The following is a 113,894-nucleotide window of genomic DNA, read 5'->3' as shown; positions in this document are numbered from 1 at the left end:
CGTGCCCTCCGCAGCCGTGACGACGAACGTGGCGTGGCGCTCGCCGCGGTCATCGGCCTCGGCGCGGTGCTCATGATCGTGCTCTCGCTGGTGGTCGCGACCGCGACGAGCGGCGCGACGAAGGCGTCGAACGACGACGACTACAACAAGGCGATGGCTGCGGCGTACGCCGGCCTGTCGGACTACCAGGGACGTCTCGCGGCGGACAACGCGTACGTGAGGTACGGGGTGCGGACCCCGTTCTCGGGCGAGAGCACGTACTCCACGGACACCGTGAACAAGGCCTTCGGAACGACCGTGGGCGGGACCTGGGCGCCGGTCGTGGGGAGCACCGATCAGTTCTACCGGTACGAGGTCGACAACTCCGCCTACGCGAACACCGGCAAGGTCCGTCTCCGTGTCACCGGCAAGGCGGGCGACGCGACCCGGACGCTCGTCGTCGACCTGCGCGGTGACGGCTTCGTGAACTACCTCTGGTTCACGAACTACGAGTCGCAGGACCCCGCCCTCACCGGTGAGACCACCACGACGGCGACTGGCGCTGCGACGACGACGCGGTGTACCTCCGCGCACCGCAACGACAGAAACTGGAACTACTACACCAGCTGCGACGCGGTGCAGTTCGGAGCGGGTGACACGCTCGACGGCCCCGTCCGGACGAACGACGTCATCACCGCCTGCGGTGCGACGTTCAACCAGGCCGTGTACGACACCGGAGCAGACGACTTCTTCTACACGAGCAAGGAGACGAAGGTCGACTCGTCGTGCCGGACCTCGACGAAGTTCAACGGCGGTCGGATTAAGAACAGGGGCACCCTCCCGATGCCGAGCACGAACGCAAACATGAAGCAGGAGGCACGGACGGACATCTCCGACAAGGTCGCGAAGCCCGGCTGCATCTACACCGGGCCGACGTCGATCACCTTCCTGTCCGGTGGCAAGATGCGCGTCGTCTCACCGTGGACGAAGAAGACACAGCTCTCCGGGGCCGCGAACGGCACGATCACCAGCGGCAGCACGAACGACGCACTCTGCGGATCGGTCTCGGCGCTGACCGGTGCGGGAGCGGTCATCCCGACCCTGCCGTCGAACCTGGTCTTCGTGCAGACGGTCCCGAGCGCAAGCGGAGACCCCAACTACTGGGCGCCCAACACGACACCGCCCCCGGGCGGAACCGTGAACGGGACCGTGAACGCCGGTTCGCCGGTCTACTGCCAGCAGAACGTGAAGGACGCCAGCGGCAAGACCACCTCTGACTACGGGAACGGACTCGGCTACCCGAAGAGCAACGAGTTCACCGGCAGCCTCGGTGACTCCGGGTACTACGGATGCCGGAACGGCGACGCCTTCGTGTCGGGTTCGTTCGGAGGGCAGATGACCCTGGCCGCTGAGAATTTCGTCTACGTGACCGGGAGCATCGTCTACCAGAACGGGCGTAGCTCGGACGACATGCTCGGCCTCGTGGGGCAGCGAGCAGTGTCCGTCTACAACCCCATTTCGTGCTCCTCCGGGACGGGCAGCACGTGCTCCCCTTCGTCGGGTTCGTCCACCAACCTCGCCCCGACCCGGAACATCGAGATCGATGCCGCCATCGCGAGCAACCTCGGCACCTTCAACGTGCAGAACAGCGCGTTCGGGTCGAACCTCGGGGTCCTGACGATCTACGGTTCGATCGCGCAGCAGTTCCGTGGGTCGGTGCGGACCTCGTACGGTTCGTACCTCACCGGCTACGCGAAGGCGTACGCGTACGACACCAGGCTGAAGACCTCGGCCCCGCCGAAGTTCCTACAGCCCGTGTCGACGACGTACGGCGTGACGACCGAGACCGAGTCGGCCACGGCATTCCGCGCCGACGGCACCCCGACGGGGAAGTGACCGTGACTCCCTTCGCCGCTGTGGCGCCCCTCGTCGCCGTGCTGGTCGGTGTGCTCGGCCTCGCGATCGGGTCGTTCCTGAACGTCGTCGTCCACCGGGTGCCCGCGGGCATGTCCGTCGTCGTGCCGGCCAGCTCCTGCCCCGGGTGCGGCCACGAGATCCGTCGCCGCGACAACGTGCCCGTGGTCTCCTGGCTCGTCCTGCGTGCACGGTGTCGCGACTGTGGGGCGCCCATCTCGGTCCGGTACCCGCTCGTCGAAGCCGCCACGGGCCTCCTCTTCGTCGCGGTGACCCTGCTCTCGGTACTCGCATCGTGGTCGACGCTGGCTGCACCGGACGGCGTCCCCGGAACAATCCGCGCTGCGATCCTGCTCGTCGCACTCCTGTACCTGATGGCGATCAGCATCTCGTTGACGCTCATCGACCTCGACACCCACACGTTGCCGAACCGGATCGTGCTGCCGGCCTACATCGTGTTGCCCGTGCTCCTGCTGGCGGCGTCGGCGGTGTCCGGCGACTGGGGTGCCGCGCTCCGGGGGCTCATCGGCCTGGTCGTCCTCGGTGGCACCTACCTCGCGCTCGCGCTGGCCGTGCCCGGCGGGATGGGGCTCGGGGACGTCAAGCTCGCCGCCGTGCTCGGCCTCGTGCTCGCGTACCTCGGATGGGGACCCCTCGCAGTGGGTTCTTTCGCGGCGTTCCTGCTCGGAGGTACCTTCGCAGTCGTCCTCCTGGTCGTGCGCCGGGCGGGCCGTCGCAGCGGGATCCCGTTCGGCCCCTGGATGCTCGCAGGTGCCTGGCTCGGCATCGCCGTCGGTGCCCCCGCCTGGGACGGCTACCTGCGCCTCCTCGGACTCGCCTGACGCCTCGTCGCGCGCTGACCCACCAGACCGACCCGAAGACGGTCACGGAAGGACCACCCATGTCGAAGAGCATCGTGGGCGTCGACATCGGCGCCGCCGCGATCCGTGCTGTCGAGGTCCAGGACGCCGACAAGCCGAGGCCGACGATCCTGCGGTTCGCGGAGGTCCCCGTGCCCCCGGGCGCGACGAAGCAGGGGGAGGTGCTCGAGCCGAACACCGTCGCGGGTGCGCTCCGACAGCTCTGGTCGCTCGGGCGCTTCCGTTCGAAGGACGTCGTGCTCGGCATGGGCAACCAGCGGGTGCTGTCGCGCGACCTCACGGTCCCGAAGGCCCCCATCGCGCAGATCCGCGAATCGTTGCCCTTCCAGGTGCAGGACATGCTCCCGGTGCCCGTGGGCGACGCCATCCTCGACTTCTACCCGACGAGTGAGGAGACGGGGGAGAACGGCCCCACCGTGAGCGGTCTCCTCGTCGCCGCGGTGAAGGACGCCGTGCTCGCCAACATCCGTGCGGTGCAGAACGCGGGCCTCAAGCCGGTCGGCGTCGACCTCATCCCGTTCGCCCTGGCACGCGTGCTGGCACCGGCGAACCGGTCTGGCACGGTCGCCATCGTCGAGTGCGGCGGCAACACGACGACCGTCGTCATCGTCACCGACGGCGTCCCGAAGTTCGTCCGCATCGTGCCGACCGGCGGTGACGACATCACGCGACTCCTCGCCGGCCGGCTGACGATCGACGAGGGAGCGGCCGAAGCTGTCAAACGCCACCTCGGCATGGATCCGGAGCGGGCTCGGACGGGCGACGACGCGCTCGCGGTGGCGGCGGTCCGCGAGACGATGGGCGAACTGCTCTCCAGCCTCCGCAACACCGTCAACTACTTCGTCAACACACACCCCGCCGAACCCGTCGGCGAGATCCTGCTCTGCGGTGGTGCAGCTGCGTTGCCCGGCTTCGCCGCAGCGCTCTCGGAGTTCACCCGGACGCCCGTCCGGTTCGGGGCACCGTTCGCCAACGTCGCGCTCGCGAAGTCCATCCGGGTCGAAGACCTGCACGCACACGGGGCTTCCATCGCGGTCGCATGGGGACTCGCCGCGGGAGGGAAGGCAGCATGAGCCAGACGACCAGGTCGAAGCCCTCGCGTGCTGGACGGAGTCGCCGCCGAGGAGCGGCGCCCGACCCCGCCCTGCGTGTCGCCGCCGAGACTGCCGAGCGCGTCAAGCGCCAGCGTCGCACCGCCCCCAACGAGATCGTCGTCGGCGGCCGCCCCAGCGTCGACCTCCTGCCCACCGAGGTCCTCGCCGACCGACGCAGTCGCCGTGTCGTCCGTCGGATGTGGGCCGGCGTCGTCCTCGTGGCGATCGTGGTCGGGATCGCGACCGCCGGCGCCAGCCTCCTGTCCAGCCAGGCCCACGACGACCTGACCCACGCGCAGGAGGAGACCCTGTCGCTCCTGCAGCAGCAGGCGAACTACCGCGAGGTCCGGGACACGGAGGCCGGTACCGCGCTGCGAGAAGCCGCGCAGTCGGTCGGTGGGGCCACGGAGATCGCCTGGCAGCCGTACCTCGCTTCGCTGAAGGCGTCGCTCCCCGCGGGCGTCGAGATCACCGGCGTCGCGATCGACTCCGCCACGCCGCTGGAGACCTACGCGCAGGCCGACACCCCGCTCCAGGGGCAGCGTGTCGCGACCCTGACCATTGACGCGCAGAGTCCGACGCTGCCGTCCGTTCCGTCGTGGCTCGATGCCGTCAAGGGGCTCAAGGGCTTCGTCGACGCGACCGCGAACTCGGTCACGCTCGACCCGACGACCGGTACCTACACCGTGAACATGACGATCCACGTCGACCAGGCCGCCTTCGACGGCAAGTACCAGGACAAGGGCGAGTGAGATGACCCGCAACCGACTCAACATGCTCCTCGCCGTCGTGGCGATGGTCGTGGTGGCGCTCGCGGGGTTCTTCCTCGGTGTGCAGCCACATCTCGCACAGGCCGCGAGTGACCGCACCGACCAGGTGACGGTGGACGCGACGAACCGGACGACGGCGGAGGAGCTCGCACGGCTCAAGGACCGGGCGGAGTCCCTCCCGAAGCTCAAGGCGGAGCTCGCCGCACTCACCGCCTCGGTGCCCTCGAGCGCGAGCATGTCGTCGTTCTACGGCGCGGTCGACAGCGTGGCCGCGAAGGCTGGCGTGAAGGTGTCGGCGATCACGACCTCGGACGCCGTTGCCTACACCGCGCCCGCCGCCGCGACCGACGCGGCGGCCGAAGCCACCGATGGCGCGACCGCCGAACCGACCACCGGTGCGGCCGACGGAGCGACGGCACCGCTGACGGATCCCGCGATCTCGGCCGCCAACTTCTCGGCCATCCCCGTCTCGGTGTCGGTCGACGGGTCGTTCGACCAGGCCCTGTCCTTCGTCGGGGGCATGCAGGACGGCGCTCGGCTCTTCCTCGTCACCACGGTGTCCTCCTCCGTCTCGCAGGACTCCACCGACCCTGCCGCGGCGGCTGCGACGACGTGGACGTTCGGTGGCTACGTGTACGTCCTTACCGCCGGGTCGGACACCGCCGCGAAGGGTTGAACCCGCCCCCACTGACCGGGGCCGGCCACGCCACGCCGACCCCACTTCCGCGACACCCGTCGTTGTGATTACGATGCACCAGACGCCGTGATCGCGGCTGCTCATCCCCTCTCGAACGGTCGGCTCGAATCGGCCGTTCCTCGTCGTGCCCGGAGTCGCGCGTGTTGGTCGGAATCGTGGAATTCCTCGGTTGGTTCGGTGCCGTAACCGTTCTAGCGGGTTACATCTTGTTCTCCACCGGCAAGATCCCGAACGGTCCGCTCTACCAGCTGCTCAACTTGGTCGGCGGCCTCGCGGTAGCGATCAACGTCGCCGCGCACCACGCCGTCCCCTCGACGATCGTCAACGGGATCTGGGCGATCGTCGCCGTCGTCGTCCTGGTGAGGATGGGCCGAGCGCGTCGCGCGGCGAAGCGCGACGGATCCGTGTCCTCCGAGCCGGCGGTCCTGCACGCTGAGCCGGCCGCGACCACCGGGGTCCTGCCGGTGATCGGCCCGGCGCTGCGCGACCACGAGCCGGAGGCCACCGCCGAGGCGGACGCCGCCACGGGCCTCCAGTCCGACGACCCGACGGACGCGACGGACGAGACGGACGCGACGATGCCGGATGCGGCACCCGCCGCGGTGCCGGAGGCGCCCGCCCCCATGACCGAGACCGTCCCGATCATCACGGCGACGATCGCGCTCGCCCTGGTCGCCGCCGCGCACGAGCAGTCCGACCGGGCGGGCCGTCGCGAGCACGCGGACGACACTGGCCACGCCGAACCCGCTCGCTGACCAGCCGGTCGGCGATACGATCGGCGCATGTCCCGGTGGTTGATCGCGACGATGACGTCCGTCCTCTTCATCGCGCTCGTGATCGCCGTCACGGGCTTCGAAGCCCTGCTCGCCGACGTCGAGGTCATCTCGCAGCCCGACGCCACCCCGTACCTCGGGCCCGCGATGGTGGTCGGCGCCGCGGTGGTGGTCTTCCTCGCGACCGCGGCGGGTGCGCGTGACGGCAACCCCGGCGTGACGGCCCTGGTGGCCGCAGCGACGGTCTACCTGGTCATGCTCGGCGTCGGAGCCGTGGGCTACGCGCTCGTCCGCTCGGACGCGACGGAGCTCCTCGTCTTCCCCGCGGGGTACGCCCTCGGGCCGTTCGTGGTCGGGTCCGTCGTGGTGGCGCTCCTGTCGGTGCTCGGCGGGATCTCGATGGCCCGGCACCAGGCGCGGACCGGCACCGCGACCGACGGGGCTGGCACCCGGACGGAGTCCACCGTCGCGGGCGAGGACCACTCGGCGCGGTAGTCTCGCGGGGTACGCGGACACGCAACGGGGGAACGATGAGCGACGAGCAGACGGCGGATCCGGACCAGCACGGCTGGGGCTCGGTGCCGCCCGTCGCCACGATCCGCGGGACGCAGGACGCGCCGCTCGGCACCCCGCTGGACCCGCGGGGCGGCGCGCAGTTCGGCGCGCGGCGGGCGCGCCCTCGTCGGAAGCTCCGCCGTGGACAAGTCGCCGGGATCGTCGCCGGCGTCGTGGTGCTCTCGCTGCTCCTGGTCGGCGGCATCGCCGGCTCCCTGATCGGCTCGTCCACGCATTCCGCTGACCGCCCGGTGCGGGCGTTCCTCGACGACCTGACGGCCGGACGCGTGGCCGACGCCCTCGACGACGCGGGCATCGATCGCGAGAAGACCGACGTGCTCCTCGGCGAAGCCGCCTACGCGAAGGCATCGGACAAGGTCACCGGCTACCGGGTCGCCGCGACGCGGACGGAGGGCGACACCGCCACGGTCCGCGCGTACCTGCGCCAGGGCGGGCAGGACGTCGCCGCGACCTTCACGCTCGACAAGACCGGGACGGACTGGGGCGTGTTCCCGATCTGGGAGCTGCAGGCCCCCGAACTCGGCACGGTCGACGTCGCGGTGCGAGGGCCGTCCGGTGCTGCGGTCACCGTCGCCGGCAGCAACGTGAAGACCGCGAAGGACGGCACGGTGAGCCTCCGCGCGCTGCCCGGGACCTACGACGTCGCCTTCGACGGCGACGAGTGGACCACGGCCAGTGGGGGATCGGCCAGCGTCAGCGGGTTCGGGCGGTCGACCTCGAGCCCGGTGCAGATGACCACGACCCTGACCACCGCGGGGCAGCAGGCCGCCGAGCGAGCGGTGGACGACTGGGTGGACGGCTGCATCGCCTCCACCGACGCCGCCCCCGCCGGCTGCAGCTTCTACGCGTACGGGCAGAACCCGGCGTACACGTACTCGAACCAGAAGTGGACACTCGAGACGCGGCCGACGGTCCGGGTCGGCAACTGGACGACGAACGGCTGGTTGATCACGACGACGACGTTCGGACGGGCGAAGTACACGGCCGACATCTCGGGTGCGGCCGGCACCGGAACGGCGTCCGCGGGGCCGCTCAACGTGAACGCGAGCGGGTACGTCACCGGCTTCTCGAGCGACGGTGCCACGTTCCGCTCGGCGGTGGGCAACGGGTCCTCCGACACCGGCTCATGACGGTGTCGGTTCCCGGGGTGACCCGGATTGATTTCGTCCCGTTACGCGGGTAGTCTCTACCGGGTGTGCGCCCTCGGGCGCGCCCGAAAAGTCCGGCGAGCGGGATCGCCCAGCCGGACCACTCCGTCCCCCACTCGAACACCCGCCGTCCGGCGGTGATCAGCGTGGGACGAGGAAGCCGGCGGAACGCGCCGGCCAGAGAGCACGAGCGAAGAACCAGGAGAACAGTTGCCTACTATTCAGCAGCTGGTTCGCAAGGGTCGTACGCCGAAGGTCACCAAGACCAAGGCGCCCGCCCTGAAGGCGAACCCCCAGCAGCGTGGTGTGTGCACCCGCGTCTACACCACCACCCCCAAGAAGCCGAACTCGGCACTGCGCAAGGTCGCTCGTGTCAAGCTCTCGAACGGCACCGAGGTCACGGCCTACATCCCCGGTGAGGGCCACAACCTCCAGGAGCACTCGATGGTGCTCGTCCGTGGCGGTCGTGTGAAGGACCTCCCGGGTGTGCGGTACAAGATCATCCGTGGCGCCCTGGACACCCAGGCAGTCAAGAACCGTAAGCAGGCTCGTAGCCGCTACGGCGCGAAGAAGGGTTGAGTTAGATGCCTCGTAAGGGTCCCGCCCCCAAGCGTCCCGTCGTCGCCGACCCGGTCTACGGTGCGCCGATCGTCAGCCAGCTCGTCAACAAGATCCTGCTCGACGGCAAGAAGGGCCTCGCCGAGCGCATCGTCTACGGTGCACTCGAGGGCGTTTCCGCCAAGAACCAGCAGGACGCCGTCGTGACGCTGAAGAAGGCGCTCGACAACGTCCGTCCGACCCTCGAGGTCCGCAGCCGCCGCGTCGGTGGCTCGACCTACCAGGTCCCGGTCGAGGTCAAGCCGCACCGCGCGAACACCCTCGCGCTCCGTTGGCTCACCTCGTACGCCAAGGCCCGTCGCGAGAAGACGATGACCGAGCGTCTCATGAACGAGATCCTCGACGCGTCGAACGGTCTCGGTGCCGCGGTCAAGCGCCGCGAGGACACGCACAAGATGGCCGAGTCGAACAAGGCCTTCGCCCACTACCGCTGGTAGTCCCGGCTCTGCTGGCTGATCGGTCCGGGCGCCGACGGGCAAAACCCCCGGCGCCCGGCCGACCACCAATCTCCTACAACTCTTCCGGAGGAACCCTGTGGCACAGGACGTGCTCACCGACCTGAACAAGGTCCGCAACATCGGCATCATGGCGCACATCGATGCCGGCAAGACCACGACGACCGAGCGCATCCTGTTCTACACGGGCATCACGCACAAGATCGGTGAGGTCCACGACGGCGCTGCCACGATGGACTGGATGGCGCAGGAGCAGGAGCGCGGCATCACGATCACGTCGGCCGCGACGACCTGCTTCTGGGACAACAACCAGATCAACATCATCGACACCCCCGGTCACGTGGACTTCACGGTCGAGGTGGAGCGCTCGCTCCGCGTCCTCGACGGTGCGGTCGCCGTCTTCGACGGCAAGGAGGGCGTCGAGCCCCAGTCCGAGACCGTCTGGCGTCAGGCCGACAAGTACGACGTCCCGCGCATCTGCTTCGTCAACAAGATGGACAAGCTGGGCGCCGACTTCTACTACACCGTCGACACCATCGTGAACCGCCTCGGCGCGGAGCCCCTCGTGCTCCAGCTGCCGATCGGTTCCGAGAGCTCGTTCGAAGGTGTCGTCGACCTCGTCCAGATGCGTGCACTCACCTGGCGCGGCGACGCCAAGGGTGACGTCGCGATGGGCGCGAAGTACGAGATCGAAGAGATCCCGGCCGACCTGCAGGACCGTGCCGCCGAGTACCGCGAGAAGCTCATCGAGCGCGTGGCCGAGGCGGACGACGTCCTCATGGAGCGCTACCTCGAGGGCGACACCGACTTCTCGGTCGCCGAGATCAAGGCAGCCATCCGTGCCCTCACGGTGAGCAGCACGCTCTACCCGGTCCTCTGCGGTTCCGCGTTCAAGAACCGTGGTGTCCAGCCGATGCTCGACGCCGTCATCGACTACCTCCCGTCCCCGCTCGACGTGCCGCCGATGATCGGCCACGACGTCAAGGACGAGGAGAAGGAGATCATCCGCAAGCCCGACGCGTCCGAGCCGTTCTCGGCCCTCGCGTTCAAGGTCGCGGTGCACCCGTTCTTCGGTCGTCTGACCTACGTGCGCGTCTACTCCGGCTCGATCGAGTCCGGTGCCCAGGTCGTCAACTCGACCAAGGGCAAGAAGGAGCGCATCGGCAAGATCTTCCAGATGCACTCCAACAAGGAGAACCCGGTCGCCAACGTGACCGCTGGCCACATCTACGCGGTCATCGGCCTCAAGGACACCACCACCGGTGACACCCTGTGCGACCCGACCAACCAGGTCGTCCTCGAGTCGATGACGTTCCCGGAGCCGGTCATCGAGGTCGCCATCGAGCCGAACACGAAGGCTGACCAGGAGAAGCTCTCCACGGCCATCCAGAAGCTCGCCGAAGAGGACCCGACGTTCCGCGTCGAGCTCAACGCCGAGACCGGTCAGACGACGATCAAGGGCATGGGCGAGCTCCACCTCGACATCCTCGTCGACCGCATGAAGCGTGAGTTCCACGTCGAGGCGAGCGTCGGCAAGCCCCAGGTGGCCTACCGCGAGACGCTCACCAAGATCGTCGAGCGCTACGACTACACCCACAAGAAGCAGACCGGTGGTTCCGGCCAGTTCGCGAAGGTGCAGATCGCGCTCGAGCCGATGGAGGTCACGAGCGAGAAGGTCTACGAGTTCGTCAACGCGACCTCCGGTGGCCGTGTCCCGCGCGAGTACATCCCGTCGGTCGACGCCGGTATCCAGGACGCCATGCAGGTCGGCATCCTCGCGGGCTACCCGACGGTCGGCGTGAAGGCCATCCTCAAGGACGGCGCGGCGCACGACGTCGACTCGTCCGAGATGGCGTTCAAGATCGCCGGCTCGATCGCCTACAAGGAAGCGGCTCGCAAGGCCGGTCCGGCGATCCTCGAGCCGATCATGGCCGTCGAGGTCCGTACTCCTGAGGAGTACATGGGCGACGTCATCGGTGACCTGAACTCCCGTCGTGGCCAGATCGCCTCGATGGAGGACGCCTCGGGCGTCAAGGTGGTCCGCGCGAGCGTGCCGCTGTCCGAGATGTTCGGCTACGTCGGCGACCTGCGGTCGAAGACCTCTGGTCGTGCGGTCTACTCGATGACCTTCGAGACCTACAGCCAGGTCCCGGCCAAGGTCGCCGAGGAGATCATCGCGAAGAACGCGGGGGAGTAGCGCTCAGCGCTTCTCCACAGGCGGGGGCGCCCGGCGACGGGCCCCTCGCCACCAAGTAAAGTACAGACACACACCGCGCACCAACGGTTCCGAGCCCATCCAGGGCCGGCCGGGGGTGACGCTTCCGAGTCCTGAGGAGGACCCACAGTGGCCAAGGCCAAGTTCGAGCGCACCAAGCCGCACGTCAACATCGGAACCATCGGTCACGTCGACCACGGCAAGACCACGCTCACGGCGGCGATCACCAAGGTTCTGCACGACCAGTACCCGGACCTCAACGAGGCCCGCGACTTCGCGCAGATCGACAACGCTCCCGAGGAGCGCCAGCGCGGCATCACGATCAACATCTCGCACGTCGAGTACCAGACCGAGAAGCGTCACTACGCGCACGTCGACGCCCCCGGTCACGCCGACTACGTGAAGAACATGATCACGGGTGCGGCACAGATGGACGGCGCGATCCTCGTGGTCGCCGCCACCGACGGCCCGATGCCCCAGACGCGTGAGCACGTGCTGCTCGCCCGTCAGGTCGGCGTCCCCTACATCGTCGTCGCACTGAACAAGTCCGACATGGTGGACGACGAGGAGATCCTGGAGCTCGTCGAGCTCGAGGTCCGCGAGCTCCTCGGCTCGCAGCAGTTCGACGAGGACGCCCCCGTCGTGCAGGTCTCGGCGCTCAAGGCGCTCGAGGGCGACGAGAAGTGGGTCAAGTCGGTCCAGGACCTCATGGCCCAGGTCGACGAGCACGTGCCGGACCCGGTGCGCGCCACCGACCAGCCGTTCCTGATGCCGATCGAGGACGTCTTCACGATCACCGGTCGTGGCACGGTCGTCACCGGTCGCGTCGAGCGTGGCACGCTCAACCTGAACGAGGAGGTCGAGATCGTCGGCATCCGCGCGACGCAGAAGACCACCGTCACGGGCATCGAGATGTTCCGCAAGCTGCTCGACCAGGCGGTCGCCGGTGACAACACCGGTCTGCTCATCCGTGGCCTCAAGCGCGAGGACGTGGAGCGCGGCCAGGTCGTCGTGAAGCCGGGTTCGGTCACGCCGCACACCGAGTTCCAGGCGAACGCGTACATCCTGACCAAGGACGAGGGTGGGCGTCACAACCCGTTCTACGCGAACTACCGCCCGCAGTTCTACTTCCGCACCACGGACGTCACCGGCGTCATCACGCTGCCCGAGGGCACCGAGATGGTCATGCCCGGTGACACCGTCGCCATGACCGTCGAGCTGATCCAGCCGATCGCCATGGAAGAGGGCCTCCGTTTCGCCATCCGTGAGGGTGGTCGTACGGTCGGTGCCGGTACGGTCGAGAAGATCATCAAGTAACTCCGGTTCCTTGCGACAGCGGGGTCGGGCCTTCAGGGCCCGGCCCCGCTTCGTCGTCCCCGGCCGCTGACGGGCCGTACAGGGCGCCGGAGCGGAGGCCCGGGGCCGGGCCGGTGCCGCGCCTCCTGTCCGCCCCGTGACCCGTCACAGGCGTCACGGAGTTGGCTCGGCGTCGTGACACGCCTCCGCAGATCCGCGACCTCCGGTCGCGGCTACCACCGCGTCCGATCCGGGAGCGGCTTCTCGTACCGTGATCCCCAGGGCAACACGGTGACCGATCCGGACGAGCGCCGTCGGCTCGAGGAGTTCGTGATCCCGCCGGCGTGGGACGACGTCTGGATCTCGCCGTACCCCAACGGACACATCCTCGCCACCGGGACGGACGGCGCCGGTCGGCGGCAGTACATGTACCACCCGTCCTGGCGGGAGCGGATGGACCGCATCAAGTACGACCGCGCGCTGGCACTCGCCGAATCGCTGCCGGTGGCCCGCCGTGGCGTCACGCAGGACCTCCGTCGCCCCGAGCCGGACCGTCGCCGGGCACTGGCCGCAGCGTTCCGCATGCTCGACCAGGGGTCGCTCCGGGTGGGGTCCGAGCGGTACGCCACCGAGCACGGGAGCCGTGGTCTGTCGACGCTGCTCTGCGCGCACGCCCACGTCTCCGGCGACGACATCGAGCTCGACTTCCCCGGCAAGAGCGGGCAGGAGTGGTCGTCGTCGATCCACGACCACGACCTCGCGCGGGTCATCGCGGGCATGAAGCGGCGCGGACCGAACGCGCGGCTGCTGTCGTTCCGCGAGCGTCGCGGGGCGGAGTGGGAGCCGCTCTCCGCCGAGGACATCAACGCCTACGTCAAGGAACGTGCTGGCGACGAGTTCACCGCGAAGGACTTCCGGACCCTGCACGGCACGGTCGCGGCTGCGGTGGACCTGGCGAAGACCGGCCCGCAGTCGTCGCAGGCCAAGCGGAAGAAGGCCGTCTCGCACGCGGTCAAGGCCGCCAGCGAGGAGCTCGGCAACACCCCGACGGTGTGCCGACAGAGCTACATCGACCCCCGGTTGCTCGACGCGTACGACCACGGGGAGACCATCGATCCGAACCGCCTGGCGTCCGCCGAGGCCGAGGTCCGGGCGCTGCTCTACCGACAATGACCCGGGGGCCGTCCGGATGACGTAGCGTTGGTCGACGTGCCGGACCACCCCCAGACGGCACGGAAGGACCCACAACAGTCGTGACCGACGAGTGCATCCACGGTTTCCCCACCGAGCTCTGCGACATCTGCGCACCCCGGCAGCGCGAAGCGTCGGAGACCCCAGCCACCCCGGCACCACGCCGGACCCGCATCACCACCAACCTGCGCGTCGACCCGCCGGCCTCCGGGCCCGGGACGTCGCTGCGGTCGCCGACGTCGCTCCGTTCGTCGTCCGCCGACCTGCCCGAGGCGCGTGAGTTCGCAGCGCTCCGCGCCCACCACGTCACCCACATCGACAACCTCGACGGCATCGTCGGCGCCGGTGCGATCCTGGCGTCCGACCAGGCGGAGCCCGTCGTCGACGTGAGCTCTGCCGACACCCGCGCCGCCCGCGCCGAGGCCGAGGCACCAGACGGCTCCTCGATCGCCGGCCACGTGCCGTTCACGCTGTCCCCCGACGCCACCCGCTGGGACGAACTCCGGACGGGCGCCGAGGGCGAGCGCTGGTCCGATGCCGCCCGTCGCACCCGGGCGATCGACTACGTCGTGCTCGTCGTGCCGGTCTCGGCGTTCGGGGCATCCGTGATCGTCGCCGACCAGGACGCCGACGCCGACGACGTCCGGTTCGCCGTCGGGCCCGACGCCGCCACGAACCTGATCCGTCGCACCGACTTCACGGACCCGGAGATGCACGGCCTCGAGCTGCTCGCCGGTCCGAGCGTGCCGTTCACGTCGGTCGCGGTCATCGGCGTGCCCAACGACAAGGCCCGGCAGACGGTCCGCGCCGTGCTCGCCGACCACGGTGGACACGCTCCGCGAGTGGCCGTCTTCCCGCCGTGGTTCGTGCCCCCGGTGACCGCTGAGTGACGGTCTCCTGACCCGTTTCGAGGCACCCTCCGGACCACGTCCGGAGGGTGCTCCGCGTTGCGGGGCCGAGCCGCGCCTCCAGGCCGTCCGATCCGCGTGGATCCGGGCAAGCGAGCCCGCGGGACACGCCCGGCGATTCGCGACACGCCCGGGTTGCACGTGGGCCGGGGCTATGCGAGACTTGTCCGGTTCCGAATTCCCCGTGGGTGCATGCCCACAGGATCACTGCTCTGGCAGTGCACAACCCCCTTGTTCAGCAGGGCTGGGTTGGGCCGCAGGCAGCAGAACACGACTCCCCGAGATGTGACGGACGCGGTGCACCACTGCTGCGCCCGGATCACGAGGCAGTCGATTGCCCACGCTGGACGGCCACGGTCGCCCGCGAGGTTGACAGGTGAACAGCGGTCATCCCCAGTGGATGCGGCCGGTTGGTTCAGGAAAACAGCACGGTCCGCAGGAATGCGGAACCGAGCGGCGTCAGGCGGCCAGAGGGTGCGCGGCGCAGAGAGGACAAGAGACACATGGCGGGACAGAAGATCCGCATCCGGCTCAAGTCGTATGACCACGAGGTCATCGACACGTCGGCCCGGAAGATCGTCGACACGGTGACCCGTGCCGGTGCAACCGTGGTCGGCCCGGTGCCGCTCCCCACCGAGAAGAACGTGATCGCAGTGATCCGTTCCCCTCACAAGTACAAGGACTCGCGCGAGCACTTCGAGAAGCGCACGCACAAGCGGGTCATCGACATCGTCGACCCGACGCCGAAGGCCGTGGACTCGCTCATGCGACTCGACCTGCCGGCAGACGTCAACATCGAGATCAAGCTGTAAGGGGGCTGACCAATGGCGAACTCAACCAAGACCGTCAAGGGCCTCCTCGGCAAGAAGCTCGGCATGACGCAGGTGTGGGACGAGAACAACAAGTTCATCCCCGTCACCGTGATCGAGGTCGGCCCGAACGTGGTCACCCAGATCCGCAACGCTGAGCGCGACGGCTACGAGGCGATCCAGATCGCCGCCGGCGCCATCGACCCGCGCAAGGTCAACAAGCCGGCCGCTGGCCACTTCGAGGCCGCTGGCGTGACCCCGCGTCGCACCCTCACCGAGATCCGTACCAACGACTCCGCTGAGTACACGCTCGGCCAGGAGCTCACCGTGGACGGCACGTTCACGGCGGGCCAGAAGGTCGACGTCGTCGGTACCTCCAAGGGCAAGGGCTTCGCCGGTGTCATGAAGCGCCACGGCTTCCACGGCGTCGGTGCCTCGCACGGTGCGCACCGCAACCACCGCAAGCCCGGCTCGATCGGTGCTTCCTCGACCCCGTCGCGCGTCTTCAAGGGCATGCGCATGGCCGGTCGTATGGGTGGCGACCGCGTGACCGTCCTCAACCTCACGGTGCACGCCGTCGACGCCGAGAAGGGTCTGCTGCTCGTCAAGGGCGCCGTCCCCGGTGCTCGTGGCCGCTCCGTCTTCGTCCGCACCGCCGTGAAGGGTAAGTGATCATGGCCACCACGACCGCAACCACGATCGACGTCCTCGACGCATCGGGTGCCAAGTCCGGCACCGTCGAGCTCCCCGCAGCTCTCTTCGACGTCGAGACCAACGTCCCGCTGATCCACCAGGTCGTCACCGCGCAGCTCGCAGCCGCGCGTCAGGGCACCCACAAGACCAAGAACCGCGGCGAAGTCCGCGGTGCCGGTCGCAAGCCGTTCAAGCAGAAGGGCACCGGCCGCGCCCGTCAGGGTTCCGTCCGTGCTCCGGAGCACACCGGCGGTGGCGTCGTCCACGGACCGACCCCGCGCGACTACTCGCAGCGCACCCCGAAGAAGATGATCGCCGCTGCTCTGCTCGGCTCGCTCTCGGACCGTGCACGCGGTGGCCGCATCTCCGCTGTGGAGGGCTTCGTCGCGGCTGAACTGCCGTCGACCAAGACCGCCCGCACGCTCCTCGAGAAGGTCGCGCCCGTCAAGAACGTGCTCGTCGTGCTCGAGACGGACGACGAGCTGACGCTCAAGTCGATCCGCAACCTGTCGAACGTCCACGCGCTCTCGTACGGCCAGCTCAACGCCTACGACGTGCTGCGTTCGGACGCCGTCGTCTTCAGCAAGAGCGCCCTCGACGCCTTCATCGCGTCGAAGACCGCGAAGGAGATCACCGCATGAGCGGCTTCAACAAGGACCCGCGCGACGTCATCATCTCGCCGGTCGTCTCGGAGAAGAGCTACGCGCTCATCGACCAGGGCAAGTACACGTTCATCGTGGACCCCCGCTCGAACAAGACCGAGATCAAGCTCGCCATCGAGAAGATCTTCGACGTCAAGGTCGCGAGCATCAACACGCTGAACCGCCCGGGCAAGACCCGTCGCACCAAGTTCGGTCTCGGCAAGCGCAAGGACACCAAGCGCGCCATCGTGACGCTCAAGTCCGGTTCGATCGACATCTTCACGGCTGTCGGCTGAGGACCAGAGGGATAAATCATGGCTATTCGTAACTACAAGCCGACGACCCCCGGTCGTCGCGGCTCGTCGGTCGCAGACTTCGCTGAGATCACCCGTTCGACTCCGGAGAAGTCCCTGCTTCGTCCGCTGCCGAAGACCGGTGGTCGCAACAGCTCCGGCCGCATCACCACGCGTCACATCGGTGGTGGCCACAAGCGCCAGTACCGCGTGATCGACTTCCGTCGCTCCGACAAGGACGGCGTCGACGCCAAGGTCGCTCACATCGAGTACGACCCCAACCGCACTGCGCGCATCGCGCTCCTGCACTACGTGGACGGCACGAAGCGGTACATCATCGCGCCGAACAAGCTCAAGCAGGGCGACGTCATCGAGCAGGGTCCCGGCGCCGACATCAAGCCCGGCAACAACCTGCCGCTGCGCAACATCCCCGTGGGTACGGTCGTGCACGCCATCGAGCTCCGCCCCGGTGGCGGCGCCAAGATGGCTCGCTCCGCCGGCGCCTCGGTGCGTCTCGTCGCCAAGGACGGCCCCTACGCGCAGCTCCGTCTGCCGTCGGGCGAGGTCCGCAACGTCGACGCACGCTGCCGCGCCACGATCGGCGAGGTCGGCAACGCCGAGCAGTCGAACATCAACTGGGGCAAGGCCGGCCGCATGCGCTGGAAGGGCGTCCGCCCGACCGTCCGTGGTGTCGCCATGAACCCGGTCGACCACCCGCACGGTGGTGGTGAGGGCAAGACCTCCGGTGGTCGTCACCCGGTCAGCCCCTGGGGTCAGTCCGAGGGCCGTACGCGCAAGCCGAACAAGCCGAGCGACAAGCTCATCGTCCGTCGCCGTAACGCCGGCAAGAAGCGCAAGTAGGAGTTCAGAAGATGCCACGCAGTCTGAAGAAGGGCCCCTTCGTCGACGAGCACCTGCTCCGCAAGGTCGTCACGCAGAACGAGGCCAACACCAAGAACGTGATCCGCACGTGGTCGCGTCGGTCGATGATCGTCCCGAACATGCTCGGGCACACCATCGCCGTCCACGACGGCCGCAAGCACATCCCGGTGTTCGTCACCGAGTCGATGGTCGGTCACAAGCTCGGCGAGTTCGCGCCGACCCGCACCTTCCGTGGTCACGTGAAGGACGACAAGAAGGGCCGTCGCCGCTGAGGCGGCGACGCAGAGGAGGAACGAAATGGTGGAGTCGATCGCACGCGTGCGACACATCCGCGTCACGCCTCAGAAGGCCCGTCGCGTCATCGAGCTGATCCGCGGCAAGCAGGCCCACGAGGCCCTCGCCATCCTGAAGTTCGCCCCCCAGGGCGCTTCGGAGCCCGTGTACAAGCTGGTCGCCTCGGCGATCGCGAACGCACGGGTCAAGGCGGACTCGACGAACAGCTTCCTCGACGAGCGCGACCTCTACGTGAGCCGCGTCTTCGTCGACGAGGGCACGACCCTGAAGCGGTTCCAGCCGCGCGCCCAGGGCCGCGCCTTCCGCATCAACAAGCGCACCAGCCACATCACGGTCGTCCTCGCGACGCCCGACGAGGCCGAGGTTGCCGCGACGAGCAAGAAGGCGAGCAAGTAATGGGCCAGAAGGTCAACCCGTACGGCTTCCGTCTCGGGATCACGACGGACCACGTCTCGCACTGGTTCACCGACAGCAAGAAGGCCGGTCAGCGCTACGCCGACTACGTGGCCGAGGACATCAAGGTGCGCGAGTACCTGAAGAAGACCCTCGACCGCGCCGGTGTCGCACGCATCGAGCTCGAGCGCACCCGTGACCGTGTCCGCGTGGACATCCACACGGCTCGTCCGGGCATCGTCATCGGCCGCCGCGGCGCCGAGGCGGAGCGCGTTCGCGGTGAGCTCGAGAAGCTCACCAAGAAGCAGATCCAGCTGAACATCCTCGAGGTCAAGAACCCCGAGACCGAGGCCCAGCTCGTCGCGCAGGGCATCGCCGAGCAGCTCTCCGCTCGTGTCGCGTTCCGTCGCGCCATGCGCAAGGGCCTGCAGGGTGCACAGCGCGCCGGCGCCAAGGGTGTCCGCATCCAGGTGTCGGGCCGTCTCGGCGGCGCCGAGATGTCGCGTTCGGAGTTCTACCGCGAAGGCCGTGTGCCGCTGCACACCCTCCGCGCGAACATCGACTACGGCTTCTACGAGGCCCGGACCACGTTCGGCCGCATCGGCGTGAAGGTCTGGATCTACAAGGGCGACATCACGAACAAGGAGCTCGCTCGCGAGCAGGCGAACCAGCGTTCGTCGCGCCCCGAGCGTCGTGGCGGCCCGCGCGGTGAGCGTGGCGACCGTGGCGGCGACCGTCGTGGCGGCGACCGCGGTGACCGTCGCCCGCAGCAGGCCCCGCAGGACGCGCCGGCCGGCGCAGGAGTTGAGGCGTAACCATGCTTATTCCCCGTCGAGTCAAGCACCGCAAGCAGCACCACCCGAAGCGTTCGGGTCAGGCCACCGGTGGTACCAAGGTCAGCTTCGGCGACTACGGCATCCAGGCCCTCACCCCGGCGTACGTGACCAACCGTCAGATCGAGTCCGCTCGTATCGCCATGACGCGTCACATCAAGCGTGGTGGCAAGGTCTGGATCAACATCTACCCGGACCGTCCGCTGACCAAGAAGCCCGCCGAGACCCGCATGGGTTCCGGTAAGGGTTCGCCCGAGTGGTGGGTCGCGAACGTGAAGCCGGGCCGGGTGCTCTTCGAGCTCTCCGGCGTCAGCGAGGAGATCGCCCGTGAGGCGTTGACTCGTGCAATCCACAAGCTGCCCCTCAAGGCACGCATCATCAAGCGCGAGGAGGGCGACGCATAATGGCGATCGGTTCCAAGGAGCTCCGTCCGACGGAGCTCGACACGTTCGAGAACGAGCGTCTCGCTGACGAGCTGAAGAAGGCCAAGGAGGAACTCTTCAACCTCCGCTTCCAGTCGGCCACCGGCCAGCTGGAGAGCCACGGTCGTCTCCGTGCCGTCAAGCGCGACATCGCCCGCATCTACACCGTCCTCCGCGAGCGCGAGCTCGGCATCCGTGCCACTCCCGCGCCCGTCGAGACCGCCCCCAAGGCCAAGAAGACGACGAAGAAGGCTGACAAGCCGGCCGAGTCGACCGAGGCCGAGACCGCCGAGGAGAAGTAATGGCGAACGAAGAGAAGAACTCCGCCGCCCTCACTCGCGGCTACCGCAAGACGCGTCGCGGCTACGTGACGAGCGACAAGATGGACAAGACCATCGTGGTCGAGGTCGAGGACCGCGTGAAGCACGCGCTCTACGGCAAGATCATCCGTCGCACGTCCAAGGTGAAGGCCCACGACGAGCTCGGCACCGCTGGTGTCGGCGACCTCGTCGTGATCAGCGAGACCCGTCCCCTCAGCGCGTCCAAGCGCTGGCGCCTGGTCGAGATCCTCGAGAAGGCCAAGTAGGCCTCGGCCTGCTTCGGAATAGGAGACAGCAGTGATTCAGCAGGAATCCCGCCTGAAGGTCGCCGACAACACGGGTGCCAAGGAGATCTTGACCATCCGCGTGCTCGGTGGCTCGGGTCGTCGCTACGCCGGCCTCGGTGACGTCATCGTCGCCACGGTGAAGGACGCCATCCCCGGCGGCAACGTGAAGAAGGGTGACGTCGTCAAGGCGGTCATCGTTCGCACCAAGAAGGAGACCCGTCGTCAGGACGGCTCCTACATCAAGTTCGACGAGAACGCGGCAGTGATCCTCAAGGCCGACGGCGACCCGCGCGGTACGCGCATCTTCGGTCCGGTCGGTCGCGAGCTCCGTGACAAGAAGTTCATGAAGATCATCTCGCTCGCGCCGGAGGTGCTGTAAGCCATGGCGAACATCAAGAAGGGTGACCTCGTCCAGGTCATCACGGGCGCGACGCAGGAGCGTGGCGGCGACCGTGGCAAGCAGGGCAAGGTCATCGAGGTCCTCAAGGACAAGAACCGCGTCGTCGTCGAGGGCGTGAACTTCGTCACGAAGCACGTCCGCGTCGGTCAGACGCAGCGCGGTTCGAAGACCGGTGGCATCGAGCAGCACGAAGCCTCGATCCACGTCTCGAACGTCGCACTCGTCGACCCGAAGACGAAGAAGCCGACGCGTGTCGGCTTCCGCACCGAAGAGGTGGAGAAGGACGGCGTCAAGAAGACCGTCCGTGTCCGCTACGCGAAGAAGTCTGGTGAGAAGCTCTGATGACTGACACGACTGCTGCGCCCGCTGGCAAGATCCAGCCGCGCCTCAAGCAGAAGTACCTGGCCGAGATCAAGTCGGCCCTCACCGAGCAGTTCGGTTACGCGAACGTCAACCAGGTCCCCGGCCTGGTCAAGGTCGTCGTGAACACCGGTGTCGGCGAGGCCGCTCGTGACTCCAAGATCATCGAGGGGGCCATCAAGGACCTCACGGCGATCACGGGTCAGAAGCCCCAGGTCAACATCGCCCGCAAGTCCATCGCACAGTTCAAGCTGCGCGAGGGTCAGGCCATCGGCGCGCACGTCACCCTCCGCGGTGACCGCGCGTGGGAGTTCCTCGACCGCCTGGTCACGCTCGCACTGCCCCGCATCCGCGACTTCCGCGGTCTCAGCGACAAGCAGTTCGACGGCAACGGCAACTACACGTTCGGTCTCACGGAGCAGTCCGTGTTCCACGAGATCGACCAGGACCGCATCGACCGTGTCCGCGGCTTCGACATCACTGTCGTGACCACCGCGAAGACGGACGACGAGGGACGCGCGCTGCTCCGCCAGCTCGGCTTCCCGTTCCGCTCCAACGAGCAGACGGTCTAAACTACTTCGGGCGGTGCGGGCCGGAGGATTCACGTCCTCCGGCCCGCACGCACGAACACACCGATCTCGGGGAACCGCCCCGGGATCACTCGATCGCTCAGGTCGGCATTCGTGGAACGGGTGTCGAAACCAGGCGAGAAATGGACGAACATCATGACGATGACCGATCCGGTCGCAGACATGCTGACCAGATTGCGGAACGCGAACTCCGCGCACCACGACGCAGTCGCGCTCCCGAGCTCCAAGCTCAAGAAGAACATCGCCGACATCCTCAAGCGTGAGGGCTACATCAGCGAGTGGAAGGTGGAGGACGCCCGAGTCGGGCAGACCCTCACCATCGACCTGAAGTACGGCCCCGAGCGCGAGCGTTCGATCGCCGGCATCAAGCGCGTCTCGAAGCCGGGCCTCCGGGTCTACGCGAAGTCGACGGAGATCCCCCAGGTCCTCGGTGGCCTCGGCGTGGCGATCCTCTCGACCTCCTCCGGCCTCCTGACCGACCGCGAAGCCGAGCAGAAGGGCGTGGGTGGGGAAGTCCTCGCCTACGTGTGGTGATCGACAATGTCACGAATCGGACGTCTCCCCATCGACATCCCCGCCGGCGTCACCGTCTCCGTTGACGGTCAGAACGTGGCGGTCAAGGGCCCGAAGGGCGAGCTCGCGCTCGTCATCGCCGAGCCCATCCAGGCCAAGGTCGAGGAGAACCAGGTCCTCGTCACCCGTCCGGACGACGAGCGCGAGTCGCGTTCGCTCCACGGACTGACCCGGACCCTCATCGCCAACAACATCATCGGCGTGACCCAGGGCTACACCAAGGGCCTCGAGGTCGTCGGCACCGGTTACCGTGTCGCGGCCAAGGGCTCGAACCTCGAGTTCGCGCTCGGGTACTCCCACTCGATCACGGTCGAGCCGCCGGCGGGCATCAGCTTCGCGGTGGAGGGCAACAACAAGGTCACCGTGGCCGGTATCGACAAGCAGGCTGTCGGCGAGGTCGCCGCGAACATCCGGAAGCTCCGGAAGCCCGAGCCCTACAAGGGCAAGGGTGTCCGTTACGCCGGCGAGAACGTGCGCCGCAAGGCCGGAAAGTCAGGTAAGTGATCATGGGACTCCTCAAGACACGAGGCAAGAGCAAGGCGGCCGCGAAGGCGCGTCGTCACAACCGTCTCCGCAAGAAGATCACTGGCACCGAGGCTCGTCCCCGTCTCGCCGTCACCCGCTCGTCGCGTCACGTGTTCGTGCAGGTCATCGACGACTCGAAGGGTCACACCCTCGCCAGCGCCTCGACGATGGAGGCAGACCTCCGCTCGTTCGACGGCGACAAGACCGCCAAGGCCCGTCGCGTCGGTGAGCTCCTCGCCGAGCGCGCGAAGTCGGCTGGCGTCGAGGCCGTGGTCTTCGACCGCGGTGGCAGCAAGTACGCCGGTCGCGTCGCCGCGATCGCCGATGGTGCCCGTGAAGGAGGGCTGAACCTGTGAGCGACAACGCGAACACCAACGAAGACGCCAAGACCGAGGCCGTCGAGGCCACGGAGACCACCGAGGCGAGCACGGAGGCCACGGCCACCGAGGCAACCGCCGAGGCGACCACCGAGGGCGCCAAGACCGGCAAGGAGGCGGAGGCACCTGCCGTCGCCGAGCGTCCGGTCGAGACCGCCGCGGGCTCCGCGTCCAACAACCGCGACTCCGCCGACAACCGTGGCCGTCGTGGTGGCGGTCGTGACCGTCAGCAGGGCCGCGACCGCAACAACCGCGGTGGCGACAGCCAGTTCCTCGAGCGCGTGGTGACCATCAACCGCGTCTCGAAGGTCGTCAAGGGTGGTCGTCGCTTCAGCTTCACGGCGCTCGTCGTCGTCGGTGACGGCAACGGCCTCGTGGGCGTCGGCTACGGCAAGGCCAAGGAGGTCCCCACGGCGATCTCCAAGGGTGTCGAAGAGGCGAAGAAGAACTTCTTCCGCGTCCCCCGCGTCGGCAACACGATCCCGCACCCGGTGCAGGGTGAAGCCGCCGCTGGCGTCGTCCTCCTGCGTCCGGCCGGCCCCGGTACCGGTGTCATCGCCGGTGGTCCGGTCCGCGCCGTGCTCGAGTGCGCCGGCATCCACGACGTCCTGAGCAAGTCGCTCGGCTCGTCGAACACCATCAACATCGTGCACGCGACCGTCGAGGCCCTGAAGCAGCTCGAGGAGCCCCGCGCCGTCGCGAGCCGTCGTGGCCTCGACGTCGAGCGGGTCGTCCCGGCCCGTCTGCTCCAGGCCGAGGCCGCAGCCCTGCGTGCCGCGACCGAGAAGGCAGGTGCGTGATGGCGATGCTGAAGATCACGCAGATCAAGTCCGTTATCAGCGAGAAGCAGTACCAGCGCGACACCCTGCGCAGCCTGGGCCTCAAGCGCATCGGCCGTTCGGTCGAGCGTGAGGACAACTCCCAGAACCGCGGGTACATCGCGACGGTGGCGCACCTCGTGAAGGTCGAGGAGGTCGACGCATGAGCGACGAGAAGAACGAGCGCGTGCAGGTGCTGAAGCTGCACCACCTCCGTCCCGCAGAGGGCGCCAAGAAGGACCGCACCCGTGTGGGTCGCGGTGAGGGCTCGAAGGGCAAGACCGCTGGGCGTGGTACCAAGGGCACGAAGGCCCGTTACCAGGTCCGGGTCGGCTTCGAGGGTGGGCAGATGCCGCTGCACATGCGCACCCCGAAGCTCCGCGGGTTCAAGAACCCGTTCCGGGTCGAGTACCAGGTCGTGAACCTGGACAAGATCTCGGAGCTCTACCCCGACGGTGGCGACGTCACCGTTGCGGGCCTGGTCGCCAAGGGCGCCGTCCGCAAGAACGAGAAGGTCAAGGTTCTCGGTCAGGGTGACATCACCGTGAAGATCACGGTCGCGGTCGACAAGGTCTCGGCGTCCGCCGCTGAGAAGATCGTGGCTGCTGGCGGCACCGTCTCCCAGTAACCCCCGTCGGCGGCCCGTGCGTTTGCGCACGGGCCGCCGTTACGGTTTCCTTGACAGTGGCCGGCATCCGCCAGCCGGGTCGGCCCTGCCGACCGAAACCGGTCCGGCCGCGATCGACGGCCCCGGTCCCACAAGTTCGGAGTCATCGTGTTCAGAGCGGTCGCGCGCATCATGCGCACCCCTGATCTTCGCAAGAAGATCGGCTTCACCCTCGCGATCATCGCGCTGTTCCGTCTCGGGTCGTACATCCCGGCACCGTTCGTCGACTACGCCGCCGTGCAGAGCTGTCTCGCCAGCGCGTCGTCCTCCGGCGGTCTCTACGACCTCATCAACCTCTTCTCCGGCGGCGCGCTGCTGAAGCTCTCGGTCTTCGCGCTCGGCATCATGCCGTACATCACGTCGTCGATCATCGTGCAGCTCCTGCGTGTGGTCATCCCGCACTTCGACACCCTCTACAAGGAGGGCCAGTCGGGCCAGGCGAAGCTGACGCAGTACACGCGCTACCTCACGATCGCGCTCGGTGTCCTGCAGTCCACGACGCTGATCACGGTCGCTCGCTCCGGCGCCCTGTTCGGCACGAACGCCTCCGCGTCCTGCACCTCGATCATCTCGAACGACAGCTGGTACGCCATCATGCTGATGGTCGTCACGCTGACCGCCGGCACCGGCCTCATCATGTGGATGGGCGAGCTCGTCACCGAGCGCGGCATCGGCAACGGCATGTCGCTCCTGATCTTCACGTCGATCGCGGCGCAGTTCCCGTCGGCGCTCTGGGCGATCGAGCAGTCGCAGTCGTTCGAGCTCTTCCTGTTCGTGATCCTGGTCGGACTCGTGATAATGATGGCCGTCGTGTTCGTCGAGCAGTCACAGCGGCGGATCCCCGTGCAGTACGCCAAGCGCATGGTCGGGCGGCGGACGTACGGCGGCAACAACACCTACATCCCGATCAAGGTGAACATGGCCGGCGTCGTGCCCGTCATCTTCGCCTCGTCGCTGCTGTACCTGCCGGCCCTGATCGCGCAGTTCAACCAGCCCTCGGACGGCTCCGAGCCGGCAGCCTGGGTGACCTGGATCCAGAACAACCTGACCTCGGGTGACAACTGGTTCTACATGGTCCTGTACTTCCTGCTCATCGTCGGGTTCACGTACTTCTACGTGGCGATCACCTTCAACCCCGAAGAGGTCGCCGACAACATGAAGAAGTACGGCGGGTTCATCCCCGGCATCCGTGCCGGTCGTCCGACCGCCGAGTACCTCGACTACGTCCTCACCCGGGTGACGCTGCCCGGCTCGCTCTACCTCGGTCTCATCGCGCTCATCCCGCTGGCAGCACTGGCGCTGTTCGGCGCGAACCAGAACTTCCCGTTCGGTGGCGCGAGCATCCTCATCATCGTGGGTGTCGGTCTCGAGACCGTGAAGCAGATCGACTCGCAGCTGCAGCAGCGTCACTACGAAGGGCTTCTCCGTTGAGCGCACGTCTCATCATCGTCGGACCTCCCGGAGCCGGGAAGGGCACCCAGGCCGGCCGCATCGCGGACTCCTTCGGGATCCCCGCGATCTCGACCGGGGACATCTTCCGCAAGAACGTGGCAGAGGGCACGCCCCTCGGCGTGCAGGCGAAGACGATCATGGACGCCGGCGACTACGTGCCGGACTCCCTGACGAACGAGCTCGTGAAGTCGCGCCTGCAGGAGCCCGACGCCGAGCACGGGTTCCTGCTGGACGGGTACCCGCGCACGGTCGGTCAGGTCGAGTACCTCGACGCGCTGCTCGCCGAGCAGGGCACCGCGATCGACGCCGTCGTGCAGCTCGTCGCCGACCAGGACGAGCTCGTCGGGCGCCTGCTCAAGCGTGCCGAGGACCAGGGTCGCAGCGACGACAACGAGGAGACGATCCGTCGTCGTCAGCAGGTGTACGCCGAGCAGACGGCGCCCATCGTGGCGGCGTACGGCGAGCGTGGCCTCGTGGTCGACGTCGACGGCCTCGGAGCGATCGACGAGGTCGGCGACCGCATCCAGACGGCACTGGCGGGCCGCGGGCTCTCCGCGACCGTCTGACCAGCGTGGTGCGGTTCAAGAAGCCCTCGATCTACAAGACCCCGGACGAGCTCCGGGCGATGGTCCGGCCGGGCCTGCTGACCGCCGAGGCGCTCGACGCCGTCCGGGCAGCGATCCGCCCGGGCATCACGACCGGCGAACTCGACGCGATCGCCGAGCGCACCATCCGTGACGGCGGTGGGATCCCGAACTTCCAGCTCGTGCCCGGCTACCGCCACACGCTGTGCGTGTCGGTGAACGACGAGATCGTGCACGGGATCCCCGGAGAGCGCGTGCTCGCGCCCGGCGACATCGTGTCGGTGGACGCCGGCGCCGAGGTCGACGGCTGGAACGGTGACAGCGCGTTCACGACCGTCGTGCCCGGTGGCGACGCCACGGTCACCGCGGCCCGGCAGACGCTCTGCGACACGACCGAGCGGTCGCTCTGGCACGGCATCGCCGCGCTCGCCCACGCGAAGAACCTGCACGAGGTCGGCTCCGCTGTGGAAGACGCGATCGACGAGACCGGCGCGTGGGGCATCGTCGAGGACTACACCGGTCACGGCATCGGCCGGTCGATGCACGAGGACCCGCCGGTCTTCAACTACCGCGTCCGTGGCGCCGGCCCTGCCGTCAAGCCGGGGCTGGTGGTCGCCATCGAGCCCATGGTCACGGCCGGCACGATCGACAGCTCGACGGACGACGACGACTGGACGGTCCGGACGCTCGACGGCTCCGACGCCGCGCACTGGGAGCACAGTGTCGCGGTGCACGCGGCTGGGATCTGGGTGCTCACGGCCGCCGACGGCGGCGCTCGGGGCCTGGCCCCGCTGGGTGTGACGCCCGTCCCGATCCCGTAGGACGGGCCTCCGGTCCGGATCCCGTGCCCACGCTCGGCGGATCTGCACGATGCGACGGCCGGGAGGCCCGGCTGGCGTCCGCCGTGTCGCCCACGTCGGGTGGACCCATCCGATCAGTGCCCGACGGACGCCGTGGCGTCGTGTCAGTTGCCGACGGAGCAGGTCTCCTCGGAGGCGCTCTGCCCGGTGATCGACGAGGGCAGCGGCGTCGCCGACGCGGTCGGCGTCCGAGTGGCGGTGGCGCTCGGCGCCGCCGATGGCACGTCGGCGGACGACGAAGTCCCTGACGAACCCGAGGTGCCGGACGGACCCGAGGTCCCGGACGACCCGGTGCTGCTCGACGTCCCGCCGCTGGACGGCGACTCCTCGGACGCGCGACCGGTGCTCGAGTCGCTCAGCGAGGACCGGACGTCGTTCTGCAGCGCCACGTTCAGGGTGTGGGCCGTCTCCTGGTCGACGATCACCCGGGCATCGTCGGCGGGGTCGTCGGCCACCGGGTACTGCACGAAGAGCATGTTGGCCGTGCTCATCCCGCGCAGCGCCGAGGCGAGCTTGACCAGGGTGCCGGTCTGGGCCAGGCCGTCGGACAGCGTCATGTTGGACAGGGCGGCGCCGGCCAGCTTGTAGAGCGTGATCGGGTTCGAGAGCGTGCCGTCCGAGGTGACCTTGCGGAGGAGCGCCGACAGGAACACCTGCTGCGAGCTGATGCGGGCGAGGTCGCTGCCGTCGCCGACCCCGTGGCGGGTGCGCAGGAAGGCGAGTGCGTCCGAGCCCTCGAGGGAGTGCGAGCCCGTCGTGAGGTGCAGGCCGGTGAAGGTGTCGTCGATCGGCTCGGCAACGCACACGTCCACGCCGCCGAGGGCGTTCGACATCTCGATCACGCCGTCGAAGGTGATGAGCCCGGCGTAGGGGATGCTCAGGCCGGTCAGGTTCTCGACCGTGTCCACGACGCAGGAGACACCGCCGTTGCCGAGCGCGGTGTTGAACATCGCCGAGGTGGACGCGGGGTAGGTCGTGCCGGTCGCGGGGTTGGTGCAGGCCGGGATCGGGACCATCAGGTCACGGGGGAAGCTGACCGCGGTGAGCTGCTGGTGGTCCGCCGAGATGTGGATGAGCATCGTGACGTCGTTGCGGGCGCCCTCGACGTCCTCGTCGGAGTCGAACTGGCCGACCCGCGTGTCGCTGCCGATGAGCAGGATGTTCGCTCCGCCCTTGATCGCCGAGATGTCCGCGGTCTTGGCGGTGTTCTGGTCGTCGGTGCTGAGTGCGACCGTCTGCGGCGCGGCGGCGAGCTGCGCGCCTGCGATCGCGGCGACGCTCGTGCCGCTGACGAGCAGGACGGCGACGGCGGCCGCGACGACGGTGACGAGCGTGCCCCAACCCCGACGACGGGCCTGCTTGCCGTGGCTGGCGAAGGGGCGTCGGGTGGCGTCGGGCACGTGTTCTCCGTTCGGTGGTCCGGCGCGAGCTGCTGGTGCGGCGGACGTGGCTGCGGAGCAAAACTACGGTTCGCGCGCAAGTGCGCGCCCGGAGCGCGCCGTCAAACCACTGTGGAACGCTCAGGCACGGCTCCGGAAGCCCCAGACGTGGGGTGTTCCGCGTCCCCACTTGGCAATTGCGGGTTTACCACATAAGATCGATCTTTGGTGTGTCATGCCCTCTCGGGTGTGGCGACCGACCCGCAGACCGGTTCGGGGATCACACCAGTTCCACAACCAAGCGACAGTGAGGCTATGGCCAAGAAAGACGGCGTCATCGAGATCGAAGGCTCGGTGCTCGAAGCTCTGCCCAACGCGATGTTCCGCGTTGAGCTGACGAACGGACACAAGGTCCTCGCGCACATCTCCGGGAAGATGCGCCAGCACTACATCCGCATCCTCCCCGAGGACCGCGTGATCGTGGAGCTGAGCCCGTACGACCTGACCCGCGGCCGGATCGTCTACCGCTACAAGTGATCCGCGAGCTGGAAAGGAACGGCACGGCAATCCTGCCGAGCACGAAGCCAGCGAGCACGAGGAAAGAACCATGAAGGTCAACCCCAGCGTCAAGCCCATCTGCGAACACTGCCGCGTGATTCGCCGCAAGGGCCGCGTCATGGTGATCTGCAAGAGCAACCCGCGTCACAAGCAGCGCCAGGGCTAGTCCCGGGCGCGTGACCGGCGCCGACGGTGTCCATCGGACACCAGGCTGCTCGAGCACGACCCACAACTGAAGATCGACAACGCAGTACCAGAACCCGGTCGCACGACGGCCGGGGGACACCTCGGGGCGGAGGCCCGAGCACCGGTACTGCGCCACACCTCCATCGACAACAGGAGCAGCCATCACATGGCACGTCTAGCAGGCGTCGACATCCCGCGCGAGAAGCGCGTGGAGATCGCACTCACGTACATCTACGGCGTCGGCCGTACCCGCGCCGTCCAGGCACTGACGGAGACCGGTATCTCCGGTGACATCCGCGTCAAGGACCTGACCGACGACCAGCTCGTCGCCCTCCGTGACTTCATCGAGGGCAACTTCAAGGTCGAGGGTGACCTCCGCCGTGAGGTCGCCGCCGACATCCGCCGCAAGGTCGAGATCGGCAGCTACGAGGGTCTCCGCCACCGTCGTGGTCTCCCGGTGCGCGGTCAGCGCACCAAGACCAACGCTCGTACCCGCAAGGGACCGAAGCGCACCGTGGCAGGCAAGAAGAAGGCTCGATAGGAGACCCCGATGGCTACCCCCAAGACTGCCGCGCGCAAGCCGCGCCGCAAGGAGAAGAAGAACGTCGCTGTGGGCCAGGCCCACATCAAGAGCACGTTCAACAACACGATCGTCAGCATCACCGACCCGTCGGGTGCCGTCCTCAGCTGGGCGTCCTCGGGTGCCGTGGGCTTCAAGGGTTCGCGCAAGTCGACGCCGTTCGCGGCGCAGCTCGCCGCCGAGTCCGCTGCGCGTCAGGCGCAGGAGCACGGCGTCAAGAAGGTCGACGTCTTCGTGAAGGGCCCGGGTTCGGGTCGCGAGACCGCGATCCGCTCGCTCCAGGCCGCTGGCCTCGAGGTCGGCTCGATCAACGACGTCACGCCGCAGGCGCACAACGGGTGCCGCCCGCCCAAGCGCCGTCGCGTCTGACGCGAGGAGCAACCGGCCGCGCCCTGCTCGTCCCCTGACCGGATCCGTTCCGGCGAGGGCGGGCAGGGCCCGCGGCCATTCCTGGTCGTTCGATCGCGCACGTGTGTGCGCGTGATCACAACTCAACAGACCCGTCGGGGCCCATGCGGCCCCGTCGTACCGCCAAGTGTCATATAGCGGACACTTCGCCGAAAGGAATCCCACAGTGCTCATTGCACAGCGCCCCACCCTGACCGAGGAGCCGATCTCCGAGCACCGCTCGCGCTTCGTCATCGAGCCGCTCGAGCCGGGCTTCGGTTACACCCTCGGCAACTCGCTGCGCCGCACGCTCCTCTCCTCGATCCCCGGCGCGGCTGTCACCAGCATCCGCATCGACGGCGTCCTCCACGAGTTCAGCACCGTTCCCGGTGTCAAGGAAGACGTCACCGAGATCATCCTCAACATCAAGAGCCTGGTCGTCTCCAGCGAGCACGACGAGCCCATCACGGCGTACCTGCGCAAGCAGGGTGCCGGTCAGGTCACCGCAGCGGACATCTCCGCTCCGGCCGGCGTCGAGATCCACAACCCGGAACTCGTCATCGCGACCCTGAACGACACCGCGCGCTTCGAGCTCGAGCTCACGATCGAGCGTGGCCGTGGCTACGTCTCGGCGACGCAGAACCGTTCCGAGTTCAGCGAAGCCGGTCAGATCCCGATCGACTCGATCTACTCGCCGGTCCTCAAGGTCACCTACCGCGTCGAGGCGACGCGTGCCGGTGAGCGCACGGACTTCGACCGCCTGGTCGTCGACGTCGAGGCGAAGCCGGCCATCACGCCGCGCGACGCCATCGCGTCGGCCGGCCGCACGCTGGTCGAGCTGTTCGGGCTCGCTCGCGAGCTCAACACGGCGGCCGAGGGCATCGAGATCGGCCCCGCGCCGGTCGACGCCGTGCTCTCGAACGAACTGCAGACCCCGATCGAGGACCTCGACCTGTCGGTCCGCAGCTACAACTGCCTGAAGCGGGAGGGCATCAACACGGTGTCCGAGCTCGTCGCCCTGTCGGAGACGCAGCTCATGAACATCCGCAACTTCGGTCAGAAGTCGGTGGACGAGGTCAAGGACAAGCTCACCGAGCTCGGCCTGTCCCTCAAGGACACCGTCCCCGGATTCGACGGCGCCCACTTCTACAGCGGGTACGACGAGGACGAGTCCAACAACTGACCTCGCGCTCACGCGCAAGCGCGCTGACACCGCGCGCACCACTTTCACCACTGGAGAACTGACATGCCGAAGCCCACCAAGGGCCCCCGCCTCGGTGGCGGTCCCGCCCACGAGCGCCTGCTCCTGAGCAACCTCGCCAACGCCCTCTTCACGCACGGTCGCATCACGACCACCGAGACGAAGGCCAAGCGCCTCCGCCCGGTCGCCGAGCGTCTCATCACGTTCGCGAAGCGGGGCGACCTGCACGCGCGTCGTCGTGTGATCAGCATCCTGCGCGACAAGTCCGTCGTGCACACGCTGTTCACCGAGATCGCCCCCCAGGTCGAGGACCGCCAGGGCGGTTACACCCGCATCACGAAGCTCGGCTTCCGCAAGGGCGACAACGCTCCGCTGGCGTCGATCGAGCTCGTCCTCGAGCCCGTCTCGAGCACGCCCGCTCCGGTCAAGCGCAACTCGGCTCCGGCCGCTGCTGCCGCCCCGGTCGACGAGCCCGCCGCTGACGAGACCGCCGAGGAGGCCCCGGTCGAGGAGACCGAGACCACCGAGGAGTCCGCCCCGGTCGAGACCGAGTCCGAGACCGAGGCTGCTGCCGAGGTCGAGGCCGACGCCGCCGAGAAGTCGGACGACGCCGACACCAAGTAGTCCGGTGCCCTCCGGGGCGCCGCACCACCACGAGGAAGCCCTCGCGACCCAGGTCGCGGGGGCTTCCTCGCGTGCACGGACTCCACGGCACGAGCGACGCGCCGCGTAGGGTGGCCGACCGGTACGACAGGGAAGGAAGTCATGGCGTTCCAGCACGTTGCGGGTCTGGGGACACGGGTCTGGCGGTGGAGCCGGACCTCGGGCACGCAGCCGCGCCTGCTGCACGCCGGCAAGGCCGCCGCCGCTGCGGTGATCGCCTGGCTCGTGGCGCAGCACATCCCGGGCGTCGCGGCCGAGTACCCGTACTACGCGCCACTCGGCGCCGTCGTCGCGATGCAGACCACGGTGTTCGCGGGCATCCGGAGCGGTGTGCAGACCCTGGTCGGGATCGCCCTCGGCATCCTCATCGCCGCGTTCACGATGTGGGTCGGCGATCCCGGCTTCCTCGCGATCGCGCTCGCGGTCGGCGTCGGGGTGCTGGTCGGCGGGTTCCGCGTGCTGGGGGAGGGGAGCTCGTGGGTGTCGACCGCGGCGCTCTTCGTGCTGCTCGTCGGCGGCGCGCACGCCGAGGGCTACTCGCTCGGGTACCTCGTGCAGATGGCCGTGGGTGTCGTCGTCGGGCTGCTGGTCAACTTCCTGGTGTTCCCGCCGCTGCACTTCTGGGACGCCGAACACCGCATCGACGCGGTGAACGGTGTGCTGGCGGACCACCTCGACGGGCTGGCAGCCGTGCTCGAGGAGGGCAAGCGCGACGAGAAGGCGTGGGACCACCAGCAGGACCGCCTGGACCGCGCGATCGCGGACGTCCGGTCGCGGGTGGCGATCGCGCACGAGAGCCGCCGGCTCAACCCCCGTGGGGCACTGCGTGGGTCGCGAGCGCGGCTCCAGAAGGACGGCGGACGCTTCCGGGCACTGGAGCGCGTCGCCTGGTACACGACCGACCTCACCGAGCTCGTGGCGCGCTCCGGTCCGGTCTCCGAGGGTGTCGGGCGTCCGGACCCCGCGTTCGCCACCCCCATCGCCGAAGCGCTGCGGAAGATCGCCAGCACGATCCGCGGTGACTCCCCGGAGGACCAGGCCGAAGCGGCCATCGCACGACTCGAGACCGCGCTCGACGAATCGCGTGAGAACCCCTCCCACGTCGCGGTCACCTCGGCCGCGCTCGTCGCCCTGCGCGGGATCGTCGAGTCCGAGCGGCGCGCCACCGACGACCTCGACACCCGGACCGGTCCGTCGGCGTTCGGCCGTCCGCGCGGCTGAAGGGGTGCGGGCGGTCGCCGTCCGGCGGACCGAGCGCGGGCCGGGAGGCACGGATCACCCCCGCTACGGTGGTCACGTGGACGAGACGGTCGGCTTCCAGGACCCCGACAGCACGGGTGACGTGCGGCTGCGACTGGACATCGCCTACGACGGGGCGGCGTTCTCCGGGTGGGCTCGGCAGCCCGGGCTCCGGACGGTGCAGGGCGCGCTCGAGAGCGCACTCGCCACCGTCTTCACCCGCTGGGGCGAACCGCCGTTGCTCACCGTCGCCGGACGCACCGACGCCGGGGTGCACGCCACGGGGCAGGTCGCACACCTGGACCTGTCGGCGGAGCAGTGGGCAGCGCTCACCGCCAAGCGCGGGACGGGTCGCTCACCGCTCGACGGGCTGGTCAAGCGGGTCAACGGCATCGCAGCACCCGAGGGGGACGTCGTCGTCACCGGTGCCTCGGTGGCGCCCGCCGGGTTCGACGCCCGGTTCTCCCCGCTCTGGCGCCGGTACGAGTACCGGATCGCGGACGCCGACGCCCCGCGCGATCCACGTCGGCGCGGGCACACGGTCTGGCACGCGGCGCGGCTCGACCCGGCAGCGATGGAGCGCGGTGCGCTGACGTTGCTCGGGCTGCACGACTTCGCGACGTTCTGCAAGCCGCGCGAGGGGGCGACGACCATCCGGACGTTGCAGCAGTTCCGCTGGGACCGCGAGCCGGACGGCGTGCTGGTGGCGCGCCTCCAGGCCGACGCCTTCTGCCACTCCATGGTCCGGGCGATGGTCGGCGCGACCATCGCCGTCGGCGAGGGCCGCTTCGGCCCGGACCGCCTCGAGGAACTCCGCGTCGCCGAGGAACGCACGAGCGCCTTCAAGACGGCGCCGGCGAAGGGACTGACCCTGACCGAGGTGGGGTACCCGGCGGACGCGGAGCTCGCGGAGCGGGCGGAGCAGACCCGGGCCCGACGGTCGGTGGACGGTAGCGTCGAGGGATGAGCCCGCGCGAACCCCGTTCCGTCGTGTCCGTCGCCCCCGGAGTCGTCTTCGTCGAGGGTCCGGTGTCCAACTGGGTGGTGCTGGCGGAGGAGGACGGCGTCGCGCTGATCGACGCCGGGTACCCGGCCGACACCGACCTCGTGCTCGACACCGTGCGCGCCGCCGGACACGACCCCGCCGATCTCCGTCGCGTCTACGTGACGCACGGACACGTCGACCACGTCGGCGGCATCCCCGGGATCCTCGAGCGGTACCCCGACGTCGAGGTGCTCGCCCACGCCGACGAGCTCGCCAACGTGCGCGGACCGGAGCGGCAGCAGGTCACCCCGGCGGAGATCGGCGGCCGGCTCGCCAGCCCCCGTGTGCTCGCCTGGCTGGTGCGGGCGATCCGATCCGACGCCCTGCGGCCCACCACCGTGCCGTCCGCTCGCGCGTTCACCGGTGCGGACTTCGCGGGTCGGGCGATCTCGCCGTTCCCGGCCGTCGGCCACACCGACGGCTCGACCGCCTACCTGCTGCCCGCGGCGGACGCGATCGTCACCGGCGACGCCGTCGTCAGTCGGCACGACACCCAGCCGGGGTCGTGGGCCCCGCGCCCGCGGATGATCACACCGTTCTTCACCGCCGACCAGGACCGCGCGCTCGAGTCCGCACGGGCGCTGCCGTTCCCGGCTCTCGTGCTGCCGGGACACGGACCGGCCGTCCGACGTGTGGGTGGGACGTGGCTGCCGTTCGGCTGATGCCGCGCGATCGGCTGTGCCGCAGAACGCGATCGGCTGATGCCGCGCGATCGGCTGATGTTGCCGAACGCAATCATTTACCTCGACGCAACCTGAATGTCCCCGCAGGTCGGTAGCGTGCGGTCATGGCCAACACCCTCGGGCGCACTCTGCTGTGCGCCACGGCGGCCGCGACGCTCCTCGCGGCTCCACTCGTCACCGTCACCGCAGCGACCGCGAACCCCGAGGGGACCGACCTCGTCATCGAGGAGGCCTACCTGAAGGCGGGGAGCAAGGGCGCGTTCTACAACGAGAAGTTCGTCGAGATCGGCAACCCGACCGACGCCGCCGTGTCGCTCGACGGGTGGTCGTTGCAGTACCGGTCGGCCACGGGCACCGGCACGTTCTCGGCCAGTGCGCTCCAGGGCACCGTGCCGGCGAAGGGCACCTTCCTGGTGTCGATGGCGGGCAACGGCGGGGCCACCCCCGCCGGCGAGGACCTGCCCGCCGCCGACGACACCGCGACGCTCAACCCATCGGGTACCACCGGCACGCTCGTGCTGTCCGACGCCACCGCACCCCTGGCACTCGCCGCCGGACCCGTCGCCACCGGCACCGACGGCGTGGTCGACCTGCTCGGCTACGGCGCCTCGAACACGTTCGAGTCGGCCGTGCGCACCGTGACCGGGGACAACTCCGTGCCGAACGGCCTGGTCCGCCAGGGCACCACGGACACCGACGTCAACGGTGCGGACTTCTCGGTGACGACGACGCTCACCCCGCGGAACGCCGCGGGCGAGACGACGGCACCGACCGAGCCCACGGAACCGACCGACCCGGGTGACGGCGGGACCCCGACGCCCGGCACCCCCGCCGAGACGGTGACCATCGCCCAGCTGCAGGGCACCACGGACACCTCGCCGTACGTCGGCAAGAACGTCACGACGGACGGCGTCGTCACCGCGGTCTACGGCACCGGCGGCTTCAACGGCTACACGATCCAGACCCCGGGCACCGGCGGCGCGATCGACCTCGCCGCCCACACCGCGTCCGACGCCGTGTTCGTCTTCTCGTCCGCCACCGCCGGGCTGGTGCACGAGGGCGACCACGTGCGAGTCACCGGCGCCGTCTCCGAGTACTTCGGCCTGACCGAGCTCACGGTGTCCGGGGCCTCGTCGGTGCAGCAGCTGACCGACCCCGTCGCGGCACCGCAGCCGGCCGCGGTCGCGTTCCCGTCGTCCGACGCCCAGCGCGAGTCGCTCGAGAGCATGCTCGTCGCTCCCCAGGGGGCGTACACCGTCGCGGACAACTACACGACGAACCAGTACGGCGAGGTCGTGCTCGCCAGCGGCACGAAGCGCCTGGTCCAGCCGACCGAGGTCGGCCGACCGGGCAGCGCCGAGGCGAAGGCCGTCGAGGCCGACAACGCCGCGCGCAAGGTCACGCTCGACGACGGTGCGAGCACCAACTTCCTGACCCAGGCGAACCAGGGCATCCCCGTGTCGTGGCTCACCCAGGGCCCGGTCACCGTCGGGGCCGCAGCCACCTTCACCGAGCCGGTCGTCCTCGACTACCGCAACAACGGGTGGAAGTTCCAGCCGACCGCGCCGATCACGGGTGCGACCCCGGCCGCCGAGCTGCCGGCGTCGTTCTCGAAGGTGCGCCAGCCGGCACCGCAGGACGTCGGTGGTGACCTGAAGCTCGCCGGCTTCAACGTGCTCAACTACTTCCCGACCACGGGCGACGAGCTCACCGGCTGCAAGTACTACACGGACCGTGCCGGAGACCCCGTCACGGTGAACTCGGGCTGCGATGCCCGCGGTGCCGCCGAGGAGGAGGACTTCCTGCGCCAGCAGGTCAAGATCGTCAAGGCGATCAACGGCCTGGACGCCGACGTCGTCTCGCTCGAGGAGATCGAGAACTCCGTCCGCTTCGGTCAGGACCGCGACGCCGCCGTGGCCACCCTGGTCGACGCGCTCAACGCCGCCACCGGCCAGGACACCTGGGCCTACGCGAAGTCCCCGGCCGTCGTGCCCGCGAGCGAAGACGTCATCCGCCTCGCCATCATCTACAAGAAGGACCGCGTCGAGCCCGTCGGCGAGTCGACGATCCTGCTCGATGATGCGTTCACGAACGCCCGCCAGCCCGTCGCGGATGCGTTCCGCCCGGTCGGCGGCACCGCGGACGACGACTTCCTGGTGATCGCGAACCACTTCAAGTCGAAGGGCTCCGGCACCGGCGAGAACGCCGACCAGGGCGACGGACAGGGGGCGTCGAACGCCGACCGCGTCGAGCAGGCAAAGGCCCTCGTGACGTTCTCCACTGACATGCAGGAGCAGTACGGCACCGACAAGGTGTTCATGCTCGGCGACTTCAACGCGTACAGCAAGGAGGACCCGGTGGTGGTCCTCGACGAGGCCGGTTACACCGACCTCGGCCCGGCGCTCGACAGCACCGAGTACTCGTACGTGTTCTCCGGCCTGAGCGGTTCGCTCGACCACGTGTTCGCGTCGAAGGCGGCGCTCGAGACGGTCACGGGCGTGGACATCTGGAACATCAACTCGGTCGAGTCGGTGGGCTTGGAGTACAGCCGCTACAACTACAACGCGACGAACCTGTACAACGACGACGTGTACCGGGCGAGCGACCACGACCCGATCCTGGTCGGGTTCGACCTGGACGCCGCAGGCACCGACCCGGGCACGGACCCGACGCCGGTTCCGACCCCGACGCCGGTTCCGAACCCAACCCCGACGCCGGCCCCGGTGCCGCCGGTCGACGGGAGCACGCCGCCGGCTGCCCCGGTTGCGCCGGTGGCGCCGTCGGAGTCGCTGTTGACGGAGGCGAGCCGTGGTGGGGTGTCGGCTCCGTCGTCGGCTCGTGCGGGGGAGACGATCACGGTGACGGTGGGCACCGCGTCGGCCGGTGACACGGTGAACGTGTGGCTGTTCTCGACCCCGACGCTGATCGGGAGCGCGGTGGTGGCTGCGGACGGGACGGTGCGGGTGACGATCCCGGCGGACACCGCGGCTGGGGTGCACCGGTTGGTGGTGACGGCTGCGGACGGGTCGTTGATCGGGTGGACCCCGATCACGATCACCACGGATGGGCAGCTCGCGTTCACGGGTGCTGTGGGCCTCGGTGCCGGTGCGTTGGTGGCGTTCCTGCTGCTCGCGGCGGGTGCGGGTGTGCTGGTCGTGCGTCGCCGACGTCGGACGGTGGCTGCGGAGTAGTCCCCACGCCCCAGGTCGGGGCGATGAGTGTGCAGAAGACGTCGGGTTCGCGGTGCGGGCCCCACGTCTTCTGCTCACCGGGCGCGGTGGGCGCGACCGTGCGGCGGCCTGGAGGCGCGGTGCGGGGCCGCTCCGCGCCTCCAGGCCGACAGCGGGGCGCGTTTGACCGACGTACCCCGCATCGGCTAGGCTCTCACCTTGGTCTGTGCGCCCCGCGCGCGGACAGTCAGATGAGCCCTCCAACCGAGGTGTTCCCCGTGCTTCTGCCCGTGGAACTCCCGACCGGAGTGGGATTCACGGACTCCTCACCTCGACACGAAAGCAGCACTCCTGTGACTCGCACGTTCTCACCGAAGCCGGCAGACGTCCAGCACGACTGGATCGTCATCGACGCCACCGACGTCGTCCTCGGTCGTCTCGCCACCCACGCCGCGGCGCTCCTGCGCGGCAAGCACAAGGCCACCTTCGCCCAGCACATGGACATGGGTGACTTCGTCATCATCGTGAACGCCGACAAGGTCGCCCTGACCGGTTCGAAGCTCGCGAAGAAGGTCTACTACCGTCACTCGGGCTACCCGGGCGGCCTGACGGCGACCTCCTACCCGGAGATGCTCGAGAAGCACCCCACCCGCGCCGTCGAGAAGGCGATCCGCGGCATGCTGCCGAAGAACACCCTCGGCCGCGAGCAGCTCAAGAAGCTGAAGGTCTACGCCGGCGCGGAGCACCCGCACGCCGCGCAGCAGCCCAAGCCGTACATCTTCGACCAGGTCGCACAGTAGTTCCGGCCACGACGACTTCAAGGACATAGAGAAACTCATGGCTCAGATCGCTGATTCCCTCGACCAGACCCCGGAGAGCTTCACCACGGAGAGCGCACCCGCCGCTGCCGAGGCCGCTCCCCGTCAGATCCTCAACGTCTCCGGCGGTGCCGTCGGGCGCCGCAAGGAGGCCATCGCGCGCGTCCGGCTCGTCCCGGGCTCCGGCACGTTCGTCGTGAACGGCCGCACGCTCGAGGACTACTTCCCGAACAAGCTGCACCAGCAGCTCATCAACGACCCCTTCAAGGTGCTCGAGCTCCTCGGCTCGTACGACGTCGTCGCCCGCATCACCGGTGGTGGCCCGTCGGGTCAGGCCGGCGCGCTCCGCCTCGCCATCGCCCGCACCCTGAACGAGATCGACCGCGAGAACAACCGCGCGACCCTCAAGAAGGCCGGCTTCCTCACCCGTGACGCCCGCGTCATCGAGCGCAAGAAGGCCGGTCTCAAGAAGGCCCGCAAGGCGTCGCAGTTCTCGAAGCGCTAGTCGTCACCGGCTGAAGATCGCCATGCCGCGTCTGTTCGGTACCGACGGGGTTCGTGGTCTCGCCAACGGCGAGCTGACGGCCGCGCTCGCACTGGGTCTTGCCCAGGCGAGCGCGGCCGTCCTCACACACGGACACCACGCCGACGCCCGCCGGGCGTCGGGTCGACCGCGCCCGCGCGCGGTCCTCGCGCGCGACCCGCGCGTCTCCGGCGAGTTCCTCGGTGCCGCCGTCGCGGCCGGGCTCGCCTCGGCCGGCGTCGACGTGCTCGACGCCGGGGTCATCCCCACCCCCGCCGCGGCGTTCCTCGTCGCGGACATCGACGCCGACTTCGGCGTGATGATCTCCGCATCGCACAACCCCGCTCCCGACAACGGGATCAAGTTCTTCGCCACGGGTGGCCGCAAGCTGCCGGACGAGGTCGAGGACCGCATCGAAGCGGCCATGCACGACCACTCCGCGCCCACCCCCACCGGCATCGACGTCGGGCGCATCTCGCGGTTCGCCGACGCCGAGGACCGCTACGTGGTGCACCTGCTCGGCACGTTGCCGCACCGGCTCGACGGCATCCACGTGGTGCTCGACTGCGCCAACGGTGCCGCCGCCGGCGTCTCGCCCGAGGTGTTCGTCAACGCGGGTGCCCGCGTGACGCTCATCGGCGGCGACCCCGACGGCTGGAACATCAACGACGGCGTCGGTTCGACCCACATCGACAACCTCGCCCGCGCGGTGCTCGAGCACGGCGCCGACGTCGGCATCGCGCACGACGGCGACGCGGACCGTTGCCTGGCGGTCGACGCCGCGGGCAACGCGATCGACGGTGACCAGATCATGGCGATCCTCGCGCTGTCCCTGCAGGAGCGCGGACGACTGAAGGACGACACCCTGGTCGCGACGGTCATGTCGAACCTCGGGCTGAAGCGCGCCATGGCCGACGCGGGCATCACCGTGATCGAGGCCGGCGTGGGTGACCGTTACGTGCTCGAGAAGATGACCGAGGGCGACTACTCCATCGGCGGCGAGCAGTCCGGCCACATCATCTTCAACGAGTTCGCCACCACGGGCGACGGCATCCTGACCGGGCTGCACCTGGTGGCCGAGATGGCACGGACGGGGAAGTCGCTGCAGGAGCTCGCCTCGTGCATGACCGTGTTCCCGCAGGTGCTGCTCAACGTCCGGGGCGTCGATCGCCACGGGCTCGCCGACCAGGGCGTGCAGGACGCCATCGCCGCCGCCACCGAGGCGCTCGGGGACAGCGGTCGTGTGCTGCTCCGTCCGTCGGGCACCGAGCCGGTCGTGCGCGTCATGGTCGAGGCTGCCTCGCAGGACGATGCCCAGCGCATCGCCGAGGAGCTCGCCGCCGTCGTGCAGGACCGCCTGGCGCTCGACGCCGCGTAGGGGCGTTCGCCGCTCACGGAACCAGGTTCCGGACACAGCACCGTGTTCTTCCCTGGTGTGGTGTCCGGAACCTGGTTCCGTGTGGCCCCAGCTCAGATCTTGCGGAGCAGGACCGAGTTCACCTTGTGGTTCGCGCCCTTCTTCAGCACCAGGGTGGCGCGGGAGCGCGTGGGCAGCACGTTCTCGATCAGGTTCGGCTCGTTGATCGCCCGCCAGACCTCGGTCGCCGTCCGCACCGCGTCCTCACGCGACAGCGAGGCGAACCGGTGGAAGAACGAGTCGGGGCTCGAGAACGCCTCTTCCTGCAGGGCGAGGAACCGGTCGATGTACCAGGACTCGATGTCCTTCGTCTTCGCGTCCACGTAGATCGTGAAGTCGAACAGGTCGGACAGTGCGAGCCGCCCGTGCACCGGGGGCGCCAGCACGTTGAGACCCTCGACGATGAGCACGTCGGGCTGCCGGACGACGATCTCGGCATCGGGCACGATGTCGTAGACCAGGTGCGAGTAGTACGGCGCGCGGACCTCGGTCGCCCCGCTCTTCACCTGGCTCACGAAGCGCAGCAGGGAGCGGCGGTCGTACGACTCCGGGAAGCCCTTGCGGTCCATGATCCCGCGGCGCTCCAGCTCGGCGTTCGGGTACAGGAAGCCGTCGGTCGTCACGAGCTCGACCCGAGGGGTGTCCGGCCAGCGCTTCGTCAGCTCGCGCAGCAGACGGGCGACGGTGGACTTGCCGACCGCGACGGAACCGGCGACGCCGATGACGAACGGCGTGCGTCCGGCGCGCTCCCCGAGGAACCGGCTCGTCTCGGCGTGCAGGTTCCGCGCACCGGCGGCGTAGAGCGTGAGCAGGCGGGACAGGGGCAGGTAGACCTCCTGCACCTCCTGCATGTCCAACCGGTCGCCGAGACCGCGCAGCTGCACGATCTCGGTCTCGGTGAGCGACAGGTGCTCCTTCGGGGCGAGCTGGGACCACTCGTCACGCGGGATCTCCACGAACGGGGTCGGGTGCGCGACGGCGGTCTCCGAGAACGGCATGGGATCGAGCGTACAGACGGGAGGCCCGGGGCACGTGAGCCGGTCGGCTCACGTGCCCCGGGCCTCCCGGCCAGTGCTCGGTGCGCGCCCGCAGGACGCGACGCGTCAGGCGGGCAGGGCCGCCTCGATGGCGGCGACGACCTCGGGGGCGTCCGGCTTGGTGGTGGGACGGAAGCGCGTGACGGTGCCGTCGGGGGCGATGAGGAACTTCTCGAAGTTCCACGCGACACGGCCGGCCTTGCCGTCGGCGTCCGGGGTCTCCTTGAGGGCCTGGTAGAGCGGGTGCGCGCTCTTGCCGTTGACCTTGACCTTCTCGGACATCGGGAACGTCACACCCCACGTGGTGGAGCAGTACTCGTCGATCGCCTCGGACGAGCCGAGCTCCTGCAGGAACTGGTTGCTCGGGAAGCCCAGCACCGTGAACCCGCGGGGGCCGTACTGCTTCTGCAGGGACTCGAGCTGCTCGTACTGCGGAGCGAGGCCGCACCGGGAGGCGACGTTCACGACCAGTACGGCCTTGTCGGCGTAGGCGCCGAACGTGGTGTCCTCGCCGTGCAGTGTGGTGATGGCGATGTCGTCGAAGCGTCCCATGGCCGAAACGTTATCCCCACCCCTGGGACTTCGCAGGGTCGGCGTCCAGGCAGACCGTAGGATCGGTTCCATGTGTGGAATCGTCGGCTACGTCGGCAGCAACAGCAGCCAGGACGTCCTCCTCGGTGGCCTCCGTCGCCTCGAGTACCGCGGCTACGACTCGGCGGGCATCGCCGTCGTCGACCCAGCAGGGGACCTCGTGTCGGCCAAGAAGGCCGGCAAGCTCCAGGCCCTGGTCGACGAGCTCGAGTCGTCGCCGATCCCGGACGGCACGACCGGCATCGGGCACACCCGCTGGGCAACCCACGGTGGCCCGACCGACGGCAACGCCCACCCGCACCTGGCCGACGGCGACAAGCTCGCCCTCATCCACAACGGCATCATCGAGAACTTCTCCGAGCTCCGCGCCGATCTGCAGGCCGAGGGCATCGAGTTCCGCAGCGAGACCGACTCCGAGGTCGCCGCGCACCTGGTCGGACGCGCCTTCCGCGAGACCGGTGACCTCACCGCAGCCATGCAGCGGGCCGTGCAGCGGCTCGAGGGGGCCTTCACGCTCCTCGTCGTGCACGCCGACCAGCCCGGCGTCGTCGTCGGTGCCCGTCGCAACTCGCCCCTGGTGGTCGGGCTCGGCGACGGTGAGAACTTCATGGGCTCGGACGTCGCCGCGTTCGTCGCCTACACGCAGCGCGCACTGTCGATCGGGCAGGACGAGATCGCCACGATCCGCCCCGACGGCGTCGACGTCATCCACTTCGACGGCACCCCGGCCACGCCGAGCGAGTTCGAGGTCAACTGGGACGCCTCCGCCGCCGACAAGGGCGGCTGGAGCTCGTTCATGGCGAAGGAGATCAGCGAGGAGCCCGAGGCCGTCGCGAAGACGATCCTCGGTCGCGTCCACGACGGCGCCGTCACGCTGACCGACCTCGACCCGATCGCCGACCGCCTGGCGACCGTCGACCGCGTCATCGTGATCGCCTGCGGCACCGCCGCCTACGCCGGCATGCTGGGCAAGTACGCCATCGAGCAGTGGGCCCGTGTGCCGGTCGAGGTCGAGCTCGCCCACGAGTTCCGCTACCGCGACCCGGTGCTGAACGAGCGCACCCTGGTCGTCTCGATCAGCCAGTCCGGCGAGACCATGGACACGCTCATGGCCGTCAAGTACGCCCGCGAGCAGGGCGCGCAGGTCCTGTCGATCTGCAACACCCAGGGCGCCACGATCCCGCGTGAGTCCGACGCCGTGATCTACACGCACGCCGGGCCCGAGGTCGCCGTCGCGTCGACCAAGGCCTTCATCGCCCAGGGCGTCGCGCTCTACCTGCTCGGGCTGCACCTGGCGACGCTGCGCGGCACGCTCACCGCCGAGCAGATTGCCGAGCAGGTGGCCGAGCTCGAGGGGCTCGCGCCGAAGCTGCAGCAGACCATCGAGGACGCCGCCGGCATCAAGGACCTGGCCCGTTGGATGGCGGACACCCGGAGCGTGCTGTTCCTCGGCCGCCACGTCGGCTACCCGATCGCGCTCGAGGGGGCCCTCAAGCTCAAGGAGCTCGCGTACATCCACGCCGAGGGCTTCGCCGCCGGGGAGCTCAAGCACGGCCCGATCGCCCTGATCGAGCCGGGCCAGATCGTCTTCGTCATCGTGCCGTCGCCGCGCGACCCCCGATCGCTGCACCCGAAGGTCGTCTCGAACATCCAGGAGATCCGCGCCCGCGGTGCCCGGGTGATCGCCATCGCTGAAGAAGGCGACGCCGCGGTGCTGCCCTTCGCCGACGAGGTCCTGCGGATCCCCCTCGCGACCCCGCTGTTCGAGCCGCTGCTCGCCGTGGCACCGCTGCACATGTTCGGGATGGAGCTCGCCGCCGCCAAGGGCCTCGACGTGGACCAGCCACGCAACCTCGCGAAGTCGGTCACCGTCGAGTAGTCGCGACGGTGATCATCGGGATCGGGGTCGACGTGGTCGACCTGGAGCGGTTCGAACGGGTGCTGGAGCGCACACCGGCGATGCGGGCGCGGCTGTTCACGCCGTCCGAGCAGATCCGTGACGGCGAGCCCCGGCCGATCGCGTCCCTCGCCGCACGGTTCGCGGCGAAGGAAGCCCTGATCAAGGCCTTCGGGTCGAGTGCCGGGCTGAGCTGGCAGGACCTCGAGGTCGTGTCCGACGACCAGCGGAACCCGTCGCTCACCCTGCACCAGGGCGCCCGGCAGGTGGCGGACGCGCGTGGCGTGACGAGCGTGCACCTGTCGCTCTCGCATGATGGAGGGATCGCGACCGCGTTCGTGGTCCTGGAAGGAACAGACGTGGTCCTGGAAGGAACGATCCAGTGAGTGCGTTCACCGGCATCACGCTCGATCGCGGAGCCCTGATCGAGAACTACGCGACCATCGCCGACCGGGTCGCCCCGGCCGGGGTCATCGCGGTGGTCAAGGCGAACGCCTACGGCCACGGGGCCCTCGACGCCGCGCAGGCCTTCGTCGACGCCGGGGCCGAGTGGCTCGGGGTCGCCGACATCGACGAGGCCGTCGCGCTCCGTCAGGGCGGCATCGACGAGGGGGTGCGGATCCTCGCGTGGCTGCACGCCCCCGACGAGGACTTCCGCCGCGCCGCCCAGTTCGACGTCACGCCCGCGGTGTCGAGCGTCGAGCAGCTCTCCGCAGCAGCCGACTCCGACGTCCGCGCCGTGCACCTGTGCGTCGACACCGGCCTGAGCCGCAACGGTGCGGTCGAGTCCGAGTGGGCCGAGCTCTTCGCGACCGCCGGCGCCCTGGCCCGAGCCGGCAACCGCACCCGGGTCGAGGGGCTCATGTCCCACCTGTCGAACGCGTCGCGCACCGACGACCTCGACCAGGACGCCGCACTGCAGCGGGCGCTGGACGGCCTGGCCGCGAACGGCATCGTGCCGGACGTGGTGCACCTCGCCGCGAGTGCCGCGAGCATCGCCGTACCGGAGACCCGCCACGACCTGTCCCGCGTCGGACTCGCCCTGTACGGACTGAGCCCCTTCGACGGTCGCACCTCGGCCGACCTGGGGCTGCGCCCGGCGATGCGGGTCACCGCCGCCGTGCTCCGCACCGTGCCGGTCGCTGCGGGCGACGGCGTCTCCTACGGCTACACCTGGCGCGCCGAGACGGACACCCGTCTCGCCGTGATCGGCCTGGGCTACGCGGACGGCTTCGACCGCGACTTCGGCAACCGGGTCTCGGTGCGGATCGGCGACCGGACGTTCCCGGTGGTCGGACGCGTCGCGATGAACGCCATGCACGTCGACATCGGCGACGCCGACGTGCAGGTCGGCGACGAGGCGGTGCTGTGGGGCGACCCCGCGAACGGCGACCCCGCCGTCGAGGACTGGGCCGACGCCATCGGCACGATCAACTACGAGGTGGTCGCCCGGATCGGCCGCAGCGTGGAACGGAGGACGACGTGAGCTCCGCACCGCTGCGTCAGGCGCGCATCGACCTCGACGCCTACCGTGCCAACCTCGACCGTGTCCGCGAGTGGATGGACCCGGTCGCCGTGATGGCGATCATGAAGGCCGACGCGTACGGGCACGGCCTCGAGCCGATCGCGCTCGCCGCCGTCGACGCCGGGATCCGCTGGATCGGTGTGCTGACGGTGCCCGCCGCCCTGCGCCTGCGCTCGATCGGCGTCGGCGAGGACGTCCACCTGTTCACCTGGCAGCACGACCCCGACCTGGACTTCCGTGACGCCATCGACTCGGCCGTCGACCTCGGCGTCTCGAACGTCGCCGAACTGCGGCGCATCATCGACGCCGTCGACCAGCGACCGGCCCGGGTGCACCTCGGCGTCGACTCCGGCCTGCACCGCGACGGCGCGACCCCGGCGGACTGGCCGACGCTCGTCGAGCTCGCCCGGGACGCCCAGCGGAACGGCCGCATCGAGGTCGTCGCCGCGTACACGCACCTGGCCGAGGCGTCCGACCACGAGGACAGCGCCGCGGTCGCCGTGTTCGACGCCGCGATCGAGATCGCCGAGGACCTGGGGCTCGACGTCCCGATGGAGCACGTCGCCGCGTCGCTCGCGGGGCTGGAGCGCAAGGAGTTCCGGAAGGACATGGTCCGGATGGGTGCGAACCTGTTCGGCATCCCCGGAGCCGACGGCGTCTCGGCGGCCGACCTCGGCCTCGAGCCGGTGATGACCCTGACCGCGTCGGTCGCGAAGACGAAGCGCGTCCCCGTCGACACCGGCGTCTCCTACGACTACACGTACCGCACCGCGACCGAGACGACCCTGGCCCTCGTGCCCGTCGGGTACGCCGACGGGGTCCCGCGTCTGGCGCAGGGCCGCATCCAGGTCGCGATCGGCGGCAAGCGCTACCCGATCGCCGGCCGCGTCGCGATGGACCAGTTCCTGGTGGACGTCGGCGAGGACGACGTGCAGACCGGTGACACCGTCGTGCTGTTCGGCACCGGCGAGCACGACGAGATGACCGTGCTCGAGTGGGGCGCGGCGCTCGAGACCATCGGCGAGGAGATCGTCTGCCGGATCGGCAGCCGTGTGCCCCGGTCCTATGAGGGCCACGACATCGAGGGACGGGTCGGGGAGTACCTGCGGGGCGAGCGGCCGTGACCGAGTCGGCGCACGTCCTGCTCGACACCACCGTCGACGGCACCGAGGCGATGGGGGAGCTCGGCGCCCGGTTGGCCGCGGTGCTGCGCGCGGGGGACCTCGTCGTGCTGACCGGACCGCTCGGTGCCGGCAAGACGACCCTGACGCGCGGGCTCGGGGCTGCACTCGGCGCGCGCGGCCAGGTGTCCAGCCCGACCTTCGTCCTCGCCCGGACGCACCCGACGACCGCCGGCCCGGACCTGGTGCACGTCGACGCCTACCGCCTGTCCGACCCGGTCGAGCTCGACGACCTCGACCTCGACTGGGACGCCGCCATCGTCGTCGTCGAGTGGGGTCGCGGCATGGTCGACGGCATCAGCGACAGCGTGCTCGACGTCGAGATCACGCGTACCACCGGTGCCGACGACGCAGCCGCTCACGACACGGACCCGGACGACGTGCCCGACGAGCCCCGCCGTGTCGTCGTGACCGCCATCGGCCCGCGTTGGGAAGGCGCGGCCCTCTGACCCTGCAGCCCGTCGACGCGGGCGACGTGGAGGCGCTCCGTGCGTTCCTCGTCGGGGCGGACCTGACCCTCGCTGGCCTCGACGAGCCGACGGTGCGGCCGTTCTCGCGTCGCTCCGGTCCGTTGTCCGTTCTGGCAGTCGCTCGGCTTCACGCCCGCCGACCGACAGGCACTGGCTGCCGTGCTGCCGGACACGCACCAGGTCCGCCTGTTCCGTCGGACCGGGCAGTTGGACCACGAGGTCGCATGGGCCCGGGAGCTGACTTCCGGCTGACCATCCCGCCGCCGCCCAGGGACCCTCGAGAAGATGAGGTGTGCAGACGCTCATCGTGACCGCCCACCCCGACCCCGAGTCGCTCACGCACCACGTCGCGCATCGGCTGCGCGACGCGCTGCCGTCGGGTTCCGCAGAACTCGCCGACCTCGCCGACGAAGGGTTCGACCCACGGTTCACGCTGGCTGACCGGCAAACGTACCGGACCGGGGCGGTCGCCCCGCCCGACATCGTGGCCGAGCAGCAGCGGATCGACCGTGCAACCGACCTGGTGCTCGTGTTCCCGGTCTGGTGGTGGTCGATGCCGGCGCTGCTCAAGGGGTGGGTGGACCGGGTGTTCGTGAACGGGTGGGCGTTCGACGTCGAGGCCGAGGGCGCGATGCGCCGGAACCTCGGACGGTTGACCGTCCACCTGGTCCCGATCGCGGGTGACGACGCCGGCGTGTACGAGCGGCACGGGTACGGCGAGGCCCTCCGAACGCAGGTCGTGCACGGGATCGTCGACTTCTGCGGGGCTCGGCGTGGCGTCACCGCGTTCGTGCACGACTCGGAGTCCGACGACGCCTCGGCGCGTGGGCGAGCGGTCACCGCCGCCGTGGACGCCGTCCGTCGTGCGGTCGTCGACCGGCACGGGCAGTGACCGATACCCTCGCAGCAGGTCTGGTCAGCGCGAACGGGGGAGCGATGCGCATCGTCTTCGACAACGGGGGCTTCAGCGATCTCGAGGTCAGCACCGTCGACCGCGACGGCGCCGAGCTGGTGTTCCGGTCGTCCGCGGGTGTGGTCGCGGCACGCCACCCCTTCACGGCGGTCGCCCGCTTGGCAGTGAGGGCGACCGATCCGGAGCAAGGTCCGTCGGTGACGGGTGTCACGACGACGGGTACCGACGACGTGTCTTCGCCGATGACGGTGCGCGCGGCACCGACCGGCAACCCGCAGGTCGATGCCGCCCGGCTGGATCGACCCGCCGCTTACGCGCCGTGGACACCGCAGGAGGATGCCGGGTTGGAGGCGATGCTCGCAGCCGGGATGTCGGTACCTGACGTCGCCGTCGTCCTGCGTCGTCAGGACGGCGCGATCCGTTCACGCTTGCGTCACCTCCAGGATGCATCCGAGGCCTCGACGACGGGCACGGTCCGGTTCGAGTAGCCCGACCGCCGGTCCGGCCCGTCGCAGCCGCCTACGATGGACGGGTGCTGCTCGCGATCGACACCTCCGCCGGGACCTCCGTCGCCGTCGTCGACCCGGCCACCGGCGTGGCCCTCGCGACCCGCGACACCGAGGACAGCCGCCGGCATGCCGAGGTGATCGGCCCGTTCCTCGCCGAGACCCTCGCCGACGCCGGCATCAGCGGAGCCGACGTCACCGGCGTCGTCGCCGGCATGGGCCCCGGCCCCTTCACCGGCCTGCGAGTCGGCATCGCCGCCGCCCGCACCTTCGCCGCAGCCCGCGGCGTCCCCGTCCTGCCCCTCGTCAGCCACGACGCCGTGGCCCTCGACCAGCGCGACTCGGGCATCGACGGGCCGTTCGTCGTCCTCACGGACGCCCGACGCCGCGAGGTCTACTGGAGCGCCTACGACGCCGACGGCGTCCGCGTGGCCGGCCCCGGACTCGCCAAGCCCGCCGATCTCGACGACGCGATCCGTGCCTCCCGGCCCGAAGCGGTGGGCTGGGGCCGCCTGACGGTCGCGTCCATCCCGGCCTGGAGGCTCGGCTCGCTCGCCGCGGACCGGCTCGCGTCCGGTGCGGCGTTCGACCAGGACACGCCCCTGTACCTGCGCGATCCCGACGTCACGGTGCCGGGTGCGCCGAAGCGGGTGAAGCAGTGACCCTGCCGGACGGGCTCCGCCTGCGGCGAGCACACCCGCAGGACCTCGACGACATCATGTGGCTCGAGCACGTCTCGTTCCCGACGGACGCCTGGTCGGCGTCCCAGATGTCGGGCGAGCTGTACTCACCGCACGGGTACTACGTCGTGATCGAGACGGTCGACGACGCCTCCGCGCCGCAGGTCGTCGGGTACGCCGGGCTCTCGTCGCTCGCGGGCAACCCGGTGGCCGACGTGCAGACCATCGCCGTCGCCGCGGACCAGCGCGGCAAGGGGCTCGGGCGGGTCCTGTTCACGGAGCTGCTCGACGAGGCCCGGCGCCGCGGTGTGCGCGAGGTGTTCCTCGAGGTGCGCGCGGACAACCCCGTGGCGCAGGCGATGTACACGGCGTTCGGGTTCGAGCACATCGCGACCCGGCCGCGCTACTACCAACCGGACGGCGTCGACGCGTGGGTGATGCGGGCGGAACTGCCCGGCCCGGACGCCGAGCGGTCGTCGGACGTCGGACCCATCGGACAGGAGGCCCTCGGTGAGCGCGACTGAACCACTGGTGCTCGGCATCGAGACGAGCTGCGACGAGACCGGCGTCGGCATCGTGCGGGGGAGCACCCTGCTGGCGAACGTGATCGCCTCGAGCATGGACGAGCACGCGCGGTACGGCGGGGTCGTGCCCGAGGTCGCCGCACGGGCCCACCTGGAGGCGATGACACCGACGCTGCACGAGGCGCTCGACCGCGCCGGCGTCACCCTCGACGAACTCGACGCGGTCGCGGTCACCGCCGGGCCGGGCCTGGCGGGGGCGCTCATGGTCGGGGTGGGCGCTGCGAAGGCGCTCGCCGTGGCCACCGGCAAGCCCCTGTACGGCGTGAACCACCTGGTCGGGCACGTCGGCGCCGACGTGCTGCGTGAGGACGGCAGCGAGATCGAGCTGCCGACGATCGCGCTGCTGGTCTCCGGTGGCCACACGTCGCTGCTGCTGGTGCGGGACCTGGTCGGCGACGTCGAACTGCTCGGCGAGACGATCGACGACGCGGCGGGCGAGGCGTTCGACAAGGTCGCGCGGCTGCTCGGGCTGCCCTACCCCGGCGGCCCCCAGATCGACCGAGCCGCGGCCGATGGTGACCCGGCGGCGATCCGGTTCCCCCGGGGACTGACGCTGCCGAAGGACATGGCCGCGCACCGGTACGACTTCTCGTTCTCGGGGCTCAAGACCGCTGTCGCACGGTGGGTCGAGCGCTGCCGCGACGAGGGCCGCGAGGTGCCGGTGGCCGACGTCGCCGCGAGCTTCCGCGAGGCCGTGGTCGACGTCCTGCTGACCAAGGCCCTGAACGCGTGCCGCGACACCGGCGTCGACCGCCTGCTGCTCGGTGGAGGGGTCGTCGCGAACGCCCGACTGCGCCAGGTCGCCGAGGAGCGTTGCGCGGCGGCGGGCGTGCGGCTGCGGATCCCGCCGTTCGACCTGTGCACCGACAACGGCGCGATGATCGCCGCCGTCGGAGCCCGTCTGGTCGCCGAGGGGCGCGCGCCGAGCGCCCTCGGCATCGCCGCGGACTCGACCCTGCCTGTGACGACCGTCCAGGTCTGACCAGTTCTGCCCCGGTCCTTCTTCGGGAGCCTGTGGGAGGATTCAACCTGGCGTCGGAGAGACCGGACGCCGAGAGGGGTGGACGGTGTCCGATCAGAACGAGTGGCCGAAGCCGGGCGAGACGCCGAACGGACCAGTGAACGGACAGCCCGACGGCACGCCCGCCCCGGACGCCCCGCAGGCTCCTGACGCACCGCAGGCCCCGTCGGCCCCGGAAGCACCCCAGCACCCGTACGGCCAGCAGCAGGACCCGTACGCGGCGCCGCAGCAGCCGCAGAACCCGTACGGCGCTCCGCAGCAGCAGAACCCGTACGCGGCGCCGCAGCAGTCGAACCCGTACGGTCAGCCGCAGCAGCAGGACCCGTACGCGGCACCGCAGTCCCAGTCGAACCCGTACGCACAGCAGCAGAACCCGTACGCGGCTCAGCAGCAGCAGAATGCCTACGGCGCCCCGCAGAACCCGTACGGTCAGCAGCAGAACCCGTACGGTCAGCAGCAGCCCTACGCGTCGAACCCGTACACCTACCAGCCCTACGCGCAGCGCCCGAAGACGAACGTCCTGTCGATCCTGTCGATCGTCTTCGCGTTCGGCGGCATCATCATCTGGCCGATCATCATCCTGACGAGCCCGGCCGGCGCGATCATGGGCCACATCGCCCTCGGCAAGATCAAGCAGAGCGGTGAGGGCGGCCGTGGCCTCGCGCTCGCCGGCATCATCGGTGGCTGGATCCTGACCGGCCTGTTCATCCTGATCGTCGCCCTGGTGTGGATCTCGATCGCGAACGCGTCGGACTACTCGGACTACTCCGACTACAGCTCGAGCTCCGGCGCCTTCGTCAACTGACGCTGACGGAGCACCGCGCGGCCCCCGGCCGTCAGCCGACCGTGTCGGTGAGCCGCTCGCACAGGATCGCCGTGTGGCGTCCCTCCAGGCGGGTGAGCACGAGCGTGACGCGACCCGACCCGCGCAACCGCAGCCGCTTGCGGAACTGGGCGGGGTCGACGTCGACGCCGCGCTTCTTGATCTCGACGGTGCCGATGCTGTCGGCGGCGAGCCGCGCAGCCAGTCGCTTGACGTCGAGCGGCATCGTGTCGAGCACCCGGAAGCCCTGCGCGAAGGGGGTCGTGACGGCGCGGTCGGACGTGACGTAGGCGATGCCGTCGGACAACATGTGCCCGTCGAGGCTGCGTGCCAGGTCGCCGATCAGCCGTGCGCGGATCACGGCGCCGTCGGGCTCGTACAGGTGGGCGCCGAGCGGTCCGACCTCGGCGTCGTCGGCGTCGGCCGCTCCGGTCATCTCGGCGATGCCGTGTGCGCCGATGACGGTGGCAGCGCGGCGGATCCCGGGGCGGGCGAGGGGGCCGAACCACAGGGCGAGCTCCACGACCTCGCGGTCGACGGAGGTCCACTGCGCCTCGGCGGTGTCCGGGATCAGGTCGCGGTCGATGCCCGGACCGAGCTTCACGCCGGTCGGCGTCGTCGTCGCCGCGGCGAACACGGTGTCGAGGGAGGGCGACCAGTCGTCCGGGTCGGCGAGCCGGCGGGTGTCGGAGTGGCCGGAGGTGCGTCGTGCCGGGTCCATCCACACGCCGTCCACCGAGGACAGGTCGAAGGACGCGGCATCACCGAGTTCCACCCGCGCGTTCGGCCAGACCGCCAGGTTGTGGGTCGCGACGGCCGCGGTCACCTCGTCGCGATCGACGGCGGTGACGTCGAGGTCGAGCGCCGCCATCGCCATGGCATCCCCGCCGATGCCGCAACCGAGGTCGGCGACACGGGTCAGCCCGGCCGCGGCGAAGCGTCCGGCGTGCTGGGCCGCGACCTGCAGCCGGGTGGCCTGCTCGAGCCCTGCCTCGGTGAAGAGCATGCGGGACGCGAAGTCGCCGAACTTGCCGCGGGCCTTCAGCCGCAGCTTCGCCTGGGTGAGGACGGCCGCGACGAGCCGGGGATCGTGGCCCTCGGCGCGCAGCCGGGACACCACGCGGACGATCTCGCCGCCGTCGGAGACCCCGGGGGTACGGTCGAGCAGGGCCATCCCGTCGGAGGTCAGCAGTGCGGTGAGTTCGGCGGCGTCCATGCGTCGATCCTCGCAGGTGCTGCGTGTTCTCCGGATCTGCTGGCACTCGGATTGACCGAGTGCCAGAGGCCCCCTAGAGTTGGCGTTGGCACTCTCCTGTGCGAAGTGCCAACCCGGTTTTCATCTGTACCGAGTCCGTACCGAGAAAGAAGAGGTCACCGTGGCCGTCAGCATCAAGCCGCTCGAGGATCGCATCGTCATCCGCCAGGTCGAGGCGGAGCAGACCACCGCTTCCGGTCTGGTCATCCCCGACACCGCGAAGGAGAAGCCCCAGGAGGGCGAGGTCGTCGCCGTGGGTCCGGGTCGCATCGACGACAACGGCAACCGCGTCCCGCTCGACGTCGCCGTGGGTGACAAGGTCATCTACTCCAAGTACGGCGGAACCGAGGTCAAGTACTCGGGCGAGGACCTGCTGGTCCTGTCGGCCCGCGATGTCCTCGCGGTCATCGTTCACTGAGTCGAGTACTCGACACGTCACGCCCCGTCCGGCCTTCGGGCCGACGGGGCGTGACGTGTTTCCGGGGCCCGTCACCCGGGCATTCCGGTCCTGATCAGCCCGCCTGGAGGCCCGGCGCGCGTCCCACGGGTCGGCGGTCGTTCCTAGGATGGTTCCGTGAGTGAACCGAGTCCCGCGCGACCTGTCCGCAGCGAGGCATCCGTCGGCGTGGTGCAGGCCATCGTGGCGTACGGGCTCTGGGGTCTGATGCCCCTGCTGTTCGCGGCCATGGCCCCCGCGGCGGCGTTCGAGATCGTGTCGTGGCGGATCGTCTTCGGCCTGGTGTTCTGCGCGGTCGCGATCGCCGTCACCCGGTCGTGGCTCCGCACCCGCACCCTGATGGCCCAGCGCCGCGTGATGCTCGTGATGGGGCTCGCCGCCGTCCTGATCCTGGTCAACTGGACCGTCTACGTCCTCGCGACGACCACCGGCCACACCGTCGAGGCCGCGCTCGGCTACTTCATCAACCCGCTCGTCACGATCGCGCTCGGCGTCGTGGTCCTGCGTGAACGCCTGCGTCCGGCGCAGTGGACCGCCGTCGGGCTGAGCGTCGTCGCCGTCGTCGTCATCGCCATCGGGTACGGGCAGATGCCGTGGATCTCGCTGGCCCTGGCGTTCTCGTTCGGGCTGTACGGCCTGGTGAAGAAGCGCGTCGGCGGCGCCGTGGACGCCCTGAGCGGCCTGACACTCGAGACCGTGTGGCTGCTGCCGATCGCAGTCGTGGCGCTGGTGGTGCTCGGGGCGACCGGGCTCGGCGGCGGGGTGACGTTCACGAGCGAGGGCTGGGGACACGTGGTCATCACCGTGCTGACCGGGCCGGCGACCGCGGTGCCGCTGCTGCTCTTCGCGTCGTCGGCCCGTCGGGTGAGCCTGTCGACCCTCGGCCTGACCCAGTACCTGGCGCCCGTGATGCAGCTGCTCGTCGGAGTGCTGGTGCAGCACGAGGAGATGTCAGCGGGCCGCTGGTTCGGCTTCGGCATCGTGTGGCTCGCGCTCGTGGTGCTGACGGCGGACTCGTTCGCCGCCGCACGGGCGTCCCGTCGCCGGGCGCTCGCACCCGCCGCGGCCGAGCCGGTCTGACCCGGGCCCCACGGGCCTCCAGGCCGCCCGTCGCTCCGTCCTGCGAAGGCGACACATCCTGCCGGTCGTCCCCGACAGCGAAGCGAAAGCGACAGTCCCCCGCGGAGGTTCCGCGGGGGACTGTCGCTTTCGCGAGCGGTGCTGGGCTGTGCCCTACTTCTTCACCGCACCCTGGATGGCGCTCTGGTAGACGGGCTTGTTGTCGCCGTCGAACTTGTAGATGCCGATGTAGGCGCTCGACGGGTCGTTGTTGTCGTCGAACGGACCGATGCCGGACGGGCCGGTGTAGTGGATGTCCTCGCCGTCGTCCAGGAGGGTCTTGCACTCCTTGAACGTGGCGCACTCGGTGCCGCCGTCAGCACCGGACACGGCAGCCATGTTCGCCTGGATCGTGCCGGAGTCGGTGCCCTTGCCCTTCACCGCGGCGAGGGCGGCGAGGACGGTGGCGTCGTAGGACTCCGCCGCGTACGAGTAGTCGGCGAGCGTCTTGCCCGACGAGTCCTTGTAGAAGGCGGCGAGCTGCTTCTTGAAGTCGTCCTTCGGCGAGGCGCCGGGGATGGTGCCCTGGGCGCCGCTGAGGGTGCCCTTGTCGAAGTCCTTCGAGTAGTCCGCCGTGTTGCCGTCGGACATGTAGATCTTCGCTTCGTTCCCCTGGGAGACGAGCTCCGGAATGATCGACTTCGTCTCGTCGAAGGCGAGGACGACGATCGCGTCGGGCTTCGCGGCCAGGGCAGCGGTCACCTCGGACGAGAACGTGGTCTGGCCGGGCGGGAACTCCTGGCCCTCGCCCTTGCCGCCGTAGACGACCTGGCCACCGGAGGCCTCGACGGCCGACTGCACCGAGTTGCGGAGGCCGGTGCCGTAGGTGTCGTTGAAGACCAGGAAGGCGACCTTCGCGTTGCCGTCACCGGTCACGAGCTGACCGAGCGCGGAACCCTGCACCGAGTCCGGCGGTGCGGTCCGGTAGTAGTACGACGAGTAGCCGGAGAGGTCGGACGCGGTGTTCGCGGGCGAGATCTCGACGATGCAGTTGCTCGTCAGCTGGTCGATGACGTTCAACGTGACGGACGAGGACTCGGCGCCGATCGCGACCGGGACCTTCGCGTTGACGAGCTTCGTCGCGGCGGAGCTCGACACGGTCATGTCGTTGCTGTCACCGGAGTCGGTCGCCGGGTCGATCGTGACGTCCTTGTCGAGGACGCCGCCCGCGGCGTTGATGTCCTTGACGGCCAGGCCGACACCGGACTCGGCCGGCGGGTTGAGGTAGGCCAGCGAACCGGTCAGGGGCAGGATCGTGCCGATCTTCAGCGCGTCCGTGCCGGGGGTGTCCGGGGCCTTGCAGCTGGCGGCGGGATCCTGCTTCGCATCGCTCGACGCCGAGCTCGAGGGGGAAGCACTGCCGGTGGTGGAACACGCGGCGAGGAGGACGGCTGCTGCGCCCGCCAACGCCAGTGCCGCGGTGGCACGGGTGGTTCTGATCATCCGTGGAGCCCTTTCTCTGCGCGGAGGCTGTGCCGCTTCGGGTGAATGCGACGCCTCCACTGGATGTCGAGAAACGTAGGGTCCATGTGTTTCGCCCGTGTGACGGGGCGGTACGCAAAGGTGTTTCGTTACCGAGCCGTGACGTTCCTGTGCGCGGGGACAGGGATCGGCACGTTCGTGACGGTGCCGGGGTGGCGACCCGACCTGCGCCAGGCGGATGGTCCGGCAGGGCGTCCGGGAGGCCCGGCGTACGTTCCCCCGCATGAGCGACTTCCAGCCCACCAAAGCCATCGTCACCGGCTCCGAATCCGGGATCGGCCGTGCGACCGCCGTCGCGCTCGCCGAAGCCGGCATGGACGTCGGCATCACCTACCTGTCCGAGCCCGACCGGGCCGAGGAGACCGCGGAAGAGGTCCGGAAGACCGGCCGCCAGGCCTTCGTCGAGCAGATCGACGTCTCCGACCTCGCCGGCGCGGCGGCCGTCATCGACCGCCTGGTCTCTCAGCTGGGCGGCGTCGACGTCTTCGTGGCCGACGCCGGCACCGGCGACAACGCGCCGTTCCTCGAGATGACCCTCGACCAGTGGCGCCACACCGTCTCGACCGACCTCGACGGGGCCTTCGTCACGATGCAGGCCGCGGCGAAGCACATGGTGCAGGCGGGCACCGGCGGCCGGATCATCGGCATCACGAGCGTGCACGAGCACCAGCCCCGCTACGGCTCGAGCGCCTACGACGCCGCGAAGCACGGGCTCGGCGGCCTGCTGAAGACCATGGCGATCGAGCTCGCCGAGCACGGCATCACCGTGAACGCCGTCGCCCCCGGCGAGATCGCCACCCGGATGACCGGCGCCGAGGACGAGGACCCGCACACCATCGACCGCCCCGGTGTGCCGCTCGGCCGTCCGGGCAACGCGTGGGAGATCGCGGCAGCCGTGGCGTTCCTGGCTTCACGCGCGTCGTCCTACATCACGGGGGTGTCCCTGCCGGTGGACGGCGGGATGCTGCAGATGGGTCCGCACGGCGGCTCGCACATCACGTCGAACGACTGGCGTTCGGCGTAGGAGCTCGGCCGGCGGTCCGGTCAGCAGGCCGGCCGGCGGTTCGGTCAGGAGGCCGGCCGGCGGTCCGGCCAGCAGGCCGGCCGGCGGGCCGGTCAGCTCGGCTGGTCGGCTTCCTCGTCGAGTTCGGCCTGGGACCGCAGGACGCAGAACTCGTTGCCCTCCGGGTCGGCGAAGACCACCCATCCGCCGTCCGGGTGGCGCAGGTCGGCGAGCTCCACGGCACCGATGCCGCGGAGCCGCTCGACCTCTTCATCGCGGGTGCGGTCGGTGGGGCGCAGGTCGAAGTGGATCCGGTTCTTCACGGTCTTCGCCTCGGGCACCTGGATGAAGAGCGCCGTGTGGGACCGGTCGGGTGCCGTGATCTCGCACTCCTCGTGCCCGGGGGCGTTCGGGTCGTCGGGCAGGTCGACGTACCCGAGCACCTGCTTCCACCACTCGGACTGGGCGTAGGCGTCGCGGGAGTCGATCGTGGTGTGTGAGACGGCGCTGACCATGCGGTGACACTACCGCCGCGGAACGCAGCACTGCGGGGGGCGCGGGGTCAAGACGCCGTCGTGTTACTTCGACGCCGCGGTGCTCGCGAGACACCGCCGAATTCGGTGGTGTTTCGGGGACTCGGCGGCGTCCAACCCACACGACGGCGTCTTGCGCTCTCCGCCGGCCGCTGCTCACGAGTCCGGCTGGCGACGTGCGCTGATCGGCGCTGCACGGAACAGAGGGAGCCCAGCAGTCGACAGCACCGCAGCCAGTGCTCGTGCATCCGCGGCCTCCCGCATCGTCCACCGCGCGAACCCGTGCACCTCCGGCAGTCGACGGAGGGTGTCCTCACGGGTCTTCTCGTCCCAGAGGGCTCGGGGGACGTCGTACTTCAGGCGACCGTCGAACTCCCCGATCACGCCGGCGTCGGGCCACCAGAAGACCGTTCTGAACCTGCCGCGCGGCGTCTCGAACTCGTGCTGCAACTCCGGGGCAGGAATCCCGAGGAGATGGGCGGTGACGCGGCTGATCGACTCCCCCGGGGATTCGGCCAGCGCATCCGCGAAGGCGATCGCCGCAGCGGCCTGTCGGCATCCACGCACGCGTCCGAGGGCGTCGAATGCGCCGGTGAGTCCTTCGCGACGGAGCATGTCGAATCGGAGCACGTGGTCGAGTACGACGACGGCGTGGGTGAACGACTGCCGACGTGCGATGTCGAGGACCGTCCGCTCGAGGGACGTCGTCGGGATCCCGTCGACCACGACGCAGTCGGACTCCAGGGACCCGTACCGTGCGCGGACGAACAGGCGCACCGGTTCGTGCAGGGCCGACGGGACACGGACCAGGACGGTCTGGGCGAGCGCGTTCATGCCCGAAGCTTGGAACGCGGCCACGACGCGAGGCGACACGCATGTCGGACCGGTGGAGAGCCTCCAGGCCGTTTCCGGCTGTGGAGGAGTCGCAAGACGCCGTCGTCTCCGAACCACGCCTGGAAAGCGTTGAGACGCCGCCGAATTCGGCGGCGTCTCAACGACACGACGGCGTCTTGCGGACCAGAATCGGCCCGGACCAGAACTCAGCTGCGGTAGTTCGGCGCCTCGACGACCATCTGGACGTCGTGTGGGTGGGACTCCTTGAGCCCCGCCGCCGTGATGCGGACGAACTTGCCACGGGCCTTCAGCTCGGGGATCGTGCGACCGCCGACGTAGAACATCGACTGCCGCAGCCCTCCGGTGAGCTGGTAGACGACGTTGCCGACCGAACCGCGGTAGGGCACCTGGCCCTCGATGCCCTCGGGGATGAGCTTGTCGTCGTTCGGCACGTCCGCCTGGAAGTAGCGGTCCTTCGAGTACGAGGTCTTCTTGCCACGGGTCTGCAGGGCACCGAGGGACCCCATGCCGCGGTAGGCCTTGAACTGCTTGCCGTTCACGAACACCAGGTCACCGGGGGACTCGTCGGTGCCGGCCAGCAGCGAGCCGAGCATGACGGTGTCGGCACCGGCCACCAGGGCCTTGGCGATGTCGCCCGAGTACTGCAGGCCACCGTCGGCGATGATCGGCACACCGGCTTCGCGTGCGGCGAGGGAGGCCTCGTACACGGCGGTCACCTGCGGCACACCCACTCCGGCGACGACGCGCGTGGTGCAGATGGAGCCCGGGCCGACACCGACCTTGACGGCGTCCACACCGGCGTCGATGAGCGCCTGGGCGCCCGCGCGGGTGGCGACGTTGCCGCCGATGACGTCGATCGCGTCGAACGTCGGGTCGGCCTTCAGGCGACGGACCATGTCGAGCACGCCTTCGCTCTCGCCGTTGGCGGTGTCGACGACGAGCACGTCGACGCCGGCGTCACGCAGGGCCTCGGCGCGCTGCCAGGCGTCGCCGAAGAAGCCGATCGCGGCACCGACGCGGAGCCGGCCCTCGTCGTCCTTCGTGGCGTCCGGGTACTGCTCGCTCTTGTCGAAGTCCTTGACGGTGATGAGGCCGCGGAGCTTGCCCTCGGCGTCGACCAGCGGCAGCTTCTCGATCTTGTGCTGCGCGAAGATGGCGATCGCCTCTTCGGGGTCGATGCCCTCCATCGCGGTGATCAGCGGGGCCTTCGTCATGACGTCGCGCACGTACGTGGTGGCCTGCTCGAACGAGGCCACGAAGCGCATGTCGCGGTTCGTGATGATGCCGACGAGGGTGCCGTCCTGCTCGACGACCGGGAGGCCGGAGACGCGGAACTGGCCGCAGAGCGCGTCGACCTCGGCCACGGTGGCGTCCGGGGTCGTGGTCACCGGGTTGGTGATCATGCCCGACTCGGAGCGCTTGACCTTGTCGACGTAGGCCGCCTGGTCCTCGATGGACAGGTTGCGGTGCAGGATCCCGATGCCGCCCTGGCGCGCCATGGCGATGGCCATGCGGGCTTCGGTGACGGTGTCCATCGCGGCGGAGAGCAGCGGGACGTTGACGGAGATCCGCTTGGTGAGCCGGGACGCCGTGGACGCCTCGCTCGGGATGACGTCGGTGTGCCCGGGCAGCAGCATGACGTCGTCGTACGTGAGTCCGATGAATCCGAACGGATCCGGCTGGTCCATGGGTCCCCTTCGTGGGCGAGTGAAGTGTCGAGACACCGGGAACACGACGACGGGTTCCGGATAGGACATGGTAACGCGAGCGGCTGTCGCCGCATTCCGCCTGGAGGCACGGATCGCGCCCGCCTCGGAGCGTTCCTCCACAACGTCACAGTTCGGGTACGAATCACACAGGGAACGTGTTGGAAACACGGGTGTCACAAAATCCCCATAGGTTCCTCGTCATCCGAACGAGAGGCTCTTCCGTGGGATCCATCACTCCTCCGGGACGGGCGCAGCCGCGCCTGTTCCGCCTCCGCCACGCACGACGACGACCGGTCCTGGCGGCCGTGCTCGTCGCCGCGTTCCTGGCGACCTTCCTGATCGACTGGGCGGTCACCCTGCCGGCCTTCAGTGCCACCTCGGCACCGGCCACCAGCCAGGCGTGCACCGTCAGCCCCGACAACGGGTGCATCCAGGGCACGATCACCGACTCCGAGCGTGAACCGGCCGAGGGCGTCGACGTCGACGTGACCGGCCCGAGCGGCTTCGACGAGACGGCCACGACGAACGCCGACGGCCGCTGGTCGGTCAGCGTCGACACGGCCGGCGAGTACACGGTGAGCGTCGACCAGGGCACCCTGCCGAAGGGGCAGTACCTGACGAACGCCGCCGACGCCGAGCGCAAGGTGCAGGCCACCCTGAACGCCAACGTCGGGCAGATCTTCCAGCTGTCCGACCAGAAGGGCGCCACGACCTCGGCGGACTCGTCGGGCGTGAGCATCCAGCGGGCCTGGCAGCAGTTCGCCTCGGGGCTCCGGCTCGGGCTGCTCATCGCCCTGGCGTCCATCGGGCTCTCGCTCATCTACGGCACGACGGGGCTGTCGAGCTTCTCGCACGGTGAGCAGGTCACCCTCGGCGGCCTGCTGGCGTACGTGTTCGCCAACCAGCTCGGCTGGAACATCTGGGTCACCGGCATCGTCGTCACGCTGTTGTGCGCCGCGACCGGGTACCTGCAGGACGCCGCGATCTGGCGGCCACTCCGGCGACGGCGCATCAGCCTGACGCAGCTCATGATCGTGACGATCGGTCTGTCGATCGCCGCCCAGTACGCGTTCCAGTACTTCTTCGGTGCCTCGACGGTCCGCATCCAGCAGGGCAACCCGGAGACCGTGCGGTTCGCCGGCGTCACCCTGACGGTGCAGTCCTACGTCGCCATGGGGATCGCGCTCGTGGTCCTCGTCGCGACCGGGCTCTTCCTGGCGAAGACGCGCTTCGGCCGGGCGACCCGCGCCGTGTCGGACAACCCGGCGCTCGCCGCGGCCTCCGGCATCGACGTCGACCGGGTGATCCGCTTCGTGTGGACGCTCGCCGCCGGCCTCGCGGGGCTCTCCGGCGTGATGCTCGGACTCGTCCTGAACGGCGTGAACTGGCAGACCGGGCTCCAGCTGCTCCTGCTCATGTTCGCCTCGGTCACGCTCGGTGGCCTCGGCACCGCGTACGGCGCCCTGGTCGGCTCGATGATCATCGGCGTCGTCGTGGAGCTCACGAACCTGGTGCTCCCCGGTGACTTCAAGTACGCCACCGCCCTCGTCATCCTCATCCTCATCCTGCTGTTCCGGCCGCAGGGCATCTTCGGCCGCGCCGAGCGGATCGGCTAAGGGAGCACGCGCATGGACTACATCCTCAACCTGCTGTCCTCGCTCACCCAGGAGGCACTCGCCCCGACGACGGCGGCGTTCGCCCTGGCCGCGATCGGCCTGAACGTGCACTTCGGGCTCACCGGCCTCGTGAACATGGGCCAGGCGGCGTTCCTGCTGCTCGGTGCCTACGGCTTCGCGATCTCGATCACGAACGGACTGCCGTTCGTGATGGCGGTCCTCATCGCCCTGCTCGTCGCGATCGTGTTCGCGATCATCCTCGGCATCCCGACCCTTCGGTTGCGCGGCGACTACCTGGCGATCGTCACGATCTCCGGCGCCGAGATCATCCGCATGGTGGGCCGCTCCAGCCTGCTCACCTCGACCACGGGCGGCTCGAACGGCATCACCGGGTCGAGCTACCGCGACCCGTTCACCGCCCTCAGCCCGCTGCCCGACGGCACCACCACGATCCTGTGGTTCACGTACGCGAACAACGGCGTCAACGGCTGGTGGATCCGCATCGCCGCGTGGGCCATGGTCGCCCTGTTCACCCTGGTGCTCTTCCTGCTGATGCGCAGCCCGTGGGGCCGCGTGGTGAAGGCCATCCGCGAGGACGAGGACGCGGTCCGCTCGCTCGGCAAGAACGTCTACTCGTACAAGATGCAGGCGCTCGTGTTCGGCGGGGCGCTCGGTGCGATCGCGGGCATCATCTACGTGCTGCCGAGTTCGGTGCAACCAGACGCCATGGGCCGCTCGATGACGTTCTTCATCTGGACGGCGCTCATCCTCGGTGGTGCGGCGACGGTGTTCGGACCGGTGCTCGGAGCCGTGCTCTTCTTCGTCGTCCGGCTCTTCATCCGCACGCTGGCCGGCGACTTCATCCCCGACTCGATCATGAACGCGCAGCAGGCGGAGCAGTTCTCGTACGTGCTCGTCGGCGTCGCGCTCATGCTGCTCATCGTGTTCCGTCCACAGGGGTTGCTCGGCAACAAGAAGGAGCTGACGTTCAGTGTCTGAGACCTACGGCCACCCCAAGGCCGACCCGATCCTCACCGTCGACGACGTCACCCGCCGCTTCGGGGGCATGACCGCCGTGGACGTCGACCACCTCGAGGTCCAGCGTGGTTCCATCACGGCCCTCATCGGCCCGAACGGCGCCGGCAAGACGACGTTCTTCAACCTGCTCACCGGGTTCGACAAGCCGAGCCCGGGTGCGAAGACGCAGTTCAACGGCGCCACGCTGCAGAAGACGAGCGCGACGCACATCGCGAACAAGGGCATGGTCCGCACCTTCCAGCTGACCAAGGCGCTGTCCCGGCTCACCGTGATGCAGAACATGCTCCTCGGTGCCCGCGACCAGCCCGGCGAGAACTTCTTCGCCGCCCTGGTCAAGCCCGTGTGGGCGAAGCGGGAGCGCGAGATCACGGCCAAGGCCGAGGACCTCCTCGCCCGGTTCAAGCTCGACACGAAGGCGGACGACTACGCCGGTTCGCTGTCCGGCGGGCAGCGCAAGCTGCTCGAGATGGCCCGGGCGCTGATGTCCGACCCGACGATGATCATGCTCGACGAGCCGATGGCCGGTGTGAACCCCGCGCTCACCCAGTCGCTCCTCGGGCACATCCAGTCCCTGCGCGACGACGGCATGACCGTGCTCTTCGTCGAGCACGACATGCACATGGTCCGGCACATCTCGGACTGGGTGGTCGTGATGGCCGAGGGCAAGGTCGTCGCCGAGGGCCCGGCGGACACGGTGATGGACGACCAGGCCGTGATCGACGCCTACCTCGGTGCGCACCACGACACCGACCTGGGTGACGACTCGCTCCTCACCGAGGAGACCTTCGAGGAACTGGCGGAGGAAGTCGCCGAAGAGGACGCAGCAGAGGAGACGACCCGATGACGGACGCAACGGACCCCACGAACGCGAGCAGTGCCTCCAGTCCGTCCCCGGCGGCCACGCTGGAACGCGAGCCGGTGCTCAGCGCGAAGAACCTCGTCGCCGGCTACCTGCCGGGCGTGAACATCCTGAACGGCTGCGACCTGGACTGCTACCCGGGCGAGCTCATCGGCATCATCGGGCCGAACGGTGCGGGCAAGTCGACGCTCCTCAAGGCGCTGTTCGGGCTCGTGTCCATCCGCGAGGGATCGGTGACCCTGCAGGGTGACGACATCACGAACCTCAAGGCGAACAAGCTCGTGCAGGCCGGTGTCGGCTTCGTGCCGCAGACGAACAACGTGTTCCCCTCGCTGTCGATCGAGGAGAACCTGCAGATGGGGCTGTACCTGCGGCCCCGGAAGTTCGCCGAACGGCTCGAGGTCATCTACGACCTGTTCCCGGTCCTCGCCCAGCGGCGCAACCAGCGGGCCGGATCGCTCTCGGGTGGTGAGCGGCAGTCCGTCGCGATGGCCCGTGCGCTGATGATGGACCCGAAGGTCCTGCTGCTCGACGAGCCGAGCGCCGGACTGTCCCCCGTGCGCCAGGACGAGACGTTCCTGCGGACCCGCCGGATCAACAAGGCCGGTGTGTCGATCATCATGGTGGAGCAGAACGCGCGACGCTGTCTGCAGATCTGCGATCGTGGGTACGTGCTCGACCAGGGGAAGAACGCGTACTCGGGCACCGGGAAGGAACTCGCTGACGACCCCAAGGTCATCGAGCTCTACCTGGGGACGCTCGCCAAGGACGTCGACGCACAGCGCTAGCGCTGTCGTCGGCTACGGGTACCGCTGTGGGGGTGGTATCCGTGACGGGCGGGGCCGTGCGTGGTCGCTTCGCGCCGCACGGCCCCGCTCCTGTACCCGGCCCGGAGGCGCGGCTCGCGTCCGGTCGCATGACTGTGGTCGCATGACGCCGTCGTGTTCTGTTGACGCCGCGGTCCCGTCGAGACGCCTCGGAATCCTGCGGCGTCTCGTTCGTAGGGCGGTGTCCTGCGCTGACGACGGCGTCTTCCGTTGATGACGGCGTCCTCCGTCGCACCCCGGCCCGGAGGCGCGGCTCGCCCCGCGCGGGTCGGTATCGTTCCGCGGGTGCGCACCTCCGGACCCCTCGTGCTCGACGCCCTCGTCTGGCTCGTGTTCATCGCGCTCTTCGTCGGCGCGGCGTTGCTCGTCAAGGTCGCGGCCGTGCTGCTCGTCGTGCTCGTGGTGCTCGCGCTCCTGCTCGGCTTCGTGCTGCGGGCGCTCCGGAAGCGCCGACGGGCGCCGCGGCGTCCGCGCTGACGACTCGGCCCGCACCGTCCGGCCCGTGCACGCCGCAGAGCCCGCCCGGTAGGCTGTCCGAGTGAGCGAAGTCGAGATCGGTGCAGGCAAGCGCGGACGTCGGGCGTACGCGTTCGACGACATCGCGGTGGTCCCCTCCAGGCGGACGCGTGACCCGCGCGACGTCAGCGTGCAGTGGTCGATCGACGCGTTCACGTTCGCGTCGCCGATCCTGTCGGCGCCGATGGACTCCGTGTCCTCGCCGGCGACGGTCATCCAGATGGGCAAGCTCGGCATCCTCGGTGTGCTCGACCTCGAGGGCCTGTGGACCCGCTACGAGGACCCGGCCCCGTACTACGACGAGATCAAGTCGCTCACCGACGGCAACGTCACGAAGCGCATGCAGGAGATCTACTCCGAGCCGATCAAGGCCGAGCTGATCACCGCACGCCTGGCCGAGATCCGCGCAGCCGGGGTGCCGGTCGCCGGTTCGCTCAGCCCGCAGCGCACCCAGGAGTTCTCGAAGACGGTCGTCGACGCCGGTGTCGACCTGTTCGTCATCCGCGGCACCACGGTCTCGGCCGAGCACGTCTCCCAGACCGAGGAACCCCTCAACCTCAAGAAGTTCATCTACGAGCTCGACGTCCCGGTGATCGTGGGCGGTGCCTCGACGTACACGTCGGCGCTGCACCTCATGCGCACCGGTGCCGCGGGCGTGCTCGTCGGCTTCGGTGGCGGCGCAGCGTCGACCACCCGTGCCGCGCTCGGCATCCACGCCCCGATGGCCACCGCCGTCGCGGACGTCGCTGGTGCCCGTCGCGACTACCTCGACGAGTCGGGCGGCCGCTACGTGCACGTCATCGCCGACGGCGGGCTCGACACCGCGGGTGACATCGTCAAGGCCATCGCCGTGGGCGCCGACGCGGTCATGCTCGGCACCGCACTTGCCCGTGCGACCGAGGCCCCGGGTGGTGGCTACCACTGGGGTGCCGAGGCGCACCACCCCGAGCTGCCCCGCGGCCGCCGGGTCGAGGTGGGCACGATCGCCCCGCTCGAGAACGTCCTGAACGGCCCGACGCCGACCCACGACGGCCGCGCGAACCTCGTCGGTGCCCTGCGCCGCTCGATGGCGACGACCGGATACTCCGACGCCAAGGAGTTCCAGCGAGTAGAAGTGGTCGTGGCGCCGTACCACCAGTGACGGTGGCACCCGGGCACGACCCCGGGTGACGCCACGGCGCCGACCGTGACCCGGAGGCGACGATGGCCAAGTCCAGCACGACGAAGCAGACCAGCACGGCCGGACGTCCACGTGACGTCGCGCCCGGCGTGGGGTTCGACCCCGCGGCGAAGCTCGGACCGGACGAACGTGCGGCCGCGATCGAGACGCTGAAGACCAAGGAGCTCGACGTCCTGGTCGTCGGCGGCGGCATCGTCGGTGCGGGCAGTGCGCTCGACGCCGTGACCCGCGGCCTGAGCGTCGGCATCGTCGAGGCCCGCGACTGGGGCTCGGGGACGTCGAGCCGCTCGTCCAAGCTCGTGCACGGTGGCATCCGCTACCTCGAGCAGCTCAACTTCGCACTCGTCCGCGAGGCCCTCATCGAACGCGGCCTGCTGCTCCAGCGCATCGCCCCGCACCTGGTGAAGCCCGTGCGCTTCCTCTACCCGCTCAACCACCGGGTGTGGGAGCGGTTCTACATAGGCATCGGCATGGCGATGTACGACGTGTTCAGCTGGTCCGGCGGCCGTCCGCCCGGCGTCCCGCACCACCGGCACCTCAGCCGGAAGCAGGTGCTCAGGAACATGCCCGGGCTCAAGAAGGACGCCTTCGTCGGCGGCATGACGTACTACGACGCCCAGGTCGACGACGCGCGCTACGTGGCGTCGCTCGTGCGCACCGCGGCCTCGTACGGTGCCGAGGCAGCGAGTCGCGTCCGCATCGAGGGGTTCATCAAGGTCGGAGAGCGCGTGGTCGGCGCGCAGGCCCACGACATCCAGACCGGCGAACGGTTCGAGATCCGCGCGAAGCAGGTCGTCAACGCCACCGGTGTCTGGACCGACGACACCCAGGCGATGATCGGCACCCGCGGCCAGTTCAAGGTGCGCGCGTCGAAGGGCGTCCACCTCGTGATCCCCCGAGACCGGTTCCAATCGAACACGGGCATGATCCTGCGCACCGAGAAGAGCGTGCTGTTCGTCATCCCGTGGGGCCGGCACTGGCTCGTCGGCACGACCGACACCGACTGGTACCTCGACAAGGCGCATCCGGCAGCGACCGCGGCGGACATCGACTACATCCTCGAGCACGTCAACAAGGTGCTCGCCGTCCCGCTGACCCGCGAGGACGTCGAGGGCGTCTACGCCGGACTCCGGCCGCTGCTGGCGGGGGAGTCCGACCAGACCTCGCAGCTCAGCCGGGAGCACGTCGTCGCCCACACCGTCCCGGGCCTCGTCGTGGTCGCCGGCGGCAAGTGGACCACCTACCGGGTGATGGGCAAGGACGCCATCGACGAGGCCGTCGCGGCCATGGACGGCAGGATCCCGGAGTCGACGACCGAGGACATCCCGCTCCTCGGTGCCGAGGGCTACCCCGCCGCGTGGAACCGACGCGCCCGCACAGCACGGAGCTTCAACGTGCACAAGGTCCGCATCGAGCACCTGCTCAACCGGTACGGCACCCTCGCGACCGAGGTGCTGCAGCTCGTCGAGCAGGACCCCGCGCTCGCCGAACCGCTGCCGGGGGCCGACGACTACATCGGCGCCGAGGTCGTCTACGCCGCCTCGCACGAGGGCGCCCTGCACCTGGAGGACGTCCTCGCCCGTCGCACCCGCATCTCCATCGAGGCCTGGGACCGCGGCGATTCGGCAGCGCCCGTCGCCGCGAAGCTCATGGCGGACGTGCTCGGGTGGGACCAGGAGACGACCGAGCACGAGGTCGCGAACTACCTGAAGCGCGTCGCCGCCGAACGGGAGTCGCAGCTGCAGCCCGACGACGAGAGCGCTGACCGTGTGCGGCTCGAGGCCCCGGACATCGCGTTCGGCTTCGACGAGGACGACGTGGTCGTGGGCGGGGGTCGCTCGGACGGTGCCGAGGGCGCGAAGGCGTCCGACGAGCAGGTCGTCGGCGAGAAGACGAGCGAGCCGGAGTAGCGAGGCCAGAAGACGCCGTCGTGTCACCGAGACGCCGCCGGATCCGGCGGCGTCTCGGTGTCGACGCGGCGTCTCGACAAGACGACGGCGTCTTTCGGGGTCCACCCGCGCCTCCAGACCGGAAGGACGGAAGGACGGAAGGACGGACTGGAGGCCCGTGGTTCGTCCGTCAGACGGCGCGCGCCCGCAGGGCGGCGCGGCGCACGTGCACCGACTGGCCCACCACGAGCACCACCGGGATCGCGATCAGCGCGACGAGGCTCGTCACGTACAGCACGCCCGACCAGATCGTGTGGTCACCGCCGCCGACCCCGTAGGCGTCCGCGACGTCCATGCCGAGGGCGAGCGCCGCGACGAACGACATCGGCGTCCCCACCACGACGACGGCGAGCAGCACCGCCGCGATGACGTGCGCCGGCGCCCGGGTGACCAGCAGCAGCACCGACAGCCCCGCGGCGAACAGGACGCCGACGACGGCGATCCCGACGACGGTCGCGACGTCCGCCCCGACCGAGAAGCCCTGCTGCGTGAGCTCGGCGTGGATCTCGGCCAGGGTCGCACCGGGGACCGCGGCGAGCGGGTCCAGCACCAGTGCGTTCACCGCCAGCAGCGCCGCGTACAGCGCGACGACCAGCACCCCGACGACGGCGACGACGATCCGTGTTCTCCCCATCCACAGAACAGTAGTGCGCGGAATGCGCGGGACCACCGGGTGGTTAGCATGGGGGTACTCGAAGAGGGAGCCATCATGGTCGACGTCCATCGCGTCAAACTCCCCGGAGTCGGCGTGCTGCACAGCTTCTACACCGACGACGGTGGCAAGTGCGGTGTCATCACGCACCGGTCGGGGCACTCCGACCTCATCTCGTTCGCCGACGTCTCCGACGGCGCGGACAAGTCCGAGAAGGTCTCGCTGCGTCTCAGCGAGGACGAAGCGCACACGCTCGCCGAGCTGCTCGGCGGCACCCGGATCACCGAGGGCCTCGACAAGCTCGACGAGATCCCCGGGCTCTCCATCGATTGGTTCTCCGTCGACTACGACGACGCCATCGCGGGCAAGCCCCTCGGCGACCTGCACGACTCGGGCTTCATCGGCCTGACCGTCGTCGCCGTGGTCCGTGGCGACAGCGCCAACCCGGCGCCCTCGTCGGACTTCGTCGTCTTCCCCGGAGACACGATCGTCGTCGCCGGTTCCCCCGAGAAGGTCGCCAAGGCGTTCTCCTTCTACCGCAGCGGAGAGCTTGCGGCCGCCTCGGCCGAGGCCCCGCGGAAGAGCTAGCGCATGCACCTGGGTGGTGAGCTGCTCACCATCGGTGTGCTCTTCGTCATCGCCTACGTCCTGGGCCGGCTCGGCAAGACCATCGGTCTGCCGGCCATCCCGATCTACATGGTGGTCGGACTCGTCGCGAGTCCGAACACGCCGTGGTTCGGGCTGAGCGTCGAGTCCCACACGATCGAGCTCATCGCGACGTTCGGGCTCATCCTGCTGCTGTTCAACCTCGGGCTCGAGTTCGACCAAGAGGAGTTCTACGGCAACGCCGGCAAGCTCCTGGTGTCGGGCGGCACCTACGTCGTCATCAACATGGGCGTGGGGTTCGCCTTCGGGTTCTCGCTCGGCTGGGGCACCCGTGAAGCCCTGATCATCGCGGGCATGACGGCGACGTCCTCGAGCGCCATCGTGACGAAGCTCCTCATCGAGCTCCGGCGCCTGGCGAACGACGAGACCCCGATGATCCTCGGCGTCACCGTGATCGAGGACGTCTTCATCGCCGTCTACCTGGCGATCGTCTCCGTGGTGCTGTCCGGCGACACCAACGTCTGGGCCGTCGTCGGCAAGCTGGCACTCGCGTTCGGGTTCCTCATCGTGATGTTCACGCTCGCGCGCTTCGCGGGCAAGTGGGTCTCGAAGATCTTCGCCACCCGTGACGACGAGCTGTTCACGGTGCTGTTCTTCGGACTCGCGGTCATGTTCGGCGGCATCGGCGACCTGCTCGGCGTGACCGACGCCATCGGTGCCTTCGTCATCGGCCTGCTCTGCGGAGCGACCCGGTACCGCGACCGCATCGAACAGCTCGCCCTGCCGATGCGCGACGTCTTCGCCGCGTTCTTCTTCGTCAACTTCGGGCTCGGCCTCGACCTGTCGACCTTCGGCGAGGTGCTCTGGCCCGTCCTCGGCGCCATCGGCATGACGGTCGTGCTCAACGCGGTCGCCGGCCAGATCGTCGCGCGGATGAACGGCTTCAACGTCCAGCAGGGCATCAACACCGCCGTCATCCTGGTGAACCGTGGCGAGTTCGCGCTGATCCTCGCGACGCTGTCGGCTGCCGCCGGGCTGGAGGCGCGGATCACCGCCTTCGCGGGCCTCTACGTCCTCTGCATGGCCGTCCTCGGGCCGCTGCTCGCGGTGAACTCGGACCGGATCGGCCGCCTCGTGGTGCGCCCGGGTCGGCTCATCCGCCTGCGCGGACGCCTGGGCGGCCGACGTGCCGTCGCCGCGGCAGCCGCCGCCGAGAGCGCCGAAGCGGCCGAGGCCGAGGCGGACGCCAGCGCCGCGGCACGGAAGGCCGAGCGGGACCGCCAGTTCGCCGAGGAGTTCGCGCTCGTCGAGGCTGCTGGCAGGGACGAGCGAGACAATGAGGGGTCCGAGCCGACGTCCGCCCCCGTGACGTCGCCGGTCGAGATCCCCGCCGAGCGCCCCGAGCGCCCGGTCCGACAGCGCGATCCGGAGTACTGATACAGATGTGGGCCGTTGCCCGACGACCGAAGTGGATCGCGCTGCTGTTGCTGGCGCTCGTGCTGGCGGCGGTGTTCGCCGGGCTGGGCAAGTGGCAGCTGGAACGGTCGATCGCCAATGGCAAACCCCTGCCGGCGACCACCGAGACCCGCCGCACGCTCGAGGCGGTCACCACTCCCGAGCGCCCCGTCAGCGAGAGCCTCGCCGGGCAGAGGGTCACCGTCACCGGGACCTTCGTCGCCGACGACACCACCGTCCTGACCGGCCGCACCGGGGGTGGGAAGTACCAGACCGTCGGGCACCTGGTGGACTCGGACGGTGGGGCGAGCCTCCCGGTCGTCATCGGGTGGTCCGACCAGCGGTCGGCCGCCATCGCCGGGGGCGAGCGCCTGGCGGACGGGCAGACGCTCACGATCCAGGGTCGCTACTACCCGGCCGAGTCGCCCGACCAGGACGCCTACAAGAAGGGCGAGTACTCCGCCGTCGCGCCCGCCCGGTTCGTGAACACCTGGCAAGCCTTCGACGACCGCATGTACCTCGGGTACGTCGTCGCCGACGGCACCACCGCGAAGGCCGCCGACCTCGGCACCATCGCCGACCGTGCACCGTCGCGCGAGGTCCAGTTCGACTGGCTCAACCTGTTCTACGCGATCGAGTGGGTCGTGTTCGCCGGCTTCGCCGTGTTCCTCTGGTACCGGTTCGTGAAGGACGCCTGGGAGCGCGAGCAGGAAGAGGAGCGCGAGGCAGCGCTCGCCACCGAAGCCGACGCGCTCCGACGGTAGGATTGCCGGCATGGCCCTGACCGTCCGAACCCGTGACATCCCCAAGATCCCGGGGGCGGTGAAGTGGTACCGCGTCTCGGCGTACATCACCGGTGTGCTGCTGCTCGCCCTGGTGGTCGAGGTCATCATCAAGTACACGCCGCTGCAGCTCGAGATGCAGCTCGGCAACGGTCCGTTCTTCGTGCCCAACGGCACGGCGGGCGAGACCCCGGGCACGTTCAACCTGTCGATCGCGATCCTCATCGCCCACGGCTGGCTGTACGTGCTCTACCTGTTCACGGACTTCCGTCTGTGGAGCATCATGCGCTGGAGGCCGTCGCGCTTCCTGCTCATCGCCCTCGGGGGCATCATCCCGTTCATGTCCTTCGTGGTCGAACACCGCATGCAGCAGCAGGCCATGGACACCTACCACGAGCTGATCGCTGCCCAGCAGCGTGAGAAGGAGGCCGCTCGGTGAGCGAGACCGAACAGCGTCCCGTCCTCGTCGTCGACTTCGGGGCCCAGTACGCGCAGCTCATCGCGCGCCGGGTCCGTGAAGCGAACGTCTACAGCGAGATCGTGCCGCACTCCATCACCGCGGACGAGATCCGCGCCAAGGACCCGGCGGCCATCGTGCTGTCCGGTGGTCCGTCGTCCGTGTACGAAGAAGGCGCGCCGTCCCTCGACGGTGACATCCTCGACCTCGGCGTCCCCGTGCTCGGCATCTGCTACGGCTTCCAGGCCATGGCGACCGCCCTCGGTGGCGAGGTCGCGAACACCGGTCTGCGCGAGTACGGCGCCACCGACGTGACGCTCGCCCCCGGCACCAGCACCCTGCTCGGCGACCAGCCGGCGGACCAGGTGACGTGGATGTCGCACGGCGACTCCGTGGCCAAGGCCCCGGCAGGCTTCGAGGTGCTCGCCTCGAGCGCATCGACGCCCGTCGCGGCGTTCGCGTCCGACGAGCGCAAGCTCTACGGCGTGCAGTGGCACCCCGAGGTCAAGCACTCCGTGTACGGCCAGGCCGTGCTCGAGAACTTCCTGCACCGTGCCGCGGGCCTGCCCGGCGACTGGAACTCCAGCAACGTCATCGAGGAGCAGGTCGCCCGCATCCGCGAGCAGGTCGGCTCCGCACGGGTCATCGCCGGGCTCTCCGGTGGTGTCGACTCCGCCGTCGCCGCAGCCCTGGTGCACAAGGCCGTCGGCGACCAGCTCACCTGCGTCTTCGTCGACCACGGGCTCCTGCGTGCCGACGAGCGCAAGCAGGTGGAAGAGGACTACGTCGCCTCCACCGGTGTCCGGCTCATCACGATCGACGCCGAGCAGCAGTTCCTCGACGCCCTCGCCGGCGTGAGCGACCCCGAGCAGAAGCGCAAGATCATCGGGCGCGAGTTCATCCGCACGTTCGAGGGCGCGGCCGAGGCACTCGTGCTCGAGGCTCGCGGTGACGACGAGGCCGGCGAGGTCAAGTTCCTCGTGCAGGGGACCCTGTACCCGGACGTCGTCGAGTCCGGCGGCGGAGCGGGCACCGCGAACATCAAGTCGCACCACAACGTCGGCGGCCTGCCCGAGGACATGACGTTCGAGCTCGTCGAGCCCCTGCGCACCCTGTTCAAGGACGAGGTCCGTGCGGTCGGCCGCGAGCTCGGGCTGCCCGAGGTCATCGTCGGTCGCCAGCCGTTCCCCGGCCCGGGCCTGGGTATCCGCATCGTCGGCGAGGTCACGAAGGAGCGACTCGAACTGCTCCGCGCGGCCGACAAGATCGCACGCGAAGAGCTCACCGCGGCCGGCCTCGACCAGGAGATCTGGCAGTGCCCGGTCGTGCTGCTCGCCGACGTCCGCTCCGTGGGCGTGCAGGGCGACGGCCGGACCTACGGGCACCCGATCGTGCTCCGTCCGGTCTCGTCCGAGGACGCCATGACCGCCGACTGGACGCGTCTGCCGTACGACACCCTCGCGAAGATCTCGAACCGCATCACGAACGAGGTGCCCGACGTCAACCGGGTCGTGCTCGACGTCACGTCGAAGCCGCCGGGGACGATCGAGTGGGAGTAGGGCTCCCCTGAGCAACGGAAGGCCCGGGACGCGTCACGCGTGCCGGGCCTTCGTGCGTCCGGGGGCGGCGCTGCCGGGCGCAGTGCGGTCCTGGTGTCCGTCGAGCGGTCACAACACCCCGCGGGCCCGATGCCAAGCGGTCAGGAAGTGTCGGCTGGCCGCGGCCCAGGCGACACTTCGTGACCAGTCGGCGGGCGTTGGCGGGGTGTTGTGACCAATGGGGCCACCCCGCCGCCGCTCCCGCCAGCACCGCCGGCCCGGGAACGACGAAGGGCCCCGGCAGCGCCGGGGCCCTTCGCGTGTGCGGTGGTACTAGTTGCGCGAGCTGCTCGCGATGATGGCGAGGATGCGCAGGATCTCGAGGTACAGCCAGACGAGCGTCACGATGAGGCCGAACGCTGCGGTCCAGGCGTAGATGCGGGGCGCGCCGCGCTCGACACCGGTCTTGATCTGGTCGAAGTCGAGGATCAGCGAGTACGCGGCCATCAGCACGACGAACACGCCGATGAGCACGCCGAGCGGGATGCCGAAGAGCGTCACGCCCATCAGGCCGAACGCGCTCTGCGTCACGCCGGTCCACATCAGGACCAGGTTCACGAGGGAGAACGCCATGTACCCGACCATCGCGATCAGGAAGAAGCGCGTGGCCTTGGGGGTCGCGCGGACCTTGCCCGAGCGGAACAGGAGCAGGGTGACGAAGAACACACCGAGCGTGCCGAACACGGCCTGGGGCACGATGCCCTCGAACGCGGTGTTGTAGAACCCGGAGATACCGCCGACGAACAGCCCCTCGAAGAACGCGTACGTCAGGATCAGACCCGGCGACGGCTTCTTCTTGAAGGTGTTGACGAGCGCCAGGACGAACCCGACGAGTGCGCCGACGATCCAGACGACCGGGGGCAGGTTCCAACCGGCCACCGCGCCGACGACGAGCACGCCGAACGCGAGCAGCGTCTTGACGATGGTGTCTTCGTACGACATGCGGTCGGTGTCCACCGGGGACGCAGTCGGGCGGTCGTACATGTACTGCAGCTGCTCGGGGGTCATGCCGCCCTGGGCCTGCTGCGGGGTCTGTCCCCAGCCGGCCTGCTGCTGACCAGCACCGCGCCCGCCCCAGGTGTTTGCCCCCTGTGCATTGAAGGCGGGGGACTGGTCGAAACCGGGCTTGAAGGCCATGGTGTCCTCTTCCTAGGAGATTCGAGTCCTCTCAGCCTAGGGGCGCTCGGTCGCGGAAGGCTGAGGATTCGCGGCGAGCGGACGCGGACCCAGCGGGCCCCGACGAGGGAAGCCTAGGGTCGCCCGCTGCACGCGCGCCCCGAGGACGTCGAGAGTCCGCCGTCGAGCCCGTCGAGCCCGTCGAGCCCGTCGAGCCCGTCGAGCCCGTCGAGCCCGTCGAACCCGTCGAGCCCGCCCGTCCGGACGGCAGCGCCGGGTAGAGCCACGTGACGAGCGCGACCGAGATCGTCATGAGCAGGAACCACGCCACGATCTTCGTCGGCGCCACCGGCTGCCACACCGCGAGCTGTGCCGGGTAGCTCCACGCCCCGGCCCAGGTCGCGACGTTCTCGGCTGCCCAGATGAACACCGCGACGAGGCCCATCGCGACGAGCACGGGCATCCGCAGTGTCGCCCGGTGGATCCGGACGTGCATGGTCGTGCGGGCGAAGAGCAGCAGCACGAGCGCGAGGAGCAGGTACCGGGCGTCGGCGACGAAGTGGTGACCGAAGAAGTTCAGGTAGATCCCGCACGCCACGACCGCCAGCAGCCACTGCCGCGGGTACCGGTCGAACCGCAGGTCGAACAGCCGGTACACCCTGACCATGTACGACCCGACGGCGCCGTACATGAAGCCCGAGAACAGCGGCACCCCGGCGACGACGAACAGCCCACCGGGCTCGTAGGTCCACGAGCCCATGTGGGTCTTGAACACCTCCATCGCGGTGCCGACGACGTGGAACAGCAGCACGACGCGGAGTTCGCGCACGGTCTCGAGCCCGAACACGAGCATGCCGACCTGCAGCAGCACGGCCGCGATCGTCAGCACGTCGTTCCGCATCGCCGCCGGCACGGTCAGGTGCACCACGGCCATGGTCGTGAGCAGCAGCGCCCCGAACGCGCACGCCCAGGCCTGCTTCGCGCCGAACACCAGGAACTCGGTGACGAACACACGGACGGGCCGGTGCGGTTGGTGCCCGGCGTCGAGCAGACGGCGTGCGGCCCGGTCGATCCGGGCCTCGACGGCGGTGGAGAGCGAACGGACGGTCATGCGGTGATGCTCCGCGTCGTCGCTGGGAACAGCGGCGCCCGGAGCGACGGGTGTGTCCCGAGACACAGGGGCCCGCTGGTCACCCGCGGCAAGTAGGGTCGCGCCATGACCCTCGTGATCGCCCACCGCGGTGCGTCCGGCTACCGTCCCGAGCACTCGCGGAGCGCGTACGACCTCGCGATCGAACTCGGCGCCGACGCGATCGAACCGGACCTGGTGCCCACGAAGGACGGCGTGCTGGTGCTCCGGCACGAGAACGAGGTCTCGGGCACCACGGACGTCGCCGACCACCCCGAGTTCCGGCACCTGCGCACGACGAAGACCGTCGACGGCCAGACCCTGACCGGCTGGTTCACCGAGGACTTCACGTGGGCCGAGCTGCAGACGCTCCGCACCCGCGAGCGCCTGCCGGTGCTCCGCCCGGGATCCGCCGAGCACGACGGTGTGCAGCCGATCCTGCGGCTCGTCGACCTGCTCGCCGTCCTCGATGCCGCACCCCGCCCGGTCGGGCTCGTCGCCGAGGTCAAGCACGCCGCGTACTTCGACCGCGCCGGGTTCCCGATGGGTGAACTCGTCGACGCCGCGCTCGGCGAGGCCGGGTGGCGGCGGGACGAGCGGCTCACGGTGGAGAGCTTCGAGAAGGGCGTGCTGCGCGACCTGCGCGAGCGGGGGACCGGTGGTCGACTCGTGTACCTCCAGGAGGCCCGTGGCAGTGCCGCGGACGAGGTCGCGTCCCACGGATCGCTCGCCCCCACCTACGCCGCCGAGCGCTCCGAGGACGCGCTCGCGTCGTTCGCGACCGAGTTCCACGGCATCAGCGTCGACCTCGGCACCCTGATGGCCGGCGTCGACAGCGTCGCGCTCGACGACCCGACGCCGGTGCGCAGCGCGATCGTCGCACGCGCCCACGCCGCGGGGCTCGCGGTGTACACGTGGACCCTCCGGCCGGAGAACCGGTTCCTGCCGTCGCCGTTGCGTCGTGGTGGCGACGTCGCGGCGTTCGGCGACTGGGAGCGGTGGTTCACGTCCGTGATCCGCACCGGACTCGACGGGGTGTTCGCCGACCACCCTGACCTGGCGGTGCTCGCCCGGTCCGCTGTCGGGGGTCCCGCCTAGACTGTCCCGGACATGACGATCGTGCTCGACCCCTTCGAATCGACGCCCGAGCCGGGCGCCGGTGCCCGCGCGTACGAAGACCCGTTCACCGCGGGTCTGAACCCCCAGCAGAAGGAAGCCGTCGAGTACCGCGGCGAGTCCCTGCTGATCGTGGCCGGTGCCGGTTCCGGCAAGACGAGCGTGCTCACCCGCCGCATCGCGCTGCTGCTCGCCAACCGCGAAGCCTGGCCGTCGCAGATCCTGGCGATCACGTTCACGAACAAGGCCGCGGCCGAGATGCGCGAGCGCGTCCGGGCCCTGGTCGGTGGCGAGGCCGAGGGGATGTGGATCTCCACGTTCCACTCGGCGTGCGTGCGCATCCTGCGGCGCGAAGCCGAGCGGTTCGGGTTCCCGCAGTCGTTCACGATCTACGACTCCGCCGACTCCAAGGCGCTGCTGAAGCGGATCATCAAGGAGCTCGAGGCCGACTCCCTCGGGCTGACCGTCGGCGCCGCGGCGTCGAAGATCTCGAAGCTCAAGAACGAGCTGCAGGACATCGACACCTACGCGCGCAACATCAACGTGAACGACCCGCAAGAGGTCATGTTCACCGAGGTGTTCCGGCGCTACACGAACGAACTCCGCCGGGCGAACGCGTTCGACTTCGACGACCTCATCGGCCAGACGGTGTTCCTGTTCCGGGCCTTCCCGGACGTCGCTGCCCTGTACCAGCGCCGCTTCCGGTACATCCTGGTCGACGAGTACCAGGACACGAACCACGCCCAGTACGCCCTGATCCGTGAGCTCACCCGCCCGGTGCCGGTCGAACAGGTCGACAAGCTCGAGGACTCCGGCCAGCACGTCGCCCGGATGCGGGAGACCGACGGGTCGATCGCCCCCGCGTCCCTGACGGTGGTCGGCGACTCCGACCAGTCGATCTACGCGTTCCGCGGGGCGGACATCCGCAACATCGTCGAGTTCGAGCGGGACTTCCCGAACTCCAGGACGATCCTGCTCGAGCAGAACTACCGCTCGACGCAGAACATCCTCGACGCGGCGAACGCCGTCATCGCGAACAACTTCGACCGCCAGGCGAAGAGCCTGTTCACCGACGTCGGTGCCGGCGAGAAGATCGTCGGCTTCACCGGGTACACCGGCCACGACGAGGCGCAGTTCGTCGCCGACGAGATCCAGCGCCTGCGTGAAGACGGCATGGACTACCGCGACATGGCGGTGTTCTACCGGACCAACTCGCAGACCCGTGCGCTCGAGGAGATCTTCATCCGTGCGGCGATCCCGTACCGGGTGCTCGGCGGCACGAAGTTCTACGAGCGCGCCGAGATCAAGGACGCCATGGCGTACCTGATCACCGTCGCCAACCCGGCCGACCCGATGGCCCTGCGCCGCATCCTCAACGTGCCCAAGCGCGGCATCGGCTCGGTCACCGAGACCACGCTGCAGCGCTACGCCGACGAGCACGAGACCACGATGCGCGACGCCCTGCGGCACGCGGGCGAGCTCGGGTTCGGGCCGAAGGTGCGGAACGCCATCACCGAGTTCGCGGCGCTGCTCGACTCCGTGTCCGAGAAGGCCCCGACGCAGCCGGTGGTCGACACCCTGACGCAGCTGCTCGACGGCTCCGGGCTGCTCGACAACCTGCGGAAGTCGCCCGACGCGCAGGACGCAGCCCGTGCCGACAACATCGACGAGCTCGTGGCCGTGACGCGTGAGTTCCAGAAGAACAACCCCGAGGGCACGCTGTCGGACTTCCTGACCGAGGTCTCGCTGGTCGCCGCGGCGGACGAGCTCGACGACTCTTCGGGAACGGTGTCGCTGATGACGCTGCACACCGCGAAGGGCTTGGAGTACGACGCGGTGTTCCTGACCGGCGTCGAGGAAGACCTGCTGCCGCACCGGATGTCCGCCAACGAACCCGGCGGGCCGTCGGAAGAGCGCCGGCTGTTCTACGTGGGCATCACCCGCGCCAAGAAGGTCCTGTTCCTGTCCCTCGCGATGACCCGCGCCCAGTTCGGCGACGTGAACGTGGCGATGCCCTCGCGCTTCCTGCAGGAGATCCCCGAGGGGCTCATCGAGTGGAAGCAGTCCCCGGGCATGGCGAACAGCCGTGGTGGCACGCAGCCCCGCGCCCTGAACGCCAAGCGCGACGGCGGCTTCGGCGGCGGTGGCGGGGGTGGTGGCTACCGCGGTGGTGGTGGCTGGGGCGGCGGCTCGTACGACCGCGCGGCGGCGGCCTCGAAGACCCGCCCGAAGACCGAGTGGGCGAACCGGGTGTCCGGGCAGGTGCGCGACAACGGCGACATGGAACTCGTCGCCGGTGACCGCATCAAGCACGTCGACTTCGGTGAGGGCACGGTGTCCGCGGTGACGGGTCAGGGTGCCAAGCGCATCGCCGAGATCGCGTTCGACTCAGCGGGCCGCAAGAAGCTCCTCATCAAGATCGCCCCGATCGAGAAGCTGTAGGAGCCCTCACCGGTCCACACCGAACCGGAAGCCGCGGCCGGTCCGGAGTTCACGGAACGGACCCGGGCGTTCCCCGTGATCGGCAGCACCCCGGCCGTCGCGGATGCTGACAGTGGCACCCGCTGAGGCCCGCACACCCCGGCCATCCTCACGACGCACGCCCTGGTCCCGCCGGGCGGGGACGCCTGGCCCGTCCGGCAGACGAGCGTCTGACACGCACGGCCGGACAGCCGCCCCTCGTTCGGGTGGCACGATCACGGTTTGTGAGGTTAGCCTCACCTAACGTGACACCTCCCATCGAACTCCTGACCACCGCCACCGCCGAGCGCTACCGCTCCGCCGTGACGTCCACGGTGGACCGCCTGGCCGACCGCTTCGCCGCCGCCGACCGTCCGACGACCGACACCGCTCCCGAGGTCCTCCGGGCCCGGGTGCAGGACGTCGACCTCGACGCCGAACCCCTCGGAACGGACCGTGCACTCGCCGAACTCGACGAGCTGTTCGTCCGCGAGGCCGTCTGGTTCCACGACCCGGCGTACCTCGCGCACCTGAACTGCCCGGTCGCGCTGCCCGCGGTCGCCGCCGAGTCGGTCCTGGCCGCCGTGAACCCGTCGGTCGACACCTGGGACCAGTCCCGTATCGGCACCGAGATCGAGCGGCACGTCGTCGCCTGGCTCGCCGGTCGGATCGGGTTCGCCGCGGGGGACGGCGTCTTCACCTCGGGCGGCTCGCAGTCGAACCTGCAGGCCCTGCTGCTGGCGCGCGAGGCCCTCGGCACCAGCGGCACCGTGTTCACGACCGCGGAGACCCACTTCAGCATCGCGAAGTCGGCGCGGCTGCTCGGGCTCGAGGCCGTGGTCGCCGTCGCCACCGACCACGCCGGCCGGATGGTGCCGGCCGCCCTCGCGGAGGCGATCGCCGCCGCCCGCGCAGCCGGGCAGACGCCGATGGCCGTCGTCGCCACCGCCGGCACCACCGACCGCGGGGTGATCGACCCGCTCGAGCCGATCGCGGACGTCTGTGACCTCGAGGGAGTCTGGCTGCACGTCGACGCCGCGTACGGCTGCGGGCTGCTCGTGTCCCCGACCCGCCGGCACCTGCTCGACGGCGTCGAACGGGCCCGGAGCGTGACCGCCGACCTGCACAAGTCGTTCTTCCAGCCGGTGTCGTCGAGCGCCCTGCTCGTGCAGCGCCCGGAGGACCTGCGCCGCACCGCCTGGTACGCCGACTACCTGAACCCCGAGGACGCCGCCGAGCCGAACCAGGTCGACAAGTCGCTGCAGACCACCCGCCGGTTCGACGCCCTGAAGCTCTGGGCGACCCTGCGGGCGACCGGTGCCGACGCGATCGGGGCCGCGTTCGACGCCGTCATCGACCTCGCCGTGACCACCCACCGGATCGTCGAGGAGCACCCCGACCTGGTGCTCGTCGCGCCGACGCAGCTCAGCACGGTGCTGTTCCGCTGGCAGCCCGCCGGCATGACGGACGAGGCCGCCGACGCGCTGGTCGCCCCGATCCGCTCGGCCCTGCTCGCCGAGGGCCGGGTGCTGATCGCCAAGACGGTCATCGACGGCCGGCCGTGCAACAAGCTCACGCTGCTCAACCCGGAGACGACGCCGGAGCAGATGCGCGCGTCGCTGGAGCACGTCGTCGCGACGGCCGCCCGGGTGCGCGCAGCCACCACTGAGACCGAGGGAGCGACCCGATGACCGCCGACCGCACCACGGACCGCGCAACCACCGCCGACCCCGTCGTGCACGACGTCGTCGGCATCGGCATCGGCCCGTTCAACCTCGGCCTCGCCTGTCTGACGGACCCGATCGCCGACCTCGACGCGGTGTTCCTCGACGCCGCCGACGGCTTCGCCTGGCACCACGGCATGATGCTGGACGACGCCACGATCCAGGTGCCGTTCCTCGCCGACCTGGTGACGATGGCCGACCCGACCTCGCCGTTCTCGTTCCTCGCCTGGCTCAAGGACACCGGGCGCCTGTACCCGTTCTACATCCGCGAGGACTTCCACCCCCTGCGCAGCGAGTACGACGCCTACTGCCGCTGGGCCGCCGACCGGCTCGACACCCTGCGGTGGGGCCGCCGGGTGACCGCCGTCGAGCACGACCCGGTCACCGACACGTTCACGGTGCACGCCGAGACCGATCAGGGTCCCGAGACGTACCGCGCACACCACGTCGTCGTGGGCATCGGGACCGAGCCGTCCGTGCCCGCCCCGCTGCGCGGGATCGGCGGGCCGGCCGTCCACTCCGCCGAGTTCCTGCCGAACCGCGACGCCCTGCGCGACGCCGGGTCCATCGCCGTCGTCGGCAGCGGGCAGTCCGCCGCCGAGGTCTACCGCGAACTGCTCGAGGACATCCGGCAGGACGGCTACCGCCTCGACTGGATCACTCGCTCGCCCCGGTTCTTCCCGATGGAGGACACCAAGCTCACCCTCGAGATGACGAGCCCGGAGTACACGGACCACTTCCACGGGCTGCCCGAAGCCGTCCGCGACCGCCTCGGGCGCGAGCAGCGTGGCCTGTACAAGGGCATTAGCGCCGACCTGGTCGACGACCTGTACGACCAGCTCTACCGGATCAGTGCGCGCGGGCCGGTCCCGACGACGCTCCGGACCGAGACGAGCGTCGTCGACGCCGCCTGGCTTGCCGACCGCGGCGCGTACCGGCTGACGCTCCGGCACGAGCAGCTCGACCAGACGTACGAGCACGAGGTCGAGCAGCTGGTGCTGGCCACCGGGTACACCCCGCGGGTCCCGCGGTTCCTCGACCCGGTCGAGCACCTCGTCGCCCGCGACTCCCGCGGTCGCCTGGCCGTCGCCCGCGACCACCACGTCGACACCCTGGGCGGACGCATCTGGGTGCAGAACGCCGAGGAGCACACGCACGGCCTGACCGCGCCCGACCTCGGCATGGGTGCGTGGCGGAACGCGTCGATCATCCGGTCCGTCACGGGTCGCCCCGTGTACGGCCTGGAGGCCCGGATCGCCTTCCAGGAGTTCGGCCTGCCCGCCTCGGAGCCGTCCACCGCCCGCCCCGGCGCCGCGGAGCGCGCGCCGGCCCGGCCCGCGTCCGAGCGTGCGGAGGTGTCCGCATGAGCGCCGTCGTCGACAGCACCGGTGTGACGGGCAGCGATGGCACGGGCACTGCGACGGTCGACGCGCACGGGGCGACCGCGCCCGGGGGAGCCGAGCCGGGCCTCCTGACCGTCGAACCCGTGGACCCGGAACGGGACGCCGCCGTCGTGCAGTCGTGGCTCACCCACCCGGCGTCGTCGTGGTGGGAGATGGGCGACCTCGACGTGGACGGCGTGCGCGCCTACCTGGCCGGAGTGCAGGCGGACCCCGCGCAGGCAGCGTGGCTCGGCCGCCGGAACGGCGAACCGTGCTTCCTGGCGGAGACCTACGACCCCTCCGCCGTCCTGCTCACCGACGTGTGGGCGGCCGAACCCGGCGACGTCGGCATGCACCTGCTCGTCGCGCCGGTGCCCACCGAGGGTCGTGTCCACGGCCTGACCAGCGCGGTGATGCGTACCGTCGTCGAGCACTGCCGGGACGCCCTCGGCGCGCGCCGGGTCGTCGTCGAACCCGACGTGCGGAACACCGCCGTGCAGGCGAAGAACGCCGAGGTCGGGTTCCGCGCCCTGCGACAGGTGGACGTCGACGGCAAGCGGGCCCTGCTGTCGGTGCTCGACACCGACCGGATCGGCGTCCCCGACGACGACGGGCCAGCCGCACACCTGCGGCCCGAGCACCTGGAACCCGCCGAACGGCACCTCGTCGCGAAGACGATCGCTGAGTTCACCCACGAACGGCTGATCGCACCCGTGCCGGACGGGGACGGGTGGCGGCTCGACGCGGGGGAGTCGACCTACCGGTTCCGGGCGCGGCAGCACGTGCTCGAGCACTGGTCGGTGGACGAGGCCTCGCTGACGCGCACCCGTGCGGGGGTGCCGGCGCCGCTCAGCGCGCAGGAGCTCGTGCTCGAGCTGCGCGCGGTGCTCGGGATCCCCGACGAGTTGCTCGGCACGTACCTGGAGGAGATCGCGTCGACGCTGGCGAGTGCCGCGGCGAAGCACCGGCGGGGCGGACCGTCGGCCGGGCAGCTGGCACGGGGGCGAGGCGGGGCCGGGGCGGCCGGTTCTGCCGGATCGGCCGGTTCGGCCGGGTCCGTCGAGGACGTCGAGGACGTCGTCGCGTCGTTCCAGGACGTCGAGGCGGCGATGACCGAGGGACACCCGGCGTTCGTCGCCGCCAACGGCCGGATCGGGTTCGGGCTCGACGAGTACCGGGCGTTCGCGCCGGAGTCCGGCGGTCGGTTCCGGTACCGGTGGCTCGCCGCTCGACGCGAGCACACGCACCTGGCGCTCGCCGCGGACCGGACCGAGCAGGCGCACTGGGAGTCAGAGCTGTCGCCGGCTGTCGTGGCCGGGTTCCGTGCCACGCTGGAGCGTCGCGGGCTCGACCCCGACGACTACGTGTGGCTTCCCGTGCACCCGTGGCAGTGGCAGCACCGGATCGCCGTGACCTTCGCACCCGACCTGGGCCGACAGGACCTGGTCGACCTGGGCGAGGGACCCGACGAGTACCAGCCGCAGCAGTCCATCCGCACCGCGTTCAACCGCACCGAGCCGGCACGGTCGTACGTGAAGACGGCGCTCGCCGTGCAGAACATGGGGTTCCTGCGGGGGATGTCCCCCGCGTACATGCGGAACACCCCGGCCGTGAACGACTGGGTCGAGTCGATCGTCTCCGCCGACCCCACGCTCGCCGCTGTCGGGTTCTCCGTGCTCCGGGAGCACGCCGCCATCGGCTACACGGGGGACGCCTACCACCGGGTCGACGTGTCCTCGCCGCAGCGCAAGATGCTCGCGGCGCTGTGGCGGGAGAGCCCGCTGCCGCGGGTGACGGACGGCGAGCGACTGCTGACGATGGCGGCGCTGCTGCACCGGGACGCCTCGGGGAACGCCGTGGTCTCGGCGCTGATCGAGGCCTCCGGTCTGCCCGCCGACGTCTGGGTCCGGCGCTGGCTCGACGCCTACCTGCTGCCCGTCGTGCACTGCCTGACCGTGCACGACCTGGTGTTCATGCCGCACGGCGAGAACCTGGTGCTCGTCGTGCGCGACGGCGTCGTGGTCCGCGCCGTGATGAAGGACATCGGTGAAGAGGCCGCGGTGCTCGGGCGGCACGACGACCGCCCGGTACCCGCCGACATCGACCGGATCGTGCACCCGGTGCCCGACGACGAGGCCGCGCTCGCGGTGTTCACCGACGTGTTCGACGGGGTGCTGCGGTTCGTCGCCGCGATCCTCGACGACGACGAGGTGCTGCCGGAGTCCCGCTTCTGGCAGGTCGTGGGGGAGTGCATCGACGCCCACGCCGACGCGCACCCGGACCGCCGTCGTCCCCTGGACCTACGCGTGCCGACGTTCGAGCACTCGTGCCTGAACCGGTTGCAGCTGCGGAACACGCTGTCGATGGTGGACCTGGCGGACCAGTCGGCGTCGCTCATCCGGGCGGGGGTGATGGCGAACCCGATCGGGCGGTAGGGGGCGGGGGCTCGGAGCCGCGCCGACTACGGCTGCAGGCGGGTGGCCGACCAGGCACCCTCGGCGAGTGCGTACTGCAGACGTCGGTGCATCCGGTCACGGCTGCCGTGCCAGAATTCCACGATGTCGGGCTCGAGACGCCAGGCAACCCACCGTGCCGGCCGGGGGACGTCGTCGTCGGAGTCGTCGAGCAGGTCGTTCGCGTCGTCGATCAGGTCCTGCAGTGTCCGCGGCTCGAGCACGGCCGACTGGTCCGCGATGGCCGTCGCCGCGCGTGACTTCGGGGAGCGGTCCGCGAACAGGGCGTCGGACTCGGCGTCCGACAGCCGGACCACGTGGCCCTCGAACCGGAGCTGCTGCATCGTCTCGCGCCAGTACGCCTGCAGGGCCGCGTGCGGGTTCTCGGCGAGCTGCCGGCCCTTCGGGCTGTCCTCCGACGTCCCGAAGACCAGTCCGTCCGCCTCGATGCGCTTCACGTCGACCGTGCGAGCGGACACGCGGCCGTCGGCCCCGGCCGTGGCGAGGGTCATCGACAACGGCTCGGAGACGTCTCGGTCCTTCGCCGCGGACAGCCACTCGCGAGCGAGGTCGAGCGGAGACGCCGGCGGGCTGTCGAACTCGGGCAGGTGCAGGGAGTCGTCACCGGAGAGCGGGGCAGAGGACATGCACCCACCCAACCGTGCGCCGGCGGTCGGCGCTCAGGGAGTCCGGCGGTGACGCACCGAACGGGTCACGTGACGTGTCGCCCCGCGGTCCGCCGCATCGCCCGCAGCAGCAGCGGACCCGGCAGTCGCAGCAGCGCCCTCGGCACCAGCGCCCGCACCCCGGCCACCACCCGGACGGTGCGCCGGAAGCGCCGTTCCTCCCGCGGCCCCCACGCGAAGCCGTACGCCGTGCGCACCCGTTCCGGCAGCATCCCCACGGTCACGACGCGGACGAGGGGCATCGCCGCCCGCACCCACAGCGGCGCGAACCGCGGGTGCAGCAGGTCACGGACGACCCCGCGGGCGTCGTCGGTGACCTCGAGCCCCTCCAGCGTCCGCTGCCAGTACCGGTCGAACACCGCCACCGAGGTCGGCCAACGCTCCGGCGGCACCCGCAGCGCGGTCGCGATCGGGGCGTAGGCGGCGAGGACCTGCTCGGCGCGGGCCGCGGAGACGCGTGTGCCGAACAGCTCGTGCGCCCGCCGGGCGGAGTCGAACAGGGTCGCGGCCACCCAGAGCTGCCGGTCGACGTCGTCGGCGCCGGCGACGGGCCGGTGCGCACGGTTGACGAAGCCGGCAGCGGTCGCCGAGTCGGTCTCCGTGCCGATGACGACGGCGTAGACGAACATCAGGGTGTGGGCGAGCCGCTGCTGGGGTCGCCGGGCGAAGTCCGAGTGCCGTCGGACACCGGCCGCGACGACCGGGTCGGCGATCTGCAGCAGGATGGCGCGGCCGCCCGCGGCCACGGGTGTGCTGTCGGCGAGGAACCGACGCAGGTGACGGTCGTGGACGCGCCCAGCAGGCGGACGGGAGGCACGGCGCGGGTCGTGCGTCGCGCCTCCAGGCCCTGGGGTGCTCACGCTGCACCCCGTCGGGGTCGCGCCCGCAGGACGGGCCGCAGGTCCACGGCGATCGCCGCGAGGAGCGCGACTGCGCCGACGACCAGGGCGACGAGTGCGTACGAGGCGTCGGCCGGTGCACCGGTCAGGGCGAGGAGCGTCACGACGAGCCACATCGCGGGGAGCGGCCAGAGGCGGGTCGGTGATCCGGTGACGACCGCACCGACGACGCCGACGACGAGGAGCGGGACCCAGCGGCCACCGGGCTCCGAGCGGGCGGCGAGGTGTGCCGCGGCGGCGATCAGGAGCATCACCGCCACCGCCAGCAGCCGCGCTGCCGAGGGCATGCTGCGGACGCTGGCACGGACTCGTCGGGACACGGCCCGATGCTACCGAGCCGTGTCCCGGGGGGCCTGATCAGCTCAGAGCGGCTTCGTGCCGAGGTCGTTGCCGAGGTCGGCGCGGTCCTCGTCCTGCTCGTTCTCGTGCTCCCACAGGTCGGGCGAGCCCTCGCGCGGGGAGCCACCGGTCGGACCGTCGTCGGAGCCGTCACCGGGTTGCGGCTCCACGGTCTCGCCGGCGACCGCGTCGTTCGTGACCGTCTGCAGGGACTCCTCGGCCTCGTCCGCCTCGTACGGGCCGACGTGCTCACGGTCGATGTCGTCGTCGCGACGCTGCTGGGACTCGAAGTCGTCGACGGGGCTGATGCCGGGGTCGCTCATGGTGGTTCCTTTCCGTTGCGGGCCTCCTGCCTACCCGTCGGCGCTTGGCGGCCGTCCGGTTTCGTGTCGTGTTCACCCGGGCGTCACCTGCCGGTCACACCGCCACGGCAGCATCGCCGATGCTCGGGGGAGTGGAGCGCGGTCGCCGACGGGTGGTCGAGCGACCGCGCCTTCCCCGCCCGGGTCGTCCGGGCCGACGCGCTGGCCGCCTGCGCTTTCGTCCCTGGTCCGTTCAGACGCGTTCGAGCAGGTCGCGTTGCTCGACGTCGGCGAGTGCGAGGGTGCGGTAGCCGGCGGACTCGAAGAACACCGTGATGCGGTCCTCTTCCGTGCTCATCACCACGCCCGTGCCCCACTCCGCGTGCTCGACGCGCGCATCCGGCGGCCATGCTTCGTCGTTCGCACCGTCGGCGACGTGTGCAGAGGCGTCGCGGGCCGTGCCGGACGAGCAGGTGTCGCAGTTCCCGCACGGCTCCGGCAGCTCGTCGCCGAAGTAGCCGAGCAGGAACTGCCGGCGGCACCCGGTCGTCTCGGCGAGCTGGCGCATCATCGCGATGCGGGATTCCTCGACCCGTTCCCGTTCGGCGGCACGGTCGGCTGTGGCACGGGCAGCACGGTCGGCGTCCTGCGGGCCGTCCGGCACCCGGGAGACACCGTCGACGTCGTCGCGCAGGGCACCGGCGTCGAGCAGGGCGTTGAGTGCTCGACCGGCGGTGCGGGACGACAGACCAGAGGCCTCCACCAGTGCGGAGCGGGCGATCGAGCCGGTCGCCGGGACGGCATCGAACACGGCCCGGACCGAGGCCGGCCGCGGCGAGCCGGACGCGAAGAACGTGCGCAGGCCGAAGTCCTCGGCGCGGTAGTGCAGGGTGGCGCCCGCCGGTTCGGCATCCCGCCCGGCCCGTCCGATCTCCTGGTAGTAGGCGTCGATCGACTCGGGGACGTCGGCGTGCACGACGTACCGGACGTCGGGCTTGTCGATGCCCATGCCGAAGGCACTCGTCGCGACCACCACGTCGACGCCGCCGTCCAGGAACCCGGTGTGCACGGCCTCGCGCTCCGCCACCCGCATGCCGGCGTGGTACGGCTGCGCACGGCGACCGCGGGCGGCGAGGGCGTCGGCGTACTCCGTGGTCGCGGCGCGGGTGGCGACGTAGACGACCGTGGGCCCGTCGAGCTCGGCGACCTGGTCGACCACGGCCTGGCGCTTCTCGGCGTCCTCGGCGTGCCGGACCACCTCGAGCCGGATGCCGGGACGGTCGAACCCGGAGGCGAGCACGAACGGGTCGCGCATGCCGAGCCGCTCGACGATGTCGTCCCGCACCGGAGCGGAGCCCGTCGCGGTCAGGGCGAGCAGCGGCGGGCGGCCCAGGCGCTCCGCGACCTCGCCGAGCGCCAGGTAGTCCGGTCGGAAGTCGTGGCCCCAGGACGAGATGCAGTGCGCCTCGTCGACGGCGACCAGCGCGACCCCGGCATCGCGGAGGCGCTCGAGCACGTCGTCCTTCACCAGCTGCTCGGGGGCGAGGAACACGTACCCGACCTCGCCCGCGGCGACGGCGTCCCACGCATCGGCGACGTCCCGTGCCTTCTTCGTGGCGTTCAGGGCGACGGCGCGAGGGGCGTCGGGATGGTGCTCGAGCCCGACCACCTGGTCCTCCTGCAGCGCCACGAGCGGGGAGACGACCACGACGAGGCCGTCCAGCCCGAGACCGGCGACCTGGTAGATCGCGGACTTCCCCGATCCGGTGGGCATGACCGCCAGGGCGTCGCGGCGGTCGAGCACCGCGTCGATGACGGACTCCTGGTCGGGGCGGAGCGTCCAGCCGAAGACCTCGGTGGCACGGGTACGGAGTTCGGGTTGCACCGATCCACAGTGCCGAGCGGGACCTCGGGCCGGTCCCAGCGCTGCGCGCAGCGGCTCGTGCGGGTCGAGGCCGACCCGGGCCTGGTTCCCGTGCACCGGCCGTCCACCGAGCAGCGCTAGGCTGCGTGGCGGCCGTTGTCTCGACATCGAGCGACCCTCGATGTGGAGAGCGCGACCGGGAAACCGATGCCGATCGCACGAACCGTGCGGGAAGAAGAACAGCGTGGATCTTTTCGAGTATCAGGCCAGGGACCTCTTCGAGTCCTACGGCGTCCCCGTGTTGCAGGGGATCATCGCCGACACCCCCGAGCAGGCGAAGGCGGCGGCCGAGAAGATCGGTGGCGTCGTGGTCGTCAAGGCGCAGGTGAAGGTCGGCGGTCGCGGCAAGGCCGGCGGCGTGAAGGTCGCGAAGACCCCGGACGAGGCGTTCGAGCACGCGCAGGCGATCCTCGGCCTCGACATCAAGGGCCACACCGTCCAGCGCGTCATGGTCGCCCAGGGTGCCGACATCGCCGAGGAGTTCTACTTCTCCGTGCTGCTCGACCGGGCCAACCGCTCCTACCTCTCGCTGACCAGCGTCGAGGGCGGCATGGAGATCGAGCAGCTCGCCGTCGAGAAGCCCGAGGCGCTCGCCCGGGTCGAGGTCGACCCGCTGACGGGCATCGACAAGGCCGCCGCGCTCGAGATCGCCGCGCGGGCGAACTTCCCGGAGTCGCTCCGCGATCAGGTCGCCGACGTCTTCGTGAAGCTCTACGACGTCTACAAGGGCGAGGACGCGACCCTCGTCGAGGTGAACCCCCTCGTCCGCACCGGCGACGGCCAGATCCTGGCACTCGACGGCAAGGTGTCGCTCGACGAGAACGCCGACTTCCGGCACGAGGGCCACAAGCAGCTCGAGGACACCGCAAGCGAGGACCCGCTCGAGGCCAAGGCGAAGGCCCACGGGCTGAACTACGTCAAGCTCGACGGCCAGGTCGGCGTCATCGGCAACGGCGCGGGGCTCGTCATGTCGACCCTCGACGTCGTCGCCTACGCCGGTGAGCGCCACGGCGGCGTGAAGCCCGCCAACTTCCTCGACATCGGCGGCGGCGCCTCGGCCGAGGTCATGGCCAACGGCCTCGACGTCATCCTCGGCGACCCGCAGGTGAAGAGCGTGTTCGTGAACGTCTTCGGCGGCATCACCGCCTGCGACGCCGTCGCGAACGGCATCGTCGCCGCGCTCGGCATCCTCGGCGACGCGGCCACCAAGCCGCTCGTCGTGCGACTCGACGGCAACAACGTGGAAGAGGGTCGCCGGATCCTGGCGGAGGCAGCGCACCCGCTCGTCACCGTCGCCGCGACCATGGACGATGCGGCCGAGAAGGCCGCCGAACTCGCCGCCGCAGCGGCCTGAAGGGACTGACCATGTCGATCTTCCTCAACAAGGACTCCAAGGTCATCGTCCAGGGCATCACCGGTGGCGAGGGCACGAAGCACACCGCCCTGATGCTCAAGGCCGGCACGAACGTCGTCGGCGGTGTGAACGCCCGCAAGGCCGGCACCACCGTCACCCACGGCGACGTGTCGCTGCCGGTCTTCGGCTCGGTGCGCGAGGCCATCGACACCACCGGTGCCGACGTCTCGATCGTCTTCGTCCCGCCGGCGTTCGCGAAGGACGCCGTGACAGAGGCCATCGACGCCGAGATCCCGCTCGTCGTCGTCATCACCGAGGGCATCCCCGTGCAGGACTCGGCCGAGTTCTGGGCGCACGCCAAGGCGAAGGGCGGCACGACCCGGATCATCGGGCCGAACTGCCCCGGCATCATCACCCCGGGGGAGTCCCTCGTCGGCATCACCCCGGCGACGATCACCGGCAAGGGTCCGATCGGGCTCGTCTCGAAGTCCGGCACCCTGACCTACCAGATGATGTACGAGCTCCGTGACCTGGGCTTCTCGACCGCCATCGGCATCGGCGGCGACCCGGTCATCGGCACCACGCACATCGACGCGCTCGCCGCGTTCGAGGCCGACCCCAGCACCTCGGCCATCGTGATGATCGGCGAGATCGGTGGCGACGCGGAAGAGCGCGCCGCCGAGTTCATCAAGGCGCACGTCACCAAGCCGGTCGTCGGCTACGTCGCGGGCTTCACCGCTCCCGAGGGCAAGACGATGGGCCACGCCGGCGCGATCGTGTCCGGTTCGGCCGGCACCGCCGAGGCGAAGAAGCAGGCGCTCGAGGCCGCCGGCGTCAAGGTCGGCAAGACGCCGTCCGAGACCGCCGCGCTGCTGCGCGAGGTCGTCGCCGCTCGCTAGCGACCAGCGCCCGGCAGACGGTCGGGAGGAAGCCGGGAGGCTCGGTGCGGGTTCCGCGCCGAGCCTCCCGTCGTTCCGGCTGCGGCTCACGTATCCTCGCTGCGATGAACCGCCTGGGAACCGCTCTGCTCGCCGCGATCGAGGCGATCGTGACGGTCGGCGTCGGCATCGGGATCGCCCTCGTGCCCCTGACGCTGCTCTGGGGGTTCGAGTACGGCCTGCAGGTCGACTGGGACGTGTTCTGGAAGGCCACCGGCAGCGTGTGGCTCGTCGGGCACGGCGTCGACGTCTCGTTCCTGCTCGGGTCCGCACTCGCCGAGAGCACCGGGGTCAGCGGCGCCGCCGACCCCATCCACGTGACCCTCGCGGCCCTCGGGTTCGCGGTCGTGACGGCCTGGCTCGGCGCCCGCGCCGGACGTCGGTTCGCCGAGACCGAGCACCGCACCACCGGGCTGTTGGTCGGGACCGCCGCCGTCGCGCTCCTCGGCCTGGCCGTCGCGCTGTCGTCGACCTCCGCCGCCACCCGCCCCACGCTCTGGCAGGCCGTGGTGCTGCCGGCGCTCTGGTTCGGGATCCCCGCACTCGCCGCCTCCGAGGTCTGCCGTCGTCGCAGGGACATGCCCGCCGACGCCGGCACCCAGCGCGTCATCGACCTGATGGACCGCATCCCCGCCGTCTGGCGGTCCGTCGCCGGGTTCGGCCTGCGCGCCGGGACCGCCGCGACCGCCGTGGTCGTCGGGGTGGCCGCGGTGCTGGTCGGTCTGCTGCTCTTCACCTCGTTCGCCGAGGTCATCACCCTGTACGAGCAGTCGCACGCCGGGGTCATCGGCGGCGTCGCGCTCACCGTCGGGCAGCTCGCGTTCCTGCCGGACTTCGTCGGGTGGGCGACCTCGTGGCTGATCGGCCCCGGGTTCGCCATCGGCACCGGGTCGAGCGTGTCCCCGATCGCCACGACCCTGGGCCCCATCCCCGGTCTGCCGGTCTTCGGCGCGTTGCCGACCTCCGGTCACACCTTCGGGCTCGTCTGGATCCTCGTGCCGGTCATCGCGGGGTTCGCGATCGGCGGCTCGATGCGACCGCGGTTGGTGCGGGCGCTGGGCGCCGCCGACTCCGCGCTGCACCGTGCACTCGGTGGTGTCGTCGCAGGACTCGTGGCCGGTGTGCTCACGGGACTGATCGCCTGGGTGTCGTCCGGCTCGTTCGGCCCCGGGCGCCTGGCCGACGTCGGCCCGGACGCCCTCGCGGTCGGTGGGTTCGCCGCACTCGAGGTCGGCCTGCCGGCGATCATCGCCCTCGCCGCGGGCAGTGATCTGGTCCGGCTGCCGGAGAGCGGATGGACGCGGGAGCGCTGGACCGAGGCCGACGATCCCGACGATGACCGCGACACGGCGCGCGCCGGGGTCGACCTCGGCGAGGGTTCCCTGCTCGCCGCGCTCGACCAGGCCGGTGCCGGGCGCACCACCGACGTGCACCGCTTCGTGGTCGAGGAGTCCCACGACGGGTCGACCGGTGCACGGTCCCGCGCGACGACCGAACGCCCGACCGGGCCGGTCAGCAGCGAGCCCGTCCGCAGCGCGTCGATCGGCAGCGAGCCGGCCGAGACGGCACCCGCACAGCCCGCCTCCGCACCCGCACCCGCACCCACGCCCGACGCACCGCGCGACCACGACACCGACCACGACGTCGAGCTCCCCGACTGGGCGAAGACCGACGCGGTGGCCGCCGACCGCCTGACCGCCGAGCCCGAACCGGAGCGCCGCAGTGCCGGGCGAGCAGCCCTGGGTGGCCTCCGCGACCGCCTGGCCGGTGCGGCCGAAGGTGTCCGAGGACGAGCCGGTGCACTCCGCGACCGCGTGACCGGCTCCGATGTCGAGCCCCAGCGCCCCGGCTCCGAGCGGCCCGCAGCGCCCGCCCCGGCAGCTGCACCCACCCCGGTACCGACCGACGCCCAGCCCGCGTTCCCGTGGAGCACCGAGGAGTTCGTCGCCGGCCGGGATGACGTGGACGAGACGGCGGAGGCGGACCGCGTGGACGTCGCGCCGGACACGCGTGCGCCCGCCTCGAGGCCGGCGGAGCAGTCCCGCCCGACGAAGTGGGACGTCACCGACCAGATCCCCGAGGACGAGCTGCCCTGGTGGCGGCAGCCGAAGGGCGACCGGTAACAGCGCCCGTCGACGCCGCGGCTCCCGGTAGGGTTGGTGCCGTGCTCGAACTGGTCGTCCTGATCTCCGGTACCGGGTCGAACCTCCGAGCCCTGCTCGAAGCGACCTTCGACGCCGAGTACCCCGCCCGTGTCGTCGCCATCGGTGCCGACCGTGACGCCGAGGGCCTCGGCCTGGGCGAGGAGTTCTCGATCCCGACCTTCACGGTGCCGTTCACCCGCTACGACTCGCGCGCCGAGTGGGGCCAGGCCCTGGCGGAGCAGATCCGCCCGTGGTCGCCCGACCTGCTCGTGCTCTCCGGCCTGATGCGCCTGCTGCCCCCGGCCGTGGTGTCCGAGTTCGCCCCGGGGATCATCAACACCCACCCGGCGTACCTGCCGGAGTTCCCCGGTGCCCACGGCGTACGGGATGCCCTGGCCGCCGGGGTCACCGAGACCGGCGCGAGCGTCATCGCGGTCGACGACGGCGTCGACACGGGGCCGATCCTCGCGCAGGAGCGCATCCCGGTGCTGCCGGGTGACACGGAGTCGACGCTGCACGACCGCATCAAGCCGGTCGAGCGCCGCCTGCTCATCCAGACCATCCTCGACATCGCCAACGGCACCACCGACCTGAAGGGCACCCCGAGCGCATGAGCGTGCACGCAGCCGACCCCAGCCTCTACCGCGACCGTGACGTGGTCCCGGTCCGCCGTGCACTGATCTCGGTGAGCGACAAGTCCGGCCTGCTCGAGCTCGCCGGCGCCCTGGCCGACTCCGGGGTCGAGATCGTGTCGACCGGCTCCACCGCGCAGACCATCCGTGACGCCGGCTACGCCGTCACCGACGTCGCGAGCGTCACCGGGTTCCCCGAGTCGCTCGACGGCCGGGTGAAGACCCTGCACCCGTCGGTGCACGCCGGCCTGCTCGCCGACCTGCGGCTCGAGTCGCACGAGCAGCAGCTCGCCGACCTCGACATCGCGCCGTTCGAGCTCGTCGTCGTGAACCTGTACCCGTTCGTCGAGACCGTGGCGTCGGGTGCCGACACCGCGACCGTGGTCGAGAACGTCGACATCGGTGGCCCCGCGATGGTCCGCGCCTCGGCGAAGAACCACCCGAACGTGGCGATCGTCGTGTCCCCGGCGTCCTACCCCGAGGTCGTCGAGGCCGTGCGGGCCGGCGGCACGACGCTCGAGCTCCGGAAGCGCCTCGCCGCCCAGGCCTTCGCGCACACCGCCGCCTACGACACCGCGGTGGCGTCCTACTTCGCGAGCGACGTCGTCACCGCCGCTGCGGCCCCGACGACCGCCGGCGACATCCGGACCCCCGGTGCGTTCGACGAGCACCTGGCGGCCGAGGCCGAGCTGTCGGCGACCCTGCGCTACGGCGAGAACGCCCACCAGGCCGCGGCGCTCTACACGACGTCGGACGGCACCGGCATCGCGCAGGCGACGCAGCTGCACGGCAAGGAGATGTCGTACAACAACTACGTCGACGCCGACGCAGCGGTCCGTGCGGCCTTCGACTTCGACGAGCCCGCCGTCGCGATCATCAAGCACGCCAACCCGTGCGGCATCGCGATCGCCCCGGCCGACTCCGCCGACCCGATCGCCTCGGCCCACGCCGCCGCGCACGCCTGCGACCCGCTCTCGGCGTTCGGCGGGGTCATCGCCGCGAACCGCCCGGTCACCGTGGCCATGGCCGAGACCGTGAAGGACATCTTCACCGAGGTCGTCGTCGCCCCCGGGTTCGACCCCGAGGCGCTCGAGATCCTGTCGCGCAAGAAGAACATCCGCCTGCTCACGCTGCCGGCCGACTTCGCGCTCGCCGACCGCGAGGTCAAGCAGATCTCCGGCGGGTTCCTGGTGCAGGACGCCGACCGCTTCACGGGCTTCGACCAGGCCACCTGGACCCTCGTCGCCGGCGAGCCCGCCGACGAGCAGACCCTCGCCGACCTGGCCTTCGCGTGGCGGGCGAGCCGTTCGGTGAAGTCGAACGCCATCCTGCTGGCGAACCAGGGCGCGAGTGTCGGTGTCGGGATGGGCCAGGTCAACCGGGTCGACTCCTGCCACCTCGCGGTGAACCGTGCCGGTGACCGCGCGACCGGCAGTGTCACGGCGTCGGACGCGTTCTTCCCGTTCGCCGATGGCCTGCAGGTGCTGCTCGACGCCGGTGTCCGCGCGGTGGCGCAGCCCGGTGGCAGCGTCCGCGACGACGAGGTCATCGCCGCGGCGAAGGCCGCCGGCGTCACGATGTACTTCACGAGCGAGCGCCACTTCTTCCACTGATGTGAACAATCGGTGGCGAACCATTGCGCGCCATGAGTCACTGTGAATAGTCTGTAAGGCTCCGCGGCAGGCAGCCGACGATCCCTCGGGACCGGCGGCACCGCGGACACAACGGTGACGAAGACGACGACTGGAGTGACGATGGACAACATGACCGGAACCGTGGCGACGGCCGCCCGTGCAGGTCTCGTGTCCGTCGTGGGGACCACTCCCGCACGGCGATCCCTGATCGCACCGCGGCCCCGCGCCGCGGCCGCCGTCTAGTCGGGCCGTTCCCACGGCCCCGCGGCGCAGCAGCACCGGCGTCCGCGAACCACCCGCCTGAACCCGGGGGACGACTGTCCCTCGGTGCCTCCGGCCCGACCGACGTCATGCGAGTGACGGCGGAGACGCGACCACGCGCCCGGCCGATGATCACCACGCAACGCCACACCGAGCCTCCAGGCCGAAGCCGTGCGACGCGAGCAAGCAAGCAGCAAGCAAGCAAGCGAGCAAGCAAGCAAGCAAGCAGCGAGCAAGCACCGCGCAGCGCGACCCGGGGACCCGGCAGACGCATGAGGACGCAACGCATGTCCAAGTCGCCCACCACGGCGCGCCCGTCCACCTTCCGCGCGATCGCGCGGATCTACCCCTACGTGAAGCCCTACCAGGGGCGCCTCATCGGCGGCATGGCCGCAGCGATGGGAGCCTCCCTGGTGGCGCTCGCAATCCCCTACGTGCTGCAGTGGCTCGTCGACGGTCCGCTGTCGTCGCGCGACTCGGCGCAGATCTGGCCCGCCGGGCTCGGGGTGCTCGCCCTCGGTGTGCTCGAGGCGTTCTTCATCGCCTCGCGCCGCCGGCTGGTGATGCGCCCCTCGACCCGCATCGAGACCAGCATGCGCAACTCGCTCTACGCGAAGCTGCAGGACCTGCCGGTCGCGTTCCACGACCGCTGGGAGTCCGGGCAGCTGCTGTCCCGTTCCGTGTCGGACCTGTCGCTGATCCGGCGTTGGCTGGCCTTCGGGGTCGTCCTGCTCGTCGTGAACATCGTGACGATCGTCGTCGGCTTCGTCGTGCTGTTCACCTTCGGCTGGATCCTCGGGCTGATCTTCCTGATCGCCTCGATCCCGCTGTGGATCAACGGCCTGCTGTTCGAGCGCCGGTACTCCGCCGTCGCACGCCGCAGCCAGGACCAGGTCGGAGACCTCGCCACGAGCGTCGAGCAGTCGGTGCACGGCATCCGCGTGCTCAAGGCGTTCGGTCGCGGCGGCGCGAAGCTCGAGGAGTTCAGCGAGCAGGCCGAGGCGCTGCGCGGCACCGAGATCAAGAAGGCGAAGGCCATCGCGGGCATCTGGCTCTGGCTGCTGCTCGTGCCGGACGTCGCGTTCGCCCTGTGCCTGCTCGCCGGCATCTGGCTGGCGTCGCAGGGGCAGCTCAGCGTCGGCCAGCTGTTCGCGTTCTTCGCGACGGCGACGGTGCTGCGGTTCCCGATCGAGTCGATCGGCTTCCTGCTCTCGATGACGTTCGACACCCGCACGGCGGTCGACCGCTTCTTCGAGGTCATGGACTCCGAGAACACCATCACGGACCCGGAGCACCCGAAGACGATCGCCCAGCCGCACGGCGCCCTGTCGTTCAACGGCGTGCACTTCCGGTACCAGGACTCCGCACCGCAGTACCCGGACCTGATCAACGGCGTCGAACTGCAGCTGCAGCCGGGCGAGACCATGGCGCTCGTCGGGCTCACCGGCTGCGGCAAGACGACGCTGCTCTCGCTCGTGCCGCGTCTGTACGACGTGACGGGCGGCTCGGTGACGATCGACGGGGTCGACATCCGCGACCTCACCCGCGAGGAACTGCGCCGGCACGTCGGCGTCGCCTTCGAGGACGCCACCCTGTTCTCGTCGACCGTGCGTGAGAACGTGCTCCTCGGGCGACCGGACGTGCAGGGTGCCGAGGCCGAGGCGCTCATGCGCGAGGCGCTCGACATCGCGCAGGCGTCCTTCGTGGACGACCTGCCCGACGGCGTCGACACCCGGGTCGGTGAAGAGGGGCTGTCGCTGTCCGGTGGCCAGCGCCAGCGCCTGGCACTCGCCCGCGCGATCGCCGCGCGGCCGTCGGTGCTCGTGCTCGACGACCCGCTGTCGGCGCTCGACGTCGACACCGAGGCGCGGGTCGAGGCGGGCCTGCGCCGCGTGCTCGCCGACACCACGTCGCTCATCGTGGCGCACCGTCCGTCGACGGTGACGCTGGCAGACCGGGTCGCCCTGATGGAGAACGGCGTCGTCACGGCCGTCGGGACCCACCACGAGCTGATGGCCACCAACGAGCACTACCGCTACGTCATCTCGTCGCTCGACGACGACGACGCGACCGCACGACAGGAGGCGATGGCATGAGCCAGCAGACCGACCAGAACCTGCCGGGAGGCACGGCGTCCGTCCCGCAGGAAGCTCCGGACGAGCAGGCTGCCGCCCCCGTCACCGCCTCGATCACCACCATGGGCGTGCGCGGCGAGGAGCGTGAGGACTTCACGAAGGCCGAGAGCAAGCGCCTGCGGCGCCGGTCCCTCGCCCTGCTCGGGTCCCTCGCCGCACCGCTGAAGCTCCGGCTGGTGCTGCTCGGCATCGTGGTCGTGGTCTCGACCGCCGGCACCGTCGCGGGTCCGGCGCTCATCGCGTGGGGAATCGACAACGCCCTGCCCGCGGTGATGGACCAGAACGACTGGGTGCCGGCGTTCGGCGTCGTCGCGACGTACATCGTCGTGGCCGTCCTCGGTGCGGTGCTGACGGCCTGGTACACGGTGCTCGCGGCACGGATCAGCCAGGCGATCCTGTTCGACCTGCGCAAGCGGGTGTTCCTGCACACGCAGCGGCTCTCGCTCGAGTTCCACGAGACCTACACGTCGGGCCGGATCATCTCGCGCCAGACGAGTGACCTCGACTCGATCCGCGAGCTGCTCGACTCCGGGCTGAACCAGCTGATCCAGGGCGTGCTGTACATGGTGTTCACCGCCGTGGCCCTGGTGCTGCTCGACCCGACGTCCGGGCTCGTGCTCGCGGTGTCGCTCGTGCCGCTCTGGTTCCTGATCCGCTGGTTCCAGACGAACTCGCAGACGCTGTTCCGCGCCACCCGCGTCACCTCGGCGCGCGTGATCGTGCACTTCGTCGAGACGATGACGGGCATCCGAGCGGTGCAGGCGTTCCGCAAGGAGTCCCGCAACCGTGACGAGTACGGCGGCTTCGTCGAGGACTACCGGGTGGCGAACACGAAGGTGTTCAACCTGTTCGGCACGTTCGACCCGGTGCTCGTGCTCATCGGCAACGCGACGCTGGCCGCGGTCGTCATCGTCGGTGGTTTCCGGATCGTCGGCGGGACGCTCGAGGTCGGTGCGCTGCTCGCGGTCGCGCTGTACGCCAAGCGCTTCTTCGACCCGGCGCAGGAACTCGCGATGTTCTACAACGGGTACCAGTCGGCCTCGGCGGCGATGGAGAAGATCTCCGGCGTCCTCGAGGAACGGCCGAGCGTGCCGGACCCCGTGAAGCCCACCCGTCTGGCGGACGCCACCGGGAAGATGGACTTCGACGAGGTCGTCTTCGCCTACAACAAGGGCAAGGTCGTGCTGCCGGAGTTCGACCTGCACATCCCGTCGGGGCAGACCATCGCCCTCGTCGGGTCCACCGGTGCCGGCAAGTCGACGCTCGCCAAGCTCATGGCGCGCTTCTACGACCCGACGCAGGGCTCGGTCAAGCTCGACGGTGTGGACCTGCGCGACCTCGACACGAAGGACATGCGCCGCGCGATCGTCATGGTCACGCAAGAGGCGTACCTGTTCTCCGGCACCGTCGCGGACAACATCGCGCTCGGCAAGCCCGGTGCGTCTCGCGAGGAGATCGAGGCGAGCGCCAAGGCCGTCGGCGCGCACGAGTTCATCATGGCGCTGCCCGACGGGTACGACACCGACGTGAACAAGCGCGGTGGCCGTGTCTCGGCGGGCCAGCGGCAGCTGCTCTCGTTCGCGCGGGCGTTCATCGCGGACCCGAAGGTGCTCATCCTCGACGAGGCCACGGCGTCGCTCGACATCCCCTCGGAGCGACTGGTGCAAGAGGGCCTGGAGACCCTGCTCGCCGACCGCACCGCGGTGATCATCGCGCACCGCCTGTCCACCGTCGCGATCGCCCACCGGGTGCTCGTGATGGAACACGGCCGGATCGTCGAGGACGGCACCCCCGCCGACCTCATCGCCGGCACCGGACGGTTCGCCCAGCTGCACGCGGCCTGGCGCGACTCGCTCGTCTAGGCCCCGATCGGGCTGCACCACGTGGTTGGCTTGCTCCATGAGCAACGACAGCGTGGTGCAGCCCGGCGGCGTCGCCCTGCACGACCCCTTCTACGGTGCCCCCTTCACCGAGGCCGTCCGACGGTTCTGGCGGAAGTACACCGTGTTCACCGGACGGGCATCGCGCGCCGAGTTCTGGTGGTGGTGGCTGACGTCGTTCGCGATCGGACTCGTGCTGCAGCTCGTGCCGCAGGTGTTCACGCCGGACTCCCCGGCGCTCGAGAACCCCGTCGGCTCGTACCTGTTCATGCTGTGGGTGCTCGCGACGCTCATCGGGTCGCTCGCGCTCGGCGCCCGACGGCTGCACGACGCGAACCTGTCCGGCTTCTGGCAGTTCCTGCACGTGCTGCCGGGCCTCGGCTCGCTCATCGTGTACGTGCTGTGCCTGCTGCCCGCGAACCCGAAGGGTGCGCGCTTCGACCGCTGAGGCCGACCTGCGTGGCGCGAGGTCAGAACGGGTCGTCCGCGTCCGTGCTGGGTGACCAGCGCGCACGACGCATGTCGAGCCTCCAGGCCGACGTCCCCTGCACGAGCGGCGTCCCCTCGACGCGGTAGTGCTCGAGTGCCCGGGCCTCGTGGTGGAGCGGCGGGTGCCCGCCCGCGCGCACCACGCGCCACCACGGCAGGTCGGCGCCCTCGTGCGCCATCACCTTGCCGACGGCACGCGACGCCCGCGACCCGAGGGCTGCGGCGACGTCGCCGTACGTCATGACGTGACCCGGCGGGATCATCCGCACCACCTCGGCGACGGCGGCGCCGAAGTCGACGGTGGCATCGTCGGACGGCACGGCGTCGGATGCCACGTCGTCGGAGGGCACGGCGTCGGAGAGCGCTAGAGCGTCAGGACCGCGAAGTGGTCGCCGTACTGGGTCTCGCGCACGACCTCGAAGCCCACGGCGCGGAAGAACGCCTCGGGGCTGTCGTCACCGCCCGGCTCGTACACGACCGTCAGCCGCTCGAACCCGCGGCTGCGTGCCTCGTCCGCCAGGCCGTGCACGGCGAAGCGACCGACGCCCCGGCCCTGTGCGCTCGCCGCCACGTTGACGCGCCAGATGCAGCTGCGCAGCTCTTCCTGCGCGTTGTCGGCGTCGAACGAACCGATGATCAGTCCGAGGACCTCGTCGTCGTCGAGGACGACACGGGTCCACGCGGAGCTCGGCTTGACGTCGGACTCGGCGACCCCGTAGGTGGTCGGCTGCACGAACTGTTCCTGGCCCGGCTTGAGCGTCAGGGAGTTGGCCGCGGCAGCGGTCTTCGCGGAGAGTTCTTCCAGGCGCAGGTCGGACATGCGGCCAGGCTAACGGTGCAGACCGTGCGGAAGCCAGAGACGACGGCAGACCGAGACCGCACCGTGGCCGCGGTATGGTCGCGGCATGGCAGAGCATCGACGCGGAGCGAACCTCCCGTCGATCGGCGGGTTCAACCGCACCGTGGTCCTCGACGCCGTCCGCCGCTCACCCGACGGCCTGAGCCGCGTCGAACTCGCAGCCCGCACCGGACTGAGCGCGCAGACCGTGTCGAACGTCACCCGGTTCCTGATCGAGGCCGGCATGATCGTCGAGTCCGGCACCGTCGTGTCCGGTCGCGGCAAGCCCCGCACGATCCTGCGGCTCGAACCGGGCAGCCGGTACGCGGTCGGCGTGCACGTCGACCCGGCCGTCGTCACCTACGTGCTGCTCGACCTCGCCGGCACCGTCGTCGCCGCGTCCACCACCTCGACCCCCACGGCCGACGACCCGTCCGAGGTGGTGCGCACCATCGCCTCGGCCGTCGACGGGCTCGTCGCCGACGCCGGGGTGGCCGTCGACAGCGTGCTCGGAGTCGGGATCGCGAGTCCCGGACCCATCGACGTCGAGGCGGGCATCGTGGTCGACCCGCCGTTCCTGCCCCGGTGGCGGGACGTGCCGCTGCGCGATGCGCTCGCCGAGGCCACCGGGTACCCGGTCCTGCTCGAGAAGGACGTCACGGCTGCCGCGGTCGGCGAGATGTTCCTGGCGGGGGAATCCTCGGCCCGGAACTTCGCGTTCGTGTACTTCGGCACCGGGTTCGGCGTCGGGCTCGTCGTCGACCACGAACCCGTGCGCGGGGTGGGGTCCAACGCGGGCGACGCCGGGCACATCATGGTCGACCAGGGGTCGCTCGCGGGCACCCCGGACGGCTCGGGCACGCGCGGCGAGGTCGGTGCAGCCGTCGCGCCGGACCGGCTGGTGCGGATCGCCCGGTCGCGGGGGCTCGGGTTGTCGGGCGGCGGCGCGGTCGCCGATGCCGATGCAGACGCCGCCGATGTCGACGCTGTGAACGCCGCGTGGGACGAACTCGCCGTGGCGATCGCGGACGGGGACGACACCGCCGTCACGCTCGCGGCCGATGCCGGCACCGTCATGGGCAACGCCGTCGTCCTCATCGTGAACCTGCTCGACATCGACCGCGTGGTGTTCGGCGGCCCGTTCTGGTCGCGCATCGCGAGTGCTGCTCTGCCGGCCGCGCGGACCGCCATCGTCGGGTCGCCGTTGCTCGTGCCGAAGCACGCCGTGCAGGTGGTGGAGAGCGACCGCGGTGCCGACGTCGCCGCCGTGGGTGCCGCCTGCCTGGTGCTCGACGCCGCGCTCTCGCCACGGGCCAGCACCCTGCTAATCCGGCGCTGAGTCCGCACGCCGCGTCGTACCCGCCTCGGCCCGCTACGCTGCCGATCGACGATCCGCCCCGAGGCGGGGAACGGTGGGGGACGCATGACGAACACGACGCAGGCCACGGACGCGGCGAATGCGACCGACGCGATGGACCCGCGGTGGGCCCGGGTGCGCCCGCTCGTCTTCCGGACCATCATCGGCGCGGTCGTCGCCGCGGGACTCATCGGGATCATCGCGGTACTGATCGGCGACTTCGGACGGGTCGCGGTGCAGCTGCTCCTGACCGTCGTGGTGGTGGTCGTCTTCGCGCTGCTGTCCTGGTACGACGCCGACGTCTCGTCCAGGCGGTCGGGGACCTTCGCCTTCGTGAGCATCGTCACGTCGATGTACCTGCTCGTCGCCGGGCTGGTCAAGGTGTGGATCGTGCCGAGCAGCCCGTTGGCCGACGACGACGGGATCTGGCTCGTCCTGGAGCGTTTCTGGCACTGGATGTGGCTCGTCGGCGTGGCCCGGGTGGCACTGCTGCACGTGCACCTGCTGCTCGTCATCCATCGCCGCTACCCGACCCCAGCGCTGCAGGTCGTGGCCAAGGCCACCGTCGGCGTGATCGCCCTGCTCGCACTGCTGCTCTCGATCCCGTTGCTCGCGCCGGACGTCGACTACGCGCGGGGCTACTGGCGGCTCGTCTGGGTGGTGGTGATCCTCGACCTGCTCGGGACCGTCGTGGTGCCGCTCAGCAACGCACTGTTCCGTCCGCGGGCCGCGGTGCCGTCGGCGACGTGGTCGGTGCCCGACCCGCAGCCGGCATGGAGCGCGACGCCGACGCCCGACGCTCCCGTGCCCGCGGCTCCGCTGCTCGCCGCGCCCGTCCCGCCCGCGTCGCCACCGACGCCGACGCCGGCCCCCGACACGGTCGTCGCGTCCGACGGTCGTCGCTACGCGACCCGTCCCGCAGCCTCCCGTGCGCTGGCGTGGCCCCGCTACGTCGACGGCACGCCCCTGCCCGCGCTGCCCGACGGGACGCCGGACTTCTCGGAGGTCACGGAGCGCTGACACGGCCTTCCGCCCACTCCGTGTGCAGGAACGGTCGGGTCAGCAGCGGGGACCCGACCGTTTCTGCACGCCATGGGCGGTGGGGCCGGCCCCAGGGCGGACGGGAGGCACGGTGCGGGGCCGCTCCACGCCTCCCGGCCGACAGCGGGGCGGGGTCAGTGCGCCGAACCGTGCATGGTCTGGGTGTCGTCCTGACCGGGGATGGCGTCCTTCGTGGTCCAGCCGTACCAGCGGCCGTCGATCTCGGTGACCGCGCGACCGTCGCCGCAGGTGACCAGGCCCTTGCTCGGGAGCTCCTCGGGCAGGAAGTCGGCGGTCATCGCCGTGCCGCCGTACGACTCATCGAGCGCGGTGCAGTCGTCCACGTCGACGCCGTCCTTCGACGCGAACCCGATGACGTACCCGGGCTGGGAGACGTGGAGGCGGACATCGATGTCCTTCGCGTCCTCCGGCACCCACTTCGGCATGAAGAACGCCAGGTCCTCGGACTCCCCGGAACGTGGGGCGTCGGAGTACGCGTCGAAGTGCTTCTGCGGGGTCTTGTTCGGCACGATGTCCTGGATCGCGCTGCAGCCGGCGGTCAGCAGCAGGGCGGACACCGCGGCGGTGGAGGCGAGGGCGATCCGGAGGGTGCGGCGGGCGGTGGTGGGGCGCGTGTCGGTGCTCATGGATCCAGTCTCGCGACGGTCGCGGCGCTGAAACATCACGTGCGCACCCGGAAGCGGCCGGGGGTTACCCCCACCCGCTTGCTCAGGTCGCTTCGGTAAGCAGGTTCGGTGCACCAGACGCAGCAGCCACCGGTCGGAGTCCCCTGGCACCAGGCGACGTTCCCCGCCTCGTTCTCGCGGTTCTGGCGGGGGTACCTCGTGTTCCGGGGTCGTGCCGCTCGCGCCGAGTTCTGGTGGTGGGCGCTCTGGTGGGCGATCATCTCCGCTGCGATCAACATCGTGTACGGCGTCGGACTCTTCATGACGCCGCCGACCGTGCCGAGCCCGGACGAGACGCGCGTCCTCGACCAGGCGATGCAGTCCTTCAACCCGTTCCCGGTCTGGTGGTTCCTGCTCACGTCGATGCCGGTCTTCGCCAAGGCCGCTTTGGGCGTCTTCGTGGTCGTCGGGCTCGCGGCGCTGCTGCCCTGGATCGCCATCGCGGTGCGGCGGCTCCACGACACGAACCGATCCGGTTGGTGGGTCCTGCTGTACCTCGTGCCCGCCGGCAACATCGCGCTCGCCGTGTTCCTCGCGCTGCCCTCGGAGCCACCCGCGGCACCGCAGCAGTCCGGGCCACCCGTGGGCGATCGGCCCGCGCACCCGGTCGTGACGCCGCAGTAGCGTCGGGGCATGCAGCAGGAGATCCTCCGGTACACCGCGTTCGCCGCCGAGCCGGGCGGTGGCAACCCAGCCGGGCTCGTGCTCGACGCGGCCGGACTGACCGACGACCAGATGCTCGCGATCGCCCGGCAGGTCGGGTACCCCGAGACCGCCTTCGTCGTCGGTGCGACGGTGACCGGGCCACGCGTCCGCTACTTCTCGCCGAGCGCCGAGGTCCCGTTCTGCGGGCACGCCACCGTTGCACTGGCCGTCGCGCTGGCGGAACGCGAGGGGCCGGGCGGCCGGGTGTTCACGACCCTGGCCGGCGAGGTCGCCCTCGATGCGACCGTCGGTTCGGACGGCGCGGTGCAGGTCGCGATGACCAGTGTCGAGCCGGCGACGCGGGACATCGAGCCGGCCCTGCTGGCTCGACTGTTCGACATGCTCGGACTCGAGGCCGCGGACATCGCTGCGGGGTTCCCGGTGCTGGAGTCCTTCGCCGGAAACTGGAACCCGGTCCTCGTGCTGCACGACCGCGAGCTGTTCCACCAGTTCCGGTTCGCGCCGGGGCCCCTCGCCGAGCTCAAGCGCGAGGCCGGCTGGGCGGGGACCGTCACGGTGCTGTACCGCACCGGCGACCGGGAGTACGAGGCGCGCAACCTGTTCCCCGCCGGGCGCATCACCGAGGACCCGGCGACGGGATCGGCCGCGGCGTCGACCGGGGCGTACCTGCGGCAGATCGGTGCAGCGCAGCCGGGCGACCGCGTCACGATCCGGCAGGGGCGGCACGTCGGGCGTCCGAGTCTGCTGCTCGTGGACGTGCCCGAGGCCGGCGGGATCACGGTGACGGGGAGCGCGACCCCGATCTCCTGACAGACGTTCCTTCCCAGAACGCAAGCGATGGGAAGCGGAATCGGGCGTACCCGGTCGAAACTTCCGACCCGGTACGCCCGATTCGACCCGGTACGCCCGATTCCGCCCGGTACGCCCGATTCCGCCCCAGAAACTCCTTGACACGGTTAAGTCAATACGGTGGACTAATCCTGCGCGCGGGCGATGGTGCCCGCGGACATCACCCGTGCAAAGGAGCACCGATGAAACGCACCCGCATCATCGCCGGACTCGCAGCTGTGGCCGTGGCCGCAGTCGGTCTGGCTGGCTGCTCGAGCTCGGGGTCCGCCTCGAGCGACACGATCAAGATCGCGTACCAGAAGTTCGGCGCCTTCCAGCAGCTCGACGCCCAGATGAAGGTCGTCAAGAAGCAGTACGAGAAGGACAACCCCGGCAAGAAGGTCACCCTCGTGCCCATCCAGGCGCAGGGCAACGACTACTACACGAAGCTCGCGCTCATGAACAAGGCGCCGGCCACCGCTCCGGACGTCATGTACGAGGACACGTTCCTCGTCAAGGCCGATGCCGAGGCGGGCTACCTGCTGCCACTCGACGAGTACACGGACAAGTGGGACGAGTGGGACCAGTTCTTCGACAACGCCAAGCAGGCCGGGCAGGGTGACGACGGCAAGATCTACGGCGTCCCGATGGGCACCGACACCCGAGCCCTCTGGTACAACAAGGACATCTTCGAGAAGGCCGGGCTCGAGGTCCCGTGGAAGCCGAAGACCTGGGACGACGTGCTCGCAGCGGCGAAGACCATCAAGGACAAGCAGCCCGACGTCATCCCGTTCAACATCTACTCGGGCAAGGCGCAGGGCGAGGCCTCGACCATGCAGGGCTTCGAGATGCTCCTGTACGGCGCCGACGGCTCCGGCAACACCCTGTACAAGGACAAGAAGTGGGTCACCGGCTCGAAGCAGTTCGAGGACTCGCTCAAGTTCGTGAAGGACGTCTACCAGGGCGGCCTCGGCCCGACACCGCAGCAGGCGCTCGACACGAACGTCGGCACGACCATCGCCCAGACGTGGCTGCCGAAGGGCAAGCTCGCGATCGACCTGGACGGTTCGTGGCAGTCCGGCACGTGGCTGAAGTCCGGCACCGCGCCGTGGCCCGAGTGGAACGACGTGATGGGCCAGGCACCCATGCCGACCCAGAACGGGCAGGCTCCCGGCTACAACTCGATGTCCGGCGGCTGGACCCTGGCGGTCGGCGCGAAGTCGAAGAACCCGCAGGCGGCGTTCGACTTCATCACGAGCTTCCTCGACAAGGACGGTTCGCTGAAGTACGACACCGAGAACAGCCAGATCGCCGTCCGCAAGGACGTCGCGGACGACCCGGCCTACACGGCGGCGAACCCGACGTTCAAGTTCTTCTCGGGGCTGGTGGAGAACACCAACTTCCGCCCGGCGACGAGTGACTACTCGCAGGTGTCCAACGCGATCCAGGTCGCGATGGAAGCGGTCATGACCGGTCAGCAGTCGCCGAAGGACGCGGCTGCCGCCTACGACAAGGCCGTCACGCAGGTGGTCGGCAAGGAGAACACCGTCTCCGCTGGTTGACGGACGTCACCCACTGACGGCCTGGAGGCGCGGGGCGGTCCCGCACCGCGCCTCCCGTCCGTCCTTCCCCACCTTCGGAACCCCTCCGCACCCGGAAGGCACCCATCGTGTCCAGCACCCCCCTCGCGCCGACGCTGTCGGCGCCCGGTGCGCCGAAGCGCACCGATCCACCCGTGCCGCGGAAGCGGCGACCACTGCGGAACGTCGGACGAGCGGTCCCGCTCCTGCCCGCCCTGGTCCTCCTCGTCATCTTCCTGCTCGGCCCGGTCATCTCGTCGTTCTACGGGTCGTTCACCAACTCGGCGCTGACCGGCGCCAGCGCGGCTGACCAGCAGTTCGTCGGGTTCCAAAACTACGTCGAGCTGTTCCAGGACCCGGACTTCCCGAAGTCCGTCATCCTGACCGTCGTCTTCCTGCTGGCCTCGGCCGTGGTGGGACAGAACGTGCTCGGCCTCGGGCTGGCCCTGCTGATGCGCTCGGCCAACAAGGCCGTCCGGGCGATCGTCGGCACCTTCGTGGTCGCCGCGTGGGTCCTGCCGGAGATCGTGGCGTCCTTCGCGGCGTACGCGTTCTTCAACGACGAGGGGACGCTCAACACGTTCCTGGCGTCGATCGGGGTCACCGGCGCGAACTGGCTCTACACGTACCCGATGCTCGCCGTGATCCTGGCGAACATCTGGCGTGGCACCGCGTTCTCGATGCTCGTCTACTCGGCCGCCGTGCAGGAGGTCCCGGAGGAGATCACCGAGTCCGCCGAGGTCGACGGAGCCACCGGCTGGCAGCGGCTCGTCTACATCACGCTCCCGGTGATCCGTCGGAGCATCTCGACGAACCTCATGCTCACGACGCTGCAGACCCTGTCGGTCTTCACGCTGATCTTCGTGATGACCGGCGGCGGTCCGGGCACGAACTCGTCGACCCTGCCGATCCTGGCGTACCAGGAGGCGTTCAAGTTCTCGCAGCTCGGCTTCGGGACCGCGATCGCGACCATCCTGCTCGTGGTGGGGGCGGTCTTCTCGATCATCTACATCCGGGCACTCAAGCCGGAGGTGGACTGATGGCCATGACAGCCCCGTCCCTCGACCAGACCACGACCCGCTCGGTGACCGCACCGGGGTCGATGCACATGACGTCGCCGCGCGGCCGCACGATGCGGTGGGTGTCGAACACCGTGCTGCTCGTCATCGCGGTGTGCTTCGCGGTGCCGCTGCTCTGGCTCGTGCTCGCCTCGTTCGACACCCAGGCGTCGCTGTCGGTGAAGCTGCCGTCGCAGTTCACCCTCGACAACTTCGCGAAGGTGCTCACCCCCGAGCTGTCGTTCATCCCGCTCGCGAACAGCCTGCTGCTCTCCGGCGGCACCGCGGTCGTCACCGTGGTGTTCGCGCTGCTCGCCGCGTACCCGCTGTCCCGGTACAAGATGCGCGTCAACAAGCCGTTCCTGTACAGCATCCTGTTCGGCACCGGCCTGCCCATCACCGCGATGATGGTGCCCGTCTACGCGCTGTTCGTGTCGCTCAACCTGATCGACAACGTATGGGGCTGCATCTTCTTCCTCGCCGCCACGTCGCTGCCGATGGCGATCTGGATGGCGAAGAACTTCATGGACTCGGTGCCGATCTCGCTCGAAGAAGCGGCGTGGACCGACGGCGCCTCGATGCTCACCACCCTGACCCGCATCGTGATCCCGCTCATGCGTCCGGGCATCGCCGTCGTGTTCATCTTCGTGTTCATCCAGGCGTGGGGGAACTTCTTCGTCCCGTTCGTCCTGCTGCTCTCGCCCGAGAAGGTGCCCGCCGCGGTGAGCATCTTCAACTTCTTCGGGCAGAACGGGGCGGTGGCGTACGGCCAGCTCGCCGCGTTCTCGATCGTCTACTCCGTGCCCGTCATCGCCCTCTACGTGATCGTGTCCCGAGGCCTCGGCGGCGGCAACGCCCTCGCCGGCGGCATCAAGGGCTGACGCCGGCCCCCACCCCCGCAAGACACCGGTGTTCGCGCGTCGAACACCCGCGAACCGCGGTCCGATCCGCGAACACCGGTGTCCCGCGAACCAGAAAGGAAGCACATGCACCAGGACGAACCGCTCGTCGAGGCCCGGATCGCCCGCCTCGTGCGCGACCGTGTCGACCCCGCCGTCCTCCGTCGCTCGGCGCCGGTGACGATCGAGGCGTGGGAGGTGCCGGGTGAACCGGTGCCGTTCGACGCCGCCGTGGGCGAGACGTACACACCGTTCACGGTGGGGTCGCACTGGGGCGGACGCCCGTGGGGCACGACGTGGTTCCGGGTGACCGGTACCGTGCCGGCGGACTTCGGCACCGCGCCGGGGACCACCGCCGAGCTCCTCGTCGACCTGGGGTTCACCAAGCGGCAGCCCGGTTTCCAGGCCGAGGGACTCGCGTTCCGCGCCGACGGCTCCACGATCAAGGCGATCGAGCCGCGGAACGACACCGTGCCGCTCGAGGTCGGCCCGGGGGAGTCCTTCGAGCTCTGGATCGAGGCGGGGGCGAACCCGGACATCGGCGGCGACTCGTTCCAGGGTGCGACCCCGCTCGGCTCGCGCTCCACCGCCGGCGACGAACCGATCTACCGCCTGAGGGCACTCGAGGTCGTCGAGCGCGACGACACCGTGTGGGAACTGCAGCAGGACCTCTGGGTGCTGCGCGGGCTGATGGCCGAGCTCCCCACCGACGGCACCCGCGGCGCCGACATCCTGCGGGCACTCGAACGCGCCGCCGACGCGCTGGACCCGGACGACGTCGCCGGCACCGCCGCGGACGCCCGTCAGGTCCTGGCGCCGGTGCTCGCCGTCCCCGCCAGCCCCGCCGCCCACCGCGCGATCGCCGTCGGGCACGCCCACATCGACTCCGCCTGGCTGTGGCCCGTGCGCGAGACGAAGCGCAAGTGCGCGCGGACGTTCTCGAACGTGCTCGACCTGATGGACCGCGACCCCGACTTCACCTTCGCCTGCTCGTCCGCGCAGCAGTACGCCTGGATCCGCGACGAGTACCCGTCCATCTGGACCCGCATCAAGCAGCGGGTCGCCGAGGGCCGGTGGATCCCGGTCGGCGGCATGTGGGTCGAGTCGGACACCAACCTGCCCGGCGGTGAGGCCCTGGCCCGCCAGTTCGTCGCCGGCAAGCGCTTCTTCCTGGAGGAGTTCGGCATCGACACCCCGGAGGCCTGGCTCCCCGACTCGTTCGGCTACTCGGGTGCCCTGCCGCAGATCGTCCGCGCCGCCGGGTCGAAGTGGTTCGTCACCCAGAAGCCGTCGTGGAACGAGACGAACGTCATCCCGCACACCTCGTTCCACTGGGAGGGCATCGACGGCTCGCGCGTCCTGACGCACCTGCCCCCGGCCGACACCTACAACTCCGACGTCTCGCCCGCCGACCTGCGCCGCGGCGAACGGAACAACAAGGAACGCGGCACCGCGAACACCTCGATGCTCCTGTACGGCTTCGGGGACGGCGGGGGCGGTCCCACCCGCGAGATGGTCGGCGCCGCACACCGCCAGCACGACCTCGACGGGTCGCCCCACGTCAAGCTCGGCACGCCGGCGCAGGTGTTCGAGCAGCTCGAGGCCGAGCTGCCGACGCCGGGGGTCTGGTCGGGGGAGATGTACCTCGAGTTCCACCGCGGCACCTACACGTCGCAGATCCGCACGAAGCAGGGCAACCGCCGCTCCGAGCACCTGCTGCGCGAAGCCGAGCTCTGGGCAGCGACGGCGGCGGTCCGGCTCGGCAGCGAGTACCCGTACGCCGAACTCGAGGACGCCTGGCACACCGTCCTGCTGCAGCAGTTCCACGACATCCTGCCCGGTTCCTCGATCGCGTGGGTGTACGAGAACGCCGAGGAGCAGTACGCCCGGGTCGCCGAGGTGCTCGAGGGGCTGATCGGCAGCGCGACGACGGCGCTCGCCGGCAGCGCGACGACGGCGCTCGCCGGCGCCGCGGACGACGCCGCGTCGGTCGTGCGCTTCAACGCCTCGCCGGTCGCGGCAGGGGACGTGACCGCCCTGGCAGGTTCGGTCGTCCACGCGCCGCGACCCGTGCCTCCCGTCCGGAGCGGCGACCACTTCGTCTTCGACACCGGCGTGGTCACGGCGACCATCGACGCCGCCGGCCACGTCGTCTCGTTCGTCGACCACGCCACCGGACGCGACGCGATCGCGCCCGGCGCTGCGGCCGCGGAGTACACGGTGTTCCGCGACACCCCGAACCAGTGGGAGGCGTGGGACATCGACCGCGCGTACCAGCGCAACGGCATGGTGCTGTCGGCCTCGTCCGTCTCGGTCGACGGCTCGTCGCTCGTGGTGGAACGGTCCTTCGGATCGTCGACGCTCACCACGCGCTACTCCGCCGTGCAGGGCGAACCGGAGCTGACCGTCGAGACCGAGGTCGACTGGCACGAGCACCAGAAGCTGCTGAAGCTCGCGTTCCCGATCGACGTGCTCGCGTCGTCGGCCTCGAGCGAGATCCAGTTCGGGCACATCGACCGGCCGACGCACCAGAACACCTCGTGGGACCACGCCCGGTTCGAGACCTCGGCACACCGCTGGGTGCACGTCGCGGAGCCCGGGTTCGGCGTCGCGGTGGCGAACGACTCGACCTACGGCCACGACATCACGCGCGAGACCCGGCCGGACGGCGGGATCACCACGCTCGTGCGGGAGTCGCTGCTGCGCGGGCCGACGTTCCCGGACCCGAACGCCGACCAGGGGCACCACGTGTTCCGGACGGTGCTGCGGATCGGGGCCTCGGTGCTCGACGCCGCCGACTCGGGGTACCGGCTGAATCTGCCGGTGCGGAGCGTCCCCGGGTCGGCCGAGGTCGCGCCGCTCGTCACGGTGTCGTCGCCGCAGGTGTTCGTCGAGGCCGTCAAGCTCGCCGAGGACCGCTCCGGAGACGTCGTCGTGCGACTGTACGAGGGGCTCGGCGGCCGGGCGACGGACGTCGCGGTGGACTTCGGGTTCGACGTCGAGTCGGTGTCGCAGGTCGACCTGCTCGAGCGGCCGCTGGAGCGCTCGTGGTCGGCCGGGGAGCCGGTCGTGCTGACCCTGCGTCCGTTCGAGATCGTGACGCTGCGCGTGCGTCGGGCCTGAGGCAGCGGGCCCGGCGCTCGGTCGGGGAGAGACCGCGGCGCCGGACGGGACACGGGTGCGTTCCGTCCGGCGCCGTGTTGCGTGCGGGTGGGGCGTGCGCGGGCGGGGTGGGTGCGTGCGGGCGGGCGCGGGCGGGGGCGCGCGCGGGTGGGCGTGGTGGGGCGGGTGGCCTGGTCGAATCGCGCGTACCTGGTCGAATCGGGCGTAC

At 70.1% G+C, this 113,894-nt stretch carries 116 protein-coding genes (1 of these 116 running past the window's edge); 97 read left to right on the top strand and 19 right to left on the bottom strand.

From position 1 onward, the window contains the following. The 37 genes from DEI85_RS15990 to map all read left to right on the top strand — a co-directional run. Positions 1 to 1,875, top strand: the 3' portion of a protein-coding gene (locus DEI85_RS15990; RefSeq protein ID WP_111123208.1) for a pilus assembly PilX family protein. The gene continues 18 nt to the left of window position 1, outside the view; 1,875 of the gene's 1,893 nt are visible here — the last part of the coding sequence; its start codon lies beyond the left edge, outside the window; it ends in the stop codon at positions 1,873 to 1,875. Continuing rightward, positions 1,872 to 2,735: a prepilin peptidase gene (locus DEI85_RS15985; protein ID WP_502868680.1), complete on the top strand. Its 864-nt coding sequence runs from the start codon at positions 1,872 to 1,874 to the stop codon at positions 2,733 to 2,735. Before DEI85_RS15990 ends, DEI85_RS15985 begins: the two co-directional genes overlap by 4 nt. Positions 2,736 to 2,794: 59 nt before the next feature. Further along, positions 2,795 to 3,847 (top strand): type IV pilus assembly protein PilM, encoded by a 1,053-nt coding sequence (gene pilM / locus DEI85_RS15980; RefSeq protein ID WP_111123209.1) that lies wholly within the window; start codon positions 2,795 to 2,797, stop codon positions 3,845 to 3,847. After that, entirely contained in the window at positions 3,844 to 4,620 is a 777-nt protein-coding gene (locus DEI85_RS15975; protein WP_111123210.1) for a PilN family protein, read from the top strand. The genes pilM and DEI85_RS15975 overlap by 4 nt, the downstream gene beginning before the upstream one ends. A 1-nt stretch (position 4,621) precedes the next feature. After that, a complete protein-coding gene (locus DEI85_RS15970; RefSeq protein ID WP_111123211.1) occupies positions 4,622 to 5,314 on the top strand; it encodes a hypothetical protein in 693 nt (230 codons plus the stop codon). A 161-nt stretch (positions 5,315 to 5,475) separates the two neighbouring features. Continuing rightward, positions 5,476 to 6,090: a CBU_0592 family membrane protein gene (locus DEI85_RS15965; RefSeq protein WP_502868679.1), complete on the top strand. Its 615-nt coding sequence runs from the start codon at positions 5,476 to 5,478 to the stop codon at positions 6,088 to 6,090. Between the two features lie 27 nt (positions 6,091 to 6,117). Beyond that, the gene (locus DEI85_RS15960; RefSeq protein ID WP_110859494.1) at positions 6,118 to 6,603 is read left to right on the top strand and encodes a DUF6121 family protein; all 486 of its coding nucleotides are present in this window, start codon (positions 6,118 to 6,120) and stop codon (positions 6,601 to 6,603) included. 35 nt (positions 6,604 to 6,638) lie between these two features. Then, on the top strand, positions 6,639 to 7,814 hold the full coding sequence (locus DEI85_RS15955; protein ID WP_111123213.1) for a hypothetical protein: 1,176 nt from the start codon (positions 6,639 to 6,641) through the stop codon (positions 7,812 to 7,814). Between the two features lie 228 nt (positions 7,815 to 8,042). Then, on the top strand, positions 8,043 to 8,411 hold the full coding sequence (gene rpsL, locus DEI85_RS15950; protein WP_017885540.1) for a 30S ribosomal protein S12: 369 nt from the start codon (positions 8,043 to 8,045) through the stop codon (positions 8,409 to 8,411). A 5-nt stretch (positions 8,412 to 8,416) separates the two neighbouring features. Further along, positions 8,417 to 8,887: a 30S ribosomal protein S7 gene (gene rpsG / locus DEI85_RS15945; protein WP_017885539.1), complete on the top strand. Its 471-nt coding sequence runs from the start codon at positions 8,417 to 8,419 to the stop codon at positions 8,885 to 8,887. A 97-nt stretch (positions 8,888 to 8,984) separates the two neighbouring features. Next, positions 8,985 to 11,102, top strand: coding sequence for an elongation factor G (gene fusA / locus DEI85_RS15940; RefSeq protein ID WP_110859496.1), 2,118 nt, complete (start codon positions 8,985 to 8,987; stop codon positions 11,100 to 11,102). A 147-nt stretch (positions 11,103 to 11,249) separates the two neighbouring features. Continuing rightward, positions 11,250 to 12,437 (top strand): elongation factor Tu, encoded by a 1,188-nt coding sequence (gene tuf / locus DEI85_RS15935; protein WP_110859497.1) that lies wholly within the window; start codon positions 11,250 to 11,252, stop codon positions 12,435 to 12,437. Positions 12,438 to 12,611: 174 nt separating this feature from the next. Then, positions 12,612 to 13,589: a DNA topoisomerase IB gene (locus tag DEI85_RS15930; RefSeq protein WP_110859498.1), complete on the top strand. Its 978-nt coding sequence runs from the start codon at positions 12,612 to 12,614 to the stop codon at positions 13,587 to 13,589. An 80-nt stretch (positions 13,590 to 13,669) separates the two neighbouring features. Beyond that, positions 13,670 to 14,497 (top strand): DarT ssDNA thymidine ADP-ribosyltransferase family protein, encoded by an 828-nt coding sequence (locus DEI85_RS15925; RefSeq protein WP_110859499.1) that lies wholly within the window; start codon positions 13,670 to 13,672, stop codon positions 14,495 to 14,497. A gap of 521 nt (positions 14,498 to 15,018) precedes the next feature. Then, positions 15,019 to 15,327, top strand: a complete 309-nt coding sequence (rpsJ, locus tag DEI85_RS15920; protein WP_017885534.1) for a 30S ribosomal protein S10 — start codon at positions 15,019 to 15,021, stop codon at positions 15,325 to 15,327. A gap of 12 nt (positions 15,328 to 15,339) precedes the next feature. Beyond that, the gene (rplC, locus tag DEI85_RS15915; RefSeq protein WP_027466731.1) at positions 15,340 to 15,996 is read left to right on the top strand and encodes a 50S ribosomal protein L3; all 657 of its coding nucleotides are present in this window, start codon (positions 15,340 to 15,342) and stop codon (positions 15,994 to 15,996) included. Between the two features lie 2 nt (positions 15,997 to 15,998). Next, positions 15,999 to 16,658 carry a 50S ribosomal protein L4 gene (rplD, locus tag DEI85_RS15910; RefSeq protein WP_027466730.1) on the top strand — a complete coding sequence of 220 codons (660 nt, stop codon included), beginning with the start codon at positions 15,999 to 16,001 and terminating at the stop codon, positions 16,656 to 16,658. Beyond that, on the top strand, positions 16,655 to 16,954 hold the full coding sequence (rplW, locus tag DEI85_RS15905; protein WP_027466729.1) for a 50S ribosomal protein L23: 300 nt from the start codon (positions 16,655 to 16,657) through the stop codon (positions 16,952 to 16,954). Before rplD ends, rplW begins: the two co-directional genes overlap by 4 nt. Before the next feature lie 18 nt (positions 16,955 to 16,972). Then, the gene (rplB, locus tag DEI85_RS15900; protein WP_027466728.1) at positions 16,973 to 17,812 is read left to right on the top strand and encodes a 50S ribosomal protein L2; all 840 of its coding nucleotides are present in this window, start codon (positions 16,973 to 16,975) and stop codon (positions 17,810 to 17,812) included. 11 nt (positions 17,813 to 17,823) lie between these two features. Then, complete coding sequence (gene rpsS / locus DEI85_RS15895) at positions 17,824 to 18,105, top strand: 30S ribosomal protein S19 (RefSeq protein ID WP_017885529.1); 282 nt, start codon at positions 17,824 to 17,826, stop codon at positions 18,103 to 18,105. Between the two features lie 25 nt (positions 18,106 to 18,130). Beyond that, the gene (gene rplV / locus DEI85_RS15890) at positions 18,131 to 18,523 is read left to right on the top strand and encodes a 50S ribosomal protein L22 (protein WP_035809257.1); all 393 of its coding nucleotides are present in this window, start codon (positions 18,131 to 18,133) and stop codon (positions 18,521 to 18,523) included. Then, a complete protein-coding gene (rpsC, locus tag DEI85_RS15885) occupies positions 18,523 to 19,335 on the top strand; it encodes a 30S ribosomal protein S3 (protein ID WP_017885527.1) in 813 nt (270 codons plus the stop codon). Before rplV ends, rpsC begins: the two co-directional genes overlap by 1 nt. Before the next feature lie 2 nt (positions 19,336 to 19,337). Continuing rightward, the gene (rplP, locus tag DEI85_RS15880) at positions 19,338 to 19,757 is read left to right on the top strand and encodes a 50S ribosomal protein L16 (protein ID WP_017885526.1); all 420 of its coding nucleotides are present in this window, start codon (positions 19,338 to 19,340) and stop codon (positions 19,755 to 19,757) included. Further along, on the top strand, positions 19,757 to 20,077 hold the full coding sequence (rpmC, locus tag DEI85_RS15875) for a 50S ribosomal protein L29 (protein WP_017885525.1): 321 nt from the start codon (positions 19,757 to 19,759) through the stop codon (positions 20,075 to 20,077). Before rplP ends, rpmC begins: the two co-directional genes overlap by 1 nt. Then, positions 20,077 to 20,361, top strand: coding sequence for a 30S ribosomal protein S17 (rpsQ, locus tag DEI85_RS15870; RefSeq protein WP_017885524.1), 285 nt, complete (start codon positions 20,077 to 20,079; stop codon positions 20,359 to 20,361). The genes rpmC and rpsQ overlap by 1 nt, the downstream gene beginning before the upstream one ends. Positions 20,362 to 20,392: 31 nt before the next feature. After that, positions 20,393 to 20,761, top strand: coding sequence for a 50S ribosomal protein L14 (rplN, locus tag DEI85_RS15865; protein WP_017885523.1), 369 nt, complete (start codon positions 20,393 to 20,395; stop codon positions 20,759 to 20,761). 3 nt (positions 20,762 to 20,764) lie between these two features. Further along, positions 20,765 to 21,124 carry a 50S ribosomal protein L24 gene (gene rplX / locus DEI85_RS15860; RefSeq protein WP_017885522.1) on the top strand — a complete coding sequence of 120 codons (360 nt, stop codon included), beginning with the start codon at positions 20,765 to 20,767 and terminating at the stop codon, positions 21,122 to 21,124. Further along, the gene (gene rplE / locus DEI85_RS15855) at positions 21,124 to 21,714 is read left to right on the top strand and encodes a 50S ribosomal protein L5 (protein WP_110859500.1); all 591 of its coding nucleotides are present in this window, start codon (positions 21,124 to 21,126) and stop codon (positions 21,712 to 21,714) included. The genes rplX and rplE overlap by 1 nt, the downstream gene beginning before the upstream one ends. A 153-nt stretch (positions 21,715 to 21,867) precedes the next feature. Beyond that, complete coding sequence (gene rpsH, locus DEI85_RS15850) at positions 21,868 to 22,266, top strand: 30S ribosomal protein S8 (protein ID WP_017885519.1); 399 nt, start codon at positions 21,868 to 21,870, stop codon at positions 22,264 to 22,266. 6 nt (positions 22,267 to 22,272) lie between these two features. Further along, on the top strand, positions 22,273 to 22,809 hold the full coding sequence (rplF, locus tag DEI85_RS15845; RefSeq protein ID WP_017885518.1) for a 50S ribosomal protein L6: 537 nt from the start codon (positions 22,273 to 22,275) through the stop codon (positions 22,807 to 22,809). A 2-nt stretch (positions 22,810 to 22,811) separates the two neighbouring features. Beyond that, on the top strand, positions 22,812 to 23,186 hold the full coding sequence (gene rplR / locus DEI85_RS15840; RefSeq protein WP_027466725.1) for a 50S ribosomal protein L18: 375 nt from the start codon (positions 22,812 to 22,814) through the stop codon (positions 23,184 to 23,186). Beyond that, positions 23,183 to 24,007: a 30S ribosomal protein S5 gene (gene rpsE / locus DEI85_RS15835; RefSeq protein ID WP_110859501.1), complete on the top strand. Its 825-nt coding sequence runs from the start codon at positions 23,183 to 23,185 to the stop codon at positions 24,005 to 24,007. Before rplR ends, rpsE begins: the two co-directional genes overlap by 4 nt. After that, positions 24,007 to 24,192 (top strand): 50S ribosomal protein L30, encoded by a 186-nt coding sequence (gene rpmD, locus DEI85_RS15830; protein ID WP_017885515.1) that lies wholly within the window; start codon positions 24,007 to 24,009, stop codon positions 24,190 to 24,192. The genes rpsE and rpmD overlap by 1 nt, the downstream gene beginning before the upstream one ends. Continuing rightward, entirely contained in the window at positions 24,189 to 24,653 is a 465-nt protein-coding gene (gene rplO, locus DEI85_RS15825; protein ID WP_017885514.1) for a 50S ribosomal protein L15, read from the top strand. Before rpmD ends, rplO begins: the two co-directional genes overlap by 4 nt. A 147-nt stretch (positions 24,654 to 24,800) precedes the next feature. After that, entirely contained in the window at positions 24,801 to 26,123 is a 1,323-nt protein-coding gene (gene secY, locus DEI85_RS15820) for a preprotein translocase subunit SecY (protein ID WP_027466722.1), read from the top strand. Next, positions 26,120 to 26,710 (top strand): adenylate kinase, encoded by a 591-nt coding sequence (locus DEI85_RS15815; protein WP_111123214.1) that lies wholly within the window; start codon positions 26,120 to 26,122, stop codon positions 26,708 to 26,710. Before secY ends, DEI85_RS15815 begins: the two co-directional genes overlap by 4 nt. 59 nt (positions 26,711 to 26,769) lie before the next feature. Beyond that, positions 26,770 to 27,549, top strand: coding sequence for a type I methionyl aminopeptidase (gene map / locus DEI85_RS15810; RefSeq protein ID WP_250895737.1), 780 nt, complete (start codon positions 26,770 to 26,772; stop codon positions 27,547 to 27,549). 143 nt (positions 27,550 to 27,692) lie between these two features. On the opposite strand, the gene DEI85_RS15805 is transcribed toward map, so the two are convergent. Beyond that, positions 27,693 to 28,988 (bottom strand): LCP family protein, encoded by a 1,296-nt coding sequence (locus DEI85_RS15805; protein ID WP_110859504.1) that lies wholly within the window; start codon positions 28,986 to 28,988, stop codon positions 27,693 to 27,695. Between the two features lie 294 nt (positions 28,989 to 29,282). Between DEI85_RS15805 and infA the strand changes: the two genes are divergently transcribed. From infA to glmM, 13 genes are all read left to right on the top strand, one after another. Continuing rightward, entirely contained in the window at positions 29,283 to 29,504 is a 222-nt protein-coding gene (gene infA, locus DEI85_RS15800; protein WP_017885509.1) for a translation initiation factor IF-1, read from the top strand. A 70-nt stretch (positions 29,505 to 29,574) separates the two neighbouring features. Further along, positions 29,575 to 29,691 (top strand): 50S ribosomal protein L36, encoded by a 117-nt coding sequence (gene rpmJ, locus DEI85_RS15795; RefSeq protein ID WP_022903266.1) that lies wholly within the window; start codon positions 29,575 to 29,577, stop codon positions 29,689 to 29,691. Between the two features lie 186 nt (positions 29,692 to 29,877). After that, positions 29,878 to 30,252, top strand: a complete 375-nt coding sequence (gene rpsM / locus DEI85_RS15790; protein ID WP_017885508.1) for a 30S ribosomal protein S13 — start codon at positions 29,878 to 29,880, stop codon at positions 30,250 to 30,252. Positions 30,253 to 30,261: 9 nt separating this feature from the next. Continuing rightward, a complete protein-coding gene (gene rpsK, locus DEI85_RS15785; RefSeq protein WP_017885507.1) occupies positions 30,262 to 30,660 on the top strand; it encodes a 30S ribosomal protein S11 in 399 nt (132 codons plus the stop codon). 205 nt (positions 30,661 to 30,865) lie between these two features. Then, positions 30,866 to 31,861 (top strand): DNA-directed RNA polymerase subunit alpha, encoded by a 996-nt coding sequence (locus DEI85_RS15780; RefSeq protein ID WP_017885506.1) that lies wholly within the window; start codon positions 30,866 to 30,868, stop codon positions 31,859 to 31,861. A 63-nt stretch (positions 31,862 to 31,924) separates the two neighbouring features. Then, positions 31,925 to 32,503, top strand: coding sequence for a 50S ribosomal protein L17 (gene rplQ / locus DEI85_RS15775; protein ID WP_110859505.1), 579 nt, complete (start codon positions 31,925 to 31,927; stop codon positions 32,501 to 32,503). Between the two features lie 141 nt (positions 32,504 to 32,644). Continuing rightward, positions 32,645 to 33,763: an FUSC family protein gene (locus DEI85_RS15770; RefSeq protein ID WP_110859506.1), complete on the top strand. Its 1,119-nt coding sequence runs from the start codon at positions 32,645 to 32,647 to the stop codon at positions 33,761 to 33,763. A gap of 76 nt (positions 33,764 to 33,839) precedes the next feature. After that, entirely contained in the window at positions 33,840 to 34,748 is a 909-nt protein-coding gene (truA, locus tag DEI85_RS15765) for a tRNA pseudouridine(38-40) synthase TruA (protein WP_110859507.1), read from the top strand. Then, positions 34,745 to 35,488, top strand: coding sequence for an MBL fold metallo-hydrolase (locus DEI85_RS15760; protein ID WP_110859508.1), 744 nt, complete (start codon positions 34,745 to 34,747; stop codon positions 35,486 to 35,488). The genes truA and DEI85_RS15760 overlap by 4 nt, the downstream gene beginning before the upstream one ends. A gap of 125 nt (positions 35,489 to 35,613) precedes the next feature. Then, entirely contained in the window at positions 35,614 to 38,700 is a 3,087-nt protein-coding gene (locus tag DEI85_RS15755) for an ExeM/NucH family extracellular endonuclease (RefSeq protein ID WP_111123215.1), read from the top strand. Positions 38,701 to 39,032: 332 nt separating this feature from the next. Beyond that, entirely contained in the window at positions 39,033 to 39,479 is a 447-nt protein-coding gene (rplM, locus tag DEI85_RS15750; RefSeq protein ID WP_027466717.1) for a 50S ribosomal protein L13, read from the top strand. A gap of 37 nt (positions 39,480 to 39,516) precedes the next feature. Next, on the top strand, positions 39,517 to 40,002 hold the full coding sequence (rpsI, locus tag DEI85_RS15745) for a 30S ribosomal protein S9 (protein ID WP_027466716.1): 486 nt from the start codon (positions 39,517 to 39,519) through the stop codon (positions 40,000 to 40,002). A 22-nt stretch (positions 40,003 to 40,024) separates the two neighbouring features. Then, positions 40,025 to 41,398 carry a phosphoglucosamine mutase gene (gene glmM, locus DEI85_RS15740; protein ID WP_111123216.1) on the top strand — a complete coding sequence of 458 codons (1,374 nt, stop codon included), beginning with the start codon at positions 40,025 to 40,027 and terminating at the stop codon, positions 41,396 to 41,398. 92 nt (positions 41,399 to 41,490) lie between these two features. On the opposite strand, the gene coaA is transcribed toward glmM, so the two are convergent. Together coaA and DEI85_RS15730 are read right to left on the bottom strand one after the other, a co-directional pair. Beyond that, a complete protein-coding gene (gene coaA / locus DEI85_RS15735; RefSeq protein WP_110859510.1) occupies positions 41,491 to 42,435 on the bottom strand; it encodes a type I pantothenate kinase in 945 nt (314 codons plus the stop codon). Between the two features lie 105 nt (positions 42,436 to 42,540). Further along, entirely contained in the window at positions 42,541 to 43,026 is a 486-nt protein-coding gene (locus DEI85_RS15730; protein ID WP_111123217.1) for a glutathione peroxidase, read from the bottom strand. A gap of 70 nt (positions 43,027 to 43,096) precedes the next feature. On the opposite strand from DEI85_RS15730, the gene glmS reads away from it, so the two are divergent. From glmS to DEI85_RS15675, 11 genes are all read left to right on the top strand, one after another. Then, positions 43,097 to 44,944 (top strand): glutamine--fructose-6-phosphate transaminase (isomerizing), encoded by a 1,848-nt coding sequence (glmS, locus tag DEI85_RS15725; RefSeq protein WP_111123218.1) that lies wholly within the window; start codon positions 43,097 to 43,099, stop codon positions 44,942 to 44,944. Between the two features lie 8 nt (positions 44,945 to 44,952). Next, the gene (locus tag DEI85_RS15720; RefSeq protein WP_110859513.1) at positions 44,953 to 45,348 is read left to right on the top strand and encodes a holo-ACP synthase; all 396 of its coding nucleotides are present in this window, start codon (positions 44,953 to 44,955) and stop codon (positions 45,346 to 45,348) included. After that, the gene (gene alr / locus DEI85_RS15715) at positions 45,345 to 46,448 is read left to right on the top strand and encodes an alanine racemase (RefSeq protein WP_110859514.1); all 1,104 of its coding nucleotides are present in this window, start codon (positions 45,345 to 45,347) and stop codon (positions 46,446 to 46,448) included. The genes DEI85_RS15720 and alr (DEI85_RS15715) overlap by 4 nt, the downstream gene beginning before the upstream one ends. Then, positions 46,445 to 47,611, top strand: coding sequence for an alanine racemase (alr, locus tag DEI85_RS15710; protein ID WP_181436315.1), 1,167 nt, complete (start codon positions 46,445 to 46,447; stop codon positions 47,609 to 47,611). Before alr (DEI85_RS15715) ends, alr (DEI85_RS15710) begins: the two co-directional genes overlap by 4 nt. Next, complete coding sequence (tsaE, locus tag DEI85_RS15705; protein WP_220038927.1) at positions 47,608 to 48,117, top strand: tRNA (adenosine(37)-N6)-threonylcarbamoyltransferase complex ATPase subunit type 1 TsaE; 510 nt, start codon at positions 47,608 to 47,610, stop codon at positions 48,115 to 48,117. The genes alr (DEI85_RS15710) and tsaE overlap by 4 nt, the downstream gene beginning before the upstream one ends. A gap of 313 nt (positions 48,118 to 48,430) precedes the next feature. Next, positions 48,431 to 49,030 (top strand): NAD(P)H-dependent oxidoreductase, encoded by a 600-nt coding sequence (locus DEI85_RS15700; protein WP_110859516.1) that lies wholly within the window; start codon positions 48,431 to 48,433, stop codon positions 49,028 to 49,030. After that, on the top strand, positions 49,027 to 49,539 hold the full coding sequence (locus tag DEI85_RS15695; protein ID WP_146248978.1) for a hypothetical protein: 513 nt from the start codon (positions 49,027 to 49,029) through the stop codon (positions 49,537 to 49,539). Before DEI85_RS15700 ends, DEI85_RS15695 begins: the two co-directional genes overlap by 4 nt. Before the next feature lie 44 nt (positions 49,540 to 49,583). After that, positions 49,584 to 50,219 (top strand): tRNA (adenosine(37)-N6)-threonylcarbamoyltransferase complex dimerization subunit type 1 TsaB, encoded by a 636-nt coding sequence (gene tsaB / locus DEI85_RS15690; RefSeq protein ID WP_110859518.1) that lies wholly within the window; start codon positions 49,584 to 49,586, stop codon positions 50,217 to 50,219. Then, positions 50,216 to 50,761, top strand: coding sequence for a ribosomal protein S18-alanine N-acetyltransferase (gene rimI, locus DEI85_RS15685; RefSeq protein ID WP_181420021.1), 546 nt, complete (start codon positions 50,216 to 50,218; stop codon positions 50,759 to 50,761). Before tsaB ends, rimI begins: the two co-directional genes overlap by 4 nt. Beyond that, positions 50,748 to 51,803, top strand: a complete 1,056-nt coding sequence (tsaD, locus tag DEI85_RS15680; RefSeq protein WP_111090913.1) for a tRNA (adenosine(37)-N6)-threonylcarbamoyltransferase complex transferase subunit TsaD — start codon at positions 50,748 to 50,750, stop codon at positions 51,801 to 51,803. The genes rimI and tsaD overlap by 14 nt, the downstream gene beginning before the upstream one ends. 85 nt (positions 51,804 to 51,888) lie before the next feature. Next, positions 51,889 to 52,647: a DUF4190 domain-containing protein gene (locus DEI85_RS15675; RefSeq protein WP_146238510.1), complete on the top strand. Its 759-nt coding sequence runs from the start codon at positions 51,889 to 51,891 to the stop codon at positions 52,645 to 52,647. Positions 52,648 to 52,678: 31 nt separating this feature from the next. On the opposite strand, the gene DEI85_RS15670 is transcribed toward DEI85_RS15675, so the two are convergent. Beyond that, complete coding sequence (locus DEI85_RS15670; protein ID WP_110859521.1) at positions 52,679 to 53,881, bottom strand: class I SAM-dependent methyltransferase; 1,203 nt, start codon at positions 53,879 to 53,881, stop codon at positions 52,679 to 52,681. A 160-nt stretch (positions 53,882 to 54,041) separates the two neighbouring features. Between DEI85_RS15670 and groES the strand changes: the two genes are divergently transcribed. Both groES and rarD read left to right on the top strand, forming a co-directional pair. Next, positions 54,042 to 54,338, top strand: a complete 297-nt coding sequence (gene groES, locus DEI85_RS15665; RefSeq protein ID WP_017885484.1) for a co-chaperone GroES — start codon at positions 54,042 to 54,044, stop codon at positions 54,336 to 54,338. A gap of 156 nt (positions 54,339 to 54,494) precedes the next feature. After that, entirely contained in the window at positions 54,495 to 55,457 is a 963-nt protein-coding gene (rarD, locus tag DEI85_RS15660; protein ID WP_181436317.1) for an EamA family transporter RarD, read from the top strand. Between the two features lie 153 nt (positions 55,458 to 55,610). Here the strand turns inward: rarD and DEI85_RS15655 are convergent, their stop codons facing one another. Further along, positions 55,611 to 56,939, bottom strand: coding sequence for an ABC transporter substrate-binding protein (locus tag DEI85_RS15655; protein WP_111123221.1), 1,329 nt, complete (start codon positions 56,937 to 56,939; stop codon positions 55,611 to 55,613). Between the two features lie 262 nt (positions 56,940 to 57,201). On the opposite strand from DEI85_RS15655, the gene DEI85_RS15650 reads away from it, so the two are divergent. Beyond that, the gene (locus DEI85_RS15650) at positions 57,202 to 58,002 is read left to right on the top strand and encodes an SDR family oxidoreductase (protein WP_110893976.1); all 801 of its coding nucleotides are present in this window, start codon (positions 57,202 to 57,204) and stop codon (positions 58,000 to 58,002) included. Positions 58,003 to 58,094: 92 nt separating this feature from the next. Here DEI85_RS15650 and DEI85_RS15645 read toward each other — a convergent pair whose 3' ends face one another. From DEI85_RS15645 to guaB, 3 genes are all read right to left on the bottom strand, one after another. Then, positions 58,095 to 58,496, bottom strand: coding sequence for a VOC family protein (locus tag DEI85_RS15645; protein WP_111123222.1), 402 nt, complete (start codon positions 58,494 to 58,496; stop codon positions 58,095 to 58,097). A gap of 174 nt (positions 58,497 to 58,670) precedes the next feature. Next, positions 58,671 to 59,348, bottom strand: a complete 678-nt coding sequence (locus tag DEI85_RS15640) for a hypothetical protein (protein ID WP_111123223.1) — start codon at positions 59,346 to 59,348, stop codon at positions 58,671 to 58,673. Positions 59,349 to 59,554: 206 nt separating this feature from the next. Beyond that, a complete protein-coding gene (gene guaB, locus DEI85_RS15635) occupies positions 59,555 to 61,057 on the bottom strand; it encodes an IMP dehydrogenase (protein ID WP_110859527.1) in 1,503 nt (500 codons plus the stop codon). 326 nt (positions 61,058 to 61,383) lie between these two features. Between guaB and DEI85_RS15630 the strand changes: the two genes are divergently transcribed. The 7 genes from DEI85_RS15630 (at position 61,384) to DEI85_RS15600 (ending at position 69,024) form a co-directional block, all read left to right on the top strand. Beyond that, positions 61,384 to 62,694, top strand: a complete 1,311-nt coding sequence (locus DEI85_RS15630; protein WP_110859528.1) for a branched-chain amino acid ABC transporter permease — start codon at positions 61,384 to 61,386, stop codon at positions 62,692 to 62,694. 12 nt (positions 62,695 to 62,706) lie between these two features. Then, positions 62,707 to 63,693, top strand: a complete 987-nt coding sequence (locus DEI85_RS15625) for a branched-chain amino acid ABC transporter permease (RefSeq protein WP_027466698.1) — start codon at positions 62,707 to 62,709, stop codon at positions 63,691 to 63,693. Then, a complete protein-coding gene (locus DEI85_RS15620; protein ID WP_027466697.1) occupies positions 63,686 to 64,576 on the top strand; it encodes an ABC transporter ATP-binding protein in 891 nt (296 codons plus the stop codon). The genes DEI85_RS15625 and DEI85_RS15620 overlap by 8 nt, the downstream gene beginning before the upstream one ends. Continuing rightward, entirely contained in the window at positions 64,573 to 65,379 is an 807-nt protein-coding gene (locus DEI85_RS15615) for an ABC transporter ATP-binding protein (protein ID WP_027466696.1), read from the top strand. The genes DEI85_RS15620 and DEI85_RS15615 overlap by 4 nt, the downstream gene beginning before the upstream one ends. 324 nt (positions 65,380 to 65,703) lie before the next feature. Beyond that, on the top strand, positions 65,704 to 65,895 hold the full coding sequence (locus DEI85_RS15610) for a hypothetical protein (protein WP_027466695.1): 192 nt from the start codon (positions 65,704 to 65,706) through the stop codon (positions 65,893 to 65,895). A 61-nt stretch (positions 65,896 to 65,956) separates the two neighbouring features. Further along, positions 65,957 to 67,075: a GuaB3 family IMP dehydrogenase-related protein gene (locus DEI85_RS15605; protein WP_111123224.1), complete on the top strand. Its 1,119-nt coding sequence runs from the start codon at positions 65,957 to 65,959 to the stop codon at positions 67,073 to 67,075. A 62-nt stretch (positions 67,076 to 67,137) separates the two neighbouring features. Next, complete coding sequence (locus DEI85_RS15600) at positions 67,138 to 69,024, top strand: glycerol-3-phosphate dehydrogenase/oxidase (protein WP_110859531.1); 1,887 nt, start codon at positions 67,138 to 67,140, stop codon at positions 69,022 to 69,024. A 169-nt stretch (positions 69,025 to 69,193) separates the two neighbouring features. On the opposite strand, the gene DEI85_RS15595 is transcribed toward DEI85_RS15600, so the two are convergent. Further along, positions 69,194 to 69,697: a hypothetical protein gene (locus DEI85_RS15595; protein WP_111123225.1), complete on the bottom strand. Its 504-nt coding sequence runs from the start codon at positions 69,695 to 69,697 to the stop codon at positions 69,194 to 69,196. 75 nt (positions 69,698 to 69,772) lie between these two features. Here DEI85_RS15595 and DEI85_RS15590 point away from each other — a divergent pair, with 75 nt between their 5' ends. The 5 genes from DEI85_RS15590 to guaA are packed head-to-tail and all read left to right on the top strand — an operon-like array spanning position 69,773 to position 74,574. Next, entirely contained in the window at positions 69,773 to 70,303 is a 531-nt protein-coding gene (locus DEI85_RS15590) for a cation:proton antiporter regulatory subunit (RefSeq protein WP_017885470.1), read from the top strand. Positions 70,304 to 70,306: 3 nt separating this feature from the next. Continuing rightward, positions 70,307 to 71,758, top strand: a complete 1,452-nt coding sequence (locus DEI85_RS15585) for a cation:proton antiporter (protein ID WP_111090918.1) — start codon at positions 70,307 to 70,309, stop codon at positions 71,756 to 71,758. Between the two features lie 5 nt (positions 71,759 to 71,763). Beyond that, on the top strand, positions 71,764 to 72,540 hold the full coding sequence (locus DEI85_RS15580) for an SURF1 family cytochrome oxidase biogenesis protein (RefSeq protein ID WP_111123226.1): 777 nt from the start codon (positions 71,764 to 71,766) through the stop codon (positions 72,538 to 72,540). 10 nt (positions 72,541 to 72,550) lie between these two features. Next, positions 72,551 to 72,997: a DUF3817 domain-containing protein gene (locus tag DEI85_RS15575; RefSeq protein WP_027466691.1), complete on the top strand. Its 447-nt coding sequence runs from the start codon at positions 72,551 to 72,553 to the stop codon at positions 72,995 to 72,997. Beyond that, on the top strand, positions 72,994 to 74,574 hold the full coding sequence (guaA, locus tag DEI85_RS15570) for a glutamine-hydrolyzing GMP synthase (protein WP_111090920.1): 1,581 nt from the start codon (positions 72,994 to 72,996) through the stop codon (positions 74,572 to 74,574). Before DEI85_RS15575 ends, guaA begins: the two co-directional genes overlap by 4 nt. A gap of 312 nt (positions 74,575 to 74,886) precedes the next feature. Here guaA and DEI85_RS15565 read toward each other — a convergent pair whose 3' ends face one another. Then, entirely contained in the window at positions 74,887 to 75,750 is an 864-nt protein-coding gene (locus tag DEI85_RS15565) for a Bax inhibitor-1/YccA family protein (RefSeq protein ID WP_111090921.1), read from the bottom strand. A gap of 31 nt (positions 75,751 to 75,781) precedes the next feature. Then, a complete protein-coding gene (locus DEI85_RS15560) occupies positions 75,782 to 76,840 on the bottom strand; it encodes a DUF817 domain-containing protein (protein WP_111123227.1) in 1,059 nt (352 codons plus the stop codon). A 105-nt stretch (positions 76,841 to 76,945) separates the two neighbouring features. Here DEI85_RS15560 and DEI85_RS15555 point away from each other — a divergent pair, with 105 nt between their 5' ends. The 5 genes from DEI85_RS15555 to DEI85_RS15535 all read left to right on the top strand — a co-directional run bounded on the left by DEI85_RS15555 (position 76,946) and on the right by DEI85_RS15535 (position 85,975). Then, positions 76,946 to 77,956: a glycerophosphodiester phosphodiesterase family protein gene (locus DEI85_RS15555; RefSeq protein WP_111123228.1), complete on the top strand. Its 1,011-nt coding sequence runs from the start codon at positions 76,946 to 76,948 to the stop codon at positions 77,954 to 77,956. A gap of 12 nt (positions 77,957 to 77,968) precedes the next feature. Further along, positions 77,969 to 80,416: an ATP-dependent helicase gene (locus DEI85_RS15550; RefSeq protein WP_111123229.1), complete on the top strand. Its 2,448-nt coding sequence runs from the start codon at positions 77,969 to 77,971 to the stop codon at positions 80,414 to 80,416. Positions 80,417 to 80,700: 284 nt separating this feature from the next. Next, complete coding sequence (locus tag DEI85_RS15545) at positions 80,701 to 82,125, top strand: pyridoxal phosphate-dependent decarboxylase family protein (RefSeq protein ID WP_111123230.1); 1,425 nt, start codon at positions 80,701 to 80,703, stop codon at positions 82,123 to 82,125. Beyond that, positions 82,122 to 83,525, top strand: a complete 1,404-nt coding sequence (locus DEI85_RS15540; RefSeq protein ID WP_111123231.1) for a lysine N(6)-hydroxylase/L-ornithine N(5)-oxygenase family protein — start codon at positions 82,122 to 82,124, stop codon at positions 83,523 to 83,525. The genes DEI85_RS15545 and DEI85_RS15540 overlap by 4 nt, the downstream gene beginning before the upstream one ends. After that, positions 83,522 to 85,975 carry a GNAT family N-acetyltransferase gene (locus DEI85_RS15535; RefSeq protein ID WP_258376291.1) on the top strand — a complete coding sequence of 818 codons (2,454 nt, stop codon included), beginning with the start codon at positions 83,522 to 83,524 and terminating at the stop codon, positions 85,973 to 85,975. The genes DEI85_RS15540 and DEI85_RS15535 overlap by 4 nt, the downstream gene beginning before the upstream one ends. A gap of 26 nt (positions 85,976 to 86,001) precedes the next feature. Here the strand turns inward: DEI85_RS15535 and DEI85_RS15530 are convergent, their stop codons facing one another. The 5 genes from DEI85_RS15530 to DEI85_RS15510 form a co-directional block, all read right to left on the bottom strand. Next, positions 86,002 to 86,640, bottom strand: a complete 639-nt coding sequence (locus DEI85_RS15530; RefSeq protein ID WP_111123232.1) for a pyridoxal 5'-phosphate synthase — start codon at positions 86,638 to 86,640, stop codon at positions 86,002 to 86,004. Positions 86,641 to 86,705: 65 nt separating this feature from the next. After that, positions 86,706 to 87,539: an oxygenase MpaB family protein gene (locus tag DEI85_RS15525; protein WP_146248979.1), complete on the bottom strand. Its 834-nt coding sequence runs from the start codon at positions 87,537 to 87,539 to the stop codon at positions 86,706 to 86,708. Then, entirely contained in the window at positions 87,536 to 87,898 is a 363-nt protein-coding gene (locus DEI85_RS15520) for a hypothetical protein (protein WP_146248980.1), read from the bottom strand. Before DEI85_RS15520 ends, DEI85_RS15525 begins: the two co-directional genes overlap by 4 nt. A gap of 42 nt (positions 87,899 to 87,940) precedes the next feature. Next, on the bottom strand, positions 87,941 to 88,240 hold the full coding sequence (locus DEI85_RS15515) for a hypothetical protein (protein ID WP_110859541.1): 300 nt from the start codon (positions 88,238 to 88,240) through the stop codon (positions 87,941 to 87,943). A 232-nt stretch (positions 88,241 to 88,472) separates the two neighbouring features. Next, entirely contained in the window at positions 88,473 to 90,104 is a 1,632-nt protein-coding gene (locus DEI85_RS15510; RefSeq protein WP_110859570.1) for a RecQ family ATP-dependent DNA helicase, read from the bottom strand. Between the two features lie 223 nt (positions 90,105 to 90,327). Between DEI85_RS15510 and sucC the strand changes: the two genes are divergently transcribed. From sucC to DEI85_RS15470, 8 genes are all read left to right on the top strand, one after another. Beyond that, positions 90,328 to 91,497: an ADP-forming succinate--CoA ligase subunit beta gene (gene sucC / locus DEI85_RS15505; protein ID WP_111090929.1), complete on the top strand. Its 1,170-nt coding sequence runs from the start codon at positions 90,328 to 90,330 to the stop codon at positions 91,495 to 91,497. 11 nt (positions 91,498 to 91,508) lie between these two features. Next, positions 91,509 to 92,396: a succinate--CoA ligase subunit alpha gene (sucD, locus tag DEI85_RS15500; protein WP_111090930.1), complete on the top strand. Its 888-nt coding sequence runs from the start codon at positions 91,509 to 91,511 to the stop codon at positions 92,394 to 92,396. A 104-nt stretch (positions 92,397 to 92,500) separates the two neighbouring features. Next, entirely contained in the window at positions 92,501 to 94,558 is a 2,058-nt protein-coding gene (locus DEI85_RS15495) for a cell division protein PerM (protein ID WP_111123234.1), read from the top strand. 41 nt (positions 94,559 to 94,599) lie between these two features. Then, entirely contained in the window at positions 94,600 to 95,193 is a 594-nt protein-coding gene (gene purN, locus DEI85_RS15490; RefSeq protein ID WP_071404669.1) for a phosphoribosylglycinamide formyltransferase, read from the top strand. Then, positions 95,190 to 96,824 carry a bifunctional phosphoribosylaminoimidazolecarboxamide formyltransferase/IMP cyclohydrolase gene (purH, locus tag DEI85_RS15485; RefSeq protein ID WP_111123235.1) on the top strand — a complete coding sequence of 545 codons (1,635 nt, stop codon included), beginning with the start codon at positions 95,190 to 95,192 and terminating at the stop codon, positions 96,822 to 96,824. Before purN ends, purH begins: the two co-directional genes overlap by 4 nt. 569 nt (positions 96,825 to 97,393) lie before the next feature. Further along, a complete protein-coding gene (locus DEI85_RS15480; protein ID WP_110859546.1) occupies positions 97,394 to 99,202 on the top strand; it encodes an ABC transporter ATP-binding protein in 1,809 nt (602 codons plus the stop codon). A 101-nt stretch (positions 99,203 to 99,303) separates the two neighbouring features. Further along, complete coding sequence (locus DEI85_RS15475; protein WP_110859571.1) at positions 99,304 to 101,103, top strand: ABC transporter ATP-binding protein; 1,800 nt, start codon at positions 99,304 to 99,306, stop codon at positions 101,101 to 101,103. Positions 101,104 to 101,140: 37 nt separating this feature from the next. Next, the gene (locus DEI85_RS15470) at positions 101,141 to 101,569 is read left to right on the top strand and encodes a DUF805 domain-containing protein (RefSeq protein ID WP_110859547.1); all 429 of its coding nucleotides are present in this window, start codon (positions 101,141 to 101,143) and stop codon (positions 101,567 to 101,569) included. Between the two features lie 22 nt (positions 101,570 to 101,591). On the opposite strand, the gene DEI85_RS15465 is transcribed toward DEI85_RS15470, so the two are convergent. Both DEI85_RS15465 and DEI85_RS15460 read right to left on the bottom strand, forming a co-directional pair. Next, entirely contained in the window at positions 101,592 to 101,945 is a 354-nt protein-coding gene (locus DEI85_RS15465) for an MGMT family protein (RefSeq protein WP_258369848.1), read from the bottom strand. 29 nt (positions 101,946 to 101,974) lie between these two features. After that, entirely contained in the window at positions 101,975 to 102,430 is a 456-nt protein-coding gene (locus DEI85_RS15460) for a GNAT family N-acetyltransferase (protein WP_027466669.1), read from the bottom strand. 85 nt (positions 102,431 to 102,515) lie between these two features. Here DEI85_RS15460 and DEI85_RS15455 point away from each other — a divergent pair, with 85 nt between their 5' ends. Together DEI85_RS15455 and DEI85_RS15450 are read left to right on the top strand one after the other, a co-directional pair. After that, positions 102,516 to 103,787, top strand: a complete 1,272-nt coding sequence (locus tag DEI85_RS15455) for an ROK family transcriptional regulator (protein ID WP_110859548.1) — start codon at positions 102,516 to 102,518, stop codon at positions 103,785 to 103,787. Between the two features lie 84 nt (positions 103,788 to 103,871). Further along, positions 103,872 to 104,825 carry a hypothetical protein gene (locus tag DEI85_RS15450; RefSeq protein WP_110859549.1) on the top strand — a complete coding sequence of 318 codons (954 nt, stop codon included), beginning with the start codon at positions 103,872 to 103,874 and terminating at the stop codon, positions 104,823 to 104,825. Between the two features lie 155 nt (positions 104,826 to 104,980). Here DEI85_RS15450 and DEI85_RS15445 read toward each other — a convergent pair whose 3' ends face one another. After that, the gene (locus DEI85_RS15445) at positions 104,981 to 105,493 is read right to left on the bottom strand and encodes a hypothetical protein (protein WP_111090935.1); all 513 of its coding nucleotides are present in this window, start codon (positions 105,491 to 105,493) and stop codon (positions 104,981 to 104,983) included. A gap of 108 nt (positions 105,494 to 105,601) precedes the next feature. On the opposite strand from DEI85_RS15445, the gene DEI85_RS15440 reads away from it, so the two are divergent. From DEI85_RS15440 to DEI85_RS15415, 6 genes are all read left to right on the top strand, one after another. Beyond that, on the top strand, positions 105,602 to 106,156 hold the full coding sequence (locus tag DEI85_RS15440; protein ID WP_110859551.1) for a DUF805 domain-containing protein: 555 nt from the start codon (positions 105,602 to 105,604) through the stop codon (positions 106,154 to 106,156). A 9-nt stretch (positions 106,157 to 106,165) separates the two neighbouring features. After that, positions 106,166 to 107,008 carry a PhzF family phenazine biosynthesis protein gene (locus DEI85_RS15435; protein WP_110859552.1) on the top strand — a complete coding sequence of 281 codons (843 nt, stop codon included), beginning with the start codon at positions 106,166 to 106,168 and terminating at the stop codon, positions 107,006 to 107,008. 221 nt (positions 107,009 to 107,229) lie between these two features. Continuing rightward, positions 107,230 to 108,588: an extracellular solute-binding protein gene (locus DEI85_RS15430; protein WP_110859553.1), complete on the top strand. Its 1,359-nt coding sequence runs from the start codon at positions 107,230 to 107,232 to the stop codon at positions 108,586 to 108,588. A 107-nt stretch (positions 108,589 to 108,695) separates the two neighbouring features. Beyond that, entirely contained in the window at positions 108,696 to 109,646 is a 951-nt protein-coding gene (locus DEI85_RS15425; RefSeq protein ID WP_111123236.1) for a carbohydrate ABC transporter permease, read from the top strand. Between the two features lie 5 nt (positions 109,647 to 109,651). Continuing rightward, the gene (locus DEI85_RS15420) at positions 109,652 to 110,545 is read left to right on the top strand and encodes a carbohydrate ABC transporter permease (protein ID WP_371836703.1); all 894 of its coding nucleotides are present in this window, start codon (positions 109,652 to 109,654) and stop codon (positions 110,543 to 110,545) included. Positions 110,546 to 110,650: 105 nt separating this feature from the next. Next, a complete protein-coding gene (locus DEI85_RS15415) occupies positions 110,651 to 113,686 on the top strand; it encodes an alpha-mannosidase (protein WP_111123237.1) in 3,036 nt (1,011 codons plus the stop codon). Positions 113,687 to 113,894 lie beyond the last annotated feature (208 nt).

It is taken from the genome of Curtobacterium sp. MCBD17_026 (assembly GCF_003234895.2).
Classification (GTDB): Bacteria; Actinomycetota; Actinomycetes; order Actinomycetales; family Microbacteriaceae; genus Curtobacterium; species Curtobacterium flaccumfaciens.
This window is presented reverse-complemented; position numbering and strand designations above follow the sequence as displayed.

Excerpts from the sequence above, each read along its gene's own strand:
- DEI85_RS15450 (WP_110859549.1), top strand. The coding sequence starts at position 103,872 with ATGACGAACACGACGCAGGCCACGGACGCGGCGAATGCGACCGACGCG.
- DEI85_RS15600 (WP_110859531.1), top strand. The coding sequence starts at position 67,138 with ATGGCCAAGTCCAGCACGACGAAGCAGACCAGCACGGCCGGACGTCCA.
- DEI85_RS15565 (WP_111090921.1), bottom strand. The coding sequence starts at position 75,750 with ATGGCCTTCAAGCCCGGTTTCGACCAGTCCCCCGCCTTCAATGCACAG.
- DEI85_RS15975 (WP_111123210.1), top strand. The coding sequence starts at position 3,844 with ATGAGCCAGACGACCAGGTCGAAGCCCTCGCGTGCTGGACGGAGTCGC.
- rpmJ (WP_022903266.1), top strand. The coding sequence starts at position 29,575 with ATGAAGGTCAACCCCAGCGTCAAGCCCATCTGCGAACACTGCCGCGTG.
- DEI85_RS15555 (WP_111123228.1), top strand. The coding sequence starts at position 76,946 with ATGACCCTCGTGATCGCCCACCGCGGTGCGTCCGGCTACCGTCCCGAG.
- rplC (WP_027466731.1), top strand. The coding sequence starts at position 15,340 with ATGGCGAACTCAACCAAGACCGTCAAGGGCCTCCTCGGCAAGAAGCTC.
- DEI85_RS15560 (WP_111123227.1), bottom strand. The coding sequence starts at position 76,840 with ATGACCGTCCGTTCGCTCTCCACCGCCGTCGAGGCCCGGATCGACCGG.
- guaB (WP_110859527.1), bottom strand. The coding sequence starts at position 61,057 with ATGGACCAGCCGGATCCGTTCGGATTCATCGGACTCACGTACGACGAC.
- sucD (WP_111090930.1), top strand. The coding sequence starts at position 91,509 with ATGTCGATCTTCCTCAACAAGGACTCCAAGGTCATCGTCCAGGGCATC.
- DEI85_RS15760 (WP_110859508.1), top strand. The coding sequence starts at position 34,745 with ATGAGCCCGCGCGAACCCCGTTCCGTCGTGTCCGTCGCCCCCGGAGTC.
- rpmD (WP_017885515.1), top strand. The coding sequence starts at position 24,007 with ATGGCGATGCTGAAGATCACGCAGATCAAGTCCGTTATCAGCGAGAAG.
- DEI85_RS15615 (WP_027466696.1), top strand. The coding sequence starts at position 64,573 with ATGACGGACGCAACGGACCCCACGAACGCGAGCAGTGCCTCCAGTCCG.
- DEI85_RS15625 (WP_027466698.1), top strand. The coding sequence starts at position 62,707 with ATGGACTACATCCTCAACCTGCTGTCCTCGCTCACCCAGGAGGCACTC.
- DEI85_RS15970 (WP_111123211.1), top strand. The coding sequence starts at position 4,622 with ATGACCCGCAACCGACTCAACATGCTCCTCGCCGTCGTGGCGATGGTC.
- DEI85_RS15430 (WP_110859553.1), top strand. The coding sequence starts at position 107,230 with ATGAAACGCACCCGCATCATCGCCGGACTCGCAGCTGTGGCCGTGGCC.
- DEI85_RS15585 (WP_111090918.1), top strand. The coding sequence starts at position 70,307 with ATGCACCTGGGTGGTGAGCTGCTCACCATCGGTGTGCTCTTCGTCATC.
- rpsJ (WP_017885534.1), top strand. The coding sequence starts at position 15,019 with ATGGCGGGACAGAAGATCCGCATCCGGCTCAAGTCGTATGACCACGAG.
- DEI85_RS15515 (WP_110859541.1), bottom strand. The coding sequence starts at position 88,240 with ATGAGCGACCCCGGCATCAGCCCCGTCGACGACTTCGAGTCCCAGCAG.
- DEI85_RS15460 (WP_027466669.1), bottom strand. The coding sequence starts at position 102,430 with ATGTCCGACCTGCGCCTGGAAGAACTCTCCGCGAAGACCGCTGCCGCG.
- rpmC (WP_017885525.1), top strand. The coding sequence starts at position 19,757 with ATGGCGATCGGTTCCAAGGAGCTCCGTCCGACGGAGCTCGACACGTTC.
- DEI85_RS15475 (WP_110859571.1), top strand. The coding sequence starts at position 99,304 with ATGGGCGTGCGCGGCGAGGAGCGTGAGGACTTCACGAAGGCCGAGAGC.
- purH (WP_111123235.1), top strand. The coding sequence starts at position 95,190 with ATGAGCGTGCACGCAGCCGACCCCAGCCTCTACCGCGACCGTGACGTG.
- DEI85_RS15435 (WP_110859552.1), top strand. The coding sequence starts at position 106,166 with ATGCAGCAGGAGATCCTCCGGTACACCGCGTTCGCCGCCGAGCCGGGC.
- DEI85_RS15770 (WP_110859506.1), top strand. The coding sequence starts at position 32,645 with ATGGCGTTCCAGCACGTTGCGGGTCTGGGGACACGGGTCTGGCGGTGG.
- map (WP_250895737.1), top strand. The coding sequence starts at position 26,770 with ATGGTCCGGCCGGGCCTGCTGACCGCCGAGGCGCTCGACGCCGTCCGG.
- DEI85_RS15455 (WP_110859548.1), top strand. The coding sequence starts at position 102,516 with ATGGCAGAGCATCGACGCGGAGCGAACCTCCCGTCGATCGGCGGGTTC.
- DEI85_RS15480 (WP_110859546.1), top strand. The coding sequence starts at position 97,394 with ATGTCCAAGTCGCCCACCACGGCGCGCCCGTCCACCTTCCGCGCGATC.
- DEI85_RS15955 (WP_111123213.1), top strand. The coding sequence starts at position 6,639 with ATGAGCGACGAGCAGACGGCGGATCCGGACCAGCACGGCTGGGGCTCG.
- DEI85_RS15415 (WP_111123237.1), top strand. The coding sequence starts at position 110,651 with ATGCACCAGGACGAACCGCTCGTCGAGGCCCGGATCGCCCGCCTCGTG.
- rplB (WP_027466728.1), top strand. The coding sequence starts at position 16,973 with ATGGCTATTCGTAACTACAAGCCGACGACCCCCGGTCGTCGCGGCTCG.
- DEI85_RS15495 (WP_111123234.1), top strand. The coding sequence starts at position 92,501 with ATGAACCGCCTGGGAACCGCTCTGCTCGCCGCGATCGAGGCGATCGTG.
- DEI85_RS15535 (WP_258376291.1), top strand. The coding sequence starts at position 83,522 with ATGAGCGCCGTCGTCGACAGCACCGGTGTGACGGGCAGCGATGGCACG.
- DEI85_RS15730 (WP_111123217.1), bottom strand. The coding sequence starts at position 43,026 with ATGGGACGCTTCGACGACATCGCCATCACCACACTGCACGGCGAGGAC.
- glmM (WP_111123216.1), top strand. The coding sequence starts at position 40,025 with ATGCCGCGTCTGTTCGGTACCGACGGGGTTCGTGGTCTCGCCAACGGC.
- DEI85_RS15445 (WP_111090935.1), bottom strand. The coding sequence starts at position 105,493 with ATGAGCACCGACACGCGCCCCACCACCGCCCGCCGCACCCTCCGGATC.
- rplW (WP_027466729.1), top strand. The coding sequence starts at position 16,655 with ATGAGCGGCTTCAACAAGGACCCGCGCGACGTCATCATCTCGCCGGTC.
- DEI85_RS15960 (WP_110859494.1), top strand. The coding sequence starts at position 6,118 with ATGTCCCGGTGGTTGATCGCGACGATGACGTCCGTCCTCTTCATCGCG.
- coaA (WP_110859510.1), bottom strand. The coding sequence starts at position 42,435 with ATGCCGTTCTCGGAGACCGCCGTCGCGCACCCGACCCCGTTCGTGGAG.
- rplE (WP_110859500.1), top strand. The coding sequence starts at position 21,124 with ATGACTGACACGACTGCTGCGCCCGCTGGCAAGATCCAGCCGCGCCTC.
- DEI85_RS15645 (WP_111123222.1), bottom strand. The coding sequence starts at position 58,496 with ATGGTCAGCGCCGTCTCACACACCACGATCGACTCCCGCGACGCCTAC.
- rpsQ (WP_017885524.1), top strand. The coding sequence starts at position 20,077 with ATGGCGAACGAAGAGAAGAACTCCGCCGCCCTCACTCGCGGCTACCGC.
- DEI85_RS15470 (WP_110859547.1), top strand. The coding sequence starts at position 101,141 with ATGAGCAACGACAGCGTGGTGCAGCCCGGCGGCGTCGCCCTGCACGAC.
- rplX (WP_017885522.1), top strand. The coding sequence starts at position 20,765 with ATGGCGAACATCAAGAAGGGTGACCTCGTCCAGGTCATCACGGGCGCG.
- DEI85_RS15575 (WP_027466691.1), top strand. The coding sequence starts at position 72,551 with ATGGCCCTGACCGTCCGAACCCGTGACATCCCCAAGATCCCGGGGGCG.
- DEI85_RS15590 (WP_017885470.1), top strand. The coding sequence starts at position 69,773 with ATGGTCGACGTCCATCGCGTCAAACTCCCCGGAGTCGGCGTGCTGCAC.
- DEI85_RS15530 (WP_111123232.1), bottom strand. The coding sequence starts at position 86,640 with ATGTCCTCTGCCCCGCTCTCCGGTGACGACTCCCTGCACCTGCCCGAG.
- DEI85_RS15640 (WP_111123223.1), bottom strand. The coding sequence starts at position 59,348 with ATGAACGCGCTCGCCCAGACCGTCCTGGTCCGTGTCCCGTCGGCCCTG.
- rplR (WP_027466725.1), top strand. The coding sequence starts at position 22,812 with ATGGGACTCCTCAAGACACGAGGCAAGAGCAAGGCGGCCGCGAAGGCG.
- DEI85_RS15540 (WP_111123231.1), top strand. The coding sequence starts at position 82,122 with ATGACCGCCGACCGCACCACGGACCGCGCAACCACCGCCGACCCCGTC.
- glmS (WP_111123218.1), top strand. The coding sequence starts at position 43,097 with ATGTGTGGAATCGTCGGCTACGTCGGCAGCAACAGCAGCCAGGACGTC.
- DEI85_RS15655 (WP_111123221.1), bottom strand. The coding sequence starts at position 56,939 with ATGATCAGAACCACCCGTGCCACCGCGGCACTGGCGTTGGCGGGCGCA.
- rpsK (WP_017885507.1), top strand. The coding sequence starts at position 30,262 with ATGGCTACCCCCAAGACTGCCGCGCGCAAGCCGCGCCGCAAGGAGAAG.
- DEI85_RS15550 (WP_111123229.1), top strand. The coding sequence starts at position 77,969 with ATGACGATCGTGCTCGACCCCTTCGAATCGACGCCCGAGCCGGGCGCC.
- rpsC (WP_017885527.1), top strand. The coding sequence starts at position 18,523 with ATGGGCCAGAAGGTCAACCCGTACGGCTTCCGTCTCGGGATCACGACG.
- DEI85_RS15420 (WP_371836703.1), top strand. The coding sequence starts at position 109,652 with ATGACAGCCCCGTCCCTCGACCAGACCACGACCCGCTCGGTGACCGCA.
- rpsI (WP_027466716.1), top strand. The coding sequence starts at position 39,517 with ATGGCTCAGATCGCTGATTCCCTCGACCAGACCCCGGAGAGCTTCACC.
- DEI85_RS15650 (WP_110893976.1), top strand. The coding sequence starts at position 57,202 with ATGAGCGACTTCCAGCCCACCAAAGCCATCGTCACCGGCTCCGAATCC.
- rplF (WP_017885518.1), top strand. The coding sequence starts at position 22,273 with ATGTCACGAATCGGACGTCTCCCCATCGACATCCCCGCCGGCGTCACC.
- rplO (WP_017885514.1), top strand. The coding sequence starts at position 24,189 with ATGAGCGACGAGAAGAACGAGCGCGTGCAGGTGCTGAAGCTGCACCAC.
- DEI85_RS15595 (WP_111123225.1), bottom strand. The coding sequence starts at position 69,697 with ATGGGGAGAACACGGATCGTCGTCGCCGTCGTCGGGGTGCTGGTCGTC.
- DEI85_RS15755 (WP_111123215.1), top strand. The coding sequence starts at position 35,614 with ATGGCCAACACCCTCGGGCGCACTCTGCTGTGCGCCACGGCGGCCGCG.
- rpsH (WP_017885519.1), top strand. The coding sequence starts at position 21,868 with ATGACGATGACCGATCCGGTCGCAGACATGCTGACCAGATTGCGGAAC.
- infA (WP_017885509.1), top strand. The coding sequence starts at position 29,283 with ATGGCCAAGAAAGACGGCGTCATCGAGATCGAAGGCTCGGTGCTCGAA.
- rplQ (WP_110859505.1), top strand. The coding sequence starts at position 31,925 with ATGCCGAAGCCCACCAAGGGCCCCCGCCTCGGTGGCGGTCCCGCCCAC.
- rpsS (WP_017885529.1), top strand. The coding sequence starts at position 17,824 with ATGCCACGCAGTCTGAAGAAGGGCCCCTTCGTCGACGAGCACCTGCTC.
- DEI85_RS15580 (WP_111123226.1), top strand. The coding sequence starts at position 71,764 with ATGTGGGCCGTTGCCCGACGACCGAAGTGGATCGCGCTGCTGTTGCTG.
- rpsM (WP_017885508.1), top strand. The coding sequence starts at position 29,878 with ATGGCACGTCTAGCAGGCGTCGACATCCCGCGCGAGAAGCGCGTGGAG.
- rpsG (WP_017885539.1), top strand. The coding sequence starts at position 8,417 with ATGCCTCGTAAGGGTCCCGCCCCCAAGCGTCCCGTCGTCGCCGACCCG.
- rplP (WP_017885526.1), top strand. The coding sequence starts at position 19,338 with ATGCTTATTCCCCGTCGAGTCAAGCACCGCAAGCAGCACCACCCGAAG.
- rplV (WP_035809257.1), top strand. The coding sequence starts at position 18,131 with ATGGTGGAGTCGATCGCACGCGTGCGACACATCCGCGTCACGCCTCAG.
- pilM (WP_111123209.1), top strand. The coding sequence starts at position 2,795 with ATGTCGAAGAGCATCGTGGGCGTCGACATCGGCGCCGCCGCGATCCGT.
- rplD (WP_027466730.1), top strand. The coding sequence starts at position 15,999 with ATGGCCACCACGACCGCAACCACGATCGACGTCCTCGACGCATCGGGT.
- DEI85_RS15670 (WP_110859521.1), bottom strand. The coding sequence starts at position 53,881 with ATGGACGCCGCCGAACTCACCGCACTGCTGACCTCCGACGGGATGGCC.